Raw genomic sequence first — 115,343 nt, 5'->3', positions numbered from 1 at the left:
ATCAGGGTCAGCGTGTCCGACACCGAGGAGCAGGCCAACGGGTGGGGCAGTTACGGACCGGCGATCAGCGCCGACGGGCGCCGAATCGTGTTCACCTCGAACGGGTCGAACCTGACCGTCAACGACACCAACGGTGTCATCGATGTGTTCGTCCGCGATCTGCGGGCCGGCACCACCAGGCTGGTCACCGTCTCCAGCGCAGGCGCCCCGTCGAACACCAGCGCCTGGAATCCGGTGATCAGCGCCGACGGTCGGTACGTCAGCTTCGCCACCGACGCCACGAACCTGGTCGCCGACGACACCAACGACACCGAAGACGTCTTCGTCCGCGACCTCTGGACCGGTGTGACCAGCAGAGTCAGTGTGTCCGGTGCCGGCGCACAGGCCGACGCCCCCGCCCACGGGCCGGCGATCAGCGGCGACGGACGGCATGTCAGCTTCATCTCCCGGGCGACCAACCTGGTCCCTGGCGACACCAACGACGAACTCGACGTCTTCGTCCGCCACCAGTGAGCGCCCTCTCGTCCAGCGGCGCTAATGGTCGGCGGGCGGGGCCGTCATTCCGAGTGCCATCACGGCGACGTCGTCGTCGGGGCCGTCGCCGAACGTGGCCAGCAGGTCGGTGAGGGCCCCGACGACGGCCGGGGCGGTGGTCGGTGACAGGTCGCTGACGAAGGCGAGGAGGGCGTCGCTGCCGTACCGGCCGTCGGGGGTGTCGGCCCGGGCCTCGGTCAGCCCGTCGCTGTAGAGGACCAGCGTGTCACCCGGTGCCAGCGGGACGGTCCGGGTGACGATGCGGGCCTCGGGAAGTACGCCGATGAGGGTTCCTCCCGTGGTCGACTGGTACGCGGCGGTGCCGTCGGCACGGAGCAGCAGTACCGGGGGATGGCCTCCGCTGGCGAGGGTGGCCGTGTACCCGGCACCGTCGGGGACGAGGATGCCGAAGACGACGGTGCAGTGGCGGTGTCGCTCGGTGCGGTATTCCTGGTAGAGCACGGAGTTGAGGTTGGCGAGCACGGCGGCCGGTGTGGGGTCGTAGACGGCGGCGGCGCGCAGCGTGTAGCGGGCGGCGGCGGTGACGGCGGCGGCGTCGATGCCCTTGCCGCACACGTCGCCGAGGAAGAATCCCCATCGGCCACCGCTGAGCGGGAACAGATCGTAGAAGTCGCCGCCCACCTCTTCGGGAGAGGCCATGTGGTAGTACGCGGCGGCCTCCATCCCGGCCGGATCGGGTAGCGACGCCGGCAGGAGGCTGCGCTGGAGTCTGCCGACGAGGAGCTGGAGACGCTCCCGTTCGCGTTCGGCGACCTGCCGGGCCCGCAGGAGTTCCTGCTCGTAGGCGCGGCGGTCGCGGGCATCGAACACGATGAGGCGATTCAGCAGCGGTTGGCCGTCGCCACCGGTCTTGACGCTGGCGGTGACCAGCACCGGCAGTCGCGCGCCATCCGCCGCCCGCAACTCCAGGGCGATCCCGCTGATCTCGCCCTGGAGTTGCAGCAACGGCGCGAAATGGGTTTCGTGGTAGAGCTTGCCACCGACGGTGAGCAGATCGGTGAAGCGCAGGCGCCCGACCAGTTCGTCCCGGCGGTAGCCGAGCCAGTCGAGCAGCGTGGCGTTGACCTTGACGATGGTGCCGTCCAACGACGTGGACAGGTTTCCACACGGCGCGTTGTCGTACAGGTCCTCGATGTTGTCCTCCAGCATGGCCGGGAACGCCGCGTGCGGTGAGCTGGCGGGTGGATCGGGGCGTTCCGGAACCTGGCCGGCAGGACCGGTCACCGGTATGCGGCCGCGAAGGATGCGATGGCTGCGGCGGTCGCGTCCGGCGCGCTCAACTGGGGGCAGTGGCCGGTGGCGTTCAGGGTGACCAGTTGACTGCCGGCGATCTGCGCGTGCACGAACTCGCCGACCTCGGCCGGGGCTATCGCATCATTGGCGCATTGCAGGACCAGCGTCGGCACGCTCACCTTCGCCAGATCGTCACGGTTGTCGGAAAGGAAGGTGGTCCGGGCGAAGGCGCGGGCGATTACCGGATCGGTGCGGCAGAAGCTGTTGGTCAACTCCTGGCCCAGTTCGGGGCGGTCCGGATTTCCCATGATCACTGGAGCCATCGCCGCCGACCAGCCGAGGTAGTTGCTGTCCAGCGACTCCAACAGCTCCGCAATGTCGTCATGGCTGAACCCGCCCCGGTAGCCGACGTCGTCGATGTAGCAGGGTGACGGGGTCAGCAGCACGAGGGCGGCGAACAGGTCAGGCTCCCGGTTCGCGGCCAGTACGCCGATCATGGCGCTGACCGAGTGCCCGACGAACACCACCCGCCGCAGGTCGAACTGGTGGCAGATCTGCAACACGTCGTCGGCATAGCCGTCCAGGGACGCGTACCGGTCGGCGTTCCAGGCGGATAAATCTGACTTACCCGAACCAACGTGATCGAAAAGTAGCAAACGGAATTGCTCCCCTAATTCGGGCACCACTCGTCGCCACATGTTCTGGTCGCAGCCGAAGCCGTGCGAGAGCATGAGCACGGGACCATTGTCCCGACCGGCGAAGGCGACATTGCTTCGCCTGCGTACATCCATGTGGTCATCCTCGCACCGGATGCCGACGTCGGTCATCCGGCGGGTATCGGACGAACAACGCCATCGATCCCCGCCGCCCCTGAATCGCGGCCCGAGATCGGCCCCGCTGGTAACGCGCCTGAAACATCGTGCCCGGACGATTCGACTATGAGATCGCGGCGGGTGGTGGTGGGTTGCGAGTTCGTCTATGTCGCGGCGATCGACACCCCGGCCGTCCTACAGGTCGAACCGCGTGACGCGGCGCCGGTCACCCTTCAGAGCCGTGGCTGGACGAAGGAGCCGGGGCTGCGGATTCGGAGCTACACCGACATCTACGGCAACCCGTGCGCCCGACTCGTCCTGCCCGCCGGCCGCTCGACGTTGCGCTACGACGCCTCGGTGCTGGTACCCGACGCGACCGAGCCGGCCGACGAGGACGCGCCCGAGCTGATGCCCGAGGAGCTTCCCGACGACGTTCTCATCTACACCCTGCCCAGCCGATACTGCCTGCCCGACATGCTCGGCGACGAGTCATGGTCCCGCTTCGGCGCCATGCCGACGGGCTACTCCCGGGTGCAGGCGATCTGCGACTACGTCAACAGTCACCTGACCTTCCAGTACGGCAGCAGCAGCCCGCAGTCGACGGCGGTCGACGTCAACGCCTCCGGATTCGGGGTGTGCCGCGACTTCACCCACCTGGCCATCTCCTTCTGCCGGGCGCTGAACATCCCGGCCCGGTATGTCTTCGGGTACCTGCCGGACATGGACGTGCCGCCGGACCCGGCGCCGATGGACTTCGCCGCCTGGATGGAGGTCTGGCTGGGCGACCGGTGGTGGACCTTCGACCCGCGCAACAACCGCCGCCGTAAGGGCCGGATCCTCATCGGCCAGGGGCGCGACGCCTCCGACGTGGCGATGGTGACCACGTTCGGCGCGCCACTGCTGGAGTCGATGACGGTCCACGCGGCGGAGGCGACCTGACCGAGCCGTCGGCGCCGGGCAGCCGTCAGCGCCGGGCAGCCGTCAGCGCCGGGCCGTCAGCGCCTGACCGTCGGCGCCGGGAGTCAGCGTCGCGGGTCTACGTGGATCTTGGGTGCGTCGCCCCATTCGGGTCGGCGGGCGCCGGCGAGCACGGCGGCGACCTCGTCGAGTCCGACGGTGGCGGCGACGAGTGGGCGCGGGTCGACCGCTCCCGACGCGTACAACTCCACTGTCCGGGGGAAGGCGCCCGAGGCGCTGAGCACACCCACCGCGGTGACGTCCTTGAGCGCGAGGGCGCGGGTGTCGAGCAGGCTCGGCTGGCCCGCGAGCCCGACGTACACCACCCGACCTCCCGGCTCGACGAGTTCCGCGGCGAGCGCCGGCAGCGCGGCGGCGTTGGAGGCGTCGATCACGGCGTCCCAGGGCAGCTCCGGCAGCGTCTCCCTGGTCCACACGTCGCCGAAGCCGATCGACTCGGCAAAACTGAGCGAGGCGGCGCTACGCCCGAGCAGGTGCACCTCGACACCGTGCGCGGCGGCGATCTGGGCGGCGAGCAGGCCGATGGTGCCCGGGCCGAGCACCAGGAGTCGCCGGCCGGGCCGCAGGTCCGCGCCCTGCACGGAGCGTAGGGCGTTCCCGCCGGGCTCGACGAGGGCGCCGAGCGCCGCGTCCACCGCGTCGGGCAGGACCTGTAGGGCCGTCACGGGTACGGGCACCCGTTCCGCGAGGGCTCCGGGCCAGCCGTGGCGGATGCCGATCTCGTACCGGTCCGCGCAGACGTGCTGACGACCGCTGAGACACCGGTGGCACTGTCCACAGCCGAGCATGGTGTCACCGGTGACCCGACGTCCCCGCCATGCCGGGTCGACACCGTCGCCGACGGCGGAGACCGTCCCGGACCACTCGTGCCCGATCCTCACGGGGTATCGCGCCTGCCCGGTGTGCAGGTACGACATCTCGCCGGTGAAGAACTCGACGTCGGTGCCGCAGACACCGGCCTGCTCGACGTCGACGACCACGCCGCCGGGAGCGGCCTCGGGCGGCGGCACGTCCTGGACCTCGGCCCGACCCGGTCCGGTGATGACGAAGGCCCGCATCAGCGCGCTCCGTGACGCGGGAGGGCGAGCCGGACGAACCCGTCGCCGTGCCCGTGGCGGCCCCGGGACTTCCCGCTGGCGAAGCCGGTCCGGCACAGCGACGCCACTCGGGTACGGTACCGACATTCCAGATGCAGGACCAGCGTTCCCATAAGCGGAAATTCGATGCCTGAGACTCGTAGCAGCCAGTGGTACTCCGGTCAGGACCGCAACGCCTACATCCACCGCGCATGGATGCGTCGCGGCCTACCGAACTCGGCGTTCGAGGGCCGCCCGCAGATCGCCATCGCGAACACCGCCTCCGACCTCACGCCGTGCAACAGCCACCTGGGCGAGGTCGCCGAGCACGTCAAGCAGGGCATCTGGGAGGCCGGCGGTGTCCCGCTGAACCTGCCGGTGGTCTCGCTCGGCGAGACGCAGATGCGGCCGACCGCGATGCTGTGGCGCAACATGGCCGCGATGGCGACCGAGGAGATGCTGCGGGCCAACCCGATCGACGGCGTCGTGCTGCTCGGCGGCTGCGACAAGACCATTCCCGCTCTGCTGATGGCGGCGGCGTCGGTGGACCTGCCCGCCGTGCTCGTTCCCGGCGGCCCGATGCTCACCGGCACGTTCCGTGGTACGCCACTGGGCTGCGGCACCGACGTGTGGCGGCTGAGTGAGGAGGTCCGCGCCGGTACGCTCAGCGAAGCGGCGTTCCTCGACTCGGAGTCCTCGATGATCCGCAGCCGGGGACACTGCAACACCATGGGCACCGCGTCCACGATGGCGCTGCTCGCCGAGGCGCTCGGCGCCGTACTGCCGGGAACCGCCGGGATCCCGGCCCCGGACAGCCGGCTGCTGGCCCGCTCGCATCAGACCGGCCGGCTGATCGTCGAGATGATCTCCGCCGACCGCCGGCCGAGTCGGATCCTCCGCGCGGGGTCGTTCCACAACGCGATCGTCGCGCTCGCCGCGATCGGCGGCTCCACCAACGCGGTGGTCCACCTGCTCGCCATCGCCGGCCGGCTCGGGATACCCCTCACCCTGGCCGACTTCGACCGGATCGGCGCCGACGTGCCGCTGCTGGTCAACCTGCAACCGGCCGGAAAGTACCTGATGGAGGACCTGCACCGGGCCGGCGGGCTCGCCGCCGTGCTGCGCGAGGTGGTCGACCTGCTCGACCCGGACGCGATCGACGTCACCGGTCGACCGTTCGTCGAGTCCCTCGCCGACGCGCGGATCTGGGACCCGGACGTCGTCCGGACCCGGGACGTCCCGATGCGACCGAACGCCGGGATCGCCGTGCTGTACGGCAACCTCGCCCCGAGCGGCGCCATCATCAAGCCGGCGGCGGCCAGTGCCCACCTGCTGCGGCACCGTGGCCGCGCGGTGATCTTCGACTCCGTCGAGGACCTGCACGCCCGGATCGACTCGCCCGACCTCGACGTGGACGCCGACTCCGTGCTCGTGCTGCGTGGCTGCGGCCCCCGGGGTTACCCCGGCATGCCCGAGGTCGCGAACATGCCGCTGCCGACCAAACTGCTGCGGCAGGGGGTCCGGGACATGGTCCGGATCTGCGACGGCCGGATGAGCGGCACCGCGTACGGCACCGTCGTGCTGCACGTGTCGCCCGAGGCGGCGGCCGGCGGTCCCCTCGGCCGGCTGCGTACCGGCGACTGGATCACCCTCGACGTGCCGGACCGGCGGGTGTCGGTGGACGTGCCCCAGCAGGAATTCGACACGCGACCGCCGTCGCCGGCCCTCGTCGGCGCGCTCGCCCGGCCCAGCCGGGGCTGGGAGAAGCTCTACGTCGACACCGTGCTCGGCGCCGAGGTCGGCGCGGATCTCGACTTCCTCGTCGGCTCCAGCGGCGACCGGGTCTCGCGCGAGTCCCACTGACCGGCGGCGGACACCGAGGACGGGCGGTGGACACCGGAAACCGGCGGTGGACACCGAAAACCGGCGGTGGACCGGAACGCGGGTCAGCCGACCGCGTCGAACAGGACCGGCCAGGGGCGGGGCGCGGCCCCGGCCGGCGGCGCCGGAAGCCCGGGTTCGGTCTCGGCGAGGACCTCGGCGGCGAGCTGGCCGAACATCGGTGCGGCGGGATGCGGGGCGTGCCCCGGCCAGGCTGGCGAGGTGCGCTTCACCAGCGGGGTACCGCTGATCGGCCGCCAGGCGATCCGGGGCTCCCGGCGGGCGAGCGCCTCCGGCTCCACCGCGACCGCCCCACCGGCCAGCACGAGGCCGAGGAGGAACTCCGGGCTCCGCGCCGGACGTACCCGGGCCGGTACGAAGTGGTGCCGCCGGCAGACGTCGAGCAGGTACCCGTGCCAGCCGGGCGCCGTGGCGGCGGGCGCCGTGATCAGGTCGAGCCCGGCCAGCGCCGCCAGTTCGACCTGCCGGTCCCGGGCCAGCGGCGAGGTCCGGGGCAGCAACACCCCCAGGGGTACGTCGACCGTGGTGCCGAGGTGCAGCCCGTCGGCGTCGACCGGGTGGTGGATCAGGCCCACGTCGAGCAGTCGATCGGTCAGCATCCGGGTCTGCTCGCCGCTGGTCAGTTCGTGCAGCTCCACCTCAAGGCCGGGCGCCCGGGCGGTGAGCCGGTCCAGCAACTCACGCAGGACAACCGCGGACGTCTCCGGTGGCACCCCGGCGCGGAGCACGCCCAGTGTGCCGTCCCGGACCTGCCGCATGAGGTTGCGCAGCCGCTGCTGGCCGGCGAGCAGTTCCTCGGCCTCGCCGAGCAGCAACTGACCGGCGGTGGTGAGCCGTACCTGCCGCTGGGACCGGTCGAACAGCTCCGTCTCCAACTCCCGTTCCAGCCGTTGGATCGACTGGCTGAGCGGAGGCTGCGCCATCCCGAGCAGTTCGGCGGCCCGCCCGAAGTGCAGCTCGTGGGCGACGACCACGAAGTTCCGCAGGTGTCGGAGCAGGTCCACGACGCGATGGTATGCCAGTGCCGCGTACCGGCCGGTGCCCCGGCCGGGTCCATGCCGGCCGTCACCACGCCGGGGTGGGTGGTCGGGGTGCCGGATAACGTGCCTGGATGGCAGTGGAGGAGTTGATCGAGGGCGTCTTCGCCCGGGCCGGGGTGACCGCCAGCCTGCACGTCGTCGACGTGGACAACGCCGGCACCGGGGTCGTCGGTCGGGAGGTTGCGGTCCGGGCGGACGAGCAGGTGGTGATCGCGTCGATCTTCAAGATCCTGCTGGTGCTGGAGTTCGCCCGGCAGGTCGCCGCGGGTCAGCTCGATCCCCGGGAGCGCGTCCTCGTCCGGGCCGCCGACCGGCTCGGCGGCTGGGGGCTCGCGGGCTGCGCCGACGACGCCGAGGTGTCGTTGCGGGATCTCGCGTACTTCGCCATGTCGGTCAGCGACAACACCGCCGCCGACCTGCTGCTGCGCCGGGTGGGTGCGGACGTGTTGCCGATGCTCGCCGCCGAGCTGGGGCTGCCCCGGACCCGGATTCTCGGTGGCCCCCGGCAACTGGTCGAGACGATGCTCGCCGACGTCGGAGCCCGTACCGAGGCGGAGTTCGCCCGGATCTTCCCGACCATGTCGGCGGAACGGATCCGCGCGATGCGGGTCTTCGACCCGGCCCACACGACGTCGAGCACCGCTCGGGAGATCACCCGGCTGCTCGGCCTCGTCTGGCGGGACGAGGCGGCTCCCGGCGCGGCCTGCGAGATGGTCCGGGAGTGGATGTCCCGGCAGCTCTCCTGGACCCGGCTCGCCGCCGGCTTTCCGCCCGGTGTCCGGGTGGCGGCCAAGTCCGGCACGCTACCCGGGCTGCACCTGGAGGCCGGGGTCGCCGAGTACCCCGACGGCGGCCGGTACGCGATCGCGGTGTTCGCGCGCAGCGACCGGCTCGCCGTTCGCCGGATCGACGTCGACCTGGCCATGGGCGAGGCCGCCCGGATCGCCGTGGAGGTCCTGCGCGCCCCTGGATTGGCCGCCGACCGCGATCTGCGTAGGGGAGCGGACCTGGACGGATCTTGACCGCGAAGTGCGATTCGATCAACATGGCCGAGTGTTCGATACGCCACCGGTCCGTCCGTTGTTCGTCACGCCGTCCGGGGCGGAGGTCGCCGGCTTCCAGGCCGAGGGCCCTGCGCACCAGCTCTCCTGATTACGCGGCGACGCTCCGCGCCGAGCTGGCCGGCGAGGGGGTGTGGCCGGAGGATCCGGAACGACGCGGGTTCGGCCTGCCCTACGGGTGGAACGGGCAACAGCCGGCAGTACAACGACGGCGAGTACGACAACTACCTCGCCGACACTCTCACCGACCTGGCCGCCAGCCTGCTGAACGCCCCGGTCTGGCGCATGTGGTGGGACTGACCACGGCTGTCCCCTGACACTGCCGTCGCAGTCTGGTTGTTCTCCCGCCGCGCGTTGCCGGGTCATGACGTCTGGACAATGTAGGCCGATCGGCCTACCGTCAGTCCATGCGGTCTGAAGGTAGTCCGAGCGGACGGAAACGGAACCCGATCATCGAGGAGGCCCGGCGACGGCAGATCGTCGACGCCGCGATCGAGACGGTCGCCGAGGTGGGCTACGCGCATGCATCACTGGCCCGCATCGCGCAACGCGCCCAGACCAGCAAGAGCGTCGTCTCCTACCACTTCGCCGGCAAGGACGAGCTGCTGGAACAGGTGGTCACGCAGATCTACGGCGACTCCTGGGCGTTCATCGAACCCCGGCTGGTCGCCCAGTCGAGCGCGGCCGGCAAGCTGGCCGCGTACATCGAATCGAACATCGCGTACATGCACGCGCGCCGGGCACATCTGCTGGCGGTGGTGGACGTCGTCGGCAACCACCGCACCGCTGACGGCCGGCTGCGATTCGAGCCCAGCACCGACGAGTCGGTGCTGGCGCTCCTCGGCGAGATCCTGCGCACCGGACAACGCGACGGGGAGTTCCGGGACTTCGACCCTCGGCTCGTCGCGGTGACCGTCAGTCAGGCGATCATCGGCGTGCTCGGCGCCTGGGTGGCGGACCCGACGGTCGACCTGACCGCGTACGCCGCCGAACTGGTCACCCTGTTCGACCGGGCCACCCGAAGCCAGGGGAGGACGACATGAGCCTGACCTACCGAGGCGTCAACTACGACACCGGCACCAACTACGGAGCCGGCGGCGCGCTGTCCCGCCACGTGTGGCGACCGGAGCTGGTCCGGCTGGAGATCCAGGCCATCCGGAACGAGTTGCACTGCGACTCCATCGGCATCTTCGGCACCGACCTCGACCGGCTCGTACAGGCGGCGACGATCGCGCGGGAACACGGCCTGCACGTATGGCTGCAACCCCGGCTGGTCGACGCGGACCGGCAGCGGATGCTCGACCACCTCGCCGAGGCGGCCGGCGCCGCCGAGGAGCTGAGGCGGCAGCACTCGGCGGTGACGCTCAACGTCGGCTGCGAGCTGACCATATTTTCCGCCGGCATCATCCCCGGGGCCACCTACCAGGAGCGTGGGGCGCGACTGGCCTCACCCCGGACCTGGCCGCTGCTGCCCTGGTACAACCGCAGGCTCAACTCGCTGCTGGCCCGAGCCGCCACGGTCGCCAGGTCCTCCTTCCAGGGCCGGCTCACCTACGGCGCGGGGCTCTGGGAACAGGTCGACTGGCGTCCGTTCGACATCGTCGGCCTGGACTACTACCGGGTCCGGTTCAACCGGCGACGGTACGCGGCCAACCTGCGCAGGCACCTCCGGCACGGCAAACCGGTGGTCGTCGTGGAGTTCGGCTGCGCCAGCTTCGCCGACGCGGTCGAGAAGGGGCCCGCCGCACACGAGATCATCGACTGGAGCGGCGACGTGCCGCAGGTCGGCGGCGGCCACCAGCGGAACGAAGAGGTCCAGGCGGAGCAGCTCGGGGAGCTGATCGACATCTACGAGGCGGCGGGCGTCGACGGCGCGTTCGTCTTCGAATTCATCGAGCCGAGCCACCCCCACTCCGACGATCCCCGGCGCGACCTGGACATGGCCGGCTACGGCATCGTGAAGGTGCTTCCCGGCCAGGAGCCGGAGACGTACCGCTGGGAGCCGAAGGCCGCGTTCCACACCGTCGCCCAGCGCTACGCGGCCGGCGACTGAACAGTTGCCCGGCGCTGTGGGGTCGGGCTGCTGACCAAGCCGGCAGCTCGGGTGCTCATCCGCCGGACCGGGGCACGGCCGCCGTGGCGGGCGGGTTCAGGCCGAGCCCGTCGAGCGCGTGCGCGAGGCGGTCGTTCTCGGCCCGGAGGAAGTCGCCGAAGGCGGGCCCGTCGAGGTACGCGTCGGTCCAGCCGTACTTCGCCAGGACCGCCCGCCACTGCGCGGAGCCGTGCAGCCGGGCGACCATGTCACGCAGCGCGGCGACGTCACGCTCGCGGAGTCCGGGCGGCGCGACGATGCCCCGCCAGTTGGTGAAGACGACGTCGACGTCGCGCTCCCGCAGGGTCGGCGCGTCCGTGCCGGGGATCCGGAACTCGCTGGTCACGGCGAGCACCCGGAGCTGACCGGAGGCGATCTGGTCGGCGTACTCGCTGCGGCCGGAGACGCCGAAGTCGACCTGGTGGTCGAGGATCGCGGCGAGCAGGTCACCGCCGCCGTCGAACTGCCGGTAGCTGACCCGGCGGGGCGGGATGCCGACGGCGTCCGCGATCAGCATCGGGGCGAGATGGTCCGGTCCGCCGGCGGACGAGCCGCCACCGACCGGCACCGAGGCCGGATCGGCCCGCCAGGCCGCGATCAGCTCGGTGAGATCGTGGTACGGCGAATCGCGGGTCACCACCACGATCGCCGGCTCCTCGATCAGCCGGGCGACCGGGGTGGTGTCCTGCAGGGTGACCCGGGGGCTCCAGGCGTACTGGCTGCCCACCACACCGAGCCCCATCAGCATCATCAGGCGCGGGTTGCCGCGTTCGTAGCCGAGTCGCCGGAGCCCGACCACGCCCCCGCCGCCGGGCAGGTTGAAGACCTCCACCCCACGGGCGATGCCGGCATCCGCCAGCGTCTTGGCGGCGGTGCGGGCGGTCACGTCGTAGCCGCTGCCCGGCGCGTTCGGCACCAGCACCCGCAGTCCGGCCGACCCGTCGTCGGACCGGCCGGCGCAGCCCGCCCCGACGGCCAGCAGGACGATGACGCCGACCGACACCAGCGAGCGGGTCAGCCGGCGCGTCGTGCGAGGTGTCGTACGGGCCATCCGCCGATCCTCTTCGCCCGGCGACCCGTTGTCACCACCTCGGCCCCGGTAGTTTGCCGGTTGACGTCGGCGCTGGCCAGGTGGAAGCTTCCGTCGTTGCCCCGGGCGGGCGCGGGCGGCGCCCTGCCGTGCCGAGCCCGGACGGGAGGCGGACCGGACCGGGCCGGACGGGCCGGTGCGGCGTCGGAGCGGTCCGGACGGTGCGGCGTCGGGGCGGTGCGGCGTCGGGACGGGACGAGGAGGAGCGATGCGGCAGCGGATGTCCCTGGCCGGCCAGTTCCTGCTGTTGCAGCTCGGCATCGTCCTGCTGGTGGTGGGCGCCGTCGCGGCCGTCTCGATCGCCGAGGCCGACGCCGCGTTCCGGCGGGACGAGGGTTCGCGGCTGCGTTCGGTCGGAGAGAACGCGGCGATCAACCGGACCGTACGGATCAGCATCGGCGACCCGCACGGTCAGGAGGCGCTGGCGGCGGTCGCGGAGAGCGCACGGGCGGTCTCCGGTGCCTCGTACGTCCTGATCGCCGACGCCACCGGCAAGCTGGTCACCGGCCCCGACGCCGGATCGCCGATGGTCCTCGGCGGCAGCGACGGCCTCTCCGGGCGGTCCTGGGTCGGTGTGGTCAACGACGGTTCCAAGGCGCTGGTCGCACACGTGCCGGTGCTCGACGAGCGGGACGGGGGCTTCCTCGGCCTGATCGTGGTCGGCCAGACCTATCCGACGCTGCCGGAGCAGCTCGCGGCCGGCGTCGCCAATCTGATCACCTATCTGCTGCTCGGCGGGGCGCTCGGGGTGGCCGGCTCGTTGCTGCTGGCCCGCCGGGTGAAGCGGCAGACCCTCGGGCTGGAGCCGCGCGAGATCACCGGTCTGGTCGAGCACCGGGAGGCGATGCTGCACGGCATCAAGGAGGGCGTGCTCGGCACCGACACGGCCGACCGGGTGACGCTGGTGAACGACGAGGCGGTACGGCTGCTCGGCCTGCCGGCCCTGCCGGTGGGCCAGTCGCTGCACGCCGAGCCGATGGAGCCCCGGCTGCGCGACGTGCTGACCGGCCGGGTCACCGGAGTCGACCAGATCGTGCTCAGCGACGACCGGGTCCTGGTGCTCAACCGGCGGCCGGTGCTGGTCCGGGGCCGGCGGGTCGGTTCGGTGACCACGCTGCGGGACCGGACCGAACTGACCGCGCTCCGCCGCGAACTGGACGTCAGCCGGCACACCACGGACACCCTGCGGGCGCAGGCGCACGAGTTCTCGAACCGGCTGCACACCATCGCCGGCCTGATCGAACTCGGCGAGCACGACGAGGTGATCCGCTACATCACCCGGGCGAGTCAGGTGCACGAGGAGCTGAACCGGGACGTCACCCGGCTGATCCGGGACCCGGCGCTGGCCGCGCTGCTGATCGCCAAGGCCAGCCTCGCCGCCGAGCAGGGCGTACAGCTGGCGATCTCGGCGGAGTCCGACCTGCCCGCCGTCGACGAGAAGCTCGCCGTCGACCTCGTGACCGTGGTCGGCAACCTGGTCGACAACGCGCTCGACGCGCTCGGTCCCGGTGGCCGGGTGGAGGTCGCGATCGGAGTGGTCGGCGCGGAGGTCCTGGTCCGGGTCAGCGACTCCGGGCCGGGCGTACCGGCCGAACTGGTCGAGGAGGTGTTCCGGCAGGGCTACAGCACGAAGGACGCGGCCCGGGGCCACCACGGGCTCGGGCTGGCGCTGATCCGGCTGATCTGCCAGCACCGGGGCGGCAGTGTCGAGGTCGAGGGAGCGGCGTTCCGGGCCCGGCTGCCGCTCGTCGCCGCCGCCCCGGTCCTGGGAACACCCGCGTGATCCGGGTGCTGGTCGTCGACGACGACTTCATGGTCGCGAAGGTGCAGTGCGGTTTCGTCGAGCGGACGCCCGGGTTCGGTGTCGTCGGGGTGGCGCACAGCGGTGTCGAGGCGCTGGACGCGGTGCACCGGCTGCGGCCCGACCTGGTGCTGCTCGACATCTACCTGCCGGACCTGTCGGGCCTGGAGGTGCTGCGCCGGCTGCGCGAGGGCGAGGTGGTGGTGGACGTGCTCGCGGTGACCGCCGCCCGCGACGTCAGCACGATCCGGACCGCCCTGCGCGGCGGGGTCGTGCACTATCTGATCAAGCCGTTCACCTTCGACGCCCTGCGCGACAGCCTGGAACGGTACGCCGCCGCACAGCGCCGGCTCACCGGCTCGCGGGAGGTGGCGCAGGACGACGTCGACCGGCTCTTCGTGGCGCTCCGGCCGACCCCGATCGAGTTGCCCAAGGGGCTCACCCAGCCGACCGCGGACCTGGTCGCCGCGGCACTGCGGGCGGCCGGCGGTGACCTGTCCGCGACCGAGTGCGCCGACCGGGTCGGGCTGTCCCGGGTCAGCACCCGCCGCTACCTGGAACACTTCGTCGGCTCCGGCAAGGCCGGGGTGAGCCTGCGCTACGGCTCCGCCGGCCGACCGGAACGACGCTACCGGTGGACCGGCGGAACCTGACCTGCTCACCCTGCTCGGTCGTCCCCACCCTCAGTCGTCCTCGCCGAACGCGAGGCGCCGCGCCGAGGCGGGGGAGCGGCCCCGCAGCCGCGCGACGATCCGGGGCAGGAACGGCACGAGCACCGCGACGACGACCAGCCCGAGCAGCACCGCGGTCAGTGGCCGGGTGACGAAGACACTCAGGTCCCCGTTGGAGAGCACCAGCGTGCGCCGGAACTGCAACTCCATCATCGGGCCGAGGATGGCGCCGAGGATCACCGGTGCGATCGGGAACTCGAAGTGCCGCATGAAGAACCCGATCACCCCGATGCCGTACGCGATCAGCACCTGGATGACGCTGTTCGTCGCCGCGTACACGCCGAGGGTCGCGAAGACCAGGATGCCGGCGTACAGCATCGGCCGGGGAATCTGGAGGACCCGTACCCAGAGCCGGATCAGCGGCAGGTTCAGGGCGAGCAGCAGTACGTTGCCGACGTAGAGGGAGGCGATCAGCGCCCAGACCAGTTCCGGTGACTTGTCGAAGAGTTGCGGGCCCGGTTGCACGTTGAAGTTCTGGAACGCGGCCAGCATCACCGCCGCGGTGGCCGAGGTGGGGATGCCCAGGGTCAGCAGCGGCACGAGTACGCCGGAGAACGCCGCGTTGTTCGCCGCCTCGGGACCGGCGACGCCCTCGATCGCGCCCCTGCCGAACTCGGCCCGGTTCTTCGCCCGGTGCCGTTCGTAGGTGTAGGAGAGGAAGGTGGGGATGTCGGCGCCGCCGGAGGGAAGCGCCCCGAACGGGAAGCCGACGGCGGTGCCGCGCAGCCAGGGCCGCCAGGAGCGGGACCAGTCCTGCCGACTGAGCCAGCCGAAACCACCGCCGCCCGGCTCCAGCGGGGTCACGTGCTCGGGCAACCGGCGGAGCCGGCTGGCCACGTAGAGCGTCTCGCCGATGGCGAAGAGTCCGACGATGATGACCACCACGTCGATGCCGTCGAGCAGTTCCAGGGTGCCGAAGCTGAACCGGGCCTGGCCGGTCAGTTCGTCGAGCCCGACCAGCCCCAGGAACAGGCCGAGGCAGAGCGAGATCAGCCCGCGTACCAGGGAGCGGCCGACCAGCGCGGTGACCGCGACCATCGCCAGCAGGGCCAGCGCGAAGTAGTCCGCCGCGCGGAACGAGGTGGCGAGCGAGGCGACCGGTTTGGCGAAGAGGGTGAGCAGGAGCGTCGAGATGGTCCCGGCGACGAACGAGCCGATCGCCGCCGTCGCCAGAGCCGCCCGGGCCCGTCCGCGCCGGGCCATCTGGTACCCCTCGATCGCGGTCGCCACCGAGGCGGACTCGCCGGGGGTGTTCAGCAGGATCGAGGTGGTCGACCCGCCGTACATGGCGCCGTAGTAGATGCCGGCGAACATGATGAACGTGCCGATCGGGTCGTCCAGGCTGAACGTGACCGGCAGCAGCAGCGCGATGGTCAACGCCGGGCCGATCCCGGGCAGCACCCCGACGAAGGTGCCGAGGGTGACGCCGATCGCCGCGTAGAGCAGGTACTGCGGTTCGAGCACGGTGCCGAAGCCGCTCAGGAGGTCACCGAAGACGTTCACAGCGGCAGCACCCCGGCCGGCAGCGTGATGTCGAGCCCCAGGGTGAAGCCGTAGTAGACGCCGACCGCCAGCGGCACTCCCACCGCGACGTCGCGGAGGCTGTGCCGGCTACCGAGGATCCGGGCGCAGACGACGAAGAACACGGCCGAGGCGAGCACGAAACCGACCGGCGCGAGGAGTAGGACGTAACCGAGCAGCGCCGCGCAGAGCAGGGCCGGAGTGAGCCACTGTACGGCCGGTACCGGCTCGCCGTCGGAGTCGGCGACGTCGTCCGGCTCGGCGGTGTCGGGCTCGGCGGTGTCGGGCCCGGACCGCCAGCTCGACGGTCCGAACTGGACGGCCAGGTACCAGATGGCGAGCACCACCCAGCCGATCGTCACCACCACCGGGGCCAGCCACGGCCCGTGCGGCGAGAAGTCGCCGTCGGCGGAGTCGTACGCCGTCCAGAGCAGGAAGAGCCCGACCGCCAGCAGTACGGCGCCGAGGATCCTGGCGCCCCAGGGCACCGGAGGAAGGGCGACCTCCTCGACCGCCCCTCCCCGGGTATCCGCGTCCGACGACATCAACCTGCCAGCCCGATCTCGGTCAGCACGTCCGTGATCCGCTTGGTCTCCTCGTCGAAGTAGCTCTTCGCCTCGGCACCGCTGCGGTAGAAGTCGTCCCACTTCTGTGCGGCCAACGTCTGCTTCCACTGCTCGGAGGCGTGCAGCCGGTCGATCAGTGCGATGATCGCCGCCTGTTCGCCGTCCTTGATACCCGGAGCGGCGACGAGGCCTCGCCAGTTCATCAGCTCCACCTCGTACCCGGACTCCTTGATGGTCGGGGTGGGCTTGCCGGCGCCGACGTCGATGCCGGCGGCGCCGGAGACCGCCAGGGCCCGGACCTGGCCACCCGCGACCAGGTCGGCGTATTCGCTGGCGCCGGAGACCGCAGCGGTCAGGTCGCCGGACAGCAGCGCCGCCTTGGACTCGCCGCCGCCGGAGTAGGCGACGTACTTCATCGCCTTCGGGTCCGCACCGGCGGCCTTCGCGAGCAGCCCGACCAGGATCTGGTCGGTACCGCCGGCCGAGCCGCCACCCCAGTTGATCGACGCCGGGTTCGTCTTGGCGTCGGCCATCAACTGCTGCAGGGTGGTGTACTTCGAGTTCGCCGGTACGACGATGACCTCCTGCTCGGCGGTGAGCGTGGCGATCGGCGTGACCTGGCCCAGGTTGACCGGTGACTTGTTGGTCACCACGCCGCCGATCATCACCAGCCCGGTCACCATGAGCTGGTGCGCGTCGCCCCGGTTCTTCGTCACCAACTGGGAGAGGCCGAGGGTGCCGCCCGCACCGGTCACATTGGTCACCTCGACCGACTCGGTGACCAGCTTGGCATCGGTCAGCGTCTTCTGGAGCGCCCGCGCGGTGCTGTCCCAGCCGCCGCCGGGCGCGGCGGGAGCCATCAGCTGGATGGTCTTGGTGGGGTACTTCGCCACCGTGCCGTCGCCGCCCCCGTCGCCGTCCTTGGCACAGGCGGCGGACGAGAGCAGGAGCAGGGGTACGCAGGCGAGGGTCGCGATCCGCCGCCGGCCTCCCGCGCTTCGAAGGTCTGTCATCGGTATCTCCTCGGCAGGAATGCGCATCTGTTGCCGCCGCGTTGCCGCTGCGTTGCGTAGATGCTTCCGGCCGAGGTGACACCCGTCACCGTTACGGTCGTGGAGTTCGTTGTGGTCTTTGTGGTCACGGACCGACGGGCACGGTCCCGGGAACTCCGGGACCATGCCCGTCGGTGCCGACGGCAGGCGTCAGGCGCGGATGGTCATCCGCGCCACCCGGTCGCCACGGACCTGGAAGGAGAAGTGGCTGGGCCCGTTGAAGCCGTTGCCGCCCACCTCGGCCGTGATCACCGTTTCGTCGCCCCGCTGTTCCACGTCCTGGACGGCCAGGCTGACCTGCTTGCCGATGAACTCGGCGTCGCTCCAGGCGCGGATCTGGGCCGCGCCCCGGAACTCGCGTCCCCAGTCGTCGACGACGCCGTCCTCGGTGAATCCGGCGAGGAACGCCGACAGGTCGTTACGGTTGGCGGCGTCCACCAGCGCCTGGACCTCGGGTCCCAGTTCGATCGTCACGGGTTGCGCCCTCCGCGCTCAACGACTGCGGTCCGCAACTCCGTACCGCACGGACAGCACCATATCCGCCGACCACCGGCCACCGCCGGCAGACCGGATTACCAGCCGGAATGTCCCGTCGGCCGGTCCCGGGCGCTCTCCCGCGGCCATCAGCCCGCCTCGACACCCAGATGCGTACGGTGATGCCGGGGAGCGTCGATCTCGTCGAGCAGGGCGATGGCGAAGTCCGGATAGGTGATCCGGCTGGCGGCGTCGCCCGGTGCCGTACGGTACCGGCCGGTGCGCGCGCCGCCGTGGTCGAAGTCGCCGGCCGGGCTGACGATCAGCCAGTCGAGTTCGGTGGTCGCGGTGCTGAACACCGCCGCCCCGGCCGCGTGCCCCAGGAAGAACGAGCGGTACTCCTGCGGGTAGCCGGGCGCGTCCATCAGCGCCACCCCGGAGGCGTCCGCCAGCAGCGATGCCAGGCCGACCACGATCAGCCGGTCCGCGCCGGCCTTCGGCAACCCGTCGACCAGGGCACGGGCGGCGCCGGTGAAGAAGGCGCCGGGTTCCGCGCCGGCATCGTAGACGGCGCTGATCGCGGCATCGTGGCCGTCGGCGAGCCGGGCCACGCCGTCCGGATCCGTGACGTCGCCGGCTTCGACATGTACGCCGTCGGCGGCCAGTTCGGGGTGACGGGCCGGATCACGCACGACGGCGGTGACCCGATGGCCCCGTCGACGTGCCTCCGCCACGGACGTACGCCCGGCCCTGCCACCCGCACCGAAGACCACGATCCTGCTCATCCGGCCACCTCGTCTTCCGGGCCGGGCCCGATCGCCCGGCGTTGCCGGAGACGCTAGCCAGGCAGGTGGTTACCGATCGGATACCAGTTACGGTGGAGGGCGTGCGCGCGCCCCTTGATCCGGAGATGTTCGACCCGGTCTGCCCGACGGACCTGACGCCGATCCGATTCGGCGACAAGTGGGCCGGGATGATCATCCGCTGTCTGGAGCACGGCCCCCGGCGGTTCTCGGAACTCCGCGTCCCGCTGCGCGGCATCGCCGCGAAGACGCTCACCAAGTCGCTGCGGACCCTCGAACGGGACGGCCTGGTCGCCCGCCGGGCCCACAGCGAGCCGACCCGGCGGGTCGAGTACGAGCTGACCGCCCTTGGCCGCAGCCTGCTCCAGCCGATCGCCGCGGCGTGCGCGTGGGCTCAGGAGCACTGGGACGAGCTCATCGACGCACGCGAGGCGTCCTCGCTGCCCGCTCGCCCCGGCCAGGTGGCCCGAAGGTAGACCCGGGCATGTACGGTCAGGCCGGTGTCGGGAAGCCGTACCGGGCGGCATGCTCCGGGTCGGTCGGGTCGATCTGCCGGGTCCCCTCGTCGGCGAGCCGCTTGTTGATCTCGTCGAGGTGGTCGCGGACCAGCCCCGCCTCCTCCTCGGTGACCCTGCCCCGGTGCGGCTTGCCGGCGTGCTCCAGCGTGCTGTAGTCGGGGCGGTCGCTCTTCCGGGTCGCCTTCGGCGGTCGGATCCGCTCGGCGGTCCGCAGCAGCTGCGCCATCGGTACGTCGGTGGCCAGCGCGTCGAACTCGCTGGCGGTGAGCACCACCCGGCGGGGCTGGTCACCGTCCTGCCCGTCGTGGATCTCGACCACGGCGACGTCCAGGGCGGCGTCGTCGATGCTCTCGACCTCGACCGGCTCGGCCTCCAGTTGCACCGGTCCCGCGACCAGGTCGGGGTGCTCCAGTACGACGATCCGGACCACCTCGTCGGCGGTCTGGAGGACCTTGCCAGTGAAGTCGGAGACGTGAACGGTCCTCTTACCCATGCCTGAGCTCTCCTGTCCTGGCGGTACGGCCAGAGCCAGAAATTACCGGACAGGTGTGCGAACCGCCCGGCTGGGGGTCGGGTCTGTCCGGTTCACCCGGCGTGGGGCCGCACCCCGTAACAAGGCCGAAACTCTCGTTGACATCCCGCGTCGGTACCGCCTAGCCTCCTGGGAAACCGATTGCCTAATTTTCCTCCCTCGCCGGTTGTCCGCCCTTCCATCCGGGATGTCGCCGGGCTCGGGCCTCGGGCCACCGGACGCGTCGACGGCGCGGCCGCTGTGCCGGGCCCGCCAACGGGCACTGCCGGTCCCCGCGCGTACGCCGGGCATCCCCGCCGGGACCCACCCGTGGCCGCAGTCGACCGGCGCCCGGTTCGGCCAGCTCCACCCGGCTCCGGATCCGTCTGAAGTGAAGTGAGGTGCATGTGCGACACCGAACTCTGCGCGCCGCCGTCGCGGCGGCCATGCTGATCACCGCCGGGACCGCCGTGGCGGGTCGCGCCGCGCCGAGCCGGGCCGCCGGGCCGCCGGGCCGGGCTCCGATGGTGCTCGACGTCGACGTCTCCAAGCCGTTCAAGAAGGTCGACCACGCGGCATCGGGCTCCCTGTACGGCCTGGCCGACGAGGGCTGGCCCGCCGACCCGTGGATCGCCGCCGTCCGGCCCAAGATGTTCACCCAGCCGCCGCCGGGCGCGACCCACCAGCCCAACGGCGAGCCCGCACCGGTCGGCGACACCCTGAAGGTGTGGCCGGTGGCCAAGCGCCACGGAGCGACGGTCACCGTCCGGCTGCCCGACATCTTTCCCAGCTTCCCGTACCAGTGGCAGGGCGACGACTACTGGTACCAGCAGGTCGAGAAGATGGTCCGGGCCACCCTGGCGTCGGGGGCGGACAACATCTACGGGTACGAGATCTGGAACGAGCCACAGTGGACCTGGAACCCGAGCTGGGGCGACTTCGACGAGATGTGGGCCAGGACCTATCGGCTGATCCGCACGCTCGACCCGGACACCCCGATCATCGGCCCCAGCCACGACCGTGACTACGAGAGCGGGATGCGGGCCTTCCTGACCGCCGCGGTCGCATCCGGCACCGTGCCGGACATCATCTCCTGGCACGAACTCGGCACGGCGCGGGGGATCGACGTCGAGGGCCGCGTCGAGAGCTACCGCGAGTTGGAGAAGGAGTTCGGGATCGGCCCGCTGCCGATCAGCATCAACGAGTACGGTGCGCCGCGCGACGCCGGCGTTCCCGGCTGGCTGACGCGGTTCGTGGCCCGACTCGAACGGGCCGAGGTGGACACCGCCAACCTCGCCTTCTGGCACAAGCCGGGGCGGCTCGCCGACCTGCTGGTGCCGGTCGGCGGCGGCTCCGGCCCGGCGCGCCAGGCCGAACCCACCGGCAACTACTGGCTCTTCAAGTGGTACGGCGGAATGACCGGGAACATGGTCGAGACCACGCCACCGTCCCGGGCGGGCCGGGTGATCGAGGTGGGTGAGCCGACGCCGGCACCGGCGACGAGGGTGCCGGGCAGGGACGGATTCGGCAACGCGATCAAGCTGAACGGCACCGATCCCAACCGGTACGTGGAACTCCCGCCCGGGGTCCTCCGTGGACTGACCGACTTCACCGTCGCGACCTGGGTGAACCTGGCCTCGACGCCGGACTGGTCGAGGATCTTCGACTTCGGCGCGAGTACCCAGGTGAACATGTTCCTGACCCCGCGCTCGGGTGACGGCGCCACCAACAACGCCCTGCGCTTCTCGATCACCAACAACGGCGGCGCCGCCGAGCAGCAGATCAACGGCACCGGGCCGCTGCCCACCGGCTGGACCCACGTGGCGGTGACGAAGGCCGGGAACACCGGCACGCTGTACGTCAACGGCGAGCCGGTCGGCACCAACCCCAACCTCACGCTGAGCCCGTCCGACCTGGCCGGCGGCGACACCGCGAACAACTGGATCGGCCGCTCCCAGTACCCCGATCCGCTGCTCGACGGGACGGTCGACGACTTCCAGATCTTCGGTCGGGGCCTCGCGTCGGCCGAGGTCCGGTCGCTGATGGCCGCGCCCGGAGGCGCGGTAGGTGGCGGCGACGTGGCCTGGTACCGCCTCGACGAGACCGGTGGCGCCACCGCGACCGACTCGTCGGGCAACCAGCGGAACGGCACGGTCGTCACCCGGACCGAGGGCGTCGAGCGGCTGCCCGCGCCGGACGGCTTCGCCAGCGCCGATCCGCGTACCAGGACGGTCCGGGTCGTCTTTGGTGGCAGTGACGGCGACCTCCAACTCGCCGTCCGTGGCCTGTCCGCGCTGCGCGGTTTCGGCGGGAAGGCGAACGTGCAGGTGTTCGCCACCGAGTGGACCGGGACCGACGGCGTCTCCGAGGGCCCGGTATCGCTCTTCTCGGGAACCTATCCGGTACGCGACGGGAAGATCTCCGTTCCGCTCTCCGGACTGCGGAACTCGGACGCGTACCTGGCGGTGATCAGGCCGGACCGGGAGGCACCCGACCTCGCCGGGCCGGCGCGGCGCTACGAGGCCGAGGCGGCGGACCACCGGTCGTGGTCGACCGTGGACAGCCCGCTGGCGTCCGACAACCGGTACGTGCGACCGGGGCGGAGCGGTCACCGGGACCTCTCCTTCGTCGTCACGGCACCGGTGGCCGGCGCGTACGACCTGGACGTCCGCTACACCAACCCGTCGGGTTCGCCGGTCCGGGGCAGCGTGCTGACCAGCGCCGGAATCCGTACCGTCGACTACGCCCCGACCACCACGGCCGCGCCGTTCTCGACCAACCGGATCCAGGCGGTGCTGAGGAAGGGGCCGAACCGGGTCACGCTCCGGGTCGCGTCCCGCACCGTCGGGGTGGACCATCTCGACGTGTCGCCCTTCCGGATCCGGGTCGAGGCGGAACGGGGGGAGTGGTCGGGCGCGAGTCTGGTCACCATCGACATGGACGAGAACAACTTCTTCGCCCCGTACGTGTCGAACGACGCGTACGTCCGTGACCTCAGTCAGCCCGACAGCAACCTGCGGCTGCCCGTCACCGTGCCGGCCGCCGGTCGGTACCGGCTGAAGATCGGGTACTCCACCGCCGGCAGTGAGGCCGAACGGCGGGCGCAGACCAGGTCGGGTCACATCCTGCGGGTGGACGACGGTCCGTGGCAGGTCGTGTCGTACGCCCCGACGCAGTTCCGGGAGATGATCCGGCAGACCACGGCGATCGTCGACCTGCCCGCCGGGACGTCGACCATCACCCTGGCCAAGGGCCATCCCGACCATCCCGGGGCGCCCCAACCCGGAACGGTGGACCTGGACTACGTCGACGTGACACTTCCACGCTAGGTCGTACGGTGTGGTGCCGTGGCGGAGAACCGTTCCGCCACGGCACCACGGGCCCGGGGATGGTCAGGTACGAGGATGCGCGGCCGGCCGGTCCGGCGGCGCCGCGGCGGTCCCGGGGGCGGGCCGGACGGTGACCGCGGTCGACTCGCGCGCCACCAGCCGGCACGGTCGGTAGTGCCGGCCGGGTGCCGGCTGACCGTTGATCGCGGCCAGCAGCAGGTCGGCGGCGGCCCGGCCGACTCCTTCCAGGTCCATGTCGACGCTGGTCAGCGGCGGCTGGCAGGCCATCGCCATGACGTCCCAGTTGTCGAAGCCGACCAGGGCCACGTCGTCGGGGACCCGGCGGCCGGCCGCGCGCAGGCCGTCCGCGACACCGCGGGCGATCTGGTCGCTGCCGCAGAAGACCGCGTCGAAGTCGTATCCGTTGGCGAGCAGGGTGCCGGCGGCGTGCCGGCCCCACGCCTCACTCCACTCACCGAACATCGGCGGCGCGGAGAACTCCAGCCCCGCCTCGGCGAGCCGGCTCGCCGCCGTGGTGCAGCGGGTCGCCGCCGACTGGTGGTGCTCGGGGCCGCTGACGTGCGCGATCCGGCGCCGACCGACCGCGAGCAGGTGCTCGACCGCCTTGGTGGCGCCGTCGGCCTCGTCGACCAGCACCGAGCAGTCGTCGGGGTCGGTCGAGCTGATGAACGCGTAGACGACCGGCACGGGCAGGTCGGCCCGGACCGGAGGGCGCGGCTGTGCCCGCCGGCCGGTCACGATGATGCCGTCCACCCGGCGGCTCAGCAGCGTGTCGAGGTAGTACTGCTCCCGGATCGGGTCGTCGCGGCCGTCGCAGAGGAAGACGGACATCCGGCCGGCGCCGAGGGAGTCCTCGGCGCCGAGCATGACCGGGATGCTGAACCGGCCGATGGAGTCGGTGGTGATCATTCCGACCGTGTACGTCCGTCCGGCCTGCAGGCTGCGGGCGGCGGCGCTGGCCCGGAAGCCCAGCCGCTCGGCGGCCTCCCGTACGCGTTGTCGGGTTTCCGGGCGCATGGAGCCGCGGCCGTTCAACGCCTTCGATGCCGTGCCCACCGACACCGCCGCCAGCGCTGCCACGTCACTGATGGTCGGCGGATCACGGTGCGACACGTTTTCCTCCTGGTTTCCTTGATTGCGCAGCGAGCATAGCGCGTGCCTCGGCCGTCCCCCGGAACCTCACCGGGTCCCGGGGCAATGCACCGGAAACATCTATTGACCGCAATCAGCACCGGCACCTAACCTCCAACGCAAACGATTTCCTCAACTTTCCTGACCGGGTCCGACCCGCCGGCCGGAAACGCCGGAACGTGACCCGGCGACACCCTAGGCAGACAAACAGGAGGCACCATGTCCGGAGCTTCGGCACCGCCGAGATCGGGCCGGCGGGCCATCCCCCCGGCTCTGGCGCTGAAGGTCGCGCTGGCCGGCATGCTGGTGTTCGTCGCGGGTTGCCAACGCGGTCCCGCCGAGTCTTCGTCGGAGTCGACCGACCCGAAGGACGACGGCACCACCATCACCATGTGGACCCGCGCCCCGACGGCGACCTTCAGCGAGACGCTGATCGAGGCCTACAACAGCAGCCACAAGAACAAGGTCAAGCTGACCGTCATCCCGGCCGACTCCTACCAGCAGAAGGTCGGCACCGCGGCCGGTGCCCGGCAGCTGCCGGACGTGCTGGCCACCGACGTCGTCTACGCCCCGAACTACGCCGCCAAGGGCATGTACCTGGACCTGACCGACCGGGTCGACAAGTTGCCGTTCAAGGCGACCCTCGCACCGGCACACATGAAGACCGCGACGCACGAGAGCAAGGTCTTCGGTGTACCGCACGACATCGACCTGTCCGCGCTCTTCTACAACAAGGTCCTGTACGCCAGGGCGGGCCTGGACCCGAACAAGCCGCCGACCACCCTGGACGAGGTCTACGCACACGCCAAGAAGATCGACGCGCTCGGCGGCAAGGTCGACGGCTACTTCTTCGGCGGCGCCTGCCCCGGCTGCATGCTCTTCACCACCTGGCCGATGATCTGGGCCTCCGGCGCGACGGTGCTCAACGACGCGGGGACCGTGTCCACGGTGGACAACGAGCAGGCCGCGAAGGTCTACCGCCTCTACCGCACGATGTACGCCGAGGGGCTCGTCCCGCCGGCCGCCAAGAACGAGAACGGGCCCACCTGGACCCAGGCGTTCACCGACGGGCTGATCGGGATCCAGCCGATGGGCGCGACGTCCCTCCAGGCCATCAAGGAGAGCGCCGACGTGCAGGTCGGAGTGGCGCCGATCCCCGGGTTGACCGGTGGCTCCTCCTCGTTCGTCGGCGGCGACGTGCTGGGCATCAGCGCGAACAGCGAGCACGCCGCCCAGGCGTGGGACTTCATCTCCTGGACCCTGTCGGAACAGGCCCAGGTGGAGGTCATCGCCAAGAACCGGAACATCACCGTACGCAGCGACCTGGCCGACAACACGTACGCCCAGCGGGATCCCCGGTTGGCCACCTTCAACAAGCTGGCCGGCGAGGGGCAGACGCCGATCTCGGTCAACTTCGGCAAGACGTTCAACGACCCGAACGGACCCTGGACCGGCACCGTCACCGAGGCGGTCTTCGGCACCGGCGACGTCGCGACCGTACTCGGCCGGCACAACCCGGCGATCTCCGAGTCGTTGGCGACGAGCTGACATGGTCTCCACCCTGTCCCGCCGACCGGCGGTGGCGCCGCGGCGACGGGTCCCGGCCCGATCCGGGCTGAGCCGGACCCGTCGCCGCGCGGGGATGCTGTACGCGCTGCCGATGGCCACCATCGTCGCCGTGCTGTTCGTGGTACCGCTGGCGCTGATGATCTGGATCTCGTTCAACCACTGGCCGTTGATCGGCGCCTCCGCCCCGAACGGGGTGGAGAACTACGCGGCGCTGCGGGATCCGCTGCTGTTGCGGGCGATCGTCTTCACCGCCAGGTACACAGTGGTGACGACGGTCGTGCTCAGCCTGCTCGCGTTCGGCCTGGCGATGCTCGTCCAGGAGGCCCGGCCCGGGGTCGGACTGTTCCGGACGGTGTTCTTCCTGCCGGCCGCGGTCGGCCTGGCCTCGGCCAGCCTGCTGTTCTACGGCCTGTTCAACACCGCGTCGTCGCCGCTGAACAGGATCGTCGACGCGCTCGGCGGCGGCAGCGTCGACTGGCTGGGCTCCGGCGACAACGCACTCTGGTCCACGGTCGGGATGATCACGTGGCGGTTCGCCGGCTTCTACATGCTCATCCTGCTGACCGGCCTGCAAGGCATCGACCCCCTGCTCTACGAGGCGGCGCGCTGTGACGGCGCCAACCGGTGGCAGGTGCTGACCCGGGTGACGCTGCCGCTGCTGCGTCCCACCCTCGCGTTGATGATGGTGCTGTCGGTGACCGGTTCCCTGCTCGCCTTCGACCAGTTCTTCATCCTCACCGGCGGCCGGCACGAGACCGCCACCGTCGTGATCGGCATCTACCGCGAGGCGTTCCTGTCCCAGGATCTCGGCCGGGCCGCCGCGGTCTCGGTGGTCGTGCTGCTCGCCCTCATCCTGATCAACGGAGCGCAGTTGCGGCTGCTGCGCCGCGACAACCGCTGAACCCGGCCGGCTGGAGGACACCGATGCCCCGACGTACGCCGTACGAGCAGGCCAGGAAGGTCGGCCACTACACCACCTCGGCAACCCTCGCCGTGCTGTTCGTCCTGCCCATGCTCTGGACGCTGTTCGCCTCGGTCAACGGCCGGCAGGCCAACGACGGTTCGCCGGGATGGGGCGTCGCGAACTACGAACGGCTCGTCGACTACGGCATGGGGCTGGAGCGGTACCTGCTGAACACCGCCGCCGTGGCCGCCGTGACCGTGATCGTGACGGTGGTCGCCACGACCCTCGGCGGGTACGCCGTCGCCCGGTTCTCCTTTCCGGGCAAGAACCTGCTGTTCCTGGTGACGCTGGCGATCCTGATGGTGCCGTACACGACGATCCTGATCCCGCTGTACGTCTTCCTCGGCTGGATCGGGTTGCAGAACTCGCTGCTCGGGCTGGCCCTGGTCCTGGCCATGTTCCAGTTGCCGTTCGGGCTGTTCATGATGCGGAACTCGTTCGAGGCGCTGCCGGCCGAGTTGGAGGAGGCGGCGCTGATCGACGGCTGCACCACCACCGGGGCACTGTGGCGGGTGCTGATCCGGGGCGTGGCGCCCGGCATGGTCACCGTCGCGCTCTTCTCGTTCCTGGCCGCCTGGAACGAGTTCGTCGCACCGCTGATCTTCCTGACCGACGGGGACAAGTTCACCCTGCCGGTCGCGCTGTTCAACCTGCAGTCGGGAAGCCTCGGCTCGGTCGACTTCGGCGCGCTGCAATCCGGTGTGGTGACCGCCGCCGTGCCGTGCGTGCTGGTCTTCCTCCTGCTACAGCGTTACTACGTGCGCGGCTTCACCTCGGGAGCGCTCAAGGGCTGACCGGCCGCCCGCACCTGGAGACCCCACGACCACCACGCGCCTGGAGGACGAAGCCCGATGCTGCATCCGGAGGTACATCCCGACCCGACCGTCGCGTACCGGGTGGCGGCCCGGAGCGGCCCCGCCCAGCCGACGCCGGACGCCGTCGCCACGCTGCATCCGCTCGGGCTCGACGACGTACGGCTCGATCCGGCCGGGTTGCTCGGCCAGTGGCAGGCCCGGAACGCCGCCGCCACCCTGCCGCACTGCGTGGCCCAACTGCGAGAGGGCGGCGCGCTGGACAACCTGCGCCGGCTGCGTGGCGACGGCGACGTCGGCGCCTTCACCGGGATGTGGTTCTCCGACTCCGACGTCTACAAGACGCTGGAGGCGGCGGCGTGGGAACTCGCCCGCCCGCAGCCCGGCACCGAGCTGCGGGACTTCCTGGAGTCCACCGTCGCGCTGCTCGCGCAGGTGCAGGACGCGGACGGTTACCTCAACTCGTACGTGATGACCGAGCGGCCCGACCGGCGGTGGCAGGAACTGCACTGGAGCCACGAGCTGTACTGTGCCGGGCACCTCTTCCAGGCCGCGGTGGCGACCGCCCGGGTGGGCCTGGGCGACCTGCTGGAGACCGTCGCCCGGCGCCTCGCCGACCTGCTGCTCGACCGGTTCGGGCCGGACGGCGTCGAGGCGGTGTGCGGGCATCCGGAGGTCGAGACCGCGCTGGTCGAGCTGTACCGCACGACCGGGCACCGGCCCTACCTCGACCTGGCACGGCGGTTCGTCGACCTGCGCGGTCGCGGCCTGCTGAACGCGGAGCGGTTCGGCCCGGTGTACCTCCAGGACCACGTGCCGGTACGGGACGCCGAGGAGGTCGCCGGGCATGCCGTACGCCAGCTCTACCTGCTGGCCGGCGTGGTGGACGTGGCCGTGGAGACCGGCGACGCGTCACTGCTGGCGGCGGCACGCCGGCTCTGGGACAGCGCCTACCTGACCAAGACGTACGTCACCGGGGCACACGGCTCGCGGCACCGCGACGAGGCCTACGGCGACCCGTACGAACTGCCGCCGGACCGCGCCTACGCGGAGACCTGTGCGGCGGTCGCCAGCTTCCAGTGGAACTGGCGGATGCTGCTCGCCGACGGTGCACACCGGTACGCCGACGAGATGGAGCGGGTGCTCTACAACGCGGTCGCCGGGTCCACCGCCCTGGACGGTACGCACTTCTTCTACTCCAACCCGCTGCAACTGCGTACCGGTCACGACGGCTCCGACGAGGACGCACCGGGTCAGCGGATGCCCTGGTACGCGTGTGCCTGCTGCCCGCCGAACCTGGCCCGGCTGATGGCCTCGGTGCAGGCGTACACCGCCACCGGGGACGCGGAAGGGTTGCAGTTGCACCTGTACGCGGCCGGAACGCTCCACGCGACGGTGCACGGCCGGGCGGTCCGGATCACGGTGCGCACCGGGTACCCCTGGAGCGGTCGGGTGGAGGTCACCGTACGGGCGGAGTCGACCGAGCCGTGGACGCTGGCCCTGCGCGTTCCGGGCTGGTGCCAGGACTACCGGATCGAGGCCGACGGCGCGGACGTGACGGTCGGCGACGGGTACCTGCGGCTGACCCGGGACTGGTCGTCGTCCACCCCCGTGACGCTGGAGCTGGCCATGCCACCACGGCTGGTGGCGGCGCATCCGTACGTCGACGCCGTACGCGGCTGTCTCGCCCTGATGCGCGGTCCGCTCGTGTACTGCCTGGAACAGGCGGACCTGCCACCCGGAACGCGGCTGGAGGACGTCCGCCTCGACCCGGCGTCACCGATGGGAACCACCGCCCTTCCCGGCGGGCCGCCGGACGCCGTGGCGCTCACCGTCGGTGGCACCGTGGCGCGACCCGGCCCGGCGGGGCTCTACCGTGCCGGTGCCACGTCGCCGGACGGTCCCTCCGACCAGGTCACGCTCAGCGCGGTGCCGTACTTCCTCTGGGGCAACCGTGACCCCGGTCCGATGCGGGTCTGGATCCCCGTCGACACCGCCACCGCGCCGACCGGCGGGCGACCCCATCCCGGCGGCCCCGGCTCAACCGGCGGCCCCGCGCCGATCGGGTGAGAGGTTCAGCGCGCCCGATTCCCGGCATCGCCCGACACGAGCAGCGCGATCCCGCTCACCGCAGCGGCCAGGAAGGCGACCCCCGCGACCGGCACGGCGGCCAGCAGCGGCAGGCGCCAGCTCATCGCCATCGACACCAACGCGCCGAACAGTGGTCCCACCACCAGCGCCAGGACGGTCCCCGTGATGATCGCCCACGACGTCCGGTTCCGCCCGGCCGGCTGCTGCCGGACCAGGGCCGCCGTCACACCCCAGGCCAGGCCGGCGCCGAGGCCGGTGACCGCCCGCGCGACCAGCAGCAGAGCACCGCCGGGGCTGAACGTGGTCAGCAACGCCCCGAGGACCAGCAGGCTGATCCCGGGGAGCACGAGGGCGGTCGGCCAGCGCCCGCCGACCAGGAATCCGACTGCTGCCGTCGCCAGCGCCGGCAGCAGGTAGGCGAGGAAGACCCAGACCACCGCCAGCGCCGACAGCTGCATGTCCAGGCGCATCGACGTCCACTGCGGACCGACGGTGATGGTGAGCAGGGACGCGCCCAACCACGCGGCGAGCGTGGGCCCCGCCAGGACCCAGACCGGAAACGCGACGTCGCGTGAACCGTGCCCGGCAACCGCGTCAACGGAGCCGGAAGCTGGTGCAGTCACCGCGCCAGTGTACGACCGCGAGCCGGGCCCTCCCCGACTGGCACCCTCCGGCGACCGTGCGTCATGCCGACGGAACCGGACGTCAGCGCCTACCGGTTCAGTTGCCCCACTCGGCGCGAAGCACCTGCCAGGCGGCGGCAACCTGCTCGGCCAGCTCGCGTGCCGTGCGGTCCTGCCCGACAGCCAGCCGCTGCACCCGGTGCAGCCCCCACTCGTCCGGGACCTGACCTCGTGCGTAGCCGGCCACCACGGCCTCCTCCTCGGGGACGGCACACCGCGCGAGCTCGTCGGCGAGCCTGCCCAAACCGAGCAGCGGACCGCGCAACTGCTCCACCCCTCGGGCGGCCAACCGCTCGGCGTTCATCCGGAAGGTCGCGACGTCGAGGGCCGCGAGCCCGCGAGCCGTGAACGGGCCGTTGTTGCGCACCTGGTACGCGAGCACTTCGCCGTTTTCGAGAAGAGTACGAATCTGCTGGTACTCCGCGCGCCACATCTCCCGCCGCGCGATCCTCGCCTCGTGCGCCTCGCGCTCGACACGACGCGCCTCCTCCTGCTCGCGCTCGGCGGCCCGGTCGCGGAGTTGGATGACCCGCTGCCGCCAGGCGACGATCACGGCGACCACGATGCCGAGTACGCCGACGGCGCCCGGGACGAACGTCGGCCAGTCCTCGACACCGATCCCGCCTCCGGCAAGGATCTCCTGGAGGTGTGGGGAGCGCACTGCGATCCCTCCGGCGTGCATCATGAGCTTCCTCCCGCAGTGACGGTCACGCGATGGCGGGCACCAGCCGGCGGACCGTGGCGGTACGCGTCCGCAACTGGTGCAACCCCTCCAGGACACGGATGTCGGCCAGATCCTTCGGGCGCCCCAGCGCACGCTTGTAGGCGAGGACGTGCTCCAGCCGGACGAACCTGAGGCCCTCGATCACGTCCGCGCCGTCGATGAGCTCGTCGGTGTCGAGCAGCGGTGCGATCCATCGGGCGTACACCTCGATCCGGCCGCCCCAGAAGTGCATGGCACGGTCGCCGCTGACGGGTCCCACCCGAGGCTCGCCGATGGCGCAGGCGTGCTCCCACGCCGCCCTCCTGGCCACGACGTCCAGGTCACCGATGTCCCGGCGAAGGCCCCGAGCGAGCATCGGCCCACTCCCGAAAATCGCGAAGTCGCGGTCGTCGAACCCGAGTGAGACCAGACGGCGTAGCAGCGGGTGTTCGACCAGGTCGGCTACGACTGGGGCAGCGTGCACAGCGACTCCTTATGGTGTTCCGGCGTCCGACCGGTCGTCGGGGCGAGGTACCCGCTCACCGAGACTCGTCGTCTTCGCGTCCGCGATGTCCGAAATGGCCTGCCGGTCGACGATGGTGATGGCCTGGCGGCCCGTGTTCACGGCATTCGCGCGTTTCATCGCCCGGATCACCTGTTTCGCCGAGTCGAGAGAGACCCCGGCGATGTCCGCCAGATCCTGCTGGCTGAACCGCAGCAACGTCCCCTGCTCGCTGACGGCCCCCAACCCTCTGGCATCGAGTTCGAGGATGGCCTTGGCGAGCTTGCGCTCGGCGCCCAGCAGAGACTCGACGCTCTTCTGCGTGGCCTCGGCGAGTCGCTCCTCCGTGGCGTAGAGCTGCGCCAGGACGGCGCGTGGATGCTGGAGCAGGAAGGTCCTCCACCGGTCGGCCGACAGGAACAGCGCCTCGACATCGCTCAACGCGAACACGCTGGCCGAACGCGGCTTCATCCGGATGGAGGCCATCTCGCCCACCATCTCGCCGGGGCGCCTGATGCCGACGATGCGTCGTGGGGTTCCGGACACGACCTTCACGTGCCCGGTCCGGATCAGGAGCACGAAGTCGGTCGCCTCACCCTCGCCGACCAGGATGCTGCCCACCGGGTAGCGGATGACGGTCCCGATCCTTTCGAGAGAGGACCACTCCTCCTCGGTGTGGAGGGTCCCAGCGCTGTCTAGGTTGACGTATGCCACGAGTAAAGGTTAGCAATACACTTTGGAGCGAGCAATCCACGCCTGTAGATCAACTCGACGAAGCCGGTCCAGCCCGATGCGGGTTCAGGGTGCGGATGCGGGGCGCGCGGGTCCGGTCGAGTCGCGTACCACCAGGTTGTGTCCGGTGGACCTGCGCCGGGGCCGCTTCGAGCGCGGCTTGAGGGCCAGGTCCAGCACCATCCGGCCCATGTCCGTCATCGGTAGCCGGATCGTCGTCAGGCTCGGCGCGAGGTCGGCGGCCACCGAGACGTCGTTGAAGCCGACCACCGAGATCCGGTCCGGTACGCCGATCCGGTGCGCCCGCAGCGTCGAGAGCACCCCGATCGCCATCGAGTCGTTCAGTGCGATGATCGCGGTGGTGTCGGGGTGTTCCCGCAGGATCTGCTCGGCGGCGATCTGCCCGCCGTCGCGGGTGAAGTCGGCCCGGACGACCGGCAGGTCCTCGATGGCCAGCCCGTGCCGGCGCAGCGCGTCCGCCACTCCGGCCAGCCGGTCGAGAACGGTGGTGAGTCCGCCGGTGGCCGCCGCGATCGCGATCCGCCGGTGTCCCAGCCCCAGCAGGTGTTCGCCGAGCGCCCGTCCGCCGGCGGTGTTGTCGGGCAGTACGGCGTCGACGCCGAGGAAGTGCCGGCCGATGACCGCGACCCGGCCGCCGAGGCTCTGGTACGCCGACAGTTCGTGCCTGGCCTGCGCCTCGACCCGTGGGTCGGCGTACCCGGAGCCGGCGATCAGGATGATCCCGACCCGCTGGGCGATGAGGTGCCGTAGCTGCCGCAGTTCGTGGTCGGGGTCGCGGCCCGAGTGACAGATCTGCACCAGCAGGCCCTGTTCGCCGGCGACCTGGATGACGCCACCGGCGATCTCGGAGAAGTACGGGTCGTCGACCTGGTGGACCACGAGTCCCACGGTCGAGCTGGCGCCACCGGCCAGGGTCCGGGCGTACGGGTTCGCGACGTAGCCGAGTTCCTGCGAGACCAGACGTACCCGGTTGGCGACCTCCTCGCTGACTCCCTCCCGCCCGGCCAGCGCCCGGGACGCGGTCGCCAGCGACACACCGGCCCGCTCGGCGACGTCGACCAGGCGCAACCTCGGGCCAGGCTTGGGCATCGGTAACTCCCGGGAAACATGAACGACCGTTGGCGTAACTATTGCCAGTGACGTAGGCCACAGCCTAAGGTACGAAAGCGCTTACGTAAGCGCTTTCGTTACCTGCGGCAGAGGAGCGTCAGCGATGACATCCCGAGCGACACGCACGCGATGGGCAACGGCCTTCGGCGCGGCGATAGCACTCGCGCTGGCCGGATGTAGTGGCGACGACGGCGGGTCGGGCTCCACCGACGATCCGATCGTCGTCGGGATCTCGCTGCCGCTGACCGGAGACTTCTCCGAGCCCGGCAAGGGCGTGCAGCGCGGCTACGAGGCCTGGGCGAAGATCACGAACGACAAGGGTGGAGTGCTCGGCCGGCAGATCGAGCTGAAGATCCTCGACGACCAGTCCAATGCCGACCGGGTGGTCGCCGACTACGAACAGTTGATCGGCAAGGACAATGTCGACATCGTGGTGGGGCCGTTCTCGACCCGCCTGGTGGTCCCGGCGGCCCGGGTCGCCGAGGAGTACGGCATGTTGTTCGTCGAGCCGGCCGGCGCGGCGAACGAGGTCTTCCAACAGGGATTCAAGAACCTGTTCTATGCGGCTCCGGCCGTGGCCAACGACCACTACAACCACCTCGCCGAGTACCTGCTGGCGCTGCCGGCGGGCCAGCGCCCGACCACCGTGGCGTACGCGGCGATGGACGACCCGTTCGCCCAGGGCACCGCGTACGGGCTCAAGGCGAAGCTCGAGGCGGGCGGCGTCCGTACCGTCGTCAACGAGGTCTACCCGCCGAACACCACCGACTTCGGCAGCATCGCGGCGAAGATCGCGGCCGCCAAGGCCGACATGGTGGTGGGCGGCTCGCAGTACCAGGACGGCGTGAACCTGATCGTCGCCCTGCAACAGCTCGACTACCAGCCCAAGCTCGCCGCGTTCTCGACCGCGCCGACGAGCCCGGAGTTCGCCGCCGCGATCGGCAACAAGACCGAGGGCATCCTCTCGCCGACCGGCTACACGCAGAAGGCGCCGTACCCGAGCAACGTCGAGTTCGTCGAGAAGTACACCGCCCAGTTCGGCTCGGCACCGGAGGAGGACGAGGCGAACGCGTACACCACGGGTCAGGTCGTCGCCGCGGCCGTCACCGCGGTCGGCTGCGCCGAGCAGGGTGACTGCCAGAAGAAGCTGGTCGACTGGGTCCGGGGCAACAAGGTCGAGACCGTGGTCGGGCCGCTCACCTGGGACGCCACCGGCAAGCCCCAGGGCGCGCACATGATCCAGCAATGGGTCGGTGGGCAGATCCAGATCGTCCTGCCGGCCGAGGCGAAGGAGACCAACATCGTCTACCCGAAGCCGGCCTGGTGAGGTAGCGCGATGCCGTCCGGCGCCCTGCTTTTCCAGAGCGTCATCCTGGGCCTGCTGCTGGGAGGGCTCTACGCCCTCCTGGCGGCGGGTTTGACGCTCTACTTCGGCATCATGCGGGTGGTGATGATCGCCCACTCGGCGTTCCTCATCCTCGCCGCCTACCTTGCCTGGTGGTCCCATGCCCGGCTCGGCGTCGACCCGCTGCTGTCGATGATCGTCACCGTGCCGCTCTTCTTCGGCGTGGGGGTGGTGCTGCAACGCCTGCTGCTCGCCCGGTTGCGTCCGGTGACCCTCACGATGATGTCGGTGCTGCTCACCTTCGCGATCGCGGTGGTCATCGAGGGCCTGCTCGGCTACGCCTTCACCGGTACCCAGCGGCGGATCCAACTCGGCTACGGCACCGCCAGCTTCGGCCTCTTCGGCGCCCGGATAGCGGTGGTCAAGCTGATCGCGTTCGCGCTGGCCGGCGTCGCGCTGCTGACGCTCTACCTCCTGATGAAGAAGACGACGTTCGGCTGGGCGCTCCGGGCCACCATTCAGCATCCGGACGCCGCGCGGCTGGTCGGGATCGACACCGACCGGGTCGCCGGCTTCGGCTTCGGACTCGGGCTGGCGACCGCCGCCGTCGGTGGGACGGCACTGGCGCTCGACACCACCATCTACCCGTCGCTGCACTGGCACTGGATCGGCCCGCTGATGGCGATCATCGTGGTCGGCGGCCTCGGCAGCGTACCGGGCGCCGCGATCGCCGCGATGCTGCTCGGGCTGATGCAGAGCCTGTTGCAGATTCCGATGGGTACGACGTGGGCGCAGACGATCTTCTACCTCGCGCTCTTCGCGACGCTTGCGTTCCGGCCCCAGGGATTCTTCGGAGGTCGGCTTGCCCAGCGCTTCTGAGTCACTGACGTCGCCGGCGACGTCCACGGGTACGGGTAGCACCGCGCCGGCCGTGCCGCCGTCACCGGTTCCGCCGGCAGCGGGTGGCCCGGCCCGGCTCGGTCGGCTGCTCCAGGCGGTCGCGATCCTGGTCCTCGCCGCCGCGGTGCTGTCGTTCCCGGCCCTGGCACCCAACCCGTACATCCTGTCGGCCGGCATCGTCGTGCTGAACTACGCGGTGCTGTCGACGTCGTGGAACTTCGTCGGCGGATTCACCGGCTACATCTCGCTCGGGCACGGGGCGCTGGCCGGCCTCGGCGGGTACGCCACCGGCCTGTTCGTGGTCAAGGCCGGCCTGCCCAGCTTCGTCGCGCTGGCCGCCGCCGCCCTGCTGGTGGCGGCGCTCGCCGTGCCGATCGGCTTCGCCGCGCTGCGGGTCCGGGGCGCCTCGTTCGTCATCGTGTCGATCGCGCTGGTCCTGATCCTGCTGCTGGTCTTCCAGAGCTGGGCGTCGTTCACCGGCGGGTCACGGGGCCTCGTCGTGCCCCGCCCGTTCCCGGGCCTGCTCCGCCCCGAACACCACCGGGTCTTCTTCTACCTGTTCGCCGCGCTGCTCGCCGTCGCGCTGCTCGCCTGGTGGCTGATCGACCGGTCGCGCTTCGGCCTCGGGCTCAAGGCGATCCGGGAGGACGAGGACAAGGCGGAGTCGCTCGGTACCGCGACCTTCGCGGCCAAGCTGGTGGTGTTCGTCATCTCGGCGGGCTTCACCGGACTGGCCGGCGGCCTCTACGCACTCTGGTTCGGCGACCTCGATCCGGTCTTCCAGTTCTCCATCCTGACCGGCTCCTACATGGTGCTGATGGCGCTGCTCGGCGGCGTACGCAACCTGTTCGGCCCGCTGGTCGGGGCGCTCGTCGTCGGCATCGCGCTCGAATACTTCAAGGTGGAGTTCGGCAACACCCCGCTGCACCTGGTGGCGACCGGAGTCCTGCTCGCGCTGGTCGTGATGTTCATGCCGGACGGGATCCTGCCGGCGGTGGGCACGCTGTTCAACCGGTTCCTCCGGCCGACCCAGAGTTCGATCCGCGAGGTCACCGCCGCCGAGCTGCGGGATCGCGACGGCGGCGGACCGCCGCCACAGTCGACGGAGGACCCTCCGATGAGCGAACGCACCGGGACGACGGCATGACCGGGATACGGGGCGACGACGGTACGACCGGGGTACGGGGCCACGACGACGGTACGACCGGGGTGCGGAGCCTGGAGACGGTCGGGCTGACGAAGGCGTTCGGCGGCGTGCTGGCGCTCGACGCGGCGACCGTGGCGTTCCAGCACGGTCGGGTCAACGCGCTGATCGGCCCGAACGGCTCCGGCAAGACGACCTTCTTCAACTGCGTCACCGGGATGATCCGGCCGGACAGCGGTCGGACGTCGTACCGGGACCGGGACATCACCCGGAAGGCACCGCACGCGATAGCCCGGGCCGGCGTCGGCCGTACCTTCCAGCTCTGTCGGGTCTTCCCCCGGATGTCGGCGCTGGACAACGTGCTCGCGGCGGCCCGGACCACCGGCCCCTGGTCCCAGCTCCGGGGCGCCCGGCGCGGCACCGAGGTCGACCGGGCCCGGGGCTGGCTGACCCGGCTCGGCATCGAGCACCTGGCGGACGTCGAGGCCCGGAACATGTCGTGGGGCCAGCAGAAGCTGCTGGAGCTTGCCGGGGTGTTGATGAGCGACCCGGACACGGTGCTGCTCGACGAGCCGGCCGGCGGCGTCAACCCGGCACTCCTCGACCGGATCGGCGCACTGGTCCGCGAACTCAACGCGGAGGGCCGGACCTTCGTCATCGTCGAGCACAACATGGAGCTGGTGATGAGCATCAGCGACCACATCGTGGTGTTCGACCGGGGCCGACCGATCGCCGAGGGGCCGCCGTCGGTGATCCGGTCCGACGAGCGGGTACTGGGGGCCTACCTTGGCGTCTGAGATCGAACTTGTCGACATCCAGGCCGGCTACGGGCGGGCGGCCCCGGTGCTGCGGGGGCTCTCCGTGTCGGTCGAGCCCGGGACCATCGTCTGCCTGGTGGGTCCGAACGGCGCCGGCAAGTCGACCGTGCTCAAGGTCGCCAGCGGGCTGCTCAAGCCCCGGTCCGGCCGGATCCTCGTCGGCGGCGTCGACGTCACCGGCCAGGGCCCGCAACAGATGCTGGCCGCGGGCGTCGCGCACGTGCTCCAGGGGCACAGCGTCTTCCGCGAGATGACGGTGGCCGAGAACGTGCTCCTCGGCGGGTACACCATCAGGGACAAGGCGGTGGTGGCCGAGCGGACGGCGTTCGTCCGGGACCTCTTCCCGGTTGTCGCCGACCGGTGGCGAACGCTGGCCGGGCTGCTCTCCGGCGGCCAGCAGAAGCAGGTCGAGTTCGCCCGGTCGCTGATGGTCGACCCGAAGGTCGTACTCCTCGACGAGCCGTCCATGGGTCTGGACCCGAAGGCGACGAGCACCGTGTTCGAGCAGGTCGTCCGGATGCGTGACGCCGGCACCGCCGTACTGCTGGTGGAGCAGAACGCCCGGCGGGCGCTGCAGACCGCCGACCTCGGCTGCGTGCTCGACCTCGGGCGCGTGCACATCTCCGGGCCGGCGGCACAGTTGCTGGCCGACCCGCAGCTCGGCGAGCTCTACCTCGGCGGCCGTCCCGCCGAGCCGACGGCCACCGGCGGGGCGGCGGCCCCGGACGTGGCGACACCAGGTGGATGAGAACGGCACCAGCGGTACAACCACATAGTTCTGCGCGGCGATGGCAGTGCCTGACGGAAGCGCCCGTGGCGCCGGATCGTCGCGACGCACAGAAAGGTGTACGCGATGTCGAGAGCCAGACGCCCTCTCGTCGCCACCGCCGCCCTGCTGGCAGCGGTGGTGGCGACGAGCGTTGCGGCGCCGCCAGCGTGGGGGCACGGTAACCGCCCCCGCGACGTCCACCCGTCCCTACGCCACGGTCTCGTCGCCCACTACGACTTCGACCACCCGGTCTGGGGCGATCCCGCCCGGGAGCGGGACCAGGGCCGGTCCGGCACCACGATCGACCTGGTCAACGGCGGCACCGCGATGCGGGTTCCGGATCGCGCGTACCGGGGCAGCGGCCGGGCTCTGCAAACCAGGCAGGTCGACCCGACGGTGGCCGGCAACGACGACTGGAAGGCCGGCGTCTACTCCTCGACCGGGGTGCCCAGCCTCGGGGCCTTCAACGCCGCCACCGGCACCACGGTGATGGGCTGGTTCAAGATGCTGGGCGACGGTCCGGCGCCCAACTCCAACACGCCCGGCCCGGACGACCGGTTCAACGCGATCGGGCTGGCCGGCGTACTGACCGGTGACTCCGACGGGCACGGCGTGCGCGCGCTGCTGGAACTCATCAACGTCGACGGCGAACTGCGACTCGTCGCGCTGGGCCGGCGGCTGGACGGCGGCGACTCCCAGACGTTCGCGGCCAGTGAGGACTGGCGGCGGCTGCTGCCGGTCGGCGAGTGGGTCCATCTCGCCGCCACCTTCGACTTCGACGACGGCGACATGGCGCTCTACCGCAACGGCCGGGCAGTCGACGGCTTCTACACCGCCAGCGGCGACCCGTGGCTGGTCGCCGGCCCGGGGAGGCACCGTACGACGGCCACCGATCCCCGGGGCATCAAGATCGGTGGCAGCTTCCCGCAGGACACCCGGGAGCAGAATCCGTGCGACTGCCGGATGGACTCCCTGATGTTCCTCGACCGCGTCGTCCCGGCGCACCTCGTCGCGGCGCAGTACCGCTACCAGACCGGCCGACGCTGACCTCACGACCACCCGTCCCGCTGACCGCTACCGACTGTCCCACCGACGCTACCGACCGTTCCGTCGAATCCGCCTCCCGAGAGGATGGAGTGACACTCGTGCGCACCCCCGCCCGTGCAGTTCGCGGCTCCGTCGCGACGGCCTCGCTCACGGCCGCCGCCCTCGTCCTGTCCGCCCTGGTCGCCTCGCCGGCCCAGGCCGACCCGATCTACGACCCGGTACCCCAACCCCCGATCCAGTCCGGCCTCGGCCTCGTGCTCGAGGAGTACGCGGCATTCCCGAAGTCGGAACCGACCCCGGCCCCCACCGACGTACGGCTGATGCGGCACGCCCGGATCAACGCCATCGTCGAACTGCCCGACGGCTCCGGCCGGCAGGCCGTACCGGACCTCAACGGCCGGCTCTACCTCGTCGAGAACGGTGACCCACACGTCTACCTCGACGTCGGCGCCACCTTCGCGCCGGAGTTCTTCTCCGGCCAGGGGCTCGGGCAGGGCTTCGGGTTCGTCACCTTCCACCCCGACTTCGCGCGCAACGGCCGGTTCTACACGGTGCACACCGAGCAGGCGTCCCAGGTGACCGAGACGCCGGACTTCGCGCAGGCCGGGACGCTCTTCCACGGCATCATCACCGAGTGGACCGCGACCGATCCGGCGGCCGACACCTTCGCCGGCAGCCGTCGCGAGGTGCTGCGGATCGGCTTCGCGGGTCGGGTGCACGGCATCCAGCAGATCGACTTCAACCCCACCGCCGACCGGAACGACGCCGACTACGGGTTCCTCTACGCGGCAGTGGGCGACGGTGGCATCGGGGTCCGCAACACCGACCCGCAGAACATGGCGATGCCGCACGGCAAGATCCTCCGGATCGATCCACGCGGCACCAACTCCGCCAACGGGAAGTACGGCGTGCCGCAGTCGAACCCGTTCGTCGGGGACCCGGGCGCCCTCGGCGAGATCTACGCCCTCGGCATGCGCGACCCACACCGGTTCAGCTGGGATCCGGGTCAGGGCAACCGGATGTATCTCGGACACATCGGTGAGCACGCCATCGAGGCGATCTACGAGGTACGGGCCGGCGACAACCTCGGCTGGAGCGAGCGGGAGGGCGCGTTCGTCTTCGACAAGACGGCGTCCAACCCGTGCGACCGGATCCTGCCGCTGCCGGCCGACGACGCGCAGTACGGCTACACGTACCCGGTGGCCGCCTACGACCACGACCCGCCGCCCACCTGGGACTGCACCTCGGACGTCGGGGTCGCGGTCGCCGGCGGCTTCGTCTACCGGGGCGACGACGTGCCGGCGCTGCGTGGCAAGTACGTCTTCGGCGACCTCGTCGACGGCCGGGTGTTCTACACCGAGGCCAGCCAGATGCGGCGGGGCCGGGCCCTGGCACCGCTCTACCAGCTGATGCTCCTCGACAGCACCGGCCGGAAGGTACGGATGCAGGACCTCTCCGGGCCGGGTGCGCCCGGCGACCCCAACCGGGTGGACCTGCGGTTCGGCGTCGACGCCGAGGGTGAGCTCTACCTGTCGGCGAAGTCGAACGGCAAGATCTGGAAGGTCACCGGCACCCGGACCTTCGCCAGCGGTGCCGTCGGCGACACCCGGGCCCGCCAGCCGATGCGTCCGACCAACTGGCGGCCGGTCACCTCAGACAAGTGGCGGTTCACCGGCGAGCAGGTGATCCTCGCCGAGGCGGGTGAGCAGCGCCCGGGTCCGCGCCGGCCGTTCGAGTACGCCGTACTGACCTCCGGGCCGCAGTTCGGTGCGGTGGAGGTGACCGCCGAGGTACGGCTCGACACTCCGGTCGAGGTCACCAACCGGGATGTGATCATCGTCTTCGGCTACCGCTCCGACACGGAGTTCTACTACGCCCACCTGTCGACGGACAACACGATCTATCCGCACAACGGCATCTTCAAGGTGAACAACGCCGACCGGGAGCGGATCGAGCACCAGTGGAACGGTTTGCGCGGGGCGCCACCGGCGATCACCGACGCCAGGTGGCACGACGTACGGCTGGTGCACCTGCCCGCGACCGGTGAGATCGCTGTCTACCTCGACCGGTCCAAGGATCCGCTGATGACGGCGGTGGACACGACGTTCGGGTCGGGCCGGGTCGGCTTCGGCTCGTTCGACAACGTCGGCCGGATGCGTGACCTGAAGGTCAGGGGTACGCCGGCCTGACCCGACGTACCAGCGCTACGACCCGACCGGAGATTCGGAGTCCTTTGTCGCGGATTGACGAATCCTGACCACTGCGATCGTGGCCGCGTAGGCTCACCCCGTGAACCAGACCTGGACGCCGACCGATACCGGTGTGCTCGCCCTGCCGTCGGGTCGGCTGGTCCGGGGCCGTGGTCTGCGTCGACCGCTTCCGCCCGGACCCACGCCGACCTTCGCGGTGTACCTGCTCGGCCGGAGACCTCCGGAGACGCCGTGGGAGAGCAGGTGGCTGCGCTGGCCCGACTTCCGGCTGCCCAGCGACCGGGCGCAGGCCAGGACGATCCTGTGGGAGGCCTGGCAGCGGGCGGCCGACGACCGGGTGGAGATCGCCTGCGGCGGTGGCCGGGGACGGACCGGCACCGCCCTGGCGTGTCTGGCCGTCCTCGACGGCGTCCCCGCCGACGAGGCGGTGTCGTTCGTGCGCCGGCACTACGCCGCCGGTGCGGTCGAGACGCCGTGGCAACACCGCTACGTGGCGCGGTTCGCCGCGCCGGACGAACTCCCGATCTGAGATCGTCATGTGAGCGCTAACCATCATTAGCGATAGAGATGCGCCGCTGGCTACTTGGGTTGACACCCGATGTCGATCTATCTATGTTAACGCTCATCCACTGACGCCGATTATCCGTCGGTGGGCGGAAGGTGGAGTGTCGGGCCGACAAGGGGTGCTCCCGATGCCCTCCAGGACCGGGCGCTGACACCCCGAGCGGCAACCGGAGGAGGACCCATGTCCCGATCACGCCCGAGGCTCGGGCTCGCGTGTGTCCTGGTGCTGTCCGGCACCCTGGTCGCCGTCCCGACCGCCTCCGCCGCAACCCCGAGGGTCGCCACCACCGACTACACCGTCGACGTCGCCGCCGCCGACACCGGTCCGGCGATCGCCGACAGCATGTACGGGGTGTTCTACGAGGACATCAACCGGGCCGCCGACGGCGGGTTGTACGCCGAACTGGTGCAGAACCGGTCCTTCGAGTACGACCCGGCGGACAACGCCGCGTACACCGGGATGACGGCCTGGGCGCCGACGGCGCCGGACGGGGTCCGGGGTACGGCCGCCGTCGTCGACGACGCCGGGCGGCTGAACGAGCGCAACCGCCGCTACCTGCGGTTGGACCTGCCCGCTGGTGGCGGGGGGTACGGCGTCATCAACGCGGGCTACAACTCCGGTATCCGGGTCGAGCGTCAGCGCAGCTACGACTTCTCCGTCTGGGCGCGTACCGACGTGACCGCCGGAACACCGCTGACCGTGCGGATCACGGATCCGGCCGGCGCCGCGCTCGCCAGCCCGCTGCGGATCACGCTGCGCGGCGACGGTTGGACGAAGTACACCGGCACGTTCCGGGCCACCGGCTCCAGCACCACCGGTCGGCTCTCCGTGACCGGCGCCGGTGGCGGCACCGTACGCCTGGACATGGTCTCGCTGTTCCCCCGGGACACCTTCAAGGGGCGGCCGAACGGGATGCGCCGGGACCTCGCGGAGAAGATCGCCGCGCTGCGGCCGGGCTTCCTGCGCTTCCCCGGCGGCTGCCTGGTCAACACCGGCAGCCACTACGGGTACACCGCACCGGACTGGGAACGCCGGCGGTCCTACCAGTGGAAGGACACCGTCGGACCGGTCGAGGAGCGGGCGACGAACGCCAACTTCTGGGGCTACAACCAGTCCTACGGGATCGGCTACTACGAGTACTTCCAGTTCGCCGAGGACATCGGGGCGATGGCGCTGCCCGTCGTACCCGCGCTGGTCACCGGCTGCGGCCAGAACCGCGCCACCGACGACCCGGAGCTGCTGCGCCGGCACATCCAGGACACCCTGGACCTGATCGAGTTCGCCAACGGACCCGCCTCGTCGCAGTGGGGCGGCCTCCGGGCCCGGATGGGGCACCCGGAGCCGTTCGGGCTGACCCACCTCGGGGTGGGCAACGAGGAGAACCTGCCGGACGCCTTCTTCGAGCGGTTCCGGCAGTTCCGGACCGCCATCGAGGCGGCCCACCCGGACATCACGGTGGTCAGCAACTCGGGCCCGGACGACGCGGGCGGCACCTTCGACCGGCTCTGGGAGCTCAACCGCGCGGCCGGGGTCGAGATGGTCGACGAGCACTACTACAACAGCCCGGAGTGGTTCCTCCAGAACAACGAGCGGTACGACGCGTACGACCGGGCCGGGCCGAAGGTGTTCCTCGGGGAGTACGCCTCGCAGGACAACCGGTTCTACAACGCGTTGACCGAGGCGGCCTACATGACGGGGCTGGAACGCAACGCCGACATCGTGAAGCTCGCCTCCTACGCCCCGCTGCTGGCGAACGAGGACTACGTGCAGTGGCGCCCCGACATGATCTGGTTCAACAACCACGCCTCGTGGGGGTCGGCAAGCTACGAGGTGCAGAAACTGTTCATGACCAACGTCGGCGACGAGGTGGTGCCGAGCCGCGCCTCGGGAACGCCCACCACGACGGTGCCGATCACCGGCGCGGTCGGCCTCTCCACCTGGGCCACCAGCGCGGCGTACGACGACGTCGTCGTCACCTCCGCCGACGGGACCACGCTGCTCCGGGACGACTTCTCCGCAGGCGCCTCGAACTGGACCCACAGCAGCGGTCGGGGCTCCTGGTCGGTGGTGGACGGCGCCTACGTGCAGTCCGACGCGGCCGCCGAGGACACGATGGTCACCGCCGGCGACCCGGGCTGGCGCGACTACGACCTGCGGGTCACCGCGACCAAGCGGTCCGGCCAGGAGGGATTCCTGGTCGCGTTCGGTGTCCAGAGCACCGGCAACTACTACTGGTGGAACCTCGGTGGCTGGGGCAACACGGTCTCGGCGGTCGAGAAGGCCACCGGCGGCGCCAAGCAGCAGATGATCTCCAAGCCGGGCACGATCGAGACCGGGCAGGCCTACGACCTGCGGATCCAGGTACGGGGACGGCAGGTGACCCTGTTCCTGGACGGGCAGGAGTGGGGCAGCTTCACCGACGACAGGGTCGCCGAGCCGTTCCGTCAGGTCGTCACCCGGGACCGGGCCACCGGAGAGCTGGTGCTGAAGGTCGTCAACGCCCAAGCCGCCGACGCCCGGACCCGGATCGACCTCGGAACGCAGGTCCGGGTCTCGTCCACCGCGCAGGTGACGACGTTGCAGGGTGGGCCGGACGACGTCAACACCGCCTCCTTCACGCCGATCCAGCCCCGGACGTCGCGGCTGACCGGCGTACGGAACACCTTCAGTCACACCTTCCCGGCGTACTCCGTGACGTTCATCCGGATCGGCGCCACAGAGAGGACGACGCCGTGACATCCGACAAGCTCAGCCGACGCGGACTGCTGCACGCCGGTGGGGGACTGCTCGCCGCCGGGACGGCCGGCGTCCTGCCGCTGGCGTCCGCCAGCGGGGCGTGGGCGGCACCTGCCCCGGACGGGCCCCCGGACCGGGCCACCGACCGGCGGTCCGACTCCGACGGCATCGCCGTCACCAGCCGGAACCCGCTGGTCGAGCAGCGCGCGGACCCGTTCATCACCAGGCCGGTGGCCGGGATGTACTACCTGACCGGCTCGGTGCCGGAATACGACCGGATCGTCGTGCGCGGCGCGTCGACGCTCGACGGTCTGGCGAGCGCGCGGGAGCGTACCGTCTGGCGGCGTCCGACCTCGGGCCGGATGGGCGGCTACATCTGGGCACCGGAGCTGCACCGCATCGACGGGCGCTGGTACATCTACTTCGCCGCCGGCGACTCCGACCAGCCGTTCCGGATCCGGACGTACGTCCTGGAGTCCGCCGCCGCCGACCCACGGGCGGACGCCTGGGAGCTGCGCGGTCAGGTGACCACGGCCTGGGACACGTTCACCCTCGACGCGACGACGTTCACGCACCGGGACGTCCGATACTTCGTCTGGGCGCAGAGCGAGCCGGGCATCGCCACGAACAGCAACCTCTACATCGCCGAGATGGCGTCCCCGCTGGCGATCAAGGGCGACCCGGTCCGGATCGCCGTACCGACCCTGTCCTGGGAGGTGCAGGGCTTCCGGGTCAACGAGGGCCCGGCGGTGATCATCCGCAACGGGCGGGTCTTCGTCACCTTCTCGGCCAGCGCCACGGACCACCGGTACTGCATGGGGCTGCTCACCGCCGACGAGAACGCCGACCTGCTGGACGCCCGCTCCTGGACGAAGTCGCCGCAGCCGGTGTTCGGCACGAACGAGAACACCCGCCGGTACGGCCCCGGGCACAACTCGTTCACCGTCGCCGAGGATGGCGAGACCGACGTGCTGGTCTACCACGCCCGGGACTACCGCGACATCACCGGCGACCCGCTCTTCGACCCGAACCGGCACACCCGGGTGCAGCGGCTGTACTGGAATGCCGACGGTACGCCCAGCTTCGGGGTACCGGTCGGGGACGGCGGAACCGTGCTGCGGCTGTCCCCGATGGACGCGCCCGATGCCCACGTACGGCACTTCGGGTACCTGCTGAGGGTGGAGGGCGACGTCCGCGAGGTCGCCGATTCGCAGTTCCGGCTCGTGCCCGGGTTCTCCGGCGCGGGGCGGGTGGCACTCCAGTCCGTCAACTTCCCGGACCGGTACGCCCGGGTCGACGGCACGTCACTACGCATCGACCCGTACGAGGACAGCGACGCGTACGCGGGCGCGGCGAGCTTCGTACAGGTGCGTGGGCTCGCCGACCGGCGGGCGACGTCGCTGCGGCTCTCCGACGACGCGGACGCGTACGTTACCCACGACGGCAACGGGCGGTTGACGATCGGCCGACCCGGAAACCGCCGGGTGGATCGCGAACGGGCGACCTTCCGGATCAGCCCCGATCCAGCCGGCTGACCTCCGCCGTCTCCGCCGTCTCCGCCGTCTCCGTCGCGCCCGCCCCGGGCTCGGGCGGGCGGCCGGTTCGCCACCACGCCGGGCCGGCGGAGTCCCCGGTGCCGGCGTGGGCCCGGCGGAGCTGGGTCTTCAGTACCTTGCCCGACCCGGTCCGGGGCAGGGAGTCGACGTACACCACCGACTTCGGGATCTTGTAGCGGGCGATCCGGCCGTCGAGCGATGCCAACAGCTCCGCCGGATCGACCGTCATCCCGGGCCGGGGCACGACGATCGCCCGGCCCACCTCGCCCCAGCGTTCGTCGTCGACGCCGATCACCGCGCACTCGGCGACCGCCGGATGCCGGGACAGCGCCTCCTCGACCTCGGCGGGATAGACGTTCTCGCCGCCGGAGATGAACATGTCCCCGACCCGGTCGCGGATGTGGAAGTAGCCGTCCGCGTCGACGACGGCGAGATCGCCGGAGCGGAACCAGCCGTCCGCCGAGAGCACCTCGGCGGTCTCCGCGGCGCGCCCCCAGTACCCGGTCATCACGTTCGGGCCGTGCACCACGATCTCGCCGTGCACGCCCGGCGGCACCTCGGCACCGGTGGCGTCCCGGAGCCGTACGTCGGAGAAGAAGACCGGGGTACCGGCCGAGCCGGCGTGGTCACCGCTGTCCGCGGCCCGCAGGAAGAGCGCCCCGGGCGAGGTCTCGGTCATCCCGTACCCCTGCATGAACGTGAGGCCACGCCGCTGGTAGGTCCGGATCAACGGCTCCGGAACCGGCGCACCGCCGCAGATCATGGAACGCACGCAGGAGAGGTCGGCGTCGGACCAGCCGGGTGCGGCGGCGATCGCCGCGAACATGCTCGGCACCCCGAACATGAACGTCACCCGGTGTCGTTCGATCAGGTCCAGGGCGGTGGACGGGTCGAACGCCGGAACCAGCACCGACCGGCCGCCCTTGAGGAAGGTGGGCAGCACCGTCTGGTTGAGCGCCGCGACGTGGAACATCGGCGCGGTCACCAGCGTCACCTCGTCGGCAGCGAGGTCGACGTCGATGAGCATGTTGAAGCTGTTCCAGGCCAGATTGCCGTGGCTCAGCCGGACCCCCTTCGGGCGCCCGGTGGTGCCCGAGGTGTACAGCACCACACCCGTCTCGTCGAGCGGCACCGGCTCGTCGAGCGGGTCCGACGCGGCCCGGTCGAGCAGGGTGGCGTAGTCGGGGTCGTCGCCGCAGGGTTCCAACGCGACGGTGTGCCGCAGCGCGACGAGTTCGCGCAGGGCCGCGACCACGGCACTCTGCCCGGGTGCGTAGATGAGGACGTCGACACCGCAGTCGGCGAGGATGAAGGCCAGTTCCGGAGCGGCGAGCCGGATGTTCAACGGGACGAAGACCGCGCCCAACTGCCCGGTGCCGAAGAACGCCTCCAGGAACGTCGGATGGTTCGGCCCGAGGTAGCCGACCCGGTCACCGGGGCGTACGCCGAGGCTCCGCAGCGCGTGTGCGGCCCGGTTCGCCCGGTCGGCCACCGCGGCGTACGTCCACTCGCGATCGTCGTGGACCACCGCCACCCGGTTCGGGGACATCCGGGCCCGGCGGGTGGCCCAGGATCCGACCCCTTCGTTACGCATTCTCACCTACCCGGTCCGGAACTCCGGACGCCGCAACGGCACGGCGATCCGCGACGGCACGGCGCGACATCGGCCCGAGGTCCCGCAGCGCCGGCACGATGCCCCGAGGCAGCAACAGCAGGACGAGCACCAGCAGGCCGGCGTAGACCGCGTACTGGAGCACACTCGGCGCGTAGCTGGGCATCCCGGGCCGGGTGCCGAGGGTGTTGAGGACCTGGACCAGCAGCACCATCCCGGTCGCGCCGAGGACCGGCCCCCAGAGCGTGCCGAGGCCGCCGACGACCGCCATCACCACGTACTCGATCGACATCAGGACCGGGAACGAGCCGGGGGAGAGGTAGCCGACGTAGAAGGCGTAGATCCCCCCGGCGAGCCCGGCGATCGCCGCGGAGAGCGCGAAGACCGCCAACCGGTACCGGCCGACCGGTACGCCGCAGGCCGCCGCCGCGCTCTCGCTGCTGGCCAGGGCGCGGAGTCCCCGGCCGGCCCGGGAGGTGATGATGTTGTGCGCGAGGACCATCGCCACGGCCACCGCGAACCAGGTCAGGTACGCGTAGGAGAGGTCCTCGGCGAGTTCCAGTCCGCCGATCGACAACCGGGGTACGCCCTGTAGCCCGATCGCGCCGCCCGCCCAGTCGGCCTGGCTGAGCAGCGAGAGCAGGATCAGCTGCATCGCCAGCGTGGCGAAGGCGAGCGCGTGGCCACGCAGCCGGAGCAGCGGAATCCCGACCACCCCCGCGAACAGCGCGGCGACGACCGGGGCGGCGAGCAGCCCCGCCACCGACGGCACGCCGTGCACCGACAGCAGCCCCGCGGTGTATCCGCCGATGCAGGAGAACGACGCCTGGCCCAGCGAGACCTGCCCCGCGTACCCCATCAGCAGCGACAGGCCCAGGGTGACCAGCACGGCGAGGCCGAGCAGAATGAACACGGAGAGTTGCTTGCTGGTCAGCGCGGGCGGCAGCGCCAGGCTGGCCAGCACGACGACGACCACCGGCGCCCGCCGGACGACGGCGCCCCGCTCCGGTCGCCTCATCCTCGTCCTCAATGGGCCTCCTCGACGGTGGGGCGGCGGGCGGCCTGCCAGATCAGCACCGCGAGCATCAGGCCGAGCGCGATCTCGATCTGGTGGGCCGCGCTGCCGTAACCGGCGACCGCCGCCTGGGCGACACCGAGCAGCAGCCCGCCGGCGAGCGCGAGTGCCGGCCGGGTCAGCATCCCGATGATCGCGGCGGCGAAACCGTTGACGATGAGCACGACGTCGCCGTCGAAGGTGACCTGCTGCATCGGGGTGATCAGCACTCCGGCCAGGCCGCCGAGCGCCCCGCCGAGGGTGAAGGAGAACAACCCCATCCGGGTCACCCCGATGCCGACCAGCCGGGCGGCGTACGGGTTCGCGGCGCACGCGGTGAGCGCCTTTCCCAGGTAGGTGCCGGCGAAGAAGAGGCCGAGCAGTGCGAACACCAGCACCGTCACCGCGATGATCAGCAGATAGTGGGTCGGCACCCGGGCTCCGAACAGGACGGTCGCGCCCGCGATGCCGTCGAACGAGCGCGGCTGGTCGCCCCAGAGCAGGACCTCGACCGCGTACGCGAGGATGCCGAGCCCGATCGTGATGATGAAGCCGACCTGCGGAGTCGTCCCGGGCTTGCCGATCGTGATCGCACCGACCGTGAGGCCCACCGCCGCCGCCACCGCCACCGCGAGTCCCTCGGCGAGGCCGTGCGGCAGGCCCGAGCCGAGGAACGTGGAGGCGCACATCGCCCCGATCACGGCGAAACCGCCCTGGGCGCAGTTCACCACGTGGGTGACCCGGTAGATGACGATCATGCCGCTGCCGACCAGCGCGAACGCGCAACCGGTGCCGAGGCCGGTGATCAGGTACAGCGCGAACTCGCTCACGGGACCACCGCCGGGCCGTCGGGGTCGGAAACCGGACTACCCAGGTACGCCTGGATGACCTCCGGACTGCTCCGCAGCTCCGCACTCGGCCCCTCGGCGACGACCCGTCCCGCCTCCAGGACGTACCCGCGTCCGCAGAGCCGGAGCGCGAGCCGGGCGTTCTGCTCGATGAGCAGCACCGCCATCCCGTCCTCGGCGTTCAGGCGTTGCAGGTACGCGGCCAGGTTGGCCACCACGATCGGGCCCAGCCCGAGCGAGAGTTCGTCGATGACCAGCACCTCGGGTCGGCCCATCAGGGCGCGGCCGACCGCGACCATCTGCTGCTGGCCACCGGAGAGCGAACCGGCGGCCTGCCGCCGGACCCGGCGCAGGTCGGGCAGCAGGTCGTAGATCCGGGTGGTGTCCCGCTGCCGGGTGCGCCAGGCACCGAGCTGGAGATTGTCGTCCACGCTCAGCGAACCGAAGACCTGCCGCCCCTCCGGCACGACGCCGAGCCGGCCGCGTACCGCGACCGTGCCGGCCGCCGGGCGGAGGATGCCGGCCAGCGTGTTGACCAGGGTCGTCTTGCCGGCACCGTTGGGGCCGATCAGCGCGACCAGTTCGCCGGCCGCGACGGAGACGCTGACTCCGTCGAGCGCGGTCGCGGTGCCGTACCGGACGGTCACCGAGGTGGTCTCGACGAGTGTCGTGGTCACCGGTCCGCCAGGTCCACGCCGAGGTATGCGGTCACCACCGCCTCGTCGGTGCGCACCTCGTCGGGGGTGCCCTCGGCGATCACCCGCCCGAGGTCGAGCACCGTGATCCGGTCGGCGAGCCGGGCGACCAGGCCGACATCGTGTTCGACCATCAGCATGGTCAGCCCCTGCCCCTTCAGCTCCTCGATGAGCCGGGCCAACTCCTCCCGCTCGGCGGCCCGGAGCCCCGAGGCCGGTTCGTCGAGCAGCAGCAGCCGTGGTCGGCCGCACAGGGCCCGGGCCACCTGGAGCGCCCGCTGCTGACCCAGCGGCAGCGACTCCGCCGGCCGGTCGGCCCAGTCGGCCAGCCCGGACCGGTGCAGCGCCTCGACGGCCCGGGTCCGGATCTCCCGCTCCGTGCGGCGGTGGGCCGGCAGCCGCAGTGCGGCGCTGACGAAGCCGGCCCGGGTGGTGGCGTGCGCGCCGACCATCACGTTCTCCAGCGCGGTCATCCCGTGGAAGATCCGGGCATTCTGGAAGACGACCCCGATGCCGAGCCCGGCCCGCCGGTGCGGGGGAAGCCGGTCGATCCGGGAGCCGTCGTACGCGACGGTGCCGCCGTTCGGGGCGAGTTGCCCGCCGATGAGGTTGAACAGCGTCGACTTGCCGGCGCCGTTGGGGCCGATCACACCCCGGAGTTCCCCGGCCGCGACGTCGAGGTCCACGTCGTGTACCGCCAGTACGCCGCCGAAGGACCGGCGCAGGCCCCGCGCCCGCAGCAGCACCGCCGGTCAGTTCCCGGTGAGCTGGGCGAGTTGGCTCTTCGCCCAGTCGGTCGGCACGAACGCACCCTTGGTGACCGTGTTCACCGAGATGAACGTTCCGGTGAGTCCGGAGTGGTCGGTCGGGCTGTACGCGTACTTCCCGTTGGGAGTGACCAGGGTCAGGGCGTTCAACGCCGCCTGGATCTTCTCGTGCTCGATGCTTTCGGCGCTGGTGACCGCGGCGGCCAGGAGTTTGACGGCGCTGTAGCCGTCCTGGGCGAACTGGGGCGGCGGATAGCCGTACTTGGCCCGGAAGGCGTCGGTCAGTTCCTTCACCGCCGTCTTCTGTGGACCCTCCGGCAGGTGGTCGCCGACGACTCCGATCGAACTGGCGACGAGAACCCCCTCGGCGGCCGCGCCGGCCGGCTTGAGGAACAGCTCGCTCGCCTGCGCACCGGTCAGCACGAGCGGGATGTCGAGGCCGGCGGTCGCGTACCCCTTGGTGATGGCGACACCGGGCGCGCCCGTCGCCCAGACGAGCAGTGCCTGCGCGCCCGAGGACCTGACATGGGTGAAGACCGCGCTGAACTCGGTGGCGGTGGTCTGGAACTCCTCGGTCGCGACGAGGGTGATGCCGTACTGCGCGGCCTTCGCCTGGGTGGCCCGGAAGCCGGCGACCGCGTAGGAACTCTTGGTGTCGTGGGCGACCGCGACCCGGGTCAGATTGACCGCCTTGAAATACTGTAGGAGCCGGTCGGCATAGGTCCCGGCTATCGCGGGGACCACGAAGACGTACGGATGCACCGGCGAGACCTGTTCGTCGGCGGCCGTCACCGACAGGTACGGAATCTTCTCCCGGTCGACCAGCGGGATGGTGGCGAGCGCCGAGTTGGAGAACGGCGAGCCGATGACCGCGGCGACGTCGGCACCCTTCAGGTCGTTGAACGCGAGCACCGACTGCTCGGGTTGGCTCTTGTCGTCCTTGACGATGACTTCGATCTGGCGCCCGAGCAGTCCGCCCTTGGCGTTGATCTGCTCGACGGCCAGCTCCACCGCCTTCTTGTTCTCGCTGCCCAGGGTCGAGTAGTTGCCGGTCAGCGAGACGATCTGGCCGACCTTGATCGGCGACTTGTCGTCGCCGGACCCCTCTGAACCGCCGCAGGCGGTGCCGGCTGTCAGAAGTGAGGCGATGGTGAGCGCAAGGGCGAGTCGACGCACGCGTGTCTCCCAACGACGAGGTGTCGGGTGCAGGCCGAAGTGGTCGCCACGAAGGAGTTGGGTGGAGCGGTCATGGGCATTGTTCGATGTCCGACCCGCCTTCTGCGGCTAAGTTAGGCGCCTTTAGATCAGCCGTCAAGTGTCGGCGCCGCATTGTCCCTTACCGATCCGCACCGTGACCTGCCGAGGATTCGCTACGGGACCGCGGCCGATCACTCGAAGAACAGTGGCAGCAGGGGGAGCGAGTTGACCGCGGTGTGCAACGCGAAGATGCTCCAGATGTTGCGGTAGCGGGCCCACAGGTAGCCGGCCACGAGCCCGAAGCCGCCGTTCCAGACCACCATGATCGCGATCATCTCCCACAGTGGGCCGTCGCCGATCCGGTGTACGTGCATCGCGGCGAAGAGCAGCGCGGTGGCGACGATCGCGGGCCAGCGTCCGAGCAGCGCCTCCAGTCGGGTCTGGAGCAGCATCCGGTAGAAGATCTCTTCGGCGAGGCTGGCGGTGACGAAGGTCAGCGACATGGCGGCGAGCAGGAACGCCCGGTGGAACTCGCGGTATCCGGAGAGGTCCTCGGTGCCGGCGATCGGGCTGTAGTAGAGCAGGTAGGCCCAGGCGAGGAGCGCGGGAACCGGGCCGAGCCAGCGCCAGCGGGCCGGCAGTGCCCTGCGGTGGGCCGCCCCGCCCCGCCAGTCGGTCGGCCAACGGCGCAGCAGCAGCCAGGCGCCACCGAAGAAGAGCACGAGCTTGACCAGGCCGTACCAGACGCCGGGGTCGGCGGTGAGCACGATGGCGGGCAGCAGCAGGGCGATCCCGACCAGCCCGACGGCCTGACGGGTCAGCGCGGGCCGGTGTGCGGCGTCGGCCGGGGCGATGACCGGTAGGTGTGGTGGTACGAGCCGGGTCAGCAGCAGGCCGGCGAGGGCGGCGACGACGATCGCGATCAACGGCTTCGGCGATGCCTCGGCGTCGGCCGAGGTCTGCACGTCCGGGCCGCCGAGGCCGAGCAGGACGAACGGGGAGACGAGGAAGAGGGCCAGTCCGGCACCGGTGAAGATCCGCCAACGCATTCTCTCAGCGTCGTGGCTGATCCGCCGGTTCTCCTCGCCCGCGGTGATGATCCACCGCTCCGTCCTTCGATGGAGCGGGTGGGCCGGGGCCGAGGTGACGCAAGCCGACGCCATCCCGGCTCAGCTATGGCTTGCGTCTGGTGCCAAAGTGATGCCATCATGGTGCCACGGAGGTCGCGCGGTACATCGACGCCGACCGGACCCGCCCCATCTCGACCACTGGACGCTCGGAGAGGAGAGGACATGGCCACACCCCGATCGGCGATCTCGGTGACCGGGCTGCGCAAGTCCTTCGGTAAGCAGGTCGTACTCGATGGGATCGACCTGGACGTGCCGGAGGGCACGGTCTTCGCGCTGCTCGGCCCGAACGGTGCCGGCAAGACGACCACGGTGCAGATCCTGTCCACGCTGCTCGATCCCGACGGCGGTGAGGTACGGATCGCCGGCCACGACCCGGCCGCCGACCCCGACCCGGTACGCGCCGCGATCGGCGTGACCGGGCAGTTCTCGGCGCTGGACAACCTGCTCACCGGCGAGGAGAACCTGCGGCTGATGGCGGACCTGCACCACCTGGGCCGGAGCGAGGGCCGGCGACGCGTCACCGAACTGCTGCAACGGTTCGACCTGGTCGAGGCGGCCCGGAAGCGGGCCGTGACCTACTCCGGCGGAATGCGCCGCCGGCTCGACCTGGCGATGACCCTGGTCGGCGACCCGCAGATCATCTTCCTCGACGAGCCGACCACGGGACTCGACCCGCGCAGCCGGCGGACGATGTGGCAGATCGTCCGGGACCTGGTGGCCGGCGGGGTAACGATCTTCCTCACCACCCAGTACCTGGAGGAGGCGGACCAGCTCGCCGACCGGATCGCCGTGCTCGACCACGGCAGGCTGGTCGCCGAGGGCACCCCGGAACAGCTCAAGCGCCAGGTCCCCGGGGGTCACGTCCGGCTGCGGTTCGCCGATCCGGTCGGACTCCGGTCGGCGGTGCGGGTCCTCGGTGACTCGAGCCCCGACGACGACGCCCTCGCCCTGCGGGTGCCGACCGACGGCAGCGTCCGGGACCTACGGGCCCTGCTCGGCCGGCTCGACGACGCCTCGATCGAGGTCGACGCCCTGTCGGTGCACACCCCCGATCTGGACGACGTATTTCTCGCGCTCACCGGCCAGCCGCAGCAGGAGAAGGAGACCGTACGATGAGCACCCTCGGCCACGTCGCGAGCGATTCGGCGACCATGCTCCGCCGCAACCTCCGGCACATGCTGCGCTACCCGTCCCTGACCCTGCTCCTCCTCGCGATGCCGATCATCTTCCTGCTGCTGTTCGTCTACGTCCTCGGCGGGACGCTGGGGGCGGGGCTCGGCGGGGTGTCCGGCGGTCGCGCCGACTACGTCGAGTACGTCACCCCCGGCATCCTCCTGATCACCGTGGCCAGCGGCGCGGCGGGACCGGCGATATCGGTCGCGATGGACATGACCGAGGGCATCGTCGCCCGGTTCCGCACCATGGCGATCTCCCGCACCTCGGTGCTGACCGGACACGTCGTCGGCAGCATGATCCAGACCATGCTCTGCCTCGCGGCCGTGCTCGGTGTCGCGGTGCTCGTCGGGTTCCGGCCCTCCGCCGGCCCGGTCGAGTGGCTCGGGGCGGCGGGCCTGCTCGCGCTGCTCACCTTCGCCCTCACCTGGCTGTCGGTCGCGCTCGGCATCTCGAGCAAGAGCGTCGAGACCGCGAGCAACCTGCCGATGCCGCTGACGCTGCTGCCGTTCTTCGGCAGTGGCTTCGTGCCCACCGACTCCATGCCGGCCGGACTGCGCTGGTTCGCCGAGTACCAGCCCTTCACCCCGATCATCGAGACCCTGCGGGGCCTCCTCACCGGTGGGCCGATCGGCAACAGCGGAGCCGTCTCGGTCGCCTGGTGCGTGGGCATCGCCCTGGTCGGATACCTCTGGGCGCGCAGGGCGTACAACCGCGCCTCCGTGCGGTGACCGGGCGGTCGCCGGAGTCGACCTGACCGGTTCGAGTGATCCTGGCGGGTTCTACGCAGGCAGCCGTGGCGCCGTGGGTGCCACGGCTGCCTGCGACAACCCCCGTCGTCCCGGCCGGCCGCCGTGACATCATCGAGCGGTTGCCGAGGGGGAGACGGGGATGAGCAGCGCCGCTCCGCCACGACCGGGCCGCGACCCCGCCCGTGACGCGGCCGCCCCCGACCGCCGGCCCGGGTCCGGAACCGCTCCGGGTCATTCGGCCAGGCCGGGCCTTGCTCTGGGCAGGAGCGGCCGGACGGGATCGGCGCCACGGTCCGGCACGTCGGCCCCGGCCGGTCCAGGGCCCTCGGCGGGCTCCGGCCGGTCCGCGGCCGCAGGTGCGGCGGTGGCAGGTTCTGCCGGCGTCCGGTCCGCGTCTGGGGGCTGTGCCGGTCCGCCGGGGGCCGGCGTCAGCCGCTGTATCGCGGCGGCGAGGGTGGACAACTGGGCCGACAGGGCGCCGATCTGGTAGATGATCTCCCGCTGCACCGCCGCCGGGTCCACCGGAGCGGCCTCCGCCGCCGCGTCGCCGCCCGTGCTGCCGTCCAGCGCTCCGTGGTCCTCGTCGGAGCCGAGGTCCGGGGTACCGAGCCTGGCCTCGACGGCCGCCGGCTCGTATATCTCCTCGACCAGGCGCAGGTACAGTTCGTCGGGGTTGGGCAGGTCGACGATCTCGCGCATGGCGTTGGCCCGGCCCGCCGACTCCAGCCGGAACGTGCCGTAGTTGAACAACCGGGCCACCGGCGACTGCACGTAGCGGACGTCGACGACGCGCAGCAGCGGCATCATCGCGACCCTGCGGGCCAGCACGCCCTCGGTCGACATCAACCGCTTGTTGGTGATGACGAACCGGCCGAGGTACCAGCTGAGCAGGCGGAATGCCGCCGTCAACACGGCGGTGACCACGATCGCCGCGACAACCCAGGCGACGTAGCGGGGTTCGATCCGCCTGACCGTCGCCCAGATTCCGAGCACCGCGTAGAGGGCGATCACGGCCAGACTCTTGACGGGGTTGATCCAGTGCCGTCGCCACTCACCGCGGTACCGCTCCGTCGGGAACAGGTACCGCGCCACCATCGCGGTGGGCTCGTCCTCCAACGGAAGGATCGGCCCGGGTAGCAGTTTCTCGGCGCCGGGCTCGTCCGTCGACTCCGACGAGCCGGTGACGAGGTGGCGCAGTCGGATGGCCAGGGCGGCGGAGAGGAAGCGGACCCCCGTACCCAGCTTGAACAGCTTGCCCGGCCGATCGTTGATCACCGCGGCGAGTTCTTCCGCCCGCACCTCGGCCCGGCTGGTGTCGCGGTAGCGCAGTCGCGCCGACCAGGCGACGAGCTTGCGGGCCAGCCATGGGCTCACATCGGTGAGTTCGTTGACGAGCAGCCCCAGCACGATGGCCAGCACGACCTCGACGTTGCTCATCGGCCGCTCAACGGGCCGGGCGCGGGTGTGCGATCAGACCGAAACCAGGTTGTATCCGGAACCGGGGCCGCACCGGGACGGCGGCGGTCAGTTGCTGGCGGGCGACCTCTGCGCCGGCGGCGGTCAGCGTGTAGAAGCGCCGACGCGGCCGGTCCTGTCGCGCCGGCAGGACCTCCCAGGAGCCGGTGATCCAGCCCGCGTCCTCAAGCCGATCGAGCACTCCGTACACGACCGGGCCGGAGCGCCGCAGCGACTTCATGATCAGCCAACCGTGAACCTCGGTCTTCTCCTCCCAGGCCCGGAGCAGCAACGCGAGCACGTCAAGCATCGCGTTGCTGATCTGGGGCGTGGCCACACCACAATGCTACGCATCGGTGACCACTGTGGAAACCCGATCCCGGCTCGCCCGGTCACGCCGGTGCGGGCGGGCCGCCCGCACCGGCGTCGCCGACCGGTCGGGTGGTCACCCCGCCCAGAGACCGGTCGAGGCCACCGTCCGGGCGTAGTCGCGGAAGTCCCGGGGCGGGCGGCCGAGGGCCCGTTCCACCCCGTCGGTCAGGTGGGCGTTGCGGCCGTCCAGCACCTCGGTGAAGAGGTACGTCAGCAGTGCCACCTCGTCCGCCGGCAACTCGTACTCCGCCAGCATGCCGGTGTACTCCTCAATCGAAACCGGTCGGAACCGGATGTCCCGCCCGGTGGCGGCGGCGATCTCCCCGACGGCATCGGCGAAGGTCAGCAGCCGGGGGCCGGTCAGCTCGTAGAGCTGACCCACGTGGCCGTCCTCGGTCAACGCCGCGACCGCGACGTCCGCGATGTCGTCGGTGTCGACGAAGGGTTCTCCGACGTTCCCGACCGGCAGCACCACCTCGCCGCCCCGCACCGGCTCCAGCAGGTGGCCCTCGCTGAAGTTCTGGTTGAACCAGCTCGCCCGGACGATCGTCCACTCCAGGTCGGATTTCATGACCACCTCTTCGGAGCGCTGCGCCTCCTCCTCGCCCCGCCCGGACAGCAGCACCAGCCGGCGTACCCCCTGCCGCGCCGCGAGGTCGGCGAAGGCCCGGACCGCGTCGGCGGCTCCCGGAACCGCCAGGTCCGGATAGAACGACAGGTACGCCGACCTCACCCGGTCGAGCGCGGGCGGCCAGGTGCTCTGGTCCGCCCAGTCGAACGGCGGCTCGGCGGAGCGGGACCCGATCCGTACCGGCCGGTGTCGTGCCGTCAGCCGTTCCACCACCCGGCGGCCGGTCTTGCCGGTGCCGCCGAGTACCAGGGTCAGGGCCGTGTTGTCGTGCTCAGGTTCGGTCATGTCTGAATTCAAGCCCGCAAGGTTGCGACTTCCCATAGCCAGGAATCGCAATTCCATGTTCACACGTCTAGCCTGGGTCGGTGGACGCGCTGACCGGCCTGCTCGACGGGCCACGGGCCCGGGGTGCCTTCCTGCTCCGCTCCGTCCTCGACCCGCCCTGGTCGCTCCGGATCCAGGACGAGGCCCCGCTGACCCTGGTGGTGCTGCTGCGGGGCGGGGCGGTGCTGCTACCCGACACCGGAGAGGTCCGGCCGCTCGGCGAGGGCGACGTCGCCATCCTGCGCGGCCCGGATCCGTACACCGTGGCCGACGATCCGGCCACCCCACCACAGGTGATCATCCATCCGGGGCAACGGTGTACGACCGTCCGGGGGGAGAACCTGGCCCAGGCGATGGACCTGGGCGTACGCACCTGGGGCAACAGTCCGGACGGGGCCACGGTGATGCTCACCGGCACCTACCAACTGCACGGCGAGATCGGCCGACGCCTGCTCGGTGCGCTGCCCAACCTGCTCGTGCTCCCCTCGGGCGAGCGCCTCACCCCGCTCGTGCGCCTGATCAACGACGAGATCGTCCAGGACGTGCCCGGCCAGGAGGCGATCCTGGACCGGCTGCTCGACCTGTTGCTGGTCGCCGTCCTGCGGGCCTGGTTCGCCCGACCCGAGGCCGAGGCGCCGGCCTGGTACCGGGCCCACGCCGACCCCGTGGTCGGGCGGGCCCTGCGAATGCTGCACAACAATCCGGCCCACGCCTGGACGGTGGCCAGCCTGGCCGGCGCGACCGGTGTCTCCCGGGCGGGGTTGGCCCGCCGGTTCGCCGAGTTGGTCGGCGAACCGCCGATGAGTTACCTGACCGGCTGGCGCCTGGCACTGGCCGCCGACCTGCTGCGGGAACCCGACGCCACCGTCGCCTCGGTGGCCCGGCAGGTCGGCTACGGCAGCCCGTTCGCGCTCAGCACCGCCTTCAAGCGTGAGCGCGGGATCAGTCCCCACGAGCACCGGATCGGGGCGTCCGCCGGGTAGGCGGACGTCACCGGTCCTCGAACTCGCCGTCGAACGGATCGTGACCGAGAAGCCCCAGGAAGGCCGCCCGGAGGTCGATCCCGGCCGTCTGGCCACGTTCGGCGCGGTCCCGGACATGCTCGAACAGTGGCGTCAGCCGCCGGATCTCGTCCGCGGAGACCACGGCCACCAGCGGGGCGGAGCCGCGCCGGTCGACCTCGACGGCGACGACGCTGGTCTCCGGGATCGCCGAGAACGTGAACGGGCCCAGCCGTTCCATGGTCACCGCCGGTGTTCCGTCCGCGCCGGAGCCGCAGGCCATCGCGCGGATCCCGGCGATCCGTTCGAGCTGGTACTGCGCCAATGCCCGCAACGTCGTTGACTTCTCAGGATTGTCGCGGATGTCCCGGAGCCGTCGTTCGACGTCATCGAGGTTGGCCGAGTTGTCATCTTCGCGCGAGCCTCGCATTGCCAGAGGGTATCGATGCCCGCTGGGGCCCTGTCGCACACGCGGTGCGAACGATCCTCGGCTCGCCACGGGGGCGCAACGACGCCGGATCCCGGTGTGCCAGGCGCGATCCGCGGACTCAGGGCTCGGCGGACTCAGACAGCCGGCCGGACCGGGCGTACGGGCGCCTGGTGCGGGGTCGCGGCGCGCCGGCTACCGGTCGCGCGGCCTCCCTGCCGACCGCCGGTCGCGGTGCCCGTCGGTGCTGCCGTGGACCGGCGCACCACCAGCGTCAGCGGAAGCAGGATCGAGCGCGGATGGCGCTGCGGCTCGTTCAGGCCCTCCAGCAGTAGCCGCGCCGCCTCCGCGCCGAGTTCGTAGTGCGGGATCCGCACCGTGGTCAGCGGTGGGCTGAGCTTGTCGATGAAGGGCATGTCGTTGAAGCCGACCACGCTGACGTCCTCGGGGCAGCGCAGGCCGCGCTCGCCGAGCGCGTCGTAGCAGCCCAGCGCCAGCAGGTCGTTGCCGGCCAGTACGGCGGTGAAGTCGACGCCGGCTGCGAGCAGCCCGTTCACCGCCTCGGCTCCCGCGCTCTCGGTGAAGGACCGGCAGACCACCAGCCGCTCCGGGGCGTCCTCGAGGTCATGGTCCTGAAGCGCCTGCCGGAAGGCACGCAGCCGGCTGAGCCCGGTGGACAGGCCCTGCGGCCCGGCCAGGTGCACGATCTTGCGGTGGCCGAGCTCGACGAGGTGCCGCATTGCCAGCGACACTCCGGTGGCGTCGTCCGCGGTGACCGAGGGGATGTCGGAGCGGCCCGCCCGGCGGTTGACCAGCACCACCGGGCTCTCCGCCGCCGCGAGCTGTTCGAGTAGCGGATGTTCGAGCCGGGCGGTGGCGAAGACGTAGCCCTCCACGTTCCGGCTGCGCATCGACTCGACCGCGGCCGCCTCCCGGGCGGGGTCGTTGTCGGTGTTGACGATCCAGGCGTTGTAACCCACCGCGCCCAGGACGTCCTCGACTCCCCGGGCGATCGGCGGGAACAGCGGGTTGGTGAGGTCGGGGATCACCAGACCGATGCTCGCCGACCGGGCGGTCTTGAGGCTCCGTGCGATCGGGTTGGGCCGGTAGCCGAGGGCCTGCGCCGCCCGTTCCACCCGGTCGGCCGTCTCGGCGTTGACCAGGTTCCGGGTGGCGGGGTTGAGCGCCCTGGACGCCGTGGCCCGGTGCACCTGGGCCCGGTCCGCGACGTCCTGCAGGGTCGGCTTCCGCATGCTGGAATCGTAAGCGGAGGGCCCGGTGGGGACATAACCGCGTGTACTCATATCGAACCCGGGTTGCGATCGCACCGGTCGGCCGGTCCCGCCCGACCGGCCGGCTGCCCGAGGCGCCCGCAGCGGTGCCTCCTGCCGCCGCCCCTCATACCGCCGCCGGCTCTCATGTCGCGGCCGACCCGAGGAAGCGGTCGTCCACCAGGCCCGAGCCGGGCGCGACCAGCGTCGCGAGTTCGCGGTCGCCGCCGGCGTACCGGCTGCGCAGCCAGCGCAGCGTCTCCAGCGACTCCCCGTCGAGACGACCGTCGGGCACCAGTCCCTCGTCCGGATCCGAGAGCGTCTCCAGGTAGCGCCGGACGCCGTCGGGCGCCAGGCCGAGGCGGGATGCGGTGACGCTGCCCGCCAGTTCGGCCACTCGACCCTCGGCGAGCGCCCGTGCGGTCGCCAGGACGACCCCGGTGAGGTCGCGCAGCGGCGACGACCCCTCCCGTACGCCGGTGGCCGGCGCGGCGAGCACGGTACCGAGATAGCGGCCCAGCGACGACGCCCGGCTCAGCCGAGTGCAGCCGGCCGACTCGGCCCGCAGGTCGTTGCCGGCGTTGAGCACGGTGGTCGCGCACTTGCCGGCGACCAGGGCGGCGGCCCGACGTGGGGTCGACCCGAACGCCGCCACCTCGTAGTCGTGTCCGGCGCGCATCCCCTGGCGGGCCAGCAGTTCGTAGGCCACGAACGCGAACCCGGACGTCGGTACGTCGACGGCCAGTACCCCGCCCCGCAGGTCGTCGCCGGACCGTAGGCCGGGACCGGAGAACAGAGACAGTCCGAGGCCCCGGTCCACGGCGGCCAGGATCCGTACGTCCGCCGACCGCCCCAGCGGGTTCGCCGTCGAGCCCCGGTAGGCGAGCACGTTGTCGGGACTGGTGAAGACGGCGTCGAGCTCACCGGCGAGCAGGGCGGTGAACTGCTGCGTCGACGAGGCGACCGGCACCTCCTCGACGATCAGGCCGGCCCGCTCCCACGCGCCGCTGGCCGCCGCCACGCCGAGCACGATCGATGGACTGAACACGCCGAGTCGTAACCGCACGGGAGCCGCCACGCAGCATCTCCTCAGGTCGGAAGGGAACGTTCGCAATCGGTTGTGGCACTCAGGCACGGGCCTGCTCCATCAGCGCCCGGAGCCGGGGTTCCGGTTCGAGGACGAAGAGCCCGCCGTGCACCCGGTCGGTCACCCATACCAGCTCGTCGGAGTCGACGAAAAGGTCGTTGGCCTGTGACACCGACTGGCCCGGCGGCGCCTCCGACACCCAGTGCGCGATCTCGCGGGGATCGTCCGGATCGGCCAGGTCGTAGACCCGCACCCCGGCGCTGAAGTAGGTGGCGAAGACGAGTCGTCCGCTGCGGTAGGACCCGGTTCGGTTCTCGTGCAGGCAGTGCGGCCCGAAGCGCATCGGCAGTTCGTCGTACGGGCCGGTCGGGTGGGGGAGGGGACCGAGGTAGCGCGGCGTCGACGGCTCGGCGATGTCGACCAGGTGGATCCGCCGGTCGGGGGCGTACGGGCCGTCGTGCTGCTGCTCGTCGGTTACCACGAGCAGGTCCCGGCCCGGTAGCGGCAGGCAGGTGTGCGTCGCCCCGCCGCCCCATTCGAGGTGTCCGATCATCGTCGGCACCGCCATGTCGGAGACGTCCAGCACGACCAGGTTGGCGTCGTCGAAGCCGAGGTACCCGACGTCGCCCGCGATCAGCGCGTGGTGCGCGGCGTACCGCCGGCCCGCCGGCCAGTCCGGCCGCTCGCCGCCGGCCGTCCACTGCCCGGGCCACCACCAGCGGCCGACCTCGACCGGCCGAGTGGGATCGGTGAGGTCGAGCACGACCCAGATCCGGTCGGTGAAGCCGTCCGGCACCGCCGACAGGTGGGCGTACCGGCCGCCTTCCCAGACGATCCGGTGCACCCCCTTGCCGCCGGAGGGCCAGAAGCCGATCTGCTTCGGCGCGAACGGGTCCGCCAGGTCGAAGACGGCCAGCCCCGCCGAGTGCGGCCCGAGCGGTGCCGCGGGCCGGTACGGATAGCGCTCGTGGTTGACCAGCAGCAGTCCGTCGGCCACCTGCACCTTGTGGGTGTGGCTGTTGTCCGGGGCCGGCCACTGGTCCACTAGGCGGGGCCGGAGCGGGTCCGACACGTCGAGGATGGAGGTGCCCATCCTCGACGTACCGGTGTGGCCGACGTAGAGGGCGTCGCCGGAGCGGACCACCTGCATCCCGTCGCCGCTGCCGGCGAGGTCGTGGTGCGCGAGCAACCGGAGTCCGCTGGCGTCAGCCGTTCCCACCCGCATGGCTCACACGTTCCCGGGGGTGGGGCGCAGCGGCAGACCCAGGTTCTTCTGCGCACGCCAGAGTGGAAGGAGGTAGGTGTACTCGCGCCAGTCGGTTCCTTCCGGCACCGACTTGAAGCTGATCTGGTCGGCGATGAACTTGTCCATGTCGGCGGGGTCGAACCCACCGTCGACGACGTGGTACGTCGGCGCGTTCTCCGCCGAGTACGCGTCGGCGAAGTCGGTGGGGATCTCGAAGCCCTGCTTCCGCATCAGGTCGAGGACCGCGTCCTTGTTGGTCTGTTCGGTGATGAACTGCCGGGCCTTGAGCGTGGCGGCGAGGAACGCTGTGACGGTCTCCGGGCTCTCCGTCAGCAGCTTGTTGGCCGCCCAGCCGTTCTGCGGCACCCGACGCGTCTCCTCGAAGAGGAACCTGCCACCCGCCTTCTCCAGCAGTCCACGGTGCCGGAGCTGCACGCTGGCGCCGTCGACCGTTCCGGCGATCACCGACTGGAGCCGCTCGTTGGACTGCCCGCCGGTGCTGACGATCTTGACGTCCTTGGCCGGGTCGACACCGTTCTTGGTGAGCAGCTCCCGCAGGATCGCGTCGTTGCGGCTGTTGAACTGGCCGCCGGTGATCGTTTTGCCCTTCAGATCGGCGGCCGAGTTGATGCCCTTGCGGACCCCTAGGACGTTGGCCTCGCCGCCGAGGTAGACGGAGAGGAACCGGACCCCGGTGTTGCTCTTCTTGGCGGCGGCGATCGACGTGTCGGCGTCGTAGAGAGCCAGGTCGAGCGAGCCGCCGATGAGCGCCGGGAGCGGGTCCTCGATCGTCTTGATGTCGACCTTTTCGATGCCGACGTCCCTGAGGTACCCCTTCTCCTGCGCCACCAGGATGTCCTCGTGGAAGAGGTAGTACGGGTTGTCGACGCCGACCACGAGTTCCTTCTTGACCTTGCTCTTGTCGATGTTGCCGTCCACGTCCTCGGCGGCGGCCGGCACGTCCCGGCTGGTGGTGTTGCCGGTGTTGTCGTCGCCCCCGCCGCCGCAGGCCGCGAGGAGGAAAAGCACGCTGGAAGCGGCTGCAAGTCGGGTGAGCCTGGTTCTGTGCATCGGTCGCTCCTGGTCGTCGTCGTCCCATGGGAACCGGTGTGTGGGGTGGGGCCCGCGAAGGGCCGGGGCCGAGCGAAGTGCAGGGTGGCTACGCTCGCGAGGCGTCTCGCCAGGGCGCCGCGCGCTGTTCCAGCCAGCGCATCGACTGCACCAGGCCGACGGAGATGACCGCGAGGAGCAACAGGGTCGCGTAGAGCATGGGTGCGTCGAACTGTTCGCCCGCCTGGTCGAGGAGGAAACCGAGCCCGTTCCCTCCGCCGCCGAGCAGTTCGCCGATCAGCATGCCGACCAGCCCTCGGGCGATGCCCTGGTTGACGCCGGCGATCACGAACGGCAGCGTGTACGGCAGGATCACCTTGAGATAGATCTCGGGTCGGTTCGCCCCGAACGTCTCCCCGGCCCGGAGAAGTGACGGTTCCACCGTCTTCACGCCCGCCATGCAGTTCACCATGATCGGGAAGACGGCGGAGAGCACGATGATCGTCAGCTGCATCGAGTTGCCGAAGCCCAGGATCAGGATCAGCAGGGGGATGAGGGCGACGCGGGGCAGCGAGGTCATCGCCCAGACGTACGGGCTGAGGATCAGGTCGGCGATCCGGCTCGCGCCCATGAGCAGGCCGACCGGGATGCCGATCGCCGCCGAGATCGTCAGGCCGATCAGGAAGTTGGACAGGCTGTGCCGCAGTTCCGGCCAGATCGTGCCGTCGGCGAATCCGGTGTACATCGCGGTGAACACGTCGCTGGCCTGTGGGAAGAAGAGCGGGTTGATGACCTCGGCGCGGGCGAGAAGCTCCCACAGGGTGAAGAAGATGGTCAGGTTGACCAGCGTGATCACGGTGCTCTTGAACGGTGCGAACCGGCTGACGGCGAGGCTCTCGATATGGTTGCCGTCCACCCGCTTCGGGTCGGTGGCCGGCGCCTTTCCGATGGTGTCGGTTGTCATGATCCGCTCTCCCGCTTCGCGCCGAGGGCCTCGTCGGCCAGGAGTGACCACAGATGACCGCGGATCTCCCCGAACCGTGCCGACCGCTTGACGTCGCCCTGCTCGTCGAAGCGGGGCCGGGGGAGGTCAACGTCGATGACCTCGCGGATCACGCCCGGCCGCTTGGATATCAGCACGATCCGGTCGGCGAGCAGGACGGCCTCGTCGATCGAGTGCGTGATGAAGACGACCGTCTGCCGGGTGTTGACGATGATCTTCTCCAGTTCGGCCTGCATGGCCTCCCGGGTCATCGCGTCCACCGCGCCGAAGGGCTCGTCCATCAGCAGGATCTCCGGCTCGGTGACGAGCGCGCGGGCGATACCGACCCGCTGTCGCATGCCGCCGGAGAGTTCGTGCGGATAGGACTTCTCGAAACCGGTCAGGCCGACGAGGTCGAGCGCGCGGGCCACCCGTACCTCACGCTGGGCCTTTGGTACGTGCCCACGGCGGTTCTCCATCGCGAAGTGGATGTTCCGCTCGACGGTCCGCCAGGGCAGCAGCGCGTAGTCCTGGAACACCATCGCCCGGTCGGCGCCGGGGCCGGTGACTTCCCGCCCGCGGACCCGTACCGTGCCCTTGATCGGCTTGACGAAGCCCGCGACCAGGTTGATGAAGGTGGTCTTTCCGCAGCCGGAGGGCCCGACGATGGCGAGGAACTCGCCGGGGCGCACCTGGAGGGAGACGTCGCGCAGGGCGATCAGTCTGGTGTGTTCGCGCCTGTTCTCGTAACCGGCGGTGACGTTCGCTACCTCGATGAGCGCCGGCTCTGACTCTTCTCGCCCGGCGACCCGGTGCGTGCCGGGTTCCGCAGGGACGTGAACCTTCGATTGCACCATGCCAGCTCCCTGCTCAGATCAGAAGCCTGGCCGACTGCCTGGTGTGGCGTACGCCACTGCAATCGGTTGCGCCACGGTATCAACCGCATTTCGGGCCGTCAACGAATTCTGCAGCTCACAACTGGGGCATCCCGGCCGGGAACCGGTGCAGTGACCGCCAGCCCGTCTCGGTGACCACCACCATCTCGCCGGTCTGCACCCCGGCAGCCAGGTCGGCGGTGCAGACGTTCGGCTGTACCACCAGCGTCATGCCCGGACGCAGCGGCTCGGCGTGCGGGCCGCGCAGGGGACGGCCGCGTCCGCTGAGCACGGGCGGCAGGTAGCCGCCACCCAGCCCGTGAACCAAATCGTCCACAGTGGTCAGCCCTTCGGCCCGGACCCGGTCGAGCACACCGAGCAGCTCGGCGGGGAGGGCGCCGGGCCGGATCCGGGCCAGCAGGTCGTCCCGGACCGCTTCGGCGACCCGGTGCAGGTGGGCGTACCGGGCGGTGGGCGGAGCGCCCACGGTGGCCGTACGCAGCAGTTGCGCGGGATGGTCCGGACCCCAGCCGGCACTGAGTTCGAAGAGCACCACCGAGCCCGGTTCCGCGCGACGGTCGCTCGGCCACTGCGCCGGTACGCACCGGTCCGGGTCCGCCATCGAGGTGGTCGTCACGTAGCAGATGTGGTGTGTACCGCCGGCGGCCCGGTAGGCGTGTTCGGCGGCGGCCACCATCTCGCGCTCGCTGGCACCCGCCGCAGCGGCCCCCAGCAGGGCCTGCGCGCCCCGGTCGGTGAGCGCCGCCGCGTACTCCAGCCAGGTCAGTTCCTCGGCCGACTTCGTCATCCGTTGCCGGGTGTAAACCCCGTTCAGTCCCACCACACCCGTGGCCCAGGCGTCGACCGCGTCCCGGACCGGGCCCGGCACCGGCCCCAGCAGGGCCACCCGGCGCGGCGGACCGCCGCTGTGCAGCAGGCGGAGCACCGCCTCCGGGACATCGCCGTCGAGCATCTCGACCTCGTCGCCGAGCCCGGCGTCGCGGACGGTCCGCCGGGCGTCCGGAACGTGGTTCGGGAAGCCGACGAGCAGCCGGGCGGGTGCGTCGCCGTCGAGCACCACCACCGCCTCCCGGGTGACCGGCCAGGTGGTGAGCCATCCGACGGCGCTGCCGAACCGGTTCGCCCCGTACGCCAGCACCGTGTCGGCGCCCGCCTCGGCGGCCGAGGTCAGCAGTCTGCTCCGGCGGTCCCGCAACTCTTCGACGCTGAATCGGGGCGGAGGGCCGGCCACAACCGGTGACGTAGTTGACACGTCCCTCATGGTCGGGCAACGATGCACACGATTGCAAGATGCGACGGGAAGGAGGCGGAAATGGACGACCGAGTGACCTCGGCGATCGCCAACTGGGCGCCCCGGTTCACCACCAACGGGGTGGCCGTCGCGGACTTCGAACGGGTGACCCGGGCCGTTTCGCGCTGGGAGGACTGGTGCGCGGCCTGGTCGGCGGTGGCCGCCGAGCACGAGGCCCTGGCCGTCGAGGCCGGTACCGAGCAGCGGTTCCGTTCGGCAGGACAGCACTACGCCCAGGCCTCGGTCTACTACCACTTCGCCAAGTTCCTCTTCGTGCAGGACCTCGACCAGATGCGCACCGCACACGCCGCCGCGGTGCGCTGCCTGGACTCCGCCCTGCCGTACCTCGATCCGCCCGGCCGCCGGGTGGAGATCCCGTACGACGGCAGCCGGCTGGTCGGTGTGCTGCGGCTGCCCGCACACCGGATCGGCCCGCACCCGTTGGTGGTGATGATTCCCGGCCTGGACTCGGCGAAGGAGGAGTTCCGCTCGACCGAGGCGCTGTTCCTGGAACGCGGGATCGCCACCTTCAGCGTCGACGGGCCCGGCCAGGGCGAGGCTGAGTACGACCTGCCCATCCGGGGCGACTGGGAGCGGCCCGGTGCCGCCATCCTGGACGCCGTGTCCGGGCTGGACGACGTCGACCCGGAGCGGCTCGGGGTCTGGGGGGTGAGCCTCGGTGGATACTACGCACCGAGGGTGGCCAGCGGCGACGACCGGGTACGCGCCTGTGTCGCCCTCGCCGGCCCGTACGACTTCGGTAGCTGCTGGGACCAGCTGCCGGCGCTGACCCGCGAGGCGTTCCGGGTGCGGTCCCGGTCCACCGACGACGACGCGGCCCGCAAGGTCGCGCACACCCTCAGCCTCGACGGACGTACCTCGTCGATCACCTGCCCGTTGCTCGTCGTCACCGGTCGGCGGGACCGGCTGATCCCCTGGCAGCACGCGGAACGGCTCACCGCCGAGGCGGCCGGGCCGGCCACGCTGCTGATGCTGGAGGAGGGGAACCACGGCTGCATGAACGTGGCCGCCCGGCACCGGCAGAAGACGGCCGACTGGGTGGCCGCCCGACTCGGCGTGTGACGGTGCCTTGACACCCTTGTGACGCCTCCTCTAGCGTCCGAGACTAGCGTTCGTAGCAATCGATTGCATAGAAGGCGGGGCACGATGACCGACGGAACGCTGCCATCGGAGACGGTCGGTTGGATCGGAGCCGGCCGGATGGGTGCGGCGATGGCCCGCCGCCTCGCCCGGCGGGGCGTCGACATCACGGTCTGGAACCGCACCCGGGGCAAGTCCGAGGCGCTGACCCCCGACGGCGCGCGGGTGGCGGACCGGCCCACCGAACTGGCCGACCGGAACGTGGTGTTCACCATGGTGTCCGCCTCGGCGGACCTTGAGACGGTGCTGATCGGCGAGGACGGCCTGCTGACCCGCTCCGACGCGGCGCCCGCAGTGGTGGTCGACTGCTCGACGGTCTCCCCGGAGACCTCGGCCGCGATGCGGGAGGCGGCGGCGCGGCGTGGCACCGAATTCCTCGCCGCCCCGGTGAGCGGCAACGCCAAGGTGGTCGCCGCCGGCAAACTCAGCCTCGTCGTCTCCGGCCCGGAGGCGGTCTACCAGCGGGTCGCGCCACTGCTGGAGTGCATCGGCCGGTCCGCGACCTACGTCGGCGAGGGCGAGGCGGCCCGGCTGGTGAAGATCTGCCACAACCTCCTGCTCGGCGTGGTGACGCAGTCCATGGCCGAGATCACCGTGCTCGCCGAGCGGGGCGGGGTCTCCCGGGCGGCGTTCCTGGACTTCCTGAACAACAGCGTGATGGGCTCCACGTTCAGCCGCTACAAGACCCCGGCCTTCGTGAAGCTCGACTACACCCCGACGTTCACCCCGATTCTGCTCCGCAAGGACTTCGACCTCGGACTCGCCGCGGCACACGACCTCGGCGTACCCATGCCGCTGGCGGCGCTCACCCAGCAACTCGTGCAGGGCACCATCAGCGGCGGCCGGGAAGCCGAGGACTTCGCCGTGCTGCTCGACCAGCAGGCCACGAGCGCCGGCCTCGATCTCAAGCCCGAGGCCGCCGAGGTGGACGACGGCCTGACCGCGTAAGGGAGGTGCCGCCATGACGGTTACCGCTGGTCCGCTCGTGCCGTCCCCGGGACGGATGGGCGTCGACTTCGAGGAACGGGTCGACTTCGGTCGGCTGCGGGACTACCGGCTGGGCCGGGCCCGGGACGCCCTGGCGCAGTCGGAACTCGGCGCGCTGCTCGTCTTCGACATCAACAACATCCGCTACCTCACCTCGACGATGATCGGCGAGTGGGCCCGGGACAAGATGGCCCGGTACGCGCTGCTGGCCCGGGACGCCGAACCGGTGCTCTGGGACTTCGGCTCGGCCGCCAGGCACCACCAGATGCACGCCCCGTGGCTGCGTCCGGAGAACTCCCGGCCCGGCATGCTCGGCCTCCGTGGCTCGGTCGCCCCCGAGGCGGGACTCTTCGAACGGGCGGCCCGGGAGATCAAGGGCCTGCTGGAGGACGCCGGTGTCGCCGACCTTCCGCTCGGCATCGACGTCGCCGAACTGCCGATGGTCTTCGAGCTGCAGCGCCTCGGTATCGACGTGCGCGACGGTCAGCAGGTGCTGCTCGACGCCCGGCTGATCAAGTCGGCGGACGAGATCGCGCTGCTCTCCACCGCGGCGGCGATGGTCGACGGGACGTACCAGACCATCGTCGACGCGCTCAAGCCCGGAATCCGGGAGAACGAGGTCGTCGCGCTGGCGAACAAGCGGCTCTACGAGATGGGTTCCGACGACGTCGAGGCGATCAACGCGGTCTCCGGCGAACGGTGCAGCCCGCATCCGCACAACTTCAGCGACCGCATCATCCGCCCCGGCGACCAGGTCTACTTCGACATCATCCAGTCCTTCAACGGCTACCGCACCTGCTACTACCGCACCTTCGCGGTCGGCCGGTCGACGCCCGCGCAGCGGGACGCGTACACCCGGGCCCGGGAGTGGATCGACGCGGCGATCGAACTGGTCAAGCCCGGGGTCGGCACCGACGAGATCGCCCGGCTCTGGCCGCGCGCGGAGGAGTTCGGCTTCGCCGACGAGATGGCCGCGTTCGGCCTGCAGTTCGGGCACGGCCTCGGCCTGGCCCTGCACGAGCGGCCGATCATCAGTCGGCTGAACTCGCTGGAGAACCCGGTCGAGCTCGCCGAGGGCATGGTCTTCGCGCTGGAAACCTACTGCCCGGCAACCGACGGCTACTCCGCGGCCCGGATCGAGGAGGAGGTCGTCGTCACCGCCCAAGGCCCGCGCGTGCTCACGCTCTTTCCGGCAGAGGAGTTGTTCGTTGCCAACGCCTACTGAACTCGGTCTTCCGCCCATCCCCGCCTTCGGCGCGGCCGTCGACGACGACCTGGCGCTGCGGCTCTACACCCTGATGCGCCGGCTGCGCCGGTTCGAGAAACGCGCCTACGACCTGTTCCTGCAGAACCTGGTCAAGGGCACCAGCCACCTGTCGCTGGGCCAGGAGGCGATTGCGGCGGCGTTCGGGGTCGCGATGCGTCCCGACGACTGGACCTTCGCCACCTACCGGGGGCACGCGCACACCCTGGCCCGGGGTGTCGAGATGACGCCGGTGATGGCCGAACTGCTGGGCCGGTCCACCGGACTGCTGGCCGGCAAGGGCGGCTCGATGCACCTGACCAGCGTCGAGCACGGCATGATGGGCTCCTACGCGATCATCGGCGCGCACCTGACCATCGCGAATGGCGCAGCCTGGTCAGCCAAGCTGCGCGGCACCGACCAGGTCGCGGTCTGCTTCTTCGGCGACGGCACCACCAACATCGGCGCGTTCCACGAGGCGCTGAACCTCGCCGCCACCTGGCGACTGCCGGTGGTCTTCGTCTGCGAGAACAACCTCTGGATGGAGTACACCCCGATCGCGAGCGTGACCGCGGTACCGTGGCCGGCCGCCGACCGGGCCGGGGCGTACGGGCTGGAGTCGCAGGTCGTCGACGGCAACGACGTCACCGAGATGTACGAGGTGGCCCGGCGCGGCATCGAGCGGGCCCGGGCCGGCGAGGGGCCGGCGCTGATCGAGGCGCTGACCTACCGGCACGGCGGACACTCCCGGGCCGATCCGGCGAAGTACCGGCCGGCCGAGGAGGTACGCCCCTGGCTGGCCCGGGACCCGGTCGAGACGTACCGGGCCCACCTGCTGTCGTCCGGAGTGGACGAGGCGGCGCTGAAGCAGATCGACGAGAACGTGCTGCGCGAGGTGGACGAGGCGACCGAGGCGGCGAAGGCCGGTCCGGCGCCCGACCTCGACCTGGTCGAACGGGACGTCTGGGCGGATGGGAGCTCGTCATGGCGCAACTGAGCTACCGGGAGGCGGTCGCCCGGGGCATCGCCCAGGAACTCGACCGCGACGAGCGGGTCGTCTTCCTCGGTGAGGACGTCGCGGCGCCGGGTGGGGTGTTCAAGGCGACCGGCGGCCTGCTCGACCGGTTCGGTCCGCTGCGGGTCTCCGACGCACCGATCTCGGAGCAGGCGATCCTCGGCGCCGCGATGGGTGCGGCGATGACCGGGCTGCGTCCGATCGCCGAGATCATGTTCTCCGACTTCCTCGCGGTCTGCTGGGACATCGTCGCCAACCAGATCGCCAAGACCCGGTACATGACCAACGGGCAGGTGACGCTGCCGCTGGTGATCCGGACCGCCAACGGCGGCGGGATGCGGTTCGGGGCGCAGCACTCGCAGAGCGTGGAGAACTGGGCGATGGCCGTACCGGGGCTCAAGGTCGTCGCGCCGTCCACTCCGGAGGACGTGATCGGGCTGCTTGCGGCGGCCGTACGGGACCCCGATCCGGTGATGTTCTTCGAACACAAGGGCCTCTACCCGATGAAGGCGGAGGTGCCGGACGGGGAGATCGTCGACATCCTCGGCACCGCGAAGGTACGCCGGACCGGAGCCGACGCCACGATCGTCGCCCTGGCCGCGATGGTGCCCCGGGCGGTCGCGGCGGCGGAGGAACTGGCCACGCTCGGCATCGAGGCCGAGGTGATCGACGTACGTTCGCTCGTTCCGCTGGACACCCGGACCATCCTCGGCAGCGTGGCCGCGACGGGCAGGCTGTTCACCGTCGAGGAGAACCCCCGGCTCTGCGGCTGGGGCGCCGAGGTCGTCTCGATCGCCGTCGCGGAGGTGTGGTCGGACCTGACCGGGCCGCCGGTCCGGATCACCACCCCGCACGTGCCGTTGCCGGCGGCGGCGGAGATGGAGGACCAGACCATCCCGTCCGCGGCCAGGATCGTCGAGACCGTCCGGAAGGCGCTGAGCTGATGGGTGACGAGGCCCTGGCGCTCGCCCCGGGCGGAATGCTGATCGACGGCCGGTGGCGGTCCGCCGAGGCCGGCACGACACTCGACGTCTACGACCCGTCGACCGCGGAGGTGGTCGCCCAGGCAGCCGACGGCGGGATACCGGACGCGCTCGCCGCGATCGAGGCGGCCGACCGGGCCGGGCCGGGATGGGCCGCGACCGCGCCCCGCGAGCGGGCCGAGACGCTGCGCCGGGCCTTCACCCTGATGACCGAACGGGCCGACCTGCTCGCCCGGCTCATCGTGATCGAGAACGGCAAGGCGCTGCGCGACGCCAAGGCCGAAGTGGCGTACGCCGCCCCGCTGGTGGTCTTTGACGACGTCGACGAGGCGGTCACGCTGGCCAACGACACCGAGTACGGCCTCGTGTCGTACGTCTATACCCGGGACCTCGCGCGTGGGCTACGGGTCAGCGAGGCCCTGGAGTCCGGCATGGTCGGGCTGAACCGGGGTGTGGTGAGTGATCCGGCGGCACCGTTCGGCGGGGTGAAGCAGAGCGGTCTCGGTCGGGAGGGCGGACACGACGGCCTGCTCGACTATCTCGAGTCCAAGTACATCGCGGTGCAGTGGTGACCGCACCGGCACAGGGAGGCACGTTGTTCGAGGTCCGCATGCCCCAGCTCGGTGAGACGGTCAGCACCGGCACGGTCAACGTCTGGCTGAAGTCGGTGGGCGACGGCGTCCGGGCCGACGAGCCGCTGCTGGAGATCGGCACGGACAAGGTGGACACCGAGATCGAGGCCCAGGCCGACGGCACCCTGCTGGAGATCCGGGTCGGCGAGGGTGAGGAGGTACCGGTCGGCACGGTGCTGGCGGTGATCGGCTGAGCGGGCGTCAGGACCCTTCCCGGTGTGCACCGGCGTCGTCTGTCAGCCGACCTCCTCCGCAAGCGATCAAGGCTTGCGTGCGACGCCGCCGTATCCGTCCTGCCGTACCGCAGCGCCGCGTCGGGGACTGCCCGACGCGGGCGTGAGCCTACGCGTACGCACAGATCGCCACTGGCCACGTCGCCCCCGGCAACCACCACGCGCTTCGACCGCGCCCGCAGGAAACCTCGACCGTCGTCCCTTGCGTACGCTAGCCGCGACCGTATAGTAGGAACCGACTATTAGGGGGCGGTGATTCAGGGTGGCGAAGCGGAAGATCTCCAACCCGCTGGCGTTGGCCGTACTCGGCCTGTTGCAGGAGCAGCCGATGCACCCGTACGAGATGGCGTCGACGCTGCGCGAACGGGGCAAGGACAGCAGTTTCAAGGTCAACTCTGGCTCGTTGTACGACACCGTCGAAGCGCTGGTCCGGCATGGCTGGATCGAGCCGGTGGAGACGGTGCGGGACGGCAGGCGGCCCGAGCGGACCGTGTACGCACCCACCCCGCTCGGCCAGGGCGAGTTCGTTCGCTGGATCGACGAACTCATCCGGACGCCCGTCGCGGAGTACCCGAAGTTCATGGCGGCGGTCTCCTACCTCGGCGCGCTCGGGCCGGACGGTGCGGTGGATGCGCTGGCCGAACGCGCGGGACATCTGGAACGGCAGGTCGAGGAGACCAGGGCGATGTTGGCCGACACGGTCGGTTCGGGCCAGCTCCCCCGGCTGTTCATGATCGAGGCCGAGTGTGCGTTGCACGCCTGGGAAGCCGAACTGGCCTGGACGCGACGGACCATCGAAGAAATCCGCGACGGCAGCCTGTTCTGGCCCGAGGTCGAACGGACCGAACAGGGTTGGACCTGGTCCGCCCCTCAAGACGGGAAGGCATGACGTGACCGATGTGCTGATCGTCGGAGCCGGTCCGGCCGGGCTCTTTCTCGCCAGTGAACTCCGGCTCGCCGGCGTCGACACGGTCGTGGTCGAACGCCATCCCCGGCGGCCGGACCACTGCCGGGGCTTCACCCTCAATGCCCGCGCCCTGGACCTGCTGGCGCGGCGTGGGCTCGCCGACAGGCTCATCAGCGAGGGCTGGCAGGCTCCGCAAGCCGCGTTCTCCGGCCTGCCGGTGACGCTCAGCCTCGCTGGCGCGCGTACCGACCACCCGTACACATTGGGCATCCCCCAGACCCGGGTCGAGGAGGTACTCGAAGCGCACGCCCGTGATCTCGGCGCCGACATCCGGCGGGGACACGAGCTACTCACCCTCGACCAGGATGCCGAGTCGGTCATCCCCACCATCGGGACCGAGGACGGCGAGTACCCCGTCCGGGCCGCCTATCTGGTCGGCTGCGACGGCGGTCGCAGTACCGTGCGTAAGCAGGCCGGTATCGACTTCCCCGGTACCGAGGCGACCCGCTTCTCACTGCTCGGTGACGTCGAGTTCGCCGAATCCGAGGCACTGCCGTACGGCGTGACCACAGGCCCCGCAGGGGCAGTGCTCGTCATCCCCCGTCCCGGCTACGTCAGAATTGTCACCAGCGACCCACAACCCCCGGCGAACAAGGACACCCCGGTCACCCTGGACCTGCTCCAGACGGCCGTGGACCAGGCGCTCGGCCGTCACGTCGCACTACGCGCCGCTCGCTGGCTGACCCGGTTCGGCAACGCTGCCCGGCAGGCCGCCCAGTACGTCCGGGACAGGGTCATCCTGGCCGGAGACGCCGCACACATCCATCCGCCCGCCGGAGCGATCGGCGTCAACGTCGCCCTGGACGACGCGTTCAACCTCGGCTGGAAACTGGCCGCCACCGTCCACGGGACCGCGCCGTCGCATCTGCTCGACAGCTACCACGAGGAACGGCACGCGGTCGGTGCGCACGTGCTGGCCAGCACCCGGGCCCAGATGTTGCTCGGCGACGCCGACGACCGGCTGGAGCCGCTCACCGACCTGCTCACCCGCGTCGCCACCCACCCCGCTGGCAACCGGGCCTTCGCCGAAATCGTCACCGGCCTGGATACCTGCTACGACATGCGCCCCGACACCACCCATCCCTGGCTCGGCCGTCTGGCCCCCAATCTCATCCTGGGCACCAGAGCCGGTGACACCGACATAGCCACCCTGCTGGCCGCCGGCCGTGGACTCCTGATCGATCTGACCAACGGCAGCGCCATCCGCGAGTCGGCCGCAGGGTGGGCCGACCGGGTCGACATCGTCGACGCAACATGCCCGGACCACCCGGAACTGCGCGCCATGTTCCTGCGGCCGGACGGTCACACCGCCTGGCTGCACACCGCCGAACACGAGAACACGGACAACCTCCCTCGGGCACTACAGCACTGGTACGGACCGGCGGGGCACCCCGTGACCGGCGCGTCCGCGCACACGTTCCGATGAGGTCAACGGCCGGACCGCACGGCGTCAGCCCCGAAGCTCTGTCCTGGGCGGGGTTGGTGCGGTGCGTGGTGTTGGCGCCGCCCTGCACCGCGCCGGCCTCGGCGGCACCCGCGCTCGACGGGATGGACCGGCCGTTGATCCCACGGTGGTCCAGGAGTTGCTGGGCCGTGCCCGCGATGCTGTCGCCGTCGAACGGGTCGGAGTTCTGGTCCCCGGCGATCACAAACTCCGAGCCCGGCCCGGGGCGGCGCGAGGCCGGACTCCAGTGGGTCCAGGCCGCCGAGGACCGGCAGCACCCGGCTCTCTGCCGCCGCGAGCCGTTCGACTGCTGCTACGGCGGTCAGCCCGCCGGTGTCCAGTGCGGATCCCTGCCGATGAAGGCGAGCATCTTGGTCTGGACGTCGGCGTCGTCCTTCACCGGCACCCTGGGGCCGTACTGTCCGGACGATCGGATGACGTCCTCCATCGGCTCCATCCCCGCCAGCAGCAGGGCACAGAAGTCCGGGTCGAGGCGGTCGTCCTGGCCGGTCGCTCGGGCCAGGTCCCAGGTGTGCATGAACACGTCCGAGGTGTAGAACTGGTCGATCGCGCGATCGAGCGGCAGTTGGCCGACGTGCCGGTTGGACAGCGTCAGTTCGGCGGTCGCCGGGTCGTCGAGCAGCGCCTGTACGGCATCGACGTGCGCCTGCCAGGCCCCGGTGGGATCGTCGTCGACCGATGGTACGGCCGGCAGCCGTACGCTGGAGCCGCCGGCAAGGAACGACGGCAACCATTCGACGAGGTGACGCACGACGTCGCGGGCGGTCCAGCCATCGACCGGAGCGGGTACGTCCCACGAGCGGGTGCCCCGGACACGCTCGGTGAACACCCGGCCGATCTCCCGATGCCGCTCGGCGGGCCGGTCAGAGACTGCCATCTGCGAGCATCTCCTCGAGCTTGGCGTAACCCTCGTTGACCCCGACCTCCATGCCGCTGGCGAGCCACGCGTCACGGCCGGCGAAACTGTCGACAAGGGACTGTGTGCGTAGCCGGGTACGCCCGTTGCCGAGGTCCTCGAACCACAGCGTCTCCAGCGCCACGTCGTCGGGTTGCCCCTCGAACGTGAACGTCTGCACGATCCGGTCGGGGCGGACCTCGTGGAAGCAGCCGCGGAATCCGTATTCCTCGCCATCGCGGCCGGACACGAACCGCCAACTGCCACCGGAGCGCGCATCCCACTCGATCACACGCGTCTCCATGCCGCTCGGTCCGACCCACCGCGCGTACAGCGCGGGATCGGTGTGCGCCCGGAACAGCTGCTCGGGCGTACCGTTGAAGTCACGGCTCATCCGGATGACCGGTAGGTCCGGGTCGGCCTCGATCGTGGTTTCAGCGAGAGTGCTCACGCTGCGGTCCCCTTCTGCTCTTCGGTGTCGTTCGGTGTCTCGTCGTTCATCCGCGCCAGCACCGCGTCGAGGCGGCGATAGCGCTCCTCCGCTTGGCGCCGGTAGCGCTCGATCCACTTGTCCATCAGGTCGAAGACCTCCGTCTCCAGCCGCACCGGCCGAGGCTGCGGCCCCGGTGGCCGGCTCACCACCCCGGCGTCCTCGAGCACCTTGAGGTGCTTGTAGACCGCCTGGAGCGTCATCTGGTAGGGCTCGGCGAGCTGGTTCACGGTCGCGTCGCCCGCCGAGAGTCTGGCCACCATGTCGCGCCGGGTCGGATCCGCGAGTGCCGCGAAGATCCGCGACAAACCGTCTGCCGTCATCTTCACCTCACCAGCTTTCAACACTCCGGTTGAAAGACAACGCTACGCCCGTGCCCCGAACCTGTCAACCGGAAGGTTGAAAGGCCAGCTCAAAGGCGAGGCGTGTTCGCCTGACGCCGCGTCGGGACGACGCACCCGGCATCGCGGTGGTCAGCGACCCTCTCGGGCTATCGACGGACGCGGAGATCGAGCCACACCAGGCGGTGGTCGGAGCTGGGGAACGGGAACGTGCCGGTGAGTCGCGACAGGGGGTCACCGGCCACGGGCCAGAACACACCACCGCCGCGCACGTCCAGCCCGCGCGACGGAAGTACGTAGTCGGCCCGCAGGTTACCCGGCCCGGGTACGTCGGCGAAGTCGGCAGTGTCCTGAGCGGGGTCGGTGCGGTGCGTGGTGTTGGCGCCGCCCTGTAGGGCGCTGGCCTCGGCGGCACCCCCGCTCGACGGCGTGAACCGGGCGTTGATCCAACGGTGGTCCAGGAGTTGCTGGGCCGCACCCGCGATGCTGTCGCCGTCGAACGGGTCGGAGTTCTGGTCTCCGGCGATCACGAACTCCGAGCCCGGTCGCAGGCCGCCCCGGTGTCCCTCGTCGTCGTAGATGTAGCGGCCGCTGCCGGGACGCACGTAGTCGGCCCAGAACCGGATCTCGTCGAAGTTGCGCCGTCCGTTGCGGTCCTCCGCTGCGTCGAACACCGGTGGCGTGGGGTGGCTGACCAGGAAATGCACGGTCCGGCCGCCGACCCGGACCGGCAGGTCCCAGTGGCTCTTCGACGACAGTCGGACAACCGCCAACTCCTGCCGGGAGTAGAAGTCGCCGGGTGCCGCGGTGGCCGGGTCGTCGGGCAGCAGCGCCCCCGGCATGTCCCTCCAGCGGAAGTTCTGGAAGGTACGGACCCGGCCGTTGTCGATGGGGTAGCGGGAGTAGACGACCATGCCGTACTGGCCGGGGAAGGCGCCGAAGCCCAGCGCGTCGTCGCCGTACCCGGGCGCTCCCGGCTCGGTGACCACCGTGCCGTCGTTGTTGAGGTCCAAGCCCGAGGCGATGCCGGTGTTGCTCGGCGCGATGAACCGGTACGGGTAGCCGACCGGGTTCGCGCCGTTCTGGCCGACCGACAGGTAGTTGTCCTGGAACAGTCGCGCTGCTTGCGGGTCGAAGTCGAACTCGTTGATCAGCAGCACGTCCGGGCGGGTGCGCTGCACGATCTCGGCGATCGTACGGGCCTGCGCGTTGCCCCCGGTGGACAGGTCGGCCCGCAGCGCCCCGGCGGTTCCACGGTTGAGGGACGCGTTGAACGTGGCGAACCGTACGCCTACGCCGTTTCCGTGCGCCGCCGCCGGTTCCGGTGCGACGACGGTGGGTAGCGCGGCGAGGGTCACCGCGGCGGCGAGCAATCCACCGCGGACCGAACGGCCCCCTCGAAATCGTCTCGGGGTCATGGCCATGTATTCCTCCACAGTGTCGTGCGGCTCCGGTCACCGGAACCGGCCCAGCGCTCGTCCACGCCCGACCATCGTCGGGTCGACGTCCGTACGCGTGTCTATCGGCGGGCGCCGACCAACCGGTGTCGGTGACCTGAACACTGGCCGACGATGGCGATCCGGGAACCCCGGAACCCTCCGCCGGGCGCAGACCCCCCACCCTAGGGAACGTGCCGGTCACGGTGTCCGGTCTGCCGCCGGTCCGTCGATGGTCGCCGTCGATTCCATGGTGACCGTGATCATCAGACCGCCGTGCGGCATGGGCTGGGCGGTGACGGTCGCGTCGTGTGCGGCGGCGATCGAGGCGACGATGGCCAACCCGAGTCCGTGGCCGTCGGTGGTGGTGCGGCCGTCGAGGCGCCGGAAGGGCTCGAACAGAGCGGCGATCGCTTCGGGATCGATCTGCGGACCGGTGTTTGTCACCACCAGGGTGGCCCGGCGGTCGAGGGTGCCGGTCCTGATCCAGACGAGACCGTCGGACACGTTGTACCGCAAGGCGTTGTCGACGAGGTTGGCGACGAGCCGCTCCAGCAGTACGGGATCGCCGGATGTCGCCGCGGGTTGCAGGGACGCCTGCACCTGTTGCTCGACGGTGGCGAGGGAGTCGAGCACGTCCTCGGCGATGGTGGCCAGGTCGACGTCCGTGTGGGCGGTCAGCCCGCGCTCACTGCGGGCGAGCGTGAGCAGGGCGGCGACGAGCGACTCGGCGTGGTCGACGGCGACCCGGATGTCCCGGGCCATTCTCCGTAGTTCGGTTGGGCTGGCTGTCGGCTTGGCGAGCACGACGTCCACGGTGGCGCGCATGACGGTCAGGGGTGTGCGCAGTTCGTGGCTGGCGTTGGCGATGAACCGCCGCTGGCCTTCGAACGCGGTCTGGAGCCGGTCGAGCATGTCGTCGAAGGTGTCGGCGAGTTCCCGCAGTTCGTCGCGGGGCCCGGTGAGCGATACCCGCGCGGACAGGTTGCGCTCCGACGCCGCGCGGGCTGCTCCGGCGATCTGGTGGACGGGCCGGAGGACCCGGCCGGCGACGATCCAACCGGCGATGGCGGCGAGGATGGTGACCGCCACGAGCGTGATCAGCGAGTATCGCAGGAGGTGTTCGAGGGTGGCGTCGCGTTGGTTCTGCGCGCCCGCCGCGAGGCCGTCCTCGAACGCCCTCTGGCACTCGGCGCGGACGCCCTCGCCGAGGTTCGGCAACTGGAGGAGGGTCCTGCACTTCGTCCGTAGCTGAGCCGCGTAGTCCGGGTCGGTCGACGTCGAGTGGTACGCGGCGATGGGCAGGCTGGCGACCAGGCCGTAGGTGATCGCGACGACGATCGCCCCGCACGTCGCGAAGAGCCCGGTGTAGAGCAGCGTCAGGCGTACCCGGATGGTCAGCCGGGCGCGGGTCATATGCGATATCCCCTACCCACGACGGTGTCGATCACCGGTGGTGTTCCGAGTTTGCGGCGGAGCCGGGCCACGGTCACCGACACCACGTTGCTGAACGGGTCGGCGTTGGCGTCCCAGACGTGCTCCAGCAGATCCTCCGCGCTGACCACGGCACCGTCGGCCGCCACCAGCATCTCCAGGATCCCGAACTCCTTGCGGGTCAGTGACAGGGTTTGGATACCACGGCTGGCGCGATGTCGGGCGCGGTCCACGGTGAGGTCGCCGCGCCGCACGATCGGCGGCGCGGATGGTGCCCGGCGTCCCAGCGCGCGTACCCGGGCCACCAGCTCGTGGAAGGCGAACGGCTTGCCGAGGTAGTCGTCGGCACCCAGTTCCAGCCCGTCGACCCGGTCGTCGACCCCGGCGGCGGCGGTGAGCATCAGAATCCGGGCCGGCCCACCGGCCAGCGACCGGCAGACCCCGTCGCCGTGGACCACCGGCAAGTCCCGATCGAGCACGATCACGTCGTACCTGGTATGGCTGGTGTTGACCAGGGCGGCGGCGCCGTCGTTGACCACGTCCACCGCGAGGCCCGCGTCGCGTAGACCTTCGGCGATCCGTTCGGCCAGCATCACGTGGTCCTCGACCACCAGCACCCGCATGGGCGCCATTGTGCACCGCCGGAGATGACATCCGTCCTACGTCGGCGGTAGCGCTGATGTCACCGGTCGGCGCGTAGACCTCATCGGCATGAGACGACTCCTGGCGGTACCCATCCTGCTGTGCGGGCTGCTCGGTCCGACCGTCGCCTGCACCCGGCCCGCCGACCCCGGCATCCCCTCGGCGAACGGGAGCAGCGCGGGTGCGAGCGGGTCCCCAGCCGCCTCCGACGACCCCAACGCGGCCGCGAACTTCGCCAAGTGCATGCGGGAACACGGCCAGAACGTGCCGGACCCCGATCCCGCCAGCGAACGTTTCGACATCGTCCGACCCAGCGGCGCGCCGAACTCCGCCTGGGACGCGGCGGCCCGGCAATGCCAACACTTCCTACCGGGCGGCACCCTCCCGGGCCCCGGCCCGTCCAGGGAGGAACTGGAACAGCTACGGCTGTTCGCGGTGTGCATGCGTGAACATGGCATCGAGATCTCCGATCCCGAGATGCCGGGGGAGGGAACCAAGCCGGGGAACATGGTCATCCGTGGGCGGCTGGAGCACCTCAGCCGGACCGAGGTGCAGAACGATCCTGGGTACAAGGCGGCGCATGACGCGTGCGAGGACAAGCTGCCCAGGGGCCAGAAGAAGGAAGAGGAAGGCAGGTGAAACGACCCCTTCGCACCACTACGGTGATCGGCTCGGCCGTGGTGGCAGCCGGCGCCGTCACGGCCGCCGCGATCGGCTTTGGCGGCGGCAACTCCCCTCCAGCGTCGAGCGACGCCGGTCGAACAGCCGCCACGGCGTCGGTCACCCGGACGACCCTGACCCGGACCCAGCAGGTGAACGGAACGCTGGGCTACGGCACACCGGTCACGGTCAACGGGCGCGGCCGGGGCGTCGTCACCTGGCTGCCGCCGCTGGGCGCCACGATCCGCCGTGGCCAACCGGTCTACGAGTCCGACAACGTCGCGGTCCCGTTGTTCTACGGTGGCCTGCCGCTGTACCGGCAACTCCGGTCCGGCGACACCGGGGAGGACGTCACGGAAATCGAGCGGAACCTCGCCGCACTGGGCTACTCCGGGTTCACCGTCGACACGAGCTACACCTCGGCGACCGCGTCTGCGGTGCGGAGGTGGCAGAAGAGTCTCGGGCTCACCCGAACCGGGGTGTTCGACCCGGCCAGCGTGGTCGTCGCCCCCACCACGGTCCGGGTCGCCTCGCTGGTCGGGCACCTTGGCGACCCGGCCACGGGTGCGATGCTCACGTACGTCGGCACCATCAGGATCGTCAGCATCGCCCTCGACGTGACGCTGCAGCACCTGGTCAGGCCGGGCCTGCCCGCGACCGTCACGCTGCCGACCGGACAGACCGTCGACGGTACGCTCGCGACGGTCGGGACCGTGGCCAGTGCCGCCGAGGAACAGGGCGAGCCGGCCACGATCGAGGTCACCGTCTCCGTCGCCGACCAGTCCAAACTCGGCACCTTCGACCAGGCCCCGGTCATCGTCAGCGTGGTGTCAGAGACGGCGGAGAACGTGCTGACGGTTCCCGTCGCCGCCCTCGTCGCGCTCGCCGAGGGCGGCTACGGCGTACAGGTGGTGACCGGCGCCACCAGCCGGTACGTCGCCGTACACCTGGGCATGTTCGCGGATGGTCGGGTTCAGGTCACCGGCGAGGGAGTCGTCGAGGGAACGCTGGTGGGGGTGCCCTCGTGATCACCCTCGATCGGGTCGGCAAGACCTACCCGGGTGGCGTCGAGGCGCTGCGTGACGTGACCCTGACGATCGCACCCGGCGAACTGGTCGCCGTCATCGGCCCGTCCGGCTCCGGAAAGTCCACGATGCTGCACCTGATCGGGGCACTCGACCTGCCGACCACCGGCTCGGTGAGGATTGCCGGACACGACCCGTCGGCGATGTCCGACCGCCAGCTCGCCGCGCTACGTGGACGTACGATCGGCTTCGTCTTCCAACAGTTCCATCTCGCGGCGGGGGTTCCCGCCCTGGACAACGTGGCCGACGGTCTGCTCTACGCCGGTGTCGGGCTCCGCGAACGGCGACGGCGCGCGGGCGACGCCCTGGAGCGGGTGGGGTTGGGCGGGAGGCTGACACACCGGCCACACCAGCTCTCCGGCGGTGAGAAGCAGCGCGTGGCCATCGCCCGTGCGGTGGTCGGTGACCCGGAACTGCTGCTCGCGGACGAACCGACCGGCAATCTCGACTCCGCGTCGGGCGCCGAGGTCATGGGCCTGCTGCGGGAACTGCACCACACCGGCACCACCGTCGTCGTGATCACGCACGATCGCGACATCGCCGCGGGCCTGCGCCGTCGGGTGCAGATGCACGACGGGCGGGTGATGTCATGATCAGACCAACCCGCCTGCTGCCCGGGGACGTGCTCCGGGTCGGCGCCGCCGGCATCCGGGTCCGTCCGCTGCGGGTGTTCCTGTCCGCGCTCGGTATCGCGATCGGCATCGCCGCGATGGTCTGCGTGGTCGGCGTCGCCAGTTCCAGCCGGGAGAGTCTCGATCGACAGCTCGCTCTGCTGGGGACGAACATGCTGAAGGTCGCCCCCGGGCAGGACATCCAGGGCGAGGCGTCACACCTGCCCGACGACGCGGTAGCGATGATCGGCCGGATCGGCCCGGTCACCTCGGTCACCGCCACGGCGATGCTGAGCGGAACGCACGTCTACCGCAGCGACCACATACCAGCGGCGGAGACGGGCAACCTCTCGGTGCTCGCCGCCCGAACCGACCTGCTCGACACGGTCGGCGCGAGCGTGTCCAGCGGAGCCTGGCTCAATCCGGCCACGGAGAAGTTCCCTGCGGTGGTGCTCGGGGCGAACGCCGCCAGGCGCCTGGGCGTGGCGGTGGCCGCCCCCGAGATGAAGGTGTGGCTCGGAAAGCAGTGGTTCACCGTCGTCGGCGTGCTCGATCCGGTCCCGCTCGCGCCGGAACTGAACTACGCGGCCCTGGTCGGGTGGCCGGTGGCGACGTCCAGCCTGAGCTTCGACGGATATCCCACCACCATCTACACGCGCACCCGCGACGACATGGTCATCCCGGTGCAGGCGATCCTGGCTGCCACCGCCAACCCGGAACACCCGAACGAGGTGTCCGTGTCGCGGCCGTCGGACGCCCTCGAGGCGAAACAGGCCACCGACCGGACCCTCAACGCGCTGCTGCTCGGACTCGGAACGGTCGCGCTGCTGGTTGGCGGCGTGGGTGTCGCGAACACCATGGTGATCTCCGTCCTCGAGCGACGTCCGGAAATCGGCCTACGTCGGTCCCTCGGTGCCACCAGGCGACACATCCGGATCCAGTTCCTGACCGAGTCACTGCTGCTCTCCGCACTCGGCGGGCTCGGCGGCGCCCTGCTCGGAATCGCCATCACGGCGTCGTACGCGGCATACCAGGGTTGGCCCACCGTCGTACCGGCCTGGGCCACCGTCGGTGCCCTGCTCGCCACGGTGGTGATCGGCCTCTGCGCCGGCGTCTACCCGGCCTGGCGGGCCGCCCGGCTCGCACCCACCGAGGCGCTCGCCGGACCCTGATGCCGACCGAGTGGCGACGCGACGTGGGCCGTGGGACGCGGCCACCCGGCCGAACTAGTCGTCCAGGGCCGCCACGATGCGCTCGGTGGTGATCGGCAGGTCGCGTATCCGGATCGACAGGGCGTCGGCGACCGCGTTCGCGATGGCGGCGGCGGTCGGCCCCTGTGCCGCTTCGCCGGCACCGACCGAGGGCTCGTCCGGCCGAGCCATCAGGTGTACGTCGACCTGCGGCACCTCGCCGAACCGCAGGATCGGATAGCTCTCCCAGTCCGCGCTGGTGATCCGCCACCGGTCGAACCGGACCCGTTCCTTCAGGGTCCAACTGGTCGCCTGGACGGCTCCGCCCTCGATCTGGTTGCGTACCCCGTCCGGGTTGACCACCCGACCGACGTCGACCACCATCGCCAGCCGGCGGACCCGGATCTCGTGCACGGCCTCCACCTCGGCCACCACCGCGCAGTACGCGCCACGGTCCTTGTAGCGGGCGAAGCCGATGCCGTACCCGACGCTCTGCTCGGTGCCGCGCCGGTTCCAGCGCCCGAGTTCGGCGGCGGTCGACAACACCTCGCGGGCGCGTGGATCGGCGAGCTGGGCCAGCCGGTACGCCACCGGGTCCTGCCCGGCGGCCAGCGCCAGTTCGTCCATGAAGGACTCGATCGCGAAGACGTTCGTGAACGCGCCCAGCGAGCGCAGTGAGGAGGACCGCACCGGCGTCCGCAGCACGCGGTGACCCTGGATCCGGCGGTGCGGGAAGGTGTAGATCGGCTTGGCGTTGCGGACGGTTCCGCCACCGCCCTGCACGGGCGGGTCGGCCGGTGGCGGAACGGGACGGGACCGGTCCTGGTGTGCCGCGCCCAGCAGTCCCGGGCTGCCGGCGTACCCGGGTCGGGCGGTGTGCCCCTGGCTCCACACGTCGTACGACCAGCTGAGCACCGCACCGCTGGCGTCGACGCCCGCCTCGACGTCGGCCACCATCGCCGAGCCGAAGGGCGCCCAGGTCAGCTCGTCGCGTCGGCTCCACCGGACGTGCACCGGACGACCGGGCACCGTACGGGCGAGCAGCACCGCGTCGAAGGCGGCGTCGTCGGCGCCGTTGTGCCCGTAGCTGCCGGCGCTCTCGACGTGCCGCACGCTGACCTGGTCGACGGCGAGGCCCAGCACCAGTGCGACGGCCCGTTGCAGGCCGTGGATGCCCTGACTGTGGCTCCAGACGCTGACGGAGTCGCCGTCCCAGCGGGCGGCACCGCAGCTCGGTGCCATCGAGGCGTGCGCGAGGAAGGGCCGGCTGTAGCTCGCCCGGATCCGCCGGACGACCCGCTCCGGGACGTCCGGTGGGTCCGACTCGGCCACCATGAACGACTCGGCGGGGCTGTCCCGGAGGAATCGGGACAGGTCGTCCTCGTCGGGCAGCGTCGGCTCCTCGTGCCAGCGTGCGGCGCCGGCCAGGACGGCGGCGGCCCGCTCTGCGCTCTCCTCGTCTTGGGCGACCACGCCGAGGAAGTCGCCGTCCCGGAGTACGGAGACGACTCCGGGCAGGGCGCGGGCGGCGGCGGTGTCGACCTCGGTCAGGGTCGCCGCCGGTGACGGCGGCCGGACCACGCGGCCGGAGAGCTGTCCCGGCAGTGCGAGGTCCTGGATGAACCGGGGGCGACCGGTGATCTTGTCGGGCAGGTCCAGCCGGGGCACGCTGGTGCCGACCAACCGTGCTTCGGGTACGGCCTTGGGCCGGACCGATCCGTCCACGTCCCGGTCGAGGTCGATCCGGTCGGCCAACTCGCCGTACGAGATGCCACGGGAGTCGTCCGGGCCCCTGGCGACGCCGGCCGAGACGGTGACGTCGGCCGGGTCGACGGCGAGCGTACGGGCGGCCTCGGCGACGAACAGGGCCCGGACCTCGGCACACACCTGCCGTACGGCGGCGCCGGAGTCGGAGACGGAGAGGCTGCCGGCGGTCAGTCCCTCGTCGGGCCCCTCCGCGGTGCTCGCCGCCTGCATCGCGATGGCGCCGAGGTCGACGTCCAGTTCGTCGGCGGCGAGTTGGGCGAGTGCGGTGAGGATTCCCTGGCCGAGTTCGACCTTGCCCACCCGGACGGTGACGGTGCCGTCCCGGCCCACGCTCACCCAGCGGGAGAGCCGGGGGTTCGCGACGAGTCCTCGGGGCAGCGCCGGTACGGCGGTGGGCGGCAGGTGCGTGCTTCCGGTGCTCATCGGCGTCCGGCTCCGCGCTCACCGGTCGGCCGGTCGGCGGGCGGCTTTGCGGGCCCCGGGCTGCCGGGCTCGCGCCGGTCGGCGGGTTCGGTGTGGCTGGACCGGTCGGCGGGTTCCGCAGCCTGACCGGCGCGGACGACGGCCCGGACGATGCGTCGCTGCGCGCCGCACCGGCACAGGTGCCGGTCGAGCGCGGCGGTGACGGTGGACTCGTCCGGATGCGGATGCTCGGCGAGCAGCGCGGCGGCGCTGACCAGGATCCCCGAGACGCAGTACCCGCACTGGGCGGCCTGCTCGTCGAGGAACGCCTGCTGGACGGGGTGCAGTACGTCGCCGTCGGCGAGCCCTTCGACGGTGGTCACGGCCTTGCCCACCGCCGACCACAGCGGAATGTCGCACGATGGCGCGGGCCGCCCGTCCACCAGTACGACGCACGCGCCGCACAGCCCCAGTCCGCAGCCGAACCGGGAGCCCTTGAGGCCGAGCCCTTCCCGCAGCACGTGCAGCAGGGTGCTCTCGGCCTCGGCGTCGACCTGCCGCCGCTCGCCGTTGACGGTCAACTCGAATGTCTGCTTCATGTGTCAGGCTTCCGCCATACCTCGCGACGATGATCCACAATCGGTGGCAACAGCCTCGCCCCGCCGGGCCGCGCCGTCAACCGTTCCGGGGTCGTCAATCGCCGGAGGGGCTGGTCGGAACGGAGGACCCGCTGCCTAGGCTGTGTCCGATGGATGCGACGAGCGGATCTACCCTGTCGGGCCGTCCGGCGGCGGACGCCGGATACACCCTCGCCTTCGACCGATTGTTCGCGCGGGGTCGAGCCGCCGTGCTGGCCGGTACGCACTACCGGGACACCCCGCCGGTGGACGGCGGTGGGTGGGGCCTGTCGGTGGTCCTCCTGCCGGACCCGGACTGCGCCGACCGGTTGGCGGCGGTGACGGCGGAGGCGCTCGGCGTCGCCGGGGCGGGGCACTGGCCGACCGGGACGGCCCCGGCGGTGCACTTCACCGTTCGGGCGATCGAGGTGCACCGGTCCGCCATCCCGCCGGACGATCCGTTGGTGGCGCGCTCCGCGTCGGCGTTGGGCCGGGCCGCCGCCGCCTCGCCGCCGGTCCGGCTGCGGCTGTTCGGGTTGACGTTGACCCCGTCCGGCGTGATGCTCTGCGCCTTCCCGGAGGATTCGGCAGCGGCCGGGTTCGCCGACCGGCTCGGCGAGGAGTTGGGCCCGGACGGCTGGTTCGAGGCCGCCTACCACCGGGACATCTGGTACGCCACGCTGGTCCACTTCACCAGCGAGATCCGTGACCCGCAGGGTCTGGTGGACTGGGTGGCCGCGCGGCGGCACCTGGACCTGGGTACGACCACCGTCGGCGCAGCCGAGCTGCTGCGGTTCGCGTACAACGGTCGTCAGCCGGTACGGGTCGGGCTCTCCCGGGCCCCGTTCGGGGGAGTGCTGACTCCATAGCCCGGCGTGTCGATCGGCGGGGCGATTCGTCAGCGGGGTCTCGGGTCGTCGACCGCACCGGTCGGGACCTGGAGGTTGCGGAGTTTGCCGCGTATCCCGTCGGCGTCGACGTGGTCCGGGGCGATGATCGCCAGCGCCTGATTCCAGGAGTCACGGGCGGCGTCGAGGTCGCCCGCCGCCTGCCGGGTGTCGCCGAGCTGGGCGAGGAGCTCGGCCTCGCTGTCGGGGTAGTCGAGGCTCCGACACAGGTCGAGGGCGCGGTGGTAACAGGCGACGGCCGCCGGGTGGTCGCCGAGGTGGTGGTGGGCGAACCCCAGATTCTCCCAGGTCCAGACCTGGCCCCGGCGATCGTCGTGCCTCTGGTAGATGGCGAGCGCCCGTTGACAGAAGTCGAGCGCCTGTTCGGGCTCGCCGAGCTTGCCGTGCTGTCCGCCGACGGCGTTCAGGGCGTCGGCCTGCCAGATCTCCTCACCGACCTCGGTGTACAGGTGCAGGGCCTGGCGGGCGTGGTCGAGCGCCTCGGCGTGCCGGCCCTGCCGGGTCCGGAGCTTCGTCAGGAACATGTGGGTGTGTGCCTGCCCGGCCAGGTTGTCGCCCTGGCGGTGGAGCGTGAGAGCCTGCCGGCCGTGCCGCTCGGCCTCGTCGTATCGGCCCAGCCGGGTGTAGGCGTGCACCAGGTTCTGGTGGGCGCGAGCCTCTGCCGGCCGGTCGGCCAGCCGTCGGGCCGCGTCGAGCGCCGTGCGGCCGACCTCCGCCAGTTCGGGCCAGTGCCCACCGAACCACAGGAAGTTGTCCAGGGCCCAGGCGAGCTGCCAGGCGTGGTTCTCCGATCCGGTGGCCGCGGCGACGTCAACGGCGGCGAGCAGCACCTGGTGCTCGGCGGTGAACCAGGCCAGTGCCTGCCGGTGGTCCGCGCTGCTCTCCGGTGTCACCCCGGGACGCGGCGCCGGCAGCGTGATCGGATCCCGGTACCGGTCGAGCAGGTGGGCGGCGGCGTACGCGGTATGCAGGTAGTGGTCCAGGGACCGCCGCAGCGCGGCGCGGCGCTCGTCGTCGGAGTCGACCGCGTACGCCTGCTCGTTGGCGTACGCCCGTAGCAGGTCGTGAAAGGTGTACCGCCGGGGGACATGCTCGACGACGAGGTTCGCCCGGACCAGTTCGGCCAGCAGGGGACGTACCCTGGCCAGCGGAAGCCCGGCCAGGCTGGCCGCCGCCGGGGCGGTGATGTCCGGCCCGGGATGCAGTCCGAGCAGCCGGAACAGTCTCGCCGTCTCCGGCGTCAGGGAGCGGTACGACCAGGAGAAGACCGACCGTACGTCGTTGGTGTCGTCGTCGGTCAGCGCGTCCAGCCGGTCACGGGTCTCGCGTAGCTGCGCGGCCAGCACGGTCAGCGTGAAGGTGGGGTTGGTGGCGGCACGGGCGGCGACCACGGCCAGGGCCACGGGGAGCCGGGCGCAGTGACGGATGATCTCCGTTACCGCCTCGGGCTCGGCCGCCAGTCGCTCGGTACCGAGTCGTCTGGCCAGCAACTCCCGGGCCTCGTCCGGGGTCAGCAGATCCAGGATCAGCGGATGCGCACCCTCGACCGTGACCAGACTGGACAACCGGTTGCGGCTGGTCACCAGCACGACGCAGCCCACCGTGCCCGGCAGCAGCGGGCGGACCTGATCCGCGTCGCGGGCGTTGTCGAGCACCACCAGGGCCCGCTTTCCGGCCAGCAGGCTGCGGTAGAGGGCGGCCTGCGCGTCCAGACTGTCGGGGATCCGGTGCGGCGGCACCTCGAACGCGTCCAGGAAGCCGCGTAGCGCCTCGGCCGTGGTGGTCATGGCGGCACCGGCCGGTTCGAATCCACGCAGGTTCACGTAGAGCTGCCCGTCCGGGAAGTCGTCGGCGGCCTGGTGCGCCCAGTGGACGGCCAGGGCCGTCTTCCCGATCCCGGCGGTTCCGGCGATGGTGGAGACCGCCATCGCGTCGCCGTGATCCGCCCGTGACTGCCGGAGTTGGCGGGTCAACGTGGCCAGTTCGGTGCTCCGGCCGGCGAAGTGGCGTACCGCCGCCGGAAGTTGCCGGGGCACGACCGCCGCTCCGGACGGGGTCGGATCCGGCGGTGTGGTCCCCGGGTCCGGCTCCGGGCCGCGGTCGTCGGCAGCCCGGGCGGCCTGCCGCATCTCCCAGCCGACCCACCCCACCACCAGTACGGCCAGGCCGGCGCCGACCGGCAGGCTCCAGCCCTGGGTGAACACGTTGGTGAACGCCCCCGCCAGGAACGCCAGCGCGGTGGAGACACCGGCCGGCAGACCGCTCCGCGCCCATCCCGCCATCGCGTCACCGTCCGACGTGGATACCCGTGGTGTAGATCCACGATACCGACTGTCAGGCGGCGGTGCTGTCGGGTCCCGCCGGGATGTGCGGGCCGGTGGCGGCGGCCCGCCCGAACCGGTCGCTCCACTCCCGGATCCGGTCGACCAGCTCGGGCGGCGAGATCACCTCGAACTCCGCACCGAGCGAGCCGAGGGCCAGGATCGGCCAGTCCAGGGTGTCCGTCGTCATCGACAGCCGGCACCGCCGCTCGTCGACATGCGCGATGGTGCCCCACCGACCGACCCGGTCCCGTACGGTGCCGGCGGGGGCGTGCACCAGTGCCTCGACCTGGTACGGCGTCGTCAGGTTCTCGATACTCGCCCGGACGAACGCGGCGGCGTCCTCGGCGGGCAGTTGCCGGGGGTTGAACCGCGCGCCCGTACCCCGTGGATCGTGCATGCGGTCGAGCCGGAAGCTGCGCCAGTCCTGTCGGGTGAGGTCGTATCCGACCAGGTACCAGCGGCGGCCGAGGGACACCAGCCGGTGCGGCTCGACGTGTCGGGCGGTCTGCTCCGCGTCCCTGGCGGTGTAGGAGAAGCGCAGCCGTTCCGCGTCCCGGCAGGCCTGGGCGACCGTGGTGAGTACCGCCGCCTCGACGGTCGGCCCGGTGCCGTAACTCCACGGCGCCGGTACGGTCATCGCCCGCAGCGCGTCGACCCGACGCCGCAGCCGGGCCGGCATCACCTGCACCACCTTGGTGAACGCCCGGATCGAGGACTCCTCGATGCCGGCGATCGCGCCCTGGGCCGCCGCCTGGAGACCGACCGCGAGCGCGACGGCCTCCTCGTCGTCGACGACCAGCGGGGGGAGTGTGGCGCCGGGAGCGAGCTGGTAACCGCCGTCGACGCCCCGGTGTGCCTCGACCGGGTAGCCCAGTTCCCGCAGCCGGTCGACGTCGCGGCGCAGCGTGCGTACGGAGACGTCGAGCCGGTCCGCCAGCTCGTTGCCGGGCCAGTAGCGGTGGGTCTGTAGCAGGGACAGCAGGCGGAGGGTCCGGGAGCTGGTGTTCGCCATGCCGTAAGTGTGCCCGCAATTCAGGTCAGAAAGTGGCCGCTATGGTCCGTACGTTTCCTCCCATGACCGAATCGAACATCCGACCGGCGGGACGTGACGATGATTGACGCCCGCTCGCTCACCCGGGACTTCGTGGTGAGCCGTAGCCAGACCGTGCACGCCGTCCGGGGCATCAGCCTGCGGATCGAGCCCGGCGAGCTGGTCGCCGTACTCGGCCCGAACGGAGCCGGCAAGACCACCACGATGCGGATGCTCACCACGCTGATCGCGCCGACCTCCGGCACCGCCACGGTCGCCGGTCACGACGTCGTACGCGAACCGGCCCAGGTCCGCCGGCACATCGGCTACGTCGGCCAGGGCAACGGCGCCGGCCACACCCAGCGGGTCCGTGACGAACTGAACACCCAGGGCAGGATCTACGGTCTGGACCGACGGGCGGCCCGGCAGCGGGCCGCCGAGCTGCTCGACGCCCTCGACCTCACCGAACTCGCCACCCGGAAGGTCTCGGCGCTCTCCGGCGGCCAGCGTCGGCGCCTCGACGTGGCGATGGGCCTGGTCCACGGGCCGTCGCTGCTGTTCCTCGACGAGCCCTCCACCGGGCTGGATCCGCAGAACCGGGCGAACCTGTGGGAGCACATCCTGCGGATGCGGGCGGAGCGCGAGATGACGGTCGTGCTCACCACGCACTACATGGACGAGGCCGACTCGATGGCCGAGCGCGTCGTGGTCGTCGACCACGGCGAGATCATCGCCGACGACTCGGCCGCGACGCTCAAGGCGAAGCTGGCCGGTGACCGGATCGTCGTGACGGTGGCCGGGGACGACGCCCGACCCCTCGCCCGACTCGTGGACCGGCTGCCGGGTGCCCGTGACGTGGTGCTCGACGGGAACCGGGTGGAGGCACACGTCGGGGACGGACCGGCGGCGGTCCCGGAGCTGCTGCGGGCCGCCGTGGCCGCGGACGTACCGGTCGCGACCGCACAGGTGCACCAGCCCACCCTGGACGACGTCTTCCTCGCCCTCACCGGACGGAGCCTGCGGGAGAGCGAGAACGAGCACGGCGATCCCCAGGACCCGAAGACCCCGAAGGACGTACCCGCATGAGCACCCTCAGTGTCACCGCACCGTCGCCGGTCCGGACGGCGGGCCGGACCGGTCCGCTCGGCCTGATCCGGGACATCGGCATCGTGATGACCCGGGAACTGCGGCCGCTGCTGCACGACCCGTTCTCGGTGATCTTCGGCATGGTGCAGCCGCTGGTCTTCCTCGGGCTGTTCGGGCCGTTGCTGGTCGGCTCGCTCGGCGGTCAGGCCGGTACGGCCCTCGGGGACGGCGGGGTGTGGCAGTGGTTCGTCCCGGCCATCCTCGTCATGACGGCTCTCTTCGGCACCTCGACGACCGGCGCCAACCTGCTGTTCGAGTTCCAGACCGGTGCACACGAGCGGATGCTGGTCACCCCGCTGTCCCGTCCCTCGCTGCTGATCGGGCGGGCGCTCAAGGAGATGGTGCCGCTGGCCGGACAGGCGGTGATCATCGTGCTGGTGATGATCCCGTTCGGCTTCCGGCTGCACGTTGCCGGTGCCCTGGTCGGGTTGGCCCTGCTCGCGGTGTTCGGCATCGGACTCGGCGCGCTCAGTTACGCGCTGGCGATCGCCGTACGCAAGCAGGACTGGATGTTCTGGGTTGTACAGCAGACCTTGATCTTCCCGCTCATGCTGCTCTCCGGGATGTTGCTGCCGCTGGAGACCGGCCCGGGCTGGATGCGGGCGGCGGCACACCTGAATCCGCTCGCCTACCTGGTCGACGCCGAGCGTGCGCTGTTCGCCGGTCAGGTCGGCACCGCGACCGTGCTCTGGGGATGGGTGGCGGCACTGGTCACCGCCGCCGTCGGGCTGACGGTCGGAGTCCGGGCGATGGCCCGCAGCGCCGACTGACGCCTCGCCCGCCTGTCGGTCCGCGGGTGCCCTGCGGGCCGACAGGGGGTGCCGCCGTCCGTGGACCGACCGCAGCGGGACCAGCATCATCCTAGGATGCCTTACGGGTGGTGCGCCGCAGCACAACGCCGACGAGCCGACGACCCGACAGCCGACGGCCGGCGGTGCGACTGGGGGTCGGATACTCAGGTAGGCCCCGCCGTCGCGCTCAGGACGGCGCGTCGGGCCGGAAGCAGAATCGTGGAATGTCCGAGACGTTGCGGCACCCGCACCGTCCACCATCGACATCTCGGGCCTGAGCCTCGGCGGGGGGTGGCGGTGGTTTCGAGTCGGACACCTGGATCTGTCCGGTGGCCGGGAACGAACCGCCACCCGCCGCCACCCTGCCCGGCGACGATCTCCGGCTGCACCGCTGGACGAGTCACTGCTGCTCTATCTGACCAAGGCGGGCCGCCCGATCGCGTTCGTACTCTGCATCCCGGACATCAGCGAGTTCGTGATCCGGGTCCGGGGCGACCTCGGGCCGCTGAGCCAACTCCGGCTGCTGGCCACCCGGCGGCGGCGCCACCTGCGCCGACCACCCCACGGGTACGACGGTTCATAGTTTCGGGTGGTGTCTCGCGTTCCGCAGCCGGATGCCGCTGAACGCCACGCTGCTGGTGATGACGGCGTCCCAGAAGGGCCAGAGATTGTCCAGTACGCGCAGTTGGATCCCCGCCTCGGCGTGGCACTGGAGCAGGTCGCCGACCGGCTCGGGAGGACCGAGTGGCTCGACCGTCTCGACCGACACGTGGGCATGTGGCTCGGGCATGCCGAAGGGCCGGAACTGCTCGGCCGGCAGCCGGTAGGCGTACAGGCGGGTCTGACGTATCGCCTCCAGCCAGCCGTACTCGATCGCGTGGACGCGGTCGCCGCAGCCGGGTCCCATGATGCGGTCACGGTCCGCCTCGGATGTCGTTTCGCAGACCCAGGCCATCGCGCGCGGACACTGGCGGGGAAACCAGTAGTCGGGTGCGCGGTCGTGGTCGACGGCCCAGACGTAGGCCTCGGACTCCTTGGCGCTTGGGGCGACGTGTGGAACGAACCGGGTGATCGTCGGATCCTCTGAGAAGTGGAGCACCTGCCCGGGGTCCGGTCGCATTTCACTGTTGATACGGCAGGACCGGGGCCGGCACAACCCCGATCCGTGCAAATTGCACGGACGACCGTGCGGTGACGCACTACTGGTCCGACACGCGCTTCGTCCGACGCCGCACGTCGGCCACGAGGGCCGGCGTCACCTGGTCGGGAATGCCGTCGCCGGCCGTGGCGTACCTGTCGGCGGGGTCGGCGGTCAGCGCCTCCGGGAGCGGGTGTCCCGGCACCGAGGTCAGCGTGCTGACCTCGGTGCCGAGGCCGAGCCCGACGTGGATCCGGGAGGCGTGCCCGGGATCGTCGACGCAGACCACGACGCGCTGGACTCCGGCGCTGTCGAGAAGCTTCGTCGTGTACGACGTCAGGCGTTCGATGTCGCCCACCCAGAGTGTGCGGTCCATCAGGTCGAGTTCCCCGTCGAAGACCACGGAGCCGAGGTACGGCATGGCCCGGGACCAGATCGACACCCGGGTCGGCGCGACCTGCCCCCGGGTGCGTACCACGACGTGCCGGTCGTCGGCGGTCGCCGCCGAGTCGTCGTGCTCCACCTCGGGAAAGGCCGTGGCGCCGATGACGACCACGGCGTGGTTGGTGTAGATGTCGACGGCTCCGACCAGCAATTTTGCTCCTCGTCCGGGTTCGGGGTCGCGGCATCGTACCCAGCGGCGGCGACATCGTCCGCATCCGTACGCGGGGTAGGCGTGCCGGTCCGGCCGGGCTCCGAATCCCGGCCGCGAAAGTGTCACCGTGCCCGTCTATGTTCTCGGGGCATCGGATCGAAGGGCGGGGGTCGTGGACGCGGTCGGCATCGGATGGGAACGGCGTAGTGTGGCGCGGGTGCTGCCGGCTGTGCAGCCCCGCAAGCTGGCGAAGGTCCCCTTCGTCGAGCTGGCGGACGGACGACTCCAGGGGGTCGTGTCGAGCGGTTCGGACATCGAGCGGGTGTACGTCTCCTCGATCGCCGCCGGCAGCCACGGCCTCAACTGCAGCACCAACAACAACCGGCCGTGCGGCGGGCTGCGCGGCTCGCCCTGCAAGCACCTCCAGGCGCTGGTCGACGAGGCGGTGTTGCAGTACGGCGCCGACCGGGTCGCCCGCTACCTGCGGATCGAGGTGGACGGCGAGCTGTCGTCCGGCGCCGACCTGGTGGCTCGGCTGCGCGGGCGGCCCGAGTCCAGCCCGGCGGCCGTCGTCTTCAGCCGTTTCCTGCGCCATCTCGCCTATCTGGAGCTGCCGGAGACCACGGAGCCGATCCCGGAGCTGCACTGGTTCCCGGCGATGGGAGCGGTCCGCTGATGCTCGGGACACAGCTCGCCGAACTGCTCGACGGCGCTCCGCCCGGCGTGGGGGAGGCGCTCGACCTGGTGGCCGGCATCGACGAGAGCCTCGTGCCCGGGCTCGCCCGGCTGGGTGAGGAGCGTGCCGCGGCATTGGGCGCGCTGGCCGGCGCGGTGGCGGGCACGCCGCTCGGCGATCGGATACGTGAGGCGGTCGAGAAGATCGTCGCCGGTTCGCTCGGCGACGAACACCTGCTGGCGCTGGCCGGTGCCCGTACCGCGCTGCTCGGTGCGGTGCACGATGCGCTGCTCGCCCGGCTCGACACCGCGCTGGGTCGGTCCCGTGCGGCCTGGACCCCGCCGGCGTCGCCCGTGCCCCCGGCAGCCGGCACGGAGAACCTGCGCGGTGGCGTCCGGTCCTGGCTGCGTGAGCTGGCGATCACCGGCTGGCGCGGTGTCGACCACGACCTGGTCTCGGCCTCGGCCCAGACGCTCGAGGCGGTGCTGGCCGAGCCGAGGCTGCGGCGGCTGGCGGTGCTGCTCGACGGCCTGGCGGCCGAGTTGCGCACGTCGTGCCCGGTCGCGACGCTGGACCGGCTGCCGGTGCGACGCTGGGCCGACCTGTGGACCCGGGCCCTGCTGTTGACCGAGGTCGGTGGTTGGCCGGGCGTTCCCGCGGCTGCCGACCGGGTGTCGGGGCGGTTGCTGATCCTCGGGGTGGACGTGCACGAGCACGGCACGGCGGTGCAGGCGCAGGTCCACGCCGTGCTCGAACCCGTCGGTGGTGCGCCGCCCCGGCTGGTGCGGACGAGCGTCGCGGCGGCGAAGGTGGACACGATCGTCGGCCCGGCGATGTGGCGGCTGCTGCGGGGGTACCCGGTACTGCTCCGCGCGGTCGCCGAGCGTCGCGGGGTGGACGTCACCGACCTGCCCCTGCTGGACAGCGGTGACCTGGTGTGGCATGAGGACCAGGCCCGGCTGGGTGATCCGGTGGACCCGTTCGCCACCGCGCGGCTCCTGCTCGGCGCGGCGCTCGCTCCGGCGGTGCCGCCGCTGGACCGCCATCCGGTGCGGATCGCCGAGCCGGTCCTGCTGGAGGGTTACACCACGACCGTCGCGGAGGACGGTGCGACGACCATGCTGGACCTGGGTGGGCAGGCCGTCGGCGTGGACGTGACCCGGCTGCCGACCTGCGGGCCACTGACCCCGGAGTTGGTGGCCGCCTCCTCGGCGTGCCTCGGCCTGGTCCGCTGGGACGGCGGTAGCTGGACGGTGCAGCCGTTCGCGCTCCGCTACGCGACCAAGCGTGCGACGGCGGAGGCGCACACCGGCGACTGGGCCCTCGGCCTCACGGATCCCAAGCTGGTGAAGGCGGAGGCCAAGGGCGGGGACGCGGTGGCGGTGCTGCGCGAGCGGGCGGGGCGGTTGCTGCGGAGATGAGCGGACACAGCGAGCGGGGCGGCGGATTCGCGCCGGACCATCCGATCAGCGCCGACGAGAATCGGCGACAGGTGCTCTACTGGCGTCTACTGGCGCGCGTCTTCGCCGCCGAGGAGCAGTCGTCGCTGGAGTCGGCCAGCGTGGCCATCGTCGACGACCTCGGCTTGCCGGCGGCGCTGCTGGATCCGTCGGTGTCGGTGGACACCATCGTGCAGCGGTTTCCCGATCTTGCCGACGAGTTGCAGGGTGTGATGGTGCCGCCGGCCGCCGGTGCCGAGCCGCAGGCCGGCGTGGCAGGGGAGAGCGGCGACGGCCCGGAGCCCGTCACCGCAGCCGGCGGCGGGACCGATGACGGGACGGTCGCGGCCGACGACAGGACGGTCGCGGCCGACGACGGGGCCGTCGCGGCCGACGACGGGACGGTTGCGGCCGACGACGGGACGGTCGCGGCCGACGACGGGGTCGGTACGGCGGAGGTACGCCGGGCGGCCCTGGTGTCGAAGATCCTGCTCAACGTCTTCTCGACCGGGTCCGGCAGCGTCACCGCCACCGACCTGGCCCGGTGGCAGTCCGACGCCGGCTGGTTCGAGCGGGCGCTCGGAGCCGAGCCGGGGCAACTGCGGGGCCGTCCGGGCATGGGCGAGCTGGCGGGCGTACTGGCCGGGCTGGAGGGTGATCTCGTCCGCCGGATGCACCTGCGGGAGGTGCTGGCCGATCCGGCGCTGGCCAGCCGGCTCACGCCGAGCATGTCACTGATCGAACAGTTGCTGCGGGACAAGGCGAACCTGTCCGGAGTGGCACTGGCGAATGCCAAGGCGTTGATCCGCAGGTTCGTCGACGAGGTCGCCGAGGTGCTCCGTACGCAGGTGGAGAAGACCAGCGTGGGCAGCATCGACCGGTCCGTTCCGCCGAAGCGGGTGTTCCGCAACCTGGACATCGAGCGGACGATCTGGAAGAACCTGACGAACTGGAGTCCGGAGGATCAGCGGCTGTACGTGGACCGCCTCTACTACCGGCACACCGCCCGACGTACCACGCCGGCCCGGATGATCGTCGTGGTCGACCAGTCGGGGTCGATGGTCGACTCGATGGTGAACTGCACCATCCTGGCGTCGATCTTCGCCGGGCTGCCGAAGGTGGACGTGCACCTGGTCGCGTACGACACCCGGGCACTCGACCTGACCCCGTGGGTGCACGATCCGTTCGAGGTGCTGTTGCGTACCCGGTTGGGCGGCGGGACGGACGGGACGGCCGCGCTGACCCTGGCCCGGCCGAAGATCACCGATCCCCGCAACACCGTGCTGGTGTGGATCTCGGACTACTACGAGTCCGATCCGCACGGGGTGTTCGAGGGCCTGGCGACGGCGCACCGGTCCGGGGTGCGGGTCATCCCGGTCGGATCGGTGACCAGCGGCGGACAGCAGAGCGTCAACCCGTGGTTCCGGCAGCGGTTCAAGGACCTGGGCGCTCCGGTGCTCTCCGGCCACATCCGCAAACTCGTTTTCGAACTCAAGAGCTTCCTCACCTAGGAGACCTCGAATGACCGACGACATGCTGCGTGCCCCCGCCGAGGTCAAGTACGCAGAGGAACTCGACTGGCTGGAGTCGGTCGACGACGGGCCCAAGCCGTTCTCCTGGCGGCTCAGTCCCAGGATGGTGCGGCTGTTCGTGCTCGGATCCGAGCGGGCGGACGGGCTCGACCGGGAGATTCCGCAGAAGTGGTTCGGCGACCGCAGTTTCGTCGAGCGGAGCATCGTGACCCTGGCGTCCGACCGTGGCCTGCTGCTGATCGGTGACCCGGGCACCGGCAAGAGCTGGCTCGCCGAGCTGCTCTCCGCCGCGATCAGCCGCAACTCGACCCTGGTCGTGCAGGGCACCGCCGGGACCACCGAGGACCACATCAAGTACTCGTGGAACGTCTCGATGGTGATCGCCAAGGGGCAGTCCCGGGAGGCGTTGATCCCGTCGCCGATCATGACGGCGATGCAGAACGGCGTGATCGGCCGGTTCGAGGAGCTGACCAGGTCGACCAGCGACGTACAGGACGCGCTGATCTCGATCCTCTCCGAGAAGTACGTCTCCATTCCCGAACTCGACGACGACAGCATCGTCTTCGCCCAGCCCGGTTTCTCGATCATCGCGACGGCGAACAGCCGGGACCGGGGCGTGAACGACCTGTCCTCGGCGCTGAAGCGGCGGTTCAACTTCGTCCGGATCCCGGTGGTGACGAACAAGCGCAGCGAGGCCGAGATCGTCCGCTTCCGGACCACCGAACTGCTCCGCCGGCACCGGATCGAGTTGGACGTGCCACCGACGCTGCTGGACATCCTGCTACAGAGTTTCGCCGACCTGCGGGCCGGCGCCGCAGCGGCGGGCAGCGACGACGAGAAGCTGGAATCGGCACTCTCCACGGCCGAGCAGATCGGTGTGCTGGAGGACGCCATCCTGCACAGCCAGTTCTTCGGCGACCGTACGCTGCGGGCCGAGACGCTGGCCAGCTCGCTGGTGGGTTCGCTGGCCCGACGCAGCCCCGAGGACCTGGCCATTCTGAACAAGTACTGGCACGGCGTGGTCGAGCCACGGAGCAAGCAGGACGGCGGACCCTGGCCAGCCTTCCTCGAGGGTGGCCGCCAGGCGATCGCCACTCTTTCATGAATCCGGACTCCACCACGATGACTCCGGATTCCGCCCTGCCGGCACCGGCGGGTTCGTCGGCCGCGTCGCCGGGTCCGGGCACCGCGTCACCGGGCACGTCGGCCGGGCCGTCGGGCTCGTTCGGGGCACTGCGCGGGCAACTGCTCGACGCCGCCGAGGCGTTCACCGACGGCCCCGGCGCGCTGCCCGGGATCCTGTCGGGCCTGGTCGACGACGTCGACCGGGCGCTTCGCCAGGACCTTGAGATCTTCCCGGTGTGCCACCATTCGCCGTCCTCGGCGCTGGCGATGGTGCGCCGGCTGCGGGAGAAGCAGCCCAAGGTCATCTACCTGGAGCTGTGTGAGGATCTCCGGCCGCTCCTCGGCGAGCTGCGCAACTGTCGACTTCCGGTGGCTCTACAGGCGTTCGCCTCCGAACTCGACGGCTTTCCTCCGGAGTGGGGGCCGCTGAGCGTGGTGGCGCCGATCACCGAGTCCTCCGCGGAATACCAGGCCATCGCGTACGCCCTGGACACCCCGGACGTCGAGTTGGTGCTGGTCGACCGTTCGGCGGACCACGTGTTCCAGTGGCTGCCCCGCGATCAGCCGGAGCCCGTGTCGGCTGACGGCGACACCGCCGGTCCGGACGAGGCCGCGTCGTCGGCCGAGGGTACGGCGCCGGACGAAGCCGGGCTGCACGGTGATGCCGTCGGCGTCGAACTCGGCGACCTGCGCCCCCGGTTCGCCGAACTTGAGTCGTACCTGCTGCATCACGGCAAGGTCCGGCACTGGTCCGAGTGGTGGGACCAGTATGTCGAGCAGCCCCTGGCCGGTGCCGACTATGACACCTACCGGCAGGTCATGGTGCTGATCGGCAGCCTCTTCCGGCGCCTGACGCCCGAGGGCGACGATCGGCTGCGCCAGGACGAGGACCGTGAGCGCTACATGTGGACCAGGATGCGTGAGCATCTCGGCACCTCGGGCGCGGACCCGGCGCGCTGCCTGTACGTCTGCGGCGCGTTCCATGCGGCGAGCCGGGTCGAGGAGTTCGGCACCGCCGTCCCAGTGTCGGGCGACGGGCCCGGCCAGCCGCCCGGCGACGAGGCTGCCCGATCGTCGGGCGACGACGCCGTCCCGTCGCGCTACGAGATCAGCCCCCGGACCGCCACCCGGTGGTTGTACGGGCTGATCCCGTCCAGCCACTCCGCGATCGAGGCGCAGTTCGGGCTCGCCTCCGGGTCGGTGTCGATCGCCGCCGCCACCTGGCGGAAGGCGCTGACCCGGGGCGGCATCAAGCCCTTCCATCTCGACGGCCAGCAGGGCGGGCGCAAGCGCCCGGGACGGAAGCGGTCGACGTCGCCGACCGCCCCGGAACCGGTCACCGACCGGCTGTCGAGTTTCCTGGCCAGTCCGCCCGCGCTGGACGGACTGGACGAGGCGGAGCTGCTGGAGTGGTGCGTCGACATCGTCCGGCTCGCCCGCCGGAACGGTTACCTGGCCAGTACGGCGGACGCGATCGCCGTGTTCGAGACCTCCATTCTGCTGGCCGGGCTGCGTAACCGGGCCCGGCCCACCCCGTACGACTTCGCCGACGCCGCGGTGACCTGTATCGAGAAGGATGTCGTGCCGGGCCGCCGCGACGTACGCCGGCTCTGCGAGATCCTGCTCGGCGGCGACCGGATCGGTCAGGTCGGCTACGACGCCCTTCCGCCGTTGGCCCGCGACGTCTTCGACCGGCTGGCTCCGCTCGGGCTCGACCTGACGAAGCGTACGGTGCAGCGGGCCCTGCTGGACCTGGGCGGCGACCCGGAACTGGTGCCCGCCTCGGATCTGCTGTGGGTCCTACGTCGGCTGCTGCCCGACGGCGCCGTCCGGCCGATCATGGGTGAGCGGCGGCTCGGCGAGCGGTCGATCCAGGAGAGCTGGGACCTGGCGCTGGGCAAGCACCAGCGGTCCGTCATCGAGCTGGGCTACGAGGGAATCACCGTCGAGCAGGTGCTGGAGCTGCGGCTGCGGCGTGCGGTGTGGGCGCCGGACGCCACCGCCGCCGGTGCGCTCGCGGCGGTGGAGGACTCCATTCTCTACCTGGGCGGCCGACGGCTCGCCGACGAACTCGGGGCGCGAGCCGTGGAACTGCTCGCCGCCGAGCGGACCGTGGACGACGCCCCCGAGGTGCTGCGGCGGATCCGCCGGCTGCTGGCGCACTACCGGGCCACCCGGCCGGAGCTGCCGGCCTGGTGCGAGGCGTTCGCAACCTCCGGGTACGCGCACTACTGCACCCTGCTGCCGACGGCGTTCACGGACGAGGAGACCGGGGTCCGTCAGGTCGGCGCCATGCTCGGGTTCCTGTTCTCGATGGAGAGTCTCGCGCTGTCGTTGGGGTGCGACCGGGCGCAACTCGAACTCGCCGTGCGGCAGTCGCACCCCGAGGCGCCGGCCAAGGTGGCGCTGCTCTGGGCCGCCCAGTTCCAGCTCGGCCTGCTGCCCTTGGCCGAGCTGCGCTCGCGCAGTGCCGACCTGCTGACGAACCCGCTGGTGGTCCCGGCGTTCCCGCAGTACCTGAGCGGGTTCGTCCAGGCGTTGGAGCCGGTTCCGGCCCTCGCCCCGGTCGTGGTGGAACTGATCTCCACGGCCTTCGCGCGGCTGCCCGATCCGGTGCTGCTGCCGTGGCTCCCCAGGTTGATCACGACGCTGCGGGAACAGGCCCGCGAACTGGTGCCGGTGCTGGTCCGCGAGGCGGGTCGGACGTTTCCGGCCGGCCTGGCCGAGGTCGATTCCTGGGTGCCGCCATGGTCGACCCGACAGGTGTCCGGCGCGCTGCCCGCGCCCCTGTCGGAACCGGCCGGGCCGGTCGCGGAACTGCTGGTCGCGCATCCGGCGGTCTGCGATGCCGTCGCGGCGCTGCTGGGCTGCGACCAGGGCTGGCTGCCGGCCGACCGGTCCGGCGCCGGCTCCCCGCACCCCGGAACGGCCGCGCTACTGGGCCGGCATCCCGCGACCACCGTCGCCGTCGCCGAACTGCTGTCCGACCAGCTTCGAACGGCGGTCGAAATACGCGACCGCGACCGATGAACCCGAACTATTTCCAGTTCTCTGATGCGGTCCGGGTCCACGCCAGAGCCCTGCTGGTGGATGGCAAGCAGTTGACCTCGGAATTCATCGACCAGATAGAGGCGGCGCTTCGATGACGGGTAACTCGGCGAGGCGGGAGGAGAACTGACATGACGTCGAGTTGTGGCAGGTGCCTGTGCTGTTCATGGCGGGTGTCGCAATGTTGGAGCTCGCGATCGGCGCGACGTCGCGCCGATGGATCAACAGCGTCAACAGAATGCGATTGCGCACTGCCATCATCATCATAGTTCTCGCCGCGGTCGTGAGCGTGGGCGGTGTGCTCACCCTGGGACCGGATCTCGCGGACAAGCTCTCGAGCGTCGCGGCCCTGATCGTCGGGGCGCTCGCGATATGGCGGCCGGGGTATCGAAAGTCGCGCGAAGGGAATGTCGACCATTCGCCCGCCGAGGAAAGCCAGACCCGCCGAGGAAAGCCAGATAGGCGGGCAGAAGCCGTCGTCGTGACCCCTGGGCTCCGGAGCTCCCCGGTCGGGTCGCCGGTACTCGACAAGTGTCGATCTCGACAACCCCGTAATCTCCGTGACATCGTCGGTGTCCGCCATCCTCCGGGGAGGAGACCGATGACTGTTCTCAGATTCCTCGTCCAGCGCTGGTCAGCCGTCAACCCAACCGTCCAGACCGGCAGGTCGGCCCGGATCGGCAGAGCCGTCGGAGCAGGCGGTTCCGCTGGTGCCGGCGGATCGGCCCGGCCCGGCACCGCTGGTCGTACCCTCGGCGGAGCCCTGGCCGTCGGCCTGAGCACCGTACTCACCCTCGGCGCCGCGGCGCCGGCCACCGCCGGGACCGGCCCGGCCGGGCAACGGCTCGACATCGAGGTGCTGTCCAGCCGGCCGGACCAGGTCAGCGGCGGCGACGCGCTGGTCCGGGTCACGTTCGACCGCCGGACCGATCCACGGTCGGTGCGGGTCACCCGCAACGGCACCGACGTCACCCGCGCGCTGAGCCTGGACGGCGACTCGCTGCGCGGCGTCGTCGACGGGCTGCGCGACGGCGGGAACGTGCTGCGGGCGAGTGCCCGGCACGCCCGGACCGCGACCCTGGCCGTACGCAACCATCCGATCTCGGGACCGATCTTCTCCGGTCCGCGGCAGTATCCGTTCCTGTGCCGTACCGAGCAGAACGGCCTGGGCCAGCCCATCGTGGACAACCAGGACGCCGAGGGGATGCGGGTCCGGGGCGCCGACGGCGCGGTGATCGGTTGGAGCCGGGACTGCGCCGCGCCGACCGTCACCGACCGGCTGTACCGGGCCGGGGACGGCACGTTCAAGCCGATGCCGTCGGACGGCAGCCGGCCCGCCGACCTCACCACCACGACGACGCTGGACGGCCGGACCGTCGACTACGTGGTACGACGGGAGCGCGGCACGATCAACCGGTTCGTCTACTCGATCGCGGTGCTGGAGGCCAACTGGAACCGGCGGGTGATCTACCGCTTCGACGGCGGGGTGGCGATCGGGCACGACCAGGGTCGGCTGCCCGGCGGACATCTCTACCACGAGGGTCTCTCGCTGGGTTACGCCGTCCTCTACTCCACCGGCACCCGCACCGCCACCCACTACAACCTGGTGCTCGGCGGCGAGACGGCGTTGATGCTCAAGGAGCACTTCATCGAGGAGTACGGCGTTCCGCTGTACACGGTCGGGGTGGGAGGTTCCGGCGGCGGCATCCAGCAGTACGTCTACGGGCAGAACTACGGCACCCGGGTTATCGACGCGGCGATTCCGCAGTACTCGTACCCGGACATGGCGACCCAGACGATCCATGTGGGCGACTGTGAGCTGCTGGAGTACTACATGGACGTCACGGACGGGGCGAACCCGAAGTGGCGGAACTGGGAGAACCGGACCTGGTTGATCGGCATGAACGCCAGCGCGACGGTGCCGAACCCGTACCTGGGTGGCGTGCCGGGCTCGACCGAGTGCATCGAGGGCTGGCGCGGCCTCACCCCGCTCGCGTTGAACCCGTTGTGGTCTCCGGGTGACCCGCTCTGGGCCCAGATGGATCCGCCCGGCGTGGCGCAGACGGTGCAGTGGTCGCACTGGGGTGACCTGGTCAACATCTACGGCACCGGCCCGGACGGATATGCCCGGTCGACCTGGGACAACGTCGGCGTCCAGTACGGCCTGTCGGCGCTGACCTCCGGCCGGATCACCCCGTCCGAGTTCCTCGACCTGAACGCCCGGGTCGGCTCGTGGCGACCGCAGCCGGAGATGGTGCAGGAGGGATGTCCGTTCACCCCGTCGGCCTGTGCCGACCCGGCGCAGTTCGACCCGTGGTCGTCCCGGAACATGCGACTGTCGCCGGACGGTGGCAGTACCCCGGCGCCGCGTACGACCGGGGACCGCAGGGCGATCCGGGCCGCGTACGACTCGGGGATCGTCTTCACCGGTGACATCGACATCCCGATCATCGATTGGCGGCACTACCTCGAAGAGCAGCTCGACATGCACAACTCGCACCAGTCGTTCGCGTCCCGGCAACGGATGCGCGATCACGACCGGAGCGCCGGCAACCAGGTCATCTGGTTCACCGACGCCCGCCCGGCGGAGGCCTTCGACCAGACTCCGGAGGCACTCGGGGTGATCGACGACTGGATGACGAACCTGCGTACCCGGCCCTGGCGGGGGGTGCTGGGCAACAAGCCGGCGTTGGCCGTCGACCGCTGCTTCAGCACCGCCGGTACGGAGATCGCCCGGGGCGAGCACGTCTGGGACGGGATCCTCGACAACCGCCCCGACGGCGCGTGTACGTCTCGCTTCCCGCTCTACGGAACGTCGCGTACCGTCGCCGGCGGCCCGATTGCCGGCGGCGTCTACGCCTGCGACCGGCAGTCCGTGCCGGCGGCCATCGCCCGGGGCCTGTACGGCTCGTGGCGTCCCACCGGGGCCGAGCGGCGGCGCCTGGAACAGATCTTCCCCACCGGGGTCTGCGACTACCGCTGACCCCACTCGCCGAGCACCACCCGACCGTTTGACAGTCCGTCCGACCGTTTGACAAAACCGTCCGACCATTTGACAAAACCGTCCGACCGTTTGACAAACCCGACCGCCCACTTGCCCCCACCCGATCGGCCATTCGACCGCTGACCCGCCGGGACACTGCCCGCAGTGTTCCGGCGGGTTTGTCCGGTTCGGGGAGAGGGAACCGTCGGGCACCGCTCGGACGGACGCGTGATCAGCCCGGAGAAGGCGTATATATCGGACAGTCAGCTATCGGATCGCAAGGGTTTAGTCGGCAATCCGGCCAATTGACATCGGTCCGCCATTCTGCCGTTTCCCGGATGCCGCTCCTCGGTTGGAATAAGCGGGCAATCCGCAAAACCGGTTTTGACCAGCGAGAACGTCTGGTTCGGCGACCGGGCGACTGAGGGGGACCAATGACGGTACGAGGGGCGGCGGACCAGAAAGAAATTCTGATCTTCGAACGTCGCGAATCGGGGGTGCGCAGCTACTGCCGCCGCTTCGACTGCGTCCTCGACACCGCGGAGGGGAGTGTGGTCAGGGACGTGTCCGGCCGAGAATATCTCGACTTTGTCGCCGGGGCGGGTTCGTTGAACTACGGGCACAACGACCCGGACATGCGGGCCGCCCTGATCGCCCACCTCGAACACGGCGGGATGTCGCACAGTCTGGATCTGTCCAGTACGGCCAAGAGCGCTTTCCTGACGGCCTTCGAATCGCTCCTGCTGCTGCCGCGCGGCTTCGACTACCGGGTCCAGTTCACCGGCCCGACCGGCGCCAACGCGGTCGAGGCGGCACTCAAACTCGCCCGCAAGGTCACCGGTCGGTCCAATGTCATCGCCTTCACCAACGGCTTCCACGGGATGTCGCAGGGCGCGCTGGCGGCGACCGGGAACCGGCACCACCGGATCGGCCCGCAGATGCCGCTGCCCGGGGTGACCCGGATGCCGTACGACGGCTACCAGGGCGAGGGTGTCGACACCGCCGACCTGCTGGCCCGGATGCTGTGCGACCCGTCCAGCGGGCTCGACGCGCCCGCGGCCATCCTGCTGGAGACGGTGCAGGGGGAGGGTGGCCTCAACGTCGCGTCGCCGGGTTGGCTGGCGCGGATCGCGGAGCTGGCGCGGAGCAGCGGCGCCCTGCTGGTGGTCGACGACGTCCAGGCGGGCTGCGGACGGACCGGTACCTTCTTCAGCTTCGAGCCGTTCGGGATCGTGCCGGACCTGGTCGTGCTGTCCAAGTCGATCTCCGGTTACGGCCTGCCGATGGCGCTGCTGCTGATCCGGCCCGAGCACGACGTCTGGCTGCCGGGTGAGCACAACGGCACCTTCCGCGGCAACGTCCACGCGTTCGTCACGGCGACGGTGGCGCTGACGAAGTTCTGGGCGGACTCCGGGTTCGCCGGCGACGTGGCGCGCCGCGGTGAGCTGCTCGCCCGTCGCCTCGCCGGGGTGGCCAACGTCGTGCCGGGCGCGACCGTGAAGGGGCGCGGGATGATGCGCGGCGTCGACGTCGGCTCCGGTGCGCTCGCGGCGAGCATCACCCGACGCTGCTTCGTCGAGGGGCTGATGCTGGAGACCTCCGGCCCGCACGGCGAGGTCGTCAAGGTGCTCGCCCCGCTGACCACCCCCGACGACATGCTGAACGACGGGCTGGACATCCTGCTGGACGCCGCCCGGGACGTCACGGCGGAGTCGGGGGTATCCGGTGCGTCCGGTCTGGTGAACGCGTGACCCCGGCCCCCCGGGTGCCGCCGGGCGCCGACCCCCGGGTGCCGCCGGGCACCGGCCCGGTCCGTGCGCCGTACGTCCCCGGCCAGGGTGTCAGGCCCGGCACCGGACCGGTGTTGACGGCGGCGGAGGTGGACAACCGGGTCCGTTGGCGCCCTGGTGAGCGGCTGCACCACCTGTTCGAGCGACGCTGCGACCGGTTCGCCGCCGAGGGCGATCCCGGGCACCTGGCGGTCGACGACGGCGAGCACCCGATGACGTTCGCCGAACTCGACGCCCGCGCCAACCAGCTCGGGCGCCTCCTGCTGGCGCGCGGTGTGGCTCCGGGGGACCGGGTCGGGCTGCTCGTCGACAGGTCAGCCTTCGCCTATCTGGCCATGCTCGCCGTCTCCAAGATCCACGCGTCGTACGTACCGGTGGACGCCGGCTTTCCGACCGACCGGATCGCCTTCATCGTCGAGGACGCGGGCGTCCGGACGGTCGTCGCGCTCTCGGCACTGGCCGACCGGCTGGACGGGGTGGTCCGGACGGTGATCCGGATCGACGACGTGCCGGAGCTCGACCGGTACCCCCGGCACCGGATCCGCCTGGACGACCCCGCTCCGGCACCGGACGACCTGGCCTACCTCATCTACACCTCGGGCACCACCGGCCGGCCCAAGGGCGTCGCCATCACCCAGGCGAACATCTGCAACTTCGTGCAGGTCGCGGCGGAGAGCTACGGCCTGCGCGCCGACGACCGTGTCTACCAGGGGATGACGATCGCCTTCGACTTCTCCGTCGAGGAGATCTGGGTGCCGTTGGTCTGTGGCGCGACGCTGGTGCCGAGCACCGCGCCCGGGGCGCTGGTCGGGCGCGACCTCGCCGGCTTCCTCGCCGGGCACCGGGTGACGGCGCTGTGCTGCGTACCGACGCTGCTGGCCACGATCGAGGACGAGTTGCCGGAACTCCGGTTCGTCCTCGTCTCCGGTGAGGCATGTCCGGCACACCTGGTCAGCCGCTGGCACCGGCCGGGAAGGACGTTGCTCAACGTCTACGGACCGACCGAGACCTCGGTCACCGCCACCTGGGCCCGACTCGATCCCGACCGACCCCTGACGATCGGGGTGCCCCTGCCGACGTACTCGGTGGTGATCCTCGATTCGGACCTGCGGGCGCTGCCCCGGGGGGAGACCGGGGAGATCGGCGTCGCGGGCGTCGGCCTCTCCCCGGGGTACGTCAACCGGCCCGACCTGACCGCCCACGCCTTCATCCCGGACCGGTTGGGGATCGCGCACAATCCCTCGGGCCGGATCTACCGCACCGGTGACCTCGGACGGGTCAACGACGACGGTGAGCTGGAGTATCTGGGCCGGATCGACAGCCAGGTCAAGGTGCGCGGCTACCGGATCGAGCTGACCGAGATCGAGTCCGTGCTGCTGCGACTGCCGGAGATCGCCCAGGCAGCGGTCACCACGTACCAGCCGGAGTTCGGCGTGGTCGAACTCGTGGCGTTCTACACCCGGCGTGCCGGAGCGGCGGCGCTGGACCACGGTCGGGCGTTGGCGGCGCTCCGGTCCCGGCTGCCCCGCTACATGGTCCCGGCGTATCTCGAGGAACTGCCGGCGCTGCCCACGCTGCCCAGCGACAAGGTGGACCGTAAGCGGCTGCCCGCGCCGTCCGGGACGCGTCACCGGTCGGCGACGTCGGACATCGTCGCTCCGGCCGGGCCCACGGAGTCGGCGCTCGCGGAACTCCTCGCGGAACTGTTGCGGGTGGAGCGGGTGTCGGTGCGGGACGACTTCTTCACCGACCTGGGTGCCGATTCGCTGATGATGGCGCGGTACTGCACGGGGGTGCGGGAGCGGATCCGCGCCGAGGTCTCGATCAAGGACGTGTACCTGAATCCCACCGTCCGGGGCCTTGCCGAGGTGGTCGAGAACGGAGCGTCGGCGGCGCCGGCCGAGCCGGCACATCCGGTGCTGCGGGTGCCCAGCGATTTCGAGTACTACGGCTGTGCGGCTCTCCAGGTCCTTCTCGGGCTGGCGTACATCGCACTCTTCGCCATGGCAGCGGTCACCGGGTACACCTGGATCAGCGGCGGTTCCGGCGCGATCGACGTGGCCGCCCGCTCGCTGGGCTTCGGCTTCGCCTGGTTCGCGGTGATGGCGCTGCTGCCGGTGGCGGTGAAGTGGTTGCTGGTCGGCAGGTGGCGGGCCGAGACCTTTCCCGTCTGGGGGCTGAGGTACCTGCGGTTCTGGGTCGTCAAACGGGTCACCCGGGCCAGCCCGCTGGTGCTCTTCCGGGGATCGCCGGTCTACAACCTCTACCTCCGGTCGCTCGGCGTGAAGGTCGGGCCCGGCGTGCTGATGCTGTCCCGGTCGGTCCCGGTCTGCAGCGATCTCGTCACGGTGGGGGCCGGCACGGTGATCGGAAAGGACGTGAGCCTGCTCGGGTACCGGGCGGAGGCCGGTTGGATCACCACCGGCCCGATCAGCATCGGTCGGAACGTCCAGGTCGGCGAGGGCAGCGTGCTCGACATCGACACCGAGCTGGGCGACGGAGCACAGTTGGGGCACGTCTCCTCGCCGTACCCCGGCCAGGTCGTACCGGCGGGGGCCACCTATCACGGCTCGCCGGCGGTACCGGGTGGGGCCGGTAACCCGGTCGCGGCGCCGAGGTCGTGCTCGCGGGCGCGCCGGCTCTGCTACGGCACCGTCCAACTGATCGGCCGGGTGGTGGTCGACACCCAGATGCTCGTCGTCCTGGTGGCATTCGCCTTCGCCGTCGACATCAGTACGGTCCCGGGATCGCTGCTGATGTTCTTCGGTGCGATCCCGCTCGGCCTGCTGCTCGCGGTCGCCGTTCCCCGCCTGGCCAACCTGTTCCTGGTGACCGACCGCACGTACCGGCTCTACGGCTGGCACTGGGTGTGCTTCCAGATCGTCTCCCGGTTCAGCAACGTCCGGCTCTTCAACGTCCTGTTCGGAGACAGCTCCTACATCATCGGCTACCTCCGGTTGATCGGCTGGCGGATGCGCGAGGTGCGGCAGACGGGCTCGAACTTCGGGCTCGGGCAGAAGCACGACAGCCCGTTCCTCTGCGAGGTGCGCGGCGGGGGTCTCGTCTCCGACGGGCTCTCCATGTCCAACGCCCGGTTCTCCAGTACGTCGTTCGCGCTGTCGCAGGCGACGATCAACGCGGACAACTTCCTCGGCAACCGGATCGTCTATCCCGCCGAGGCGAGGGTCGGGGACAACTGCCTGCTCGCGACCAAGGTGATGGTGCCGCTCGACGGTCCCGTCCGGTCGGGTGTCGGGCTGCTGGGCTCGCCACCGTTCGAGATACCTCGCTCCGTACGCCGGGACGCCCGTTTCGACGAGTTGAAGACCGGCGACGAGTTCCGGCGACGGCTGTCCCGGAAGAACCGTTCGAACCTCGCCACCATGGGTTTGTACCTGCTCTCCCGCTGGCTGCTGTTCTACCTCTCGATCCTGATCGTGGTACACGTCGAGGGGCTGCACGACGGTGCCGAGCCGCACGTCCCCGCGCTGTCCGCGGGAATCCTGCTGGCGCTGCTGACGATGGTCGGCTACGCCGTCCTGCTGGAGTGGTCGTGCCTCGGATTCCGTCGGATCCGCCCGTTGCACTGCTCGATCTACGATCCGCATTACTGGCGGCACGAGCGCTACTGGAAGCTCACCGAGGCCGGCTTCCTCGGGCTGTTCAACGGCACGCCGATCAAGCCGCTGCTCTGGCGGTTGCTCGGGGTACGGGTCGGCCGCCGGGTCTTCGACGACGGCTGCGGACTCCCGGAGCGGAGCCTGGTCGAGATCGGTGACTACTGCACCCTGGCAGAGGGGTCGGTGCTGCACTCGCATTCGCTCGAGGACGGGGCGTTCAAGTCCGACCGGATCCGGCTCGGCCGGGGGTGTTCGGTCGGCACCGGTGCCCTGGTGCACTACGGCGTCGACCTGGCCGACGGGGTGGTGGTGGCGCCCGACTCGTTCGTGATGAAGGGCAGCACCCCGGCGGCCGGCGCGGTCTGGCGGGGCAACCCCGCCCGGCCGGTCCCGAACGCCGGATAACGCAGCGACGGCCGGTCGGAGCGGCATCGGAACCCATTGACAGTCGATACATAACGGTTAAGCTCTAACCGTTATGTATCGACGGACGGCCGGTGGAAGGCGCGCCGACGTCCGTTCCGGTCCACATCGGCCGGCCGACGTCACCCCGACAACCCGAGACGCCGACCGGGCCATCGCCAGGGAAGGAGCCACGATCGTGAGTTCCCACGCCACCCGGCCACGCGCCAGCGTCGTGCCGCCGGACGTACCACAGCAAGTCGTGCTGCCGGACGTACCACAGCAATCAGTGACCGACGACGGCGCGCGCGGCGGGCTGGCCCCGATCGCCTGGCGACCGGTCGGCGTGGTCGCCGGAATCGTCGCCACGCTGCTGCTGGCCACCAACGGTGGCTACGGATACCACCGCGACGAGCTCTACTTCCTGCTGCTCCGGCCCGACTGGGGCTACCGGGACCAGCCGCCGCTGACCCCGGCGATCGCCCGGCTGGCCGACGCGCTGTTCGGCGGTTCGCTCTGGGGGCTGCGGCTGCCGGCCACCCTCTGCGTGCTGGCGGCGCTGCTGCTGGCCGCGTTGATCGCCCGCGAGCTGGGTGGCGGCGCGCTCGCCCAGACACTGGCCGCGTTCGGCCTGGGCACCGGCGCCGCGACCCTGATCTCCGGGCACGTCATGCTCACCTCCGGAGTCGACCTACTGGTCTGGCTCGGGATCATCCTCTGCGCCGCCCGGGCGCTGCTGCGCGACCAGCCGCGCTGGTGGCTCGCGGCCGGCGCGGTGCTCGGGATCGGGCTCTACAACAAACTGCTGGTCGTGCTGCTCCTGATCGGGCTCAGCGTCGGGCTGCTCGCCGTCGGCCCACGCCGCACGTTGGTCAACCGCTGGCTCTGGGCCGGCGTGGCGCTCGCCCTGCTGATCGGCGCCCCCAACCTCGTCTATCAGCTCACCCACGACCTGCCCCAGGCCGACATGGCCGGGGCGATCGCCGACAACAAGGGTGCCGAGTCGCGGACCACCTTCGTGCCGTTCCAGCTCATCCTGATCGGACCGCCACTGGCGGCGATCTGGATCGCCGGCCTGGTCGGGCTGGTGCGCCGGGTGCAGTGGCGGCCGGTTCGGGCTCTGGCCGTGGCGTACCTGACGGTCTGCGTACTGGTGCTGGTGTCGGGTGGTCAGCCCTACTACACCTACGGGCTGCTCGGCGCGCTCTTCGCCGCCGGTTCCGTGGTCACCGCCGACTGGATCGGGCGGGACCGGCGCCGGACCAGGCTCACCCTGGTCGCGGTCGCCGCCGGCGTCAACGCGGTGGCGAGCGCCGTGACCGCGCTGCCGCTGCTGCCGGTCGGCGTACTCGGTGACACTCCGGTTCCCGGGCTCAACATCACCGCGGCCGACTCGGTCGGCTGGCCCCGCTACGTCGACCAGGTGGTCCGGGCGTACGACGACCTGCCGGCCGCCGACCGGGCCGCCGCGATCGTGCTCACCGCCAACTACGGCGAGGCGGGGGCGCTCACCCGGCTCGGCGCCGACCGGCTGCCCGACATCTACAGCGGACACAACGAACTCGGCTACTACGGGCCACCCCCGGAGTCGGCGACCGTGCTAGTCGGGGTCGGCGTGGGGGAGGCGGGCGAGCTGAGCCGGTACTTCGGTACCTGCGCCCTCGCCGGCCGGCTGGACAACGGGGTCGGGGTCGACAACGAGGAACAGGACGTGCCGATCGTGGTGTGCCGGGAACCCCGGGCGTCCTGGCAGCAGATGTGGCCAATGGTCCAGCACTTCGACTGACGACCGCCCCGGCCGGGCCGGGACGGCCGAGCAGACCGGGACGAACAGGCGTAGGCTGGGGTTATCCCGGAAACGACGACATCCCACTCCCGAGGTGCCAGCCACGCCGGCTCGACCCCTTAGGGGAGTGTCATGTCCGTCCTTCACCGCACCCGAACCGCACCGGCAGATCCGGCAGTCCCCGCGTCGCGGGCTCCGGACGGTCCCACCGCGACACCGGCGGCGAGCGGGTCCGCCCGGACCCGGCTCGGACCCACCTGGCTCCGGGTCTGCGCAGTGGGGGTCACCTCGGTGGTTCTGCTCGTCTTCATGTTGCAGAACACGCGCGATGTCGAGGTCACCTTCCTGTGGATGCACGGCACCCTGCCGCTGGTGCTGGCGCTGCTGATCGCGGGCGTCGGGATGGCCGTCCTGGCCATGGTGGTCGGCGCCGTGCGTCTCACCCGGCGGGACCGCCGGCAGCACTGACGCGCCTGCCGCGCGGACAGCTCACGAACTGGCCGGATCCTGTGCGTATCCCGATCGCAGGACCGCCGCCGAACCGACGTGAAGCCGCCAGCCGATCCAGGCTGCCGGCCACGAGACAAACCTGAATGGACACTCCATGCACATCGACAAGGCCGAAGTTCTCGCGTCGCTGCGGGCCAGAGGGCTCCATGCCAGGGCCGACTGGGTCGACCGGGAACTGCCCGCGATGGTCGACACGCACAAGCACAACTCCCTGCTCCGGATGCTCGGCGTCGATCCCGACCGGGCACCCGACAAGGTCGGATCGGCGCCGCGCTGAGCCGCCCCCGGAACTGTCCGGGGCACCACAGCCGTCGTCACCAACCGCGACACCCTCGGATGGGGCCCGGGGACAGACCCTCGGGCCCGCGCCGGGTGTAGGCGTTCGGCGGCGACTGGCGCCCGATTGCCG

At 70.9% G+C, this 115,343-nt stretch carries 100 protein-coding genes and 2 pseudogenes (1 of these 102 cut by a window edge); 55 read left to right on the top strand and 47 right to left on the bottom strand.

Features of this window, described 5'->3' with window-relative positions; all coding sequences use genetic code 11:
- A protein-coding gene (locus ACFP2T_RS09465; protein ID WP_377419776.1) for a TolB family protein crosses the window boundary here: on the top strand, positions 1-513 show its final stretch. 834 nt of this gene lie to the left of the window's left edge; the window shows 513 of its 1,347 coding nt (coding positions 835-1,347); the start codon falls outside the window, past its left edge; it ends in the stop codon at positions 511-513.
- Positions 514-534: 21 nt separating this feature from the next.
- Here the strand turns inward: ACFP2T_RS09465 and ACFP2T_RS09460 are convergent, their stop codons facing one another.
- Complete coding sequence (locus ACFP2T_RS09460; protein WP_377419775.1) at positions 535-1,779, bottom strand: PP2C family protein-serine/threonine phosphatase; 1,245 nt, start codon at positions 1,777-1,779, stop codon at positions 535-537.
- On the bottom strand, positions 1,776-2,615 hold the full coding sequence (locus ACFP2T_RS09455) for an alpha/beta fold hydrolase (RefSeq protein WP_377419773.1): 840 nt from the start codon (positions 2,613-2,615) through the stop codon (positions 1,776-1,778). Before ACFP2T_RS09455 ends, ACFP2T_RS09460 begins: the two co-directional genes overlap by 4 nt.
- A 111-nt stretch (positions 2,616-2,726) precedes the next feature.
- Here ACFP2T_RS09455 and ACFP2T_RS09450 point away from each other — a divergent pair, with 111 nt between their 5' ends.
- Positions 2,727-3,539, top strand: a complete 813-nt coding sequence (locus ACFP2T_RS09450; RefSeq protein WP_377419771.1) for a transglutaminase-like domain-containing protein — start codon at positions 2,727-2,729, stop codon at positions 3,537-3,539.
- Between the two features lie 83 nt (positions 3,540-3,622).
- Here ACFP2T_RS09450 and ACFP2T_RS09445 read toward each other — a convergent pair whose 3' ends face one another.
- Positions 3,623-4,636 (bottom strand): zinc-dependent alcohol dehydrogenase, encoded by a 1,014-nt coding sequence (locus ACFP2T_RS09445; RefSeq protein ID WP_377419769.1) that lies wholly within the window; start codon positions 4,634-4,636, stop codon positions 3,623-3,625.
- 165 nt (positions 4,637-4,801) lie between these two features.
- On the opposite strand from ACFP2T_RS09445, the gene ACFP2T_RS09440 reads away from it, so the two are divergent.
- Positions 4,802-6,517, top strand: coding sequence for an IlvD/Edd family dehydratase (locus ACFP2T_RS09440; protein WP_377419767.1), 1,716 nt, complete (start codon positions 4,802-4,804; stop codon positions 6,515-6,517).
- 83 nt (positions 6,518-6,600) lie between these two features.
- Here ACFP2T_RS09440 and ACFP2T_RS09435 read toward each other — a convergent pair whose 3' ends face one another.
- On the bottom strand, positions 6,601-7,560 hold the full coding sequence (locus ACFP2T_RS09435) for a LysR family transcriptional regulator (protein ID WP_377419765.1): 960 nt from the start codon (positions 7,558-7,560) through the stop codon (positions 6,601-6,603).
- Positions 7,561-7,667: 107 nt separating this feature from the next.
- Here ACFP2T_RS09435 and ACFP2T_RS09430 point away from each other — a divergent pair, with 107 nt between their 5' ends.
- The 3 genes from ACFP2T_RS09430 to ACFP2T_RS09420 all read left to right on the top strand — a co-directional run bounded on the left by ACFP2T_RS09430 (position 7,668) and on the right by ACFP2T_RS09420 (position 10,710).
- The gene (locus tag ACFP2T_RS09430) at positions 7,668-8,618 is read left to right on the top strand and encodes a serine hydrolase (RefSeq protein ID WP_377419763.1); all 951 of its coding nucleotides are present in this window, start codon (positions 7,668-7,670) and stop codon (positions 8,616-8,618) included.
- Positions 8,619-9,064: 446 nt separating this feature from the next.
- Positions 9,065-9,700, top strand: coding sequence for a TetR/AcrR family transcriptional regulator (locus ACFP2T_RS09425; protein WP_377419761.1), 636 nt, complete (start codon positions 9,065-9,067; stop codon positions 9,698-9,700).
- Positions 9,697-10,710: an abortive infection protein gene (locus ACFP2T_RS09420; protein ID WP_377419759.1), complete on the top strand. Its 1,014-nt coding sequence runs from the start codon at positions 9,697-9,699 to the stop codon at positions 10,708-10,710. The genes ACFP2T_RS09425 and ACFP2T_RS09420 overlap by 4 nt, the downstream gene beginning before the upstream one ends.
- Before the next feature lie 55 nt (positions 10,711-10,765).
- Here the strand turns inward: ACFP2T_RS09420 and ACFP2T_RS09415 are convergent, their stop codons facing one another.
- Positions 10,766-11,800 carry a Bug family tripartite tricarboxylate transporter substrate binding protein gene (locus ACFP2T_RS09415; protein WP_377419757.1) on the bottom strand — a complete coding sequence of 345 codons (1,035 nt, stop codon included), beginning with the start codon at positions 11,798-11,800 and terminating at the stop codon, positions 10,766-10,768.
- 247 nt (positions 11,801-12,047) lie between these two features.
- On the opposite strand from ACFP2T_RS09415, the gene ACFP2T_RS09410 reads away from it, so the two are divergent.
- Together ACFP2T_RS09410 and ACFP2T_RS09405 are read left to right on the top strand one after the other, a co-directional pair.
- On the top strand, positions 12,048-13,622 hold the full coding sequence (locus ACFP2T_RS09410) for a sensor histidine kinase (RefSeq protein ID WP_377419755.1): 1,575 nt from the start codon (positions 12,048-12,050) through the stop codon (positions 13,620-13,622).
- On the top strand, positions 13,619-14,293 hold the full coding sequence (locus tag ACFP2T_RS09405; RefSeq protein WP_377419753.1) for a response regulator: 675 nt from the start codon (positions 13,619-13,621) through the stop codon (positions 14,291-14,293). The genes ACFP2T_RS09410 and ACFP2T_RS09405 overlap by 4 nt, the downstream gene beginning before the upstream one ends.
- Positions 14,294-14,323: 30 nt before the next feature.
- On the opposite strand, the gene ACFP2T_RS09400 is transcribed toward ACFP2T_RS09405, so the two are convergent.
- From ACFP2T_RS09400 to ACFP2T_RS09380, 5 genes are all read right to left on the bottom strand, one after another.
- Positions 14,324-15,874 (bottom strand): tripartite tricarboxylate transporter permease, encoded by a 1,551-nt coding sequence (locus ACFP2T_RS09400; RefSeq protein ID WP_377419751.1) that lies wholly within the window; start codon positions 15,872-15,874, stop codon positions 14,324-14,326.
- Entirely contained in the window at positions 15,871-16,437 is a 567-nt protein-coding gene (locus tag ACFP2T_RS09395; protein WP_377419749.1) for a tripartite tricarboxylate transporter TctB family protein, read from the bottom strand. The genes ACFP2T_RS09400 and ACFP2T_RS09395 overlap by 4 nt, the downstream gene beginning before the upstream one ends.
- On the bottom strand, positions 16,437-17,471 hold the full coding sequence (locus tag ACFP2T_RS09390; RefSeq protein WP_377419747.1) for a Bug family tripartite tricarboxylate transporter substrate binding protein: 1,035 nt from the start codon (positions 17,469-17,471) through the stop codon (positions 16,437-16,439). Before ACFP2T_RS09390 ends, ACFP2T_RS09395 begins: the two co-directional genes overlap by 1 nt.
- Positions 17,472-17,660: 189 nt before the next feature.
- Positions 17,661-17,984 (bottom strand): nuclear transport factor 2 family protein, encoded by a 324-nt coding sequence (locus ACFP2T_RS09385; protein WP_377419745.1) that lies wholly within the window; start codon positions 17,982-17,984, stop codon positions 17,661-17,663.
- Positions 17,985-18,133: 149 nt separating this feature from the next.
- On the bottom strand, positions 18,134-18,769 hold the full coding sequence (locus ACFP2T_RS09380; protein ID WP_377419744.1) for an NAD(P)-dependent oxidoreductase: 636 nt from the start codon (positions 18,767-18,769) through the stop codon (positions 18,134-18,136).
- A gap of 101 nt (positions 18,770-18,870) precedes the next feature.
- Here ACFP2T_RS09380 and ACFP2T_RS09375 point away from each other — a divergent pair, with 101 nt between their 5' ends.
- The gene (locus tag ACFP2T_RS09375) at positions 18,871-19,263 is read left to right on the top strand and encodes a winged helix-turn-helix transcriptional regulator (protein ID WP_377419742.1); all 393 of its coding nucleotides are present in this window, start codon (positions 18,871-18,873) and stop codon (positions 19,261-19,263) included.
- A 16-nt stretch (positions 19,264-19,279) separates the two neighbouring features.
- Here ACFP2T_RS09375 and ACFP2T_RS09370 read toward each other — a convergent pair whose 3' ends face one another.
- On the bottom strand, positions 19,280-19,798 hold the full coding sequence (locus ACFP2T_RS09370) for a hypothetical protein (protein WP_377419740.1): 519 nt from the start codon (positions 19,796-19,798) through the stop codon (positions 19,280-19,282).
- A 425-nt stretch (positions 19,799-20,223) separates the two neighbouring features.
- Here ACFP2T_RS09370 and ACFP2T_RS09365 point away from each other — a divergent pair, with 425 nt between their 5' ends.
- On the top strand, positions 20,224-23,145 hold the full coding sequence (locus ACFP2T_RS09365) for a LamG-like jellyroll fold domain-containing protein (RefSeq protein ID WP_377419738.1): 2,922 nt from the start codon (positions 20,224-20,226) through the stop codon (positions 23,143-23,145).
- 63 nt (positions 23,146-23,208) lie between these two features.
- Here the strand turns inward: ACFP2T_RS09365 and ACFP2T_RS09360 are convergent, their stop codons facing one another.
- Positions 23,209-24,279 (bottom strand): LacI family DNA-binding transcriptional regulator, encoded by a 1,071-nt coding sequence (locus tag ACFP2T_RS09360; RefSeq protein ID WP_377419737.1) that lies wholly within the window; start codon positions 24,277-24,279, stop codon positions 23,209-23,211.
- A gap of 237 nt (positions 24,280-24,516) precedes the next feature.
- On the opposite strand from ACFP2T_RS09360, the gene ACFP2T_RS09355 reads away from it, so the two are divergent.
- The 4 genes from ACFP2T_RS09355 to ACFP2T_RS09340 are packed head-to-tail and all read left to right on the top strand — an operon-like array spanning position 24,517 to position 29,712.
- Complete coding sequence (locus ACFP2T_RS09355) at positions 24,517-25,845, top strand: ABC transporter substrate-binding protein (protein ID WP_377419735.1); 1,329 nt, start codon at positions 24,517-24,519, stop codon at positions 25,843-25,845.
- Position 25,846: 1 nt separating this feature from the next.
- Entirely contained in the window at positions 25,847-26,767 is a 921-nt protein-coding gene (locus tag ACFP2T_RS09350; RefSeq protein ID WP_377419733.1) for a carbohydrate ABC transporter permease, read from the top strand.
- Between the two features lie 23 nt (positions 26,768-26,790).
- Positions 26,791-27,624 carry a carbohydrate ABC transporter permease gene (locus tag ACFP2T_RS09345; protein WP_377419731.1) on the top strand — a complete coding sequence of 278 codons (834 nt, stop codon included), beginning with the start codon at positions 26,791-26,793 and terminating at the stop codon, positions 27,622-27,624.
- Positions 27,625-27,681: 57 nt separating this feature from the next.
- Positions 27,682-29,712: a glycoside hydrolase family 127 protein gene (locus ACFP2T_RS09340; protein ID WP_377419729.1), complete on the top strand. Its 2,031-nt coding sequence runs from the start codon at positions 27,682-27,684 to the stop codon at positions 29,710-29,712.
- A gap of 5 nt (positions 29,713-29,717) precedes the next feature.
- Here ACFP2T_RS09340 and ACFP2T_RS09335 read toward each other — a convergent pair whose 3' ends face one another.
- The 5 genes from ACFP2T_RS09335 to ACFP2T_RS09315 form a co-directional block, all read right to left on the bottom strand.
- Positions 29,718-30,356: a hypothetical protein gene (locus ACFP2T_RS09335; protein ID WP_377419727.1), complete on the bottom strand. Its 639-nt coding sequence runs from the start codon at positions 30,354-30,356 to the stop codon at positions 29,718-29,720.
- A 97-nt stretch (positions 30,357-30,453) separates the two neighbouring features.
- Complete coding sequence (locus ACFP2T_RS09330; protein ID WP_377419725.1) at positions 30,454-31,101, bottom strand: hypothetical protein; 648 nt, start codon at positions 31,099-31,101, stop codon at positions 30,454-30,456.
- A 22-nt stretch (positions 31,102-31,123) separates the two neighbouring features.
- Positions 31,124-31,603: a hypothetical protein gene (locus ACFP2T_RS09325; protein ID WP_377419723.1), complete on the bottom strand. Its 480-nt coding sequence runs from the start codon at positions 31,601-31,603 to the stop codon at positions 31,124-31,126.
- 9 nt (positions 31,604-31,612) lie between these two features.
- Positions 31,613-32,335: a Crp/Fnr family transcriptional regulator gene (locus ACFP2T_RS09320; protein WP_377419721.1), complete on the bottom strand. Its 723-nt coding sequence runs from the start codon at positions 32,333-32,335 to the stop codon at positions 31,613-31,615.
- An 84-nt stretch (positions 32,336-32,419) separates the two neighbouring features.
- Positions 32,420-33,463: a LacI family DNA-binding transcriptional regulator gene (locus ACFP2T_RS09315; RefSeq protein ID WP_377419719.1), complete on the bottom strand. Its 1,044-nt coding sequence runs from the start codon at positions 33,461-33,463 to the stop codon at positions 32,420-32,422.
- Positions 33,464-33,587: 124 nt separating this feature from the next.
- Here ACFP2T_RS09315 and ACFP2T_RS09310 point away from each other — a divergent pair, with 124 nt between their 5' ends.
- The 10 genes from ACFP2T_RS09310 (at position 33,588) to ACFP2T_RS09265 (ending at position 46,553) form a co-directional block, all read left to right on the top strand.
- Complete coding sequence (locus ACFP2T_RS09310) at positions 33,588-34,811, top strand: amino acid ABC transporter substrate-binding protein (RefSeq protein ID WP_377419717.1); 1,224 nt, start codon at positions 33,588-33,590, stop codon at positions 34,809-34,811.
- A 9-nt stretch (positions 34,812-34,820) separates the two neighbouring features.
- Positions 34,821-35,708, top strand: coding sequence for a branched-chain amino acid ABC transporter permease (locus tag ACFP2T_RS09305; protein ID WP_192770657.1), 888 nt, complete (start codon positions 34,821-34,823; stop codon positions 35,706-35,708).
- Complete coding sequence (locus ACFP2T_RS09300; protein WP_377419715.1) at positions 35,692-36,876, top strand: branched-chain amino acid ABC transporter permease; 1,185 nt, start codon at positions 35,692-35,694, stop codon at positions 36,874-36,876. The genes ACFP2T_RS09305 and ACFP2T_RS09300 overlap by 17 nt, the downstream gene beginning before the upstream one ends.
- Positions 36,873-37,670, top strand: coding sequence for an ABC transporter ATP-binding protein (locus ACFP2T_RS09295; RefSeq protein WP_377419714.1), 798 nt, complete (start codon positions 36,873-36,875; stop codon positions 37,668-37,670). Before ACFP2T_RS09300 ends, ACFP2T_RS09295 begins: the two co-directional genes overlap by 4 nt.
- On the top strand, positions 37,660-38,439 hold the full coding sequence (locus ACFP2T_RS09290; RefSeq protein ID WP_377419712.1) for an ABC transporter ATP-binding protein: 780 nt from the start codon (positions 37,660-37,662) through the stop codon (positions 38,437-38,439). Before ACFP2T_RS09295 ends, ACFP2T_RS09290 begins: the two co-directional genes overlap by 11 nt.
- A 105-nt stretch (positions 38,440-38,544) precedes the next feature.
- Entirely contained in the window at positions 38,545-39,507 is a 963-nt protein-coding gene (locus ACFP2T_RS09285; RefSeq protein WP_377419710.1) for a hypothetical protein, read from the top strand.
- Between the two features lie 98 nt (positions 39,508-39,605).
- Positions 39,606-41,696 (top strand): PQQ-dependent sugar dehydrogenase, encoded by a 2,091-nt coding sequence (locus ACFP2T_RS09280; RefSeq protein WP_377419708.1) that lies wholly within the window; start codon positions 39,606-39,608, stop codon positions 41,694-41,696.
- A 100-nt stretch (positions 41,697-41,796) separates the two neighbouring features.
- Positions 41,797-42,246 carry a protein-tyrosine phosphatase family protein gene (locus ACFP2T_RS09275; protein ID WP_377419706.1) on the top strand — a complete coding sequence of 150 codons (450 nt, stop codon included), beginning with the start codon at positions 41,797-41,799 and terminating at the stop codon, positions 42,244-42,246.
- Between the two features lie 216 nt (positions 42,247-42,462).
- Positions 42,463-45,018: an alpha-L-arabinofuranosidase C-terminal domain-containing protein gene (locus tag ACFP2T_RS09270; protein WP_377419705.1), complete on the top strand. Its 2,556-nt coding sequence runs from the start codon at positions 42,463-42,465 to the stop codon at positions 45,016-45,018.
- A complete protein-coding gene (locus ACFP2T_RS09265) occupies positions 45,015-46,553 on the top strand; it encodes a family 43 glycosylhydrolase (protein WP_377419703.1) in 1,539 nt (512 codons plus the stop codon). The genes ACFP2T_RS09270 and ACFP2T_RS09265 overlap by 4 nt, the downstream gene beginning before the upstream one ends.
- Here the strand turns inward: ACFP2T_RS09265 and ACFP2T_RS09260 are convergent.
- The 7 genes from ACFP2T_RS09260 to ACFP2T_RS09230 form a co-directional block, all read right to left on the bottom strand.
- Positions 46,531-48,168, bottom strand: coding sequence for an acyl-CoA synthetase (locus ACFP2T_RS09260; protein ID WP_377419702.1), 1,638 nt, complete (start codon positions 48,166-48,168; stop codon positions 46,531-46,533). The genes ACFP2T_RS09265 and ACFP2T_RS09260 overlap by 23 nt on opposite strands.
- Positions 48,161-49,204, bottom strand: coding sequence for a branched-chain amino acid ABC transporter permease (locus tag ACFP2T_RS09255; RefSeq protein WP_377419700.1), 1,044 nt, complete (start codon positions 49,202-49,204; stop codon positions 48,161-48,163). The genes ACFP2T_RS09260 and ACFP2T_RS09255 overlap by 8 nt, the downstream gene beginning before the upstream one ends.
- Before the next feature lie 8 nt (positions 49,205-49,212).
- Positions 49,213-50,070 carry a branched-chain amino acid ABC transporter permease gene (locus tag ACFP2T_RS09250; RefSeq protein WP_377419698.1) on the bottom strand — a complete coding sequence of 286 codons (858 nt, stop codon included), beginning with the start codon at positions 50,068-50,070 and terminating at the stop codon, positions 49,213-49,215.
- Positions 50,067-50,765, bottom strand: coding sequence for an ABC transporter ATP-binding protein (locus tag ACFP2T_RS09245; RefSeq protein WP_377419696.1), 699 nt, complete (start codon positions 50,763-50,765; stop codon positions 50,067-50,069). Before ACFP2T_RS09245 ends, ACFP2T_RS09250 begins: the two co-directional genes overlap by 4 nt.
- Positions 50,762-51,529: an ABC transporter ATP-binding protein gene (locus ACFP2T_RS09240; protein ID WP_377419695.1), complete on the bottom strand. Its 768-nt coding sequence runs from the start codon at positions 51,527-51,529 to the stop codon at positions 50,762-50,764. The genes ACFP2T_RS09245 and ACFP2T_RS09240 overlap by 4 nt, the downstream gene beginning before the upstream one ends.
- Before the next feature lie 6 nt (positions 51,530-51,535).
- Complete coding sequence (locus ACFP2T_RS09235) at positions 51,536-52,726, bottom strand: ABC transporter substrate-binding protein (protein WP_377419693.1); 1,191 nt, start codon at positions 52,724-52,726, stop codon at positions 51,536-51,538.
- A gap of 212 nt (positions 52,727-52,938) precedes the next feature.
- On the bottom strand, positions 52,939-53,796 hold the full coding sequence (locus tag ACFP2T_RS09230; protein WP_377419692.1) for a CPBP family intramembrane glutamic endopeptidase: 858 nt from the start codon (positions 53,794-53,796) through the stop codon (positions 52,939-52,941).
- A 243-nt stretch (positions 53,797-54,039) separates the two neighbouring features.
- Between ACFP2T_RS09230 and ACFP2T_RS09225 the strand changes: the two genes are divergently transcribed.
- Together ACFP2T_RS09225 and ACFP2T_RS09220 are read left to right on the top strand one after the other, a co-directional pair.
- Positions 54,040-54,993 (top strand): ATP-binding cassette domain-containing protein, encoded by a 954-nt coding sequence (locus ACFP2T_RS09225; protein ID WP_377419690.1) that lies wholly within the window; start codon positions 54,040-54,042, stop codon positions 54,991-54,993.
- On the top strand, positions 54,990-55,781 hold the full coding sequence (locus tag ACFP2T_RS09220; protein WP_377419688.1) for an ABC transporter permease: 792 nt from the start codon (positions 54,990-54,992) through the stop codon (positions 55,779-55,781). Before ACFP2T_RS09225 ends, ACFP2T_RS09220 begins: the two co-directional genes overlap by 4 nt.
- Positions 55,782-56,033: 252 nt before the next feature.
- Here ACFP2T_RS09220 and ACFP2T_RS09215 read toward each other — a convergent pair whose 3' ends face one another.
- From ACFP2T_RS09215 to ACFP2T_RS09205, 3 genes are all read right to left on the bottom strand, one after another.
- Positions 56,034-57,239 (bottom strand): PH domain-containing protein, encoded by a 1,206-nt coding sequence (locus tag ACFP2T_RS09215; protein WP_377419686.1) that lies wholly within the window; start codon positions 57,237-57,239, stop codon positions 56,034-56,036.
- Positions 57,240-57,246: 7 nt separating this feature from the next.
- Positions 57,247-57,594, bottom strand: a complete 348-nt coding sequence (locus tag ACFP2T_RS09210; RefSeq protein WP_377419684.1) for a PadR family transcriptional regulator — start codon at positions 57,592-57,594, stop codon at positions 57,247-57,249.
- A gap of 108 nt (positions 57,595-57,702) precedes the next feature.
- A complete protein-coding gene (locus ACFP2T_RS09205; RefSeq protein WP_377419682.1) occupies positions 57,703-58,545 on the bottom strand; it encodes an NAD(P)H-binding protein in 843 nt (280 codons plus the stop codon).
- A gap of 80 nt (positions 58,546-58,625) precedes the next feature.
- Here ACFP2T_RS09205 and ACFP2T_RS09200 point away from each other — a divergent pair, with 80 nt between their 5' ends.
- Positions 58,626-59,567 carry an AraC family transcriptional regulator gene (locus ACFP2T_RS09200; protein ID WP_377419680.1) on the top strand — a complete coding sequence of 314 codons (942 nt, stop codon included), beginning with the start codon at positions 58,626-58,628 and terminating at the stop codon, positions 59,565-59,567.
- A gap of 7 nt (positions 59,568-59,574) precedes the next feature.
- On the opposite strand, the gene ACFP2T_RS09195 is transcribed toward ACFP2T_RS09200, so the two are convergent.
- The 8 genes from ACFP2T_RS09195 to ACFP2T_RS09160 form a co-directional block, all read right to left on the bottom strand.
- A complete protein-coding gene (locus tag ACFP2T_RS09195; RefSeq protein ID WP_377419678.1) occupies positions 59,575-60,015 on the bottom strand; it encodes a hypothetical protein in 441 nt (146 codons plus the stop codon).
- Between the two features lie 134 nt (positions 60,016-60,149).
- The gene (locus ACFP2T_RS09190) at positions 60,150-61,265 is read right to left on the bottom strand and encodes a LacI family DNA-binding transcriptional regulator (RefSeq protein ID WP_377419676.1); all 1,116 of its coding nucleotides are present in this window, start codon (positions 61,263-61,265) and stop codon (positions 60,150-60,152) included.
- A gap of 163 nt (positions 61,266-61,428) precedes the next feature.
- Positions 61,429-62,361, bottom strand: coding sequence for an ABC transporter substrate-binding protein (locus ACFP2T_RS09185; protein ID WP_377419674.1), 933 nt, complete (start codon positions 62,359-62,361; stop codon positions 61,429-61,431).
- Positions 62,362-62,410: 49 nt separating this feature from the next.
- A complete protein-coding gene (locus ACFP2T_RS09180) occupies positions 62,411-63,595 on the bottom strand; it encodes an LVIVD repeat-containing protein (RefSeq protein WP_377419672.1) in 1,185 nt (394 codons plus the stop codon).
- Between the two features lie 3 nt (positions 63,596-63,598).
- Positions 63,599-64,687, bottom strand: coding sequence for an ABC transporter substrate-binding protein (locus tag ACFP2T_RS09175; RefSeq protein ID WP_377419671.1), 1,089 nt, complete (start codon positions 64,685-64,687; stop codon positions 63,599-63,601).
- Between the two features lie 88 nt (positions 64,688-64,775).
- The gene (locus ACFP2T_RS09170; RefSeq protein WP_377419669.1) at positions 64,776-65,630 is read right to left on the bottom strand and encodes an ABC transporter permease; all 855 of its coding nucleotides are present in this window, start codon (positions 65,628-65,630) and stop codon (positions 64,776-64,778) included.
- On the bottom strand, positions 65,627-66,505 hold the full coding sequence (locus ACFP2T_RS09165; RefSeq protein ID WP_377419667.1) for an ABC transporter ATP-binding protein: 879 nt from the start codon (positions 66,503-66,505) through the stop codon (positions 65,627-65,629). The genes ACFP2T_RS09170 and ACFP2T_RS09165 overlap by 4 nt, the downstream gene beginning before the upstream one ends.
- Positions 66,506-66,620: 115 nt before the next feature.
- Positions 66,621-67,796 (bottom strand): M24 family metallopeptidase, encoded by a 1,176-nt coding sequence (locus ACFP2T_RS09160; RefSeq protein ID WP_377419665.1) that lies wholly within the window; start codon positions 67,794-67,796, stop codon positions 66,621-66,623.
- Positions 67,797-67,856: 60 nt separating this feature from the next.
- Here ACFP2T_RS09160 and ACFP2T_RS09155 point away from each other — a divergent pair, with 60 nt between their 5' ends.
- From ACFP2T_RS09155 to ACFP2T_RS09115, 9 genes are all read left to right on the top strand, one after another.
- Positions 67,857-68,918: an alpha/beta hydrolase family protein gene (locus ACFP2T_RS09155; RefSeq protein ID WP_377419663.1), complete on the top strand. Its 1,062-nt coding sequence runs from the start codon at positions 67,857-67,859 to the stop codon at positions 68,916-68,918.
- Positions 68,919-68,936: 18 nt separating this feature from the next.
- On the top strand, positions 68,937-69,944 hold the full coding sequence (locus tag ACFP2T_RS09150; protein ID WP_377419661.1) for an NAD(P)-dependent oxidoreductase: 1,008 nt from the start codon (positions 68,937-68,939) through the stop codon (positions 69,942-69,944).
- Positions 69,945-69,957: 13 nt separating this feature from the next.
- Positions 69,958-71,208, top strand: a complete 1,251-nt coding sequence (locus ACFP2T_RS09145) for a M24 family metallopeptidase (RefSeq protein WP_377419659.1) — start codon at positions 69,958-69,960, stop codon at positions 71,206-71,208.
- Complete coding sequence (locus ACFP2T_RS09140) at positions 71,192-72,223, top strand: thiamine pyrophosphate-dependent dehydrogenase E1 component subunit alpha (RefSeq protein WP_377419657.1); 1,032 nt, start codon at positions 71,192-71,194, stop codon at positions 72,221-72,223. The genes ACFP2T_RS09145 and ACFP2T_RS09140 overlap by 17 nt, the downstream gene beginning before the upstream one ends.
- Positions 72,211-73,185: an alpha-ketoacid dehydrogenase subunit beta gene (locus ACFP2T_RS09135; RefSeq protein WP_377419655.1), complete on the top strand. Its 975-nt coding sequence runs from the start codon at positions 72,211-72,213 to the stop codon at positions 73,183-73,185. The genes ACFP2T_RS09140 and ACFP2T_RS09135 overlap by 13 nt, the downstream gene beginning before the upstream one ends.
- A complete protein-coding gene (locus tag ACFP2T_RS09130) occupies positions 73,185-73,796 on the top strand; it encodes an aldehyde dehydrogenase family protein (RefSeq protein ID WP_377419653.1) in 612 nt (203 codons plus the stop codon). Before ACFP2T_RS09135 ends, ACFP2T_RS09130 begins: the two co-directional genes overlap by 1 nt.
- A 23-nt stretch (positions 73,797-73,819) precedes the next feature.
- Complete coding sequence (locus ACFP2T_RS09125) at positions 73,820-74,050, top strand: biotin/lipoyl-containing protein (protein WP_377419651.1); 231 nt, start codon at positions 73,820-73,822, stop codon at positions 74,048-74,050.
- A 301-nt stretch (positions 74,051-74,351) separates the two neighbouring features.
- Entirely contained in the window at positions 74,352-74,978 is a 627-nt protein-coding gene (locus ACFP2T_RS09120; RefSeq protein ID WP_377419649.1) for a helix-turn-helix transcriptional regulator, read from the top strand.
- 1 nt (position 74,979) lies between these two features.
- Positions 74,980-76,482, top strand: coding sequence for an FAD-dependent monooxygenase (locus ACFP2T_RS09115; protein WP_377419647.1), 1,503 nt, complete (start codon positions 74,980-74,982; stop codon positions 76,480-76,482).
- A 340-nt stretch (positions 76,483-76,822) separates the two neighbouring features.
- Here the strand turns inward: ACFP2T_RS09115 and ACFP2T_RS09110 are convergent, their stop codons facing one another.
- The 6 genes from ACFP2T_RS09110 to ACFP2T_RS09085 all read right to left on the bottom strand — a co-directional run bounded on the left by ACFP2T_RS09110 (position 76,823) and on the right by ACFP2T_RS09085 (position 81,740).
- The gene (locus ACFP2T_RS09110) at positions 76,823-77,398 is read right to left on the bottom strand and encodes a TIGR03086 family metal-binding protein (RefSeq protein WP_377419645.1); all 576 of its coding nucleotides are present in this window, start codon (positions 77,396-77,398) and stop codon (positions 76,823-76,825) included.
- Positions 77,385-77,867: an SRPBCC family protein gene (locus ACFP2T_RS09105; RefSeq protein WP_377419643.1), complete on the bottom strand. Its 483-nt coding sequence runs from the start codon at positions 77,865-77,867 to the stop codon at positions 77,385-77,387. The genes ACFP2T_RS09110 and ACFP2T_RS09105 overlap by 14 nt, the downstream gene beginning before the upstream one ends.
- Positions 77,864-78,229, bottom strand: a complete 366-nt coding sequence (locus ACFP2T_RS09100) for an ArsR/SmtB family transcription factor (protein ID WP_377419641.1) — start codon at positions 78,227-78,229, stop codon at positions 77,864-77,866. Before ACFP2T_RS09100 ends, ACFP2T_RS09105 begins: the two co-directional genes overlap by 4 nt.
- A 167-nt stretch (positions 78,230-78,396) precedes the next feature.
- Positions 78,397-79,665 carry an endonuclease/exonuclease/phosphatase family protein gene (locus tag ACFP2T_RS09095; protein WP_377419639.1) on the bottom strand — a complete coding sequence of 423 codons (1,269 nt, stop codon included), beginning with the start codon at positions 79,663-79,665 and terminating at the stop codon, positions 78,397-78,399.
- Between the two features lie 219 nt (positions 79,666-79,884).
- A complete protein-coding gene (locus tag ACFP2T_RS09090; protein ID WP_377419637.1) occupies positions 79,885-81,099 on the bottom strand; it encodes a sensor histidine kinase in 1,215 nt (404 codons plus the stop codon).
- Complete coding sequence (locus ACFP2T_RS09085; RefSeq protein ID WP_377419635.1) at positions 81,096-81,740, bottom strand: response regulator transcription factor; 645 nt, start codon at positions 81,738-81,740, stop codon at positions 81,096-81,098. Before ACFP2T_RS09085 ends, ACFP2T_RS09090 begins: the two co-directional genes overlap by 4 nt.
- An 88-nt stretch (positions 81,741-81,828) precedes the next feature.
- On the opposite strand from ACFP2T_RS09085, the gene ACFP2T_RS09080 reads away from it, so the two are divergent.
- From ACFP2T_RS09080 to ACFP2T_RS09065, 4 genes are read left to right on the top strand one after another with little or no spacing between them, the layout of a single operon-like run.
- The gene (locus ACFP2T_RS09080; protein WP_377419633.1) at positions 81,829-82,398 is read left to right on the top strand and encodes a hypothetical protein; all 570 of its coding nucleotides are present in this window, start codon (positions 81,829-81,831) and stop codon (positions 82,396-82,398) included.
- Positions 82,395-83,447, top strand: coding sequence for a peptidoglycan-binding protein (locus tag ACFP2T_RS09075; RefSeq protein WP_377419631.1), 1,053 nt, complete (start codon positions 82,395-82,397; stop codon positions 83,445-83,447). The genes ACFP2T_RS09080 and ACFP2T_RS09075 overlap by 4 nt, the downstream gene beginning before the upstream one ends.
- Positions 83,444-84,097 (top strand): ABC transporter ATP-binding protein, encoded by a 654-nt coding sequence (locus ACFP2T_RS09070; RefSeq protein ID WP_377419629.1) that lies wholly within the window; start codon positions 83,444-83,446, stop codon positions 84,095-84,097. The genes ACFP2T_RS09075 and ACFP2T_RS09070 overlap by 4 nt, the downstream gene beginning before the upstream one ends.
- Positions 84,094-85,287, top strand: a complete 1,194-nt coding sequence (locus tag ACFP2T_RS09065) for an ABC transporter permease (protein WP_377419627.1) — start codon at positions 84,094-84,096, stop codon at positions 85,285-85,287. The genes ACFP2T_RS09070 and ACFP2T_RS09065 overlap by 4 nt, the downstream gene beginning before the upstream one ends.
- Positions 85,288-85,341: 54 nt before the next feature.
- Here the strand turns inward: ACFP2T_RS09065 and ACFP2T_RS09060 are convergent, their stop codons facing one another.
- Both ACFP2T_RS09060 and ACFP2T_RS09055 read right to left on the bottom strand, forming a co-directional pair.
- Positions 85,342-87,495, bottom strand: coding sequence for a xanthine dehydrogenase family protein molybdopterin-binding subunit (locus tag ACFP2T_RS09060; RefSeq protein ID WP_377419625.1), 2,154 nt, complete (start codon positions 87,493-87,495; stop codon positions 85,342-85,344).
- Complete coding sequence (locus ACFP2T_RS09055; RefSeq protein ID WP_377419623.1) at positions 87,492-88,073, bottom strand: (2Fe-2S)-binding protein; 582 nt, start codon at positions 88,071-88,073, stop codon at positions 87,492-87,494. Before ACFP2T_RS09055 ends, ACFP2T_RS09060 begins: the two co-directional genes overlap by 4 nt.
- Before the next feature lie 149 nt (positions 88,074-88,222).
- Between ACFP2T_RS09055 and ACFP2T_RS09050 the strand changes: the two genes are divergently transcribed.
- The gene (locus ACFP2T_RS09050) at positions 88,223-88,960 is read left to right on the top strand and encodes a hypothetical protein (protein ID WP_377419621.1); all 738 of its coding nucleotides are present in this window, start codon (positions 88,223-88,225) and stop codon (positions 88,958-88,960) included.
- Between the two features lie 29 nt (positions 88,961-88,989).
- Here ACFP2T_RS09050 and ACFP2T_RS09045 read toward each other — a convergent pair whose 3' ends face one another.
- Positions 88,990-91,281 carry an ATP-binding protein gene (locus ACFP2T_RS09045; RefSeq protein ID WP_377419619.1) on the bottom strand — a complete coding sequence of 764 codons (2,292 nt, stop codon included), beginning with the start codon at positions 91,279-91,281 and terminating at the stop codon, positions 88,990-88,992.
- A gap of 52 nt (positions 91,282-91,333) precedes the next feature.
- On the bottom strand, positions 91,334-92,335 hold the full coding sequence (locus ACFP2T_RS09040) for a helix-turn-helix transcriptional regulator (RefSeq protein WP_377419617.1): 1,002 nt from the start codon (positions 92,333-92,335) through the stop codon (positions 91,334-91,336).
- Between the two features lie 99 nt (positions 92,336-92,434).
- Between ACFP2T_RS09040 and ACFP2T_RS09035 the strand changes: the two genes are divergently transcribed.
- Both ACFP2T_RS09035 and ACFP2T_RS09030 read left to right on the top strand, forming a co-directional pair.
- The gene (locus ACFP2T_RS09035) at positions 92,435-93,439 is read left to right on the top strand and encodes an ATP-binding cassette domain-containing protein (RefSeq protein ID WP_377419957.1); all 1,005 of its coding nucleotides are present in this window, start codon (positions 92,435-92,437) and stop codon (positions 93,437-93,439) included.
- The gene (locus ACFP2T_RS09030; RefSeq protein ID WP_377419616.1) at positions 93,436-94,269 is read left to right on the top strand and encodes an ABC transporter permease; all 834 of its coding nucleotides are present in this window, start codon (positions 93,436-93,438) and stop codon (positions 94,267-94,269) included. Before ACFP2T_RS09035 ends, ACFP2T_RS09030 begins: the two co-directional genes overlap by 4 nt.
- Before the next feature lie 598 nt (positions 94,270-94,867).
- Here ACFP2T_RS09030 and ACFP2T_RS09025 read toward each other — a convergent pair.
- Positions 94,868-95,410, bottom strand: coding sequence for a DUF6886 family protein (locus tag ACFP2T_RS09025; protein WP_377419614.1), 543 nt, complete (start codon positions 95,408-95,410; stop codon positions 94,868-94,870).
- A 79-nt stretch (positions 95,411-95,489) separates the two neighbouring features.
- The gene (locus ACFP2T_RS09020; RefSeq protein WP_377419612.1) at positions 95,490-96,023 is read right to left on the bottom strand and encodes a hypothetical protein; all 534 of its coding nucleotides are present in this window, start codon (positions 96,021-96,023) and stop codon (positions 95,490-95,492) included.
- Positions 96,024-96,231: 208 nt separating this feature from the next.
- Here ACFP2T_RS09020 and ACFP2T_RS09015 point away from each other — a divergent pair, with 208 nt between their 5' ends.
- From ACFP2T_RS09015 to ACFP2T_RS08960, 12 genes and pseudogenes are all read left to right on the top strand, one after another.
- The gene (locus ACFP2T_RS09015) at positions 96,232-96,699 is read left to right on the top strand and encodes a hypothetical protein (protein WP_377419955.1); all 468 of its coding nucleotides are present in this window, start codon (positions 96,232-96,234) and stop codon (positions 96,697-96,699) included.
- The gene (locus ACFP2T_RS09010) at positions 96,699-98,120 is read left to right on the top strand and encodes a hypothetical protein (RefSeq protein WP_377419610.1); all 1,422 of its coding nucleotides are present in this window, start codon (positions 96,699-96,701) and stop codon (positions 98,118-98,120) included. The genes ACFP2T_RS09015 and ACFP2T_RS09010 overlap by 1 nt, the downstream gene beginning before the upstream one ends.
- A pseudogene (locus tag ACFP2T_RS09005) lies at positions 98,117-98,369 on the top strand (hypothetical protein); the annotation flags it as partial. The gene ACFP2T_RS09010 and the pseudogene ACFP2T_RS09005, both read left to right, overlap by 4 nt.
- A 215-nt stretch (positions 98,370-98,584) precedes the next feature.
- Positions 98,585-99,649: pseudogene (locus ACFP2T_RS09000) on the top strand (vWA domain-containing protein); the annotation flags it as partial.
- A 10-nt stretch (positions 99,650-99,659) separates the two neighbouring features.
- A complete protein-coding gene (locus tag ACFP2T_RS08995) occupies positions 99,660-100,775 on the top strand; it encodes an ATP-binding protein (protein ID WP_377419608.1) in 1,116 nt (371 codons plus the stop codon).
- Complete coding sequence (locus tag ACFP2T_RS08990) at positions 100,772-103,825, top strand: DUF5682 family protein (protein WP_377419606.1); 3,054 nt, start codon at positions 100,772-100,774, stop codon at positions 103,823-103,825. The genes ACFP2T_RS08995 and ACFP2T_RS08990 overlap by 4 nt, the downstream gene beginning before the upstream one ends.
- Positions 103,826-104,444: 619 nt before the next feature.
- The gene (locus tag ACFP2T_RS08985) at positions 104,445-106,826 is read left to right on the top strand and encodes a DUF6351 family protein (RefSeq protein ID WP_377419604.1); all 2,382 of its coding nucleotides are present in this window, start codon (positions 104,445-104,447) and stop codon (positions 106,824-106,826) included.
- 434 nt (positions 106,827-107,260) lie between these two features.
- A complete protein-coding gene (gene ectB, locus ACFP2T_RS08980) occupies positions 107,261-108,577 on the top strand; it encodes a diaminobutyrate--2-oxoglutarate transaminase (protein WP_377419602.1) in 1,317 nt (438 codons plus the stop codon).
- On the top strand, positions 108,574-112,641 hold the full coding sequence (locus ACFP2T_RS08975) for a Pls/PosA family non-ribosomal peptide synthetase (RefSeq protein WP_377419600.1): 4,068 nt from the start codon (positions 108,574-108,576) through the stop codon (positions 112,639-112,641). Before ectB ends, ACFP2T_RS08975 begins: the two co-directional genes overlap by 4 nt.
- A 196-nt stretch (positions 112,642-112,837) precedes the next feature.
- The gene (locus ACFP2T_RS08970) at positions 112,838-114,424 is read left to right on the top strand and encodes a glycosyltransferase family 39 protein (RefSeq protein WP_377419598.1); all 1,587 of its coding nucleotides are present in this window, start codon (positions 112,838-112,840) and stop codon (positions 114,422-114,424) included.
- A 132-nt stretch (positions 114,425-114,556) separates the two neighbouring features.
- Positions 114,557-114,892 carry a LapA family protein gene (locus ACFP2T_RS08965; RefSeq protein ID WP_377419596.1) on the top strand — a complete coding sequence of 112 codons (336 nt, stop codon included), beginning with the start codon at positions 114,557-114,559 and terminating at the stop codon, positions 114,890-114,892.
- A gap of 136 nt (positions 114,893-115,028) precedes the next feature.
- Complete coding sequence (locus tag ACFP2T_RS08960) at positions 115,029-115,211, top strand: hypothetical protein (protein WP_377419594.1); 183 nt, start codon at positions 115,029-115,031, stop codon at positions 115,209-115,211.
- Positions 115,212-115,343: the final 132 nt, after the last annotated feature.

It is taken from the genome of Plantactinospora solaniradicis (genome assembly GCF_042658085.1).
Classification (GTDB): domain Bacteria; phylum Actinomycetota; class Actinomycetes; order Mycobacteriales; family Micromonosporaceae; genus Plantactinospora; species Plantactinospora solaniradicis.
Note: the sequence above shows the minus strand (reverse complement) of the source record. Positions and strands in the feature narration are given on the sequence as shown.

Bases quoted from the DNA above. Each gene is read 5' to 3' on its own strand.
- ACFP2T_RS09220 (WP_377419688.1), top strand. From the start codon at position 54,990: ATGAGCACCCTCGGCCACGTCGCGAGCGATTCGGCGACCATGCTCCGC.
- ACFP2T_RS09190 (WP_377419676.1), bottom strand. From the start codon at position 61,265: ATGCGGAAGCCGACCCTGCAGGACGTCGCGGACCGGGCCCAGGTGCAC.
- ACFP2T_RS09340 (WP_377419729.1), top strand. From the start codon at position 27,682: ATGCTGCATCCGGAGGTACATCCCGACCCGACCGTCGCGTACCGGGTG.
- ACFP2T_RS09395 (WP_377419749.1), bottom strand. From the start codon at position 16,437: ATGTCGTCGGACGCGGATACCCGGGGAGGGGCGGTCGAGGAGGTCGCC.
- ACFP2T_RS09095 (WP_377419639.1), bottom strand. From the start codon at position 79,665: ATGACCCCGAGACGATTTCGAGGGGGCCGTTCGGTCCGCGGTGGATTG.
- ACFP2T_RS09035 (WP_377419957.1), top strand. From the start codon at position 92,435: ATGATTGACGCCCGCTCGCTCACCCGGGACTTCGTGGTGAGCCGTAGC.
- ACFP2T_RS08990 (WP_377419606.1), top strand. From the start codon at position 100,772: ATGAATCCGGACTCCACCACGATGACTCCGGATTCCGCCCTGCCGGCA.
- ACFP2T_RS09330 (WP_377419725.1), bottom strand. From the start codon at position 31,101: ATGATGCACGCCGGAGGGATCGCAGTGCGCTCCCCACACCTCCAGGAG.
- ACFP2T_RS09080 (WP_377419633.1), top strand. From the start codon at position 81,829: ATGAGACGACTCCTGGCGGTACCCATCCTGCTGTGCGGGCTGCTCGGT.
- ACFP2T_RS09055 (WP_377419623.1), bottom strand. From the start codon at position 88,073: ATGAAGCAGACATTCGAGTTGACCGTCAACGGCGAGCGGCGGCAGGTC.
- ACFP2T_RS09285 (WP_377419710.1), top strand. From the start codon at position 38,545: ATGTCGAGAGCCAGACGCCCTCTCGTCGCCACCGCCGCCCTGCTGGCA.
- ACFP2T_RS09175 (WP_377419671.1), bottom strand. From the start codon at position 64,687: ATGCACAGAACCAGGCTCACCCGACTTGCAGCCGCTTCCAGCGTGCTT.
- ACFP2T_RS09205 (WP_377419682.1), bottom strand. From the start codon at position 58,545: ATGACCGAACCTGAGCACGACAACACGGCCCTGACCCTGGTACTCGGC.
- ACFP2T_RS09135 (WP_377419655.1), top strand. From the start codon at position 72,211: ATGGCGCAACTGAGCTACCGGGAGGCGGTCGCCCGGGGCATCGCCCAG.
- ACFP2T_RS09065 (WP_377419627.1), top strand. From the start codon at position 84,094: ATGATCAGACCAACCCGCCTGCTGCCCGGGGACGTGCTCCGGGTCGGC.
- ACFP2T_RS09155 (WP_377419663.1), top strand. From the start codon at position 67,857: ATGGACGACCGAGTGACCTCGGCGATCGCCAACTGGGCGCCCCGGTTC.
- ACFP2T_RS09060 (WP_377419625.1), bottom strand. From the start codon at position 87,495: ATGAGCACCGGAAGCACGCACCTGCCGCCCACCGCCGTACCGGCGCTG.
- ACFP2T_RS09270 (WP_377419705.1), top strand. From the start codon at position 42,463: ATGTCCCGATCACGCCCGAGGCTCGGGCTCGCGTGTGTCCTGGTGCTG.
- ACFP2T_RS09225 (WP_377419690.1), top strand. From the start codon at position 54,040: ATGGCCACACCCCGATCGGCGATCTCGGTGACCGGGCTGCGCAAGTCC.
- ACFP2T_RS09030 (WP_377419616.1), top strand. From the start codon at position 93,436: ATGAGCACCCTCAGTGTCACCGCACCGTCGCCGGTCCGGACGGCGGGC.
- ACFP2T_RS09390 (WP_377419747.1), bottom strand. From the start codon at position 17,471: ATGACAGACCTTCGAAGCGCGGGAGGCCGGCGGCGGATCGCGACCCTC.
- ACFP2T_RS09420 (WP_377419759.1), top strand. From the start codon at position 9,697: ATGAGCCTGACCTACCGAGGCGTCAACTACGACACCGGCACCAACTAC.
- ACFP2T_RS09350 (WP_377419733.1), top strand. From the start codon at position 25,847: ATGGTCTCCACCCTGTCCCGCCGACCGGCGGTGGCGCCGCGGCGACGG.
- ACFP2T_RS09100 (WP_377419641.1), bottom strand. From the start codon at position 78,229: ATGACGGCAGACGGTTTGTCGCGGATCTTCGCGGCACTCGCGGATCCG.
- ACFP2T_RS09025 (WP_377419614.1), bottom strand. From the start codon at position 95,410: ATGCGACCGGACCCCGGGCAGGTGCTCCACTTCTCAGAGGATCCGACG.
- ACFP2T_RS09450 (WP_377419771.1), top strand. From the start codon at position 2,727: ATGAGATCGCGGCGGGTGGTGGTGGGTTGCGAGTTCGTCTATGTCGCG.
- ectB (WP_377419602.1), top strand. From the start codon at position 107,261: ATGACGGTACGAGGGGCGGCGGACCAGAAAGAAATTCTGATCTTCGAA.
- ACFP2T_RS09445 (WP_377419769.1), bottom strand. From the start codon at position 4,636: ATGCGGGCCTTCGTCATCACCGGACCGGGTCGGGCCGAGGTCCAGGAC.
- ACFP2T_RS09145 (WP_377419659.1), top strand. From the start codon at position 69,958: ATGACGGTTACCGCTGGTCCGCTCGTGCCGTCCCCGGGACGGATGGGC.
- ACFP2T_RS09045 (WP_377419619.1), bottom strand. From the start codon at position 91,281: ATGGCGGGATGGGCGCGGAGCGGTCTGCCGGCCGGTGTCTCCACCGCG.
- ACFP2T_RS09090 (WP_377419637.1), bottom strand. From the start codon at position 81,099: ATGACCCGCGCCCGGCTGACCATCCGGGTACGCCTGACGCTGCTCTAC.
- ACFP2T_RS09215 (WP_377419686.1), bottom strand. From the start codon at position 57,239: ATGAGCAACGTCGAGGTCGTGCTGGCCATCGTGCTGGGGCTGCTCGTC.
- ACFP2T_RS09310 (WP_377419717.1), top strand. From the start codon at position 33,588: ATGACATCCCGAGCGACACGCACGCGATGGGCAACGGCCTTCGGCGCG.
- ACFP2T_RS08960 (WP_377419594.1), top strand. From the start codon at position 115,029: ATGCACATCGACAAGGCCGAAGTTCTCGCGTCGCTGCGGGCCAGAGGG.
- ACFP2T_RS09170 (WP_377419669.1), bottom strand. From the start codon at position 65,630: ATGACAACCGACACCATCGGAAAGGCGCCGGCCACCGACCCGAAGCGG.
- ACFP2T_RS09110 (WP_377419645.1), bottom strand. From the start codon at position 77,398: ATGGCAGTCTCTGACCGGCCCGCCGAGCGGCATCGGGAGATCGGCCGG.
- ACFP2T_RS09230 (WP_377419692.1), bottom strand. From the start codon at position 53,796: ATGCGTTGGCGGATCTTCACCGGTGCCGGACTGGCCCTCTTCCTCGTC.
- ACFP2T_RS09050 (WP_377419621.1), top strand. From the start codon at position 88,223: ATGGATGCGACGAGCGGATCTACCCTGTCGGGCCGTCCGGCGGCGGAC.
- ACFP2T_RS09255 (WP_377419700.1), bottom strand. From the start codon at position 49,204: ATGAGGCGACCGGAGCGGGGCGCCGTCGTCCGGCGGGCGCCGGTGGTC.
- ACFP2T_RS09040 (WP_377419617.1), bottom strand. From the start codon at position 92,335: ATGGCGAACACCAGCTCCCGGACCCTCCGCCTGCTGTCCCTGCTACAG.
- ACFP2T_RS09430 (WP_377419763.1), top strand. From the start codon at position 7,668: ATGGCAGTGGAGGAGTTGATCGAGGGCGTCTTCGCCCGGGCCGGGGTG.
- ACFP2T_RS08965 (WP_377419596.1), top strand. From the start codon at position 114,557: ATGTCCGTCCTTCACCGCACCCGAACCGCACCGGCAGATCCGGCAGTC.
- ACFP2T_RS08995 (WP_377419608.1), top strand. From the start codon at position 99,660: ATGACCGACGACATGCTGCGTGCCCCCGCCGAGGTCAAGTACGCAGAG.
- ACFP2T_RS09315 (WP_377419719.1), bottom strand. From the start codon at position 33,463: ATGCCCAAGCCTGGCCCGAGGTTGCGCCTGGTCGACGTCGCCGAGCGG.
- ACFP2T_RS09295 (WP_377419714.1), top strand. From the start codon at position 36,873: ATGACCGGGATACGGGGCGACGACGGTACGACCGGGGTACGGGGCCAC.
- ACFP2T_RS09130 (WP_377419653.1), top strand. From the start codon at position 73,185: ATGGGTGACGAGGCCCTGGCGCTCGCCCCGGGCGGAATGCTGATCGAC.
- ACFP2T_RS09425 (WP_377419761.1), top strand. From the start codon at position 9,065: ATGCGGTCTGAAGGTAGTCCGAGCGGACGGAAACGGAACCCGATCATC.
- ACFP2T_RS09370 (WP_377419740.1), bottom strand. From the start codon at position 19,798: ATGGGTAAGAGGACCGTTCACGTCTCCGACTTCACTGGCAAGGTCCTC.
- ACFP2T_RS09380 (WP_377419744.1), bottom strand. From the start codon at position 18,769: ATGAGCAGGATCGTGGTCTTCGGTGCGGGTGGCAGGGCCGGGCGTACG.
- ACFP2T_RS09180 (WP_377419672.1), bottom strand. From the start codon at position 63,595: ATGCGGGTGGGAACGGCTGACGCCAGCGGACTCCGGTTGCTCGCGCAC.
- ACFP2T_RS09305 (WP_192770657.1), top strand. From the start codon at position 34,821: ATGCCGTCCGGCGCCCTGCTTTTCCAGAGCGTCATCCTGGGCCTGCTG.
- ACFP2T_RS09440 (WP_377419767.1), top strand. From the start codon at position 4,802: ATGCCTGAGACTCGTAGCAGCCAGTGGTACTCCGGTCAGGACCGCAAC.
- ACFP2T_RS09165 (WP_377419667.1), bottom strand. From the start codon at position 66,505: ATGGTGCAATCGAAGGTTCACGTCCCTGCGGAACCCGGCACGCACCGG.
- ACFP2T_RS08985 (WP_377419604.1), top strand. From the start codon at position 104,445: ATGACTGTTCTCAGATTCCTCGTCCAGCGCTGGTCAGCCGTCAACCCA.
- ACFP2T_RS09010 (WP_377419610.1), top strand. From the start codon at position 96,699: ATGCTCGGGACACAGCTCGCCGAACTGCTCGACGGCGCTCCGCCCGGC.
- ACFP2T_RS09410 (WP_377419755.1), top strand. From the start codon at position 12,048: ATGCGGCAGCGGATGTCCCTGGCCGGCCAGTTCCTGCTGTTGCAGCTC.
- ACFP2T_RS09455 (WP_377419773.1), bottom strand. From the start codon at position 2,615: ATGACCGACGTCGGCATCCGGTGCGAGGATGACCACATGGATGTACGC.
- ACFP2T_RS09195 (WP_377419678.1), bottom strand. From the start codon at position 60,015: ATGCGAGGCTCGCGCGAAGATGACAACTCGGCCAACCTCGATGACGTC.
- ACFP2T_RS09355 (WP_377419735.1), top strand. From the start codon at position 24,517: ATGTCCGGAGCTTCGGCACCGCCGAGATCGGGCCGGCGGGCCATCCCC.
- ACFP2T_RS09415 (WP_377419757.1), bottom strand. From the start codon at position 11,800: ATGGCCCGTACGACACCTCGCACGACGCGCCGGCTGACCCGCTCGCTG.
- ACFP2T_RS09260 (WP_377419702.1), bottom strand. From the start codon at position 48,168: ATGCGTAACGAAGGGGTCGGATCCTGGGCCACCCGCCGGGCCCGGATG.
- ACFP2T_RS09345 (WP_377419731.1), top strand. From the start codon at position 26,791: ATGCCCCGACGTACGCCGTACGAGCAGGCCAGGAAGGTCGGCCACTAC.
- ACFP2T_RS09085 (WP_377419635.1), bottom strand. From the start codon at position 81,740: ATGCGGGTGCTGGTGGTCGAGGACCACGTGATGCTGGCCGAACGGATC.